Source organism: Bowmanella dokdonensis, from assembly GCF_017254865.1.
Classification (GTDB): domain Bacteria; phylum Pseudomonadota; class Gammaproteobacteria; order Enterobacterales; family Alteromonadaceae; genus Bowmanella; species Bowmanella dokdonensis.
Genome location: NZ_JAFKCV010000012.1, coordinates 1 through 115,343, shown reverse-complemented (window position 1 = coordinate 115,343; position 115,343 = coordinate 1). Strand labels below are relative to the sequence as shown.

At 55.0% G+C, this 115,343-nt stretch carries 92 protein-coding genes and 1 pseudogene (1 of these 93 running past the window's edge); 56 read left to right on the top strand and 37 right to left on the bottom strand.

What is annotated here, in order from left to right:
* From J0A66_RS17435 to J0A66_RS17405, 7 genes are all read right to left on the bottom strand, one after another.
* On the bottom strand, positions 1-88 hold the beginning of the coding sequence (locus tag J0A66_RS17435; protein WP_206575130.1) for a HEPN domain-containing protein. Its footprint begins 947 nt before the window's first position; the window shows 88 of its 1,035 coding nt (coding positions 1-88); the start codon lies at positions 86-88; the stop codon falls past the left edge of the window.
* Between the two features lie 80 nt (positions 89-168).
* Positions 169-426 (bottom strand): transposase, encoded by a 258-nt coding sequence (locus J0A66_RS17430; RefSeq protein ID WP_338143915.1) that lies wholly within the window; start codon positions 424-426, stop codon positions 169-171.
* 273 nt (positions 427-699) lie between these two features.
* Positions 700-1,089, bottom strand: coding sequence for a hypothetical protein (locus tag J0A66_RS17425; protein WP_206575128.1), 390 nt, complete (start codon positions 1,087-1,089; stop codon positions 700-702).
* Positions 1,090-1,748: 659 nt separating this feature from the next.
* Entirely contained in the window at positions 1,749-3,233 is a 1,485-nt protein-coding gene (locus J0A66_RS17420) for a Fic family protein (RefSeq protein ID WP_206575127.1), read from the bottom strand.
* Positions 3,234-3,698: 465 nt separating this feature from the next.
* Complete coding sequence (locus tag J0A66_RS17415) at positions 3,699-4,331, bottom strand: DUF4336 domain-containing protein (RefSeq protein ID WP_277603582.1); 633 nt, start codon at positions 4,329-4,331, stop codon at positions 3,699-3,701.
* A 1,033-nt stretch (positions 4,332-5,364) separates the two neighbouring features.
* On the bottom strand, positions 5,365-6,720 hold the full coding sequence (locus tag J0A66_RS17410) for a glutathione synthase (protein ID WP_206575125.1): 1,356 nt from the start codon (positions 6,718-6,720) through the stop codon (positions 5,365-5,367).
* Positions 6,721-6,722: 2 nt separating this feature from the next.
* Positions 6,723-7,607 carry a permease gene (locus J0A66_RS17405; protein WP_206575124.1) on the bottom strand — a complete coding sequence of 295 codons (885 nt, stop codon included), beginning with the start codon at positions 7,605-7,607 and terminating at the stop codon, positions 6,723-6,725.
* A gap of 168 nt (positions 7,608-7,775) precedes the next feature.
* Between J0A66_RS17405 and J0A66_RS17400 the strand changes: the two genes are divergently transcribed.
* Together J0A66_RS17400 and J0A66_RS17395 are read left to right on the top strand one after the other, a co-directional pair.
* Entirely contained in the window at positions 7,776-8,123 is a 348-nt protein-coding gene (locus J0A66_RS17400; protein WP_206575123.1) for an ArsR/SmtB family transcription factor, read from the top strand.
* Positions 8,123-8,422, top strand: coding sequence for a YciI-like protein (locus J0A66_RS17395; protein WP_206575122.1), 300 nt, complete (start codon positions 8,123-8,125; stop codon positions 8,420-8,422). The genes J0A66_RS17400 and J0A66_RS17395 overlap by 1 nt, the downstream gene beginning before the upstream one ends.
* 74 nt (positions 8,423-8,496) lie before the next feature.
* Here J0A66_RS17395 and J0A66_RS17390 read toward each other — a convergent pair whose 3' ends face one another.
* Positions 8,497-9,672 carry an acetyl-CoA C-acyltransferase gene (locus J0A66_RS17390; protein WP_206575121.1) on the bottom strand — a complete coding sequence of 392 codons (1,176 nt, stop codon included), beginning with the start codon at positions 9,670-9,672 and terminating at the stop codon, positions 8,497-8,499.
* Positions 9,673-9,899: 227 nt separating this feature from the next.
* On the opposite strand from J0A66_RS17390, the gene J0A66_RS17385 reads away from it, so the two are divergent.
* The 7 genes from J0A66_RS17385 (at position 9,900) to J0A66_RS17355 (ending at position 18,977) form a co-directional block, all read left to right on the top strand.
* Positions 9,900-10,298, top strand: a complete 399-nt coding sequence (locus J0A66_RS17385) for a MerR family transcriptional regulator (RefSeq protein WP_206575120.1) — start codon at positions 9,900-9,902, stop codon at positions 10,296-10,298.
* A complete protein-coding gene (locus J0A66_RS17380; RefSeq protein WP_206575119.1) occupies positions 10,295-11,464 on the top strand; it encodes an isovaleryl-CoA dehydrogenase in 1,170 nt (389 codons plus the stop codon). Before J0A66_RS17385 ends, J0A66_RS17380 begins: the two co-directional genes overlap by 4 nt.
* Before the next feature lie 102 nt (positions 11,465-11,566).
* Entirely contained in the window at positions 11,567-13,174 is a 1,608-nt protein-coding gene (locus J0A66_RS17375; protein ID WP_206575118.1) for a carboxyl transferase domain-containing protein, read from the top strand.
* A 9-nt stretch (positions 13,175-13,183) separates the two neighbouring features.
* Positions 13,184-13,969: an enoyl-CoA hydratase/isomerase family protein gene (locus J0A66_RS17370; RefSeq protein WP_206575117.1), complete on the top strand. Its 786-nt coding sequence runs from the start codon at positions 13,184-13,186 to the stop codon at positions 13,967-13,969.
* A 3-nt stretch (positions 13,970-13,972) separates the two neighbouring features.
* A complete protein-coding gene (locus J0A66_RS17365; protein WP_206575116.1) occupies positions 13,973-16,000 on the top strand; it encodes an acetyl/propionyl/methylcrotonyl-CoA carboxylase subunit alpha in 2,028 nt (675 codons plus the stop codon).
* A 60-nt stretch (positions 16,001-16,060) separates the two neighbouring features.
* On the top strand, positions 16,061-16,957 hold the full coding sequence (locus J0A66_RS17360; protein WP_206575115.1) for a hydroxymethylglutaryl-CoA lyase: 897 nt from the start codon (positions 16,061-16,063) through the stop codon (positions 16,955-16,957).
* Positions 16,958-17,054: 97 nt separating this feature from the next.
* Positions 17,055-18,977: a methyl-accepting chemotaxis protein gene (locus J0A66_RS17355; protein WP_206575114.1), complete on the top strand. Its 1,923-nt coding sequence runs from the start codon at positions 17,055-17,057 to the stop codon at positions 18,975-18,977.
* Between the two features lie 18 nt (positions 18,978-18,995).
* On the opposite strand, the gene J0A66_RS17350 is transcribed toward J0A66_RS17355, so the two are convergent.
* Positions 18,996-19,634: a hypothetical protein gene (locus J0A66_RS17350; RefSeq protein WP_206575113.1), complete on the bottom strand. Its 639-nt coding sequence runs from the start codon at positions 19,632-19,634 to the stop codon at positions 18,996-18,998.
* A gap of 122 nt (positions 19,635-19,756) precedes the next feature.
* On the opposite strand from J0A66_RS17350, the gene J0A66_RS17345 reads away from it, so the two are divergent.
* Complete coding sequence (locus J0A66_RS17345; RefSeq protein WP_206575112.1) at positions 19,757-23,107, top strand: hybrid sensor histidine kinase/response regulator; 3,351 nt, start codon at positions 19,757-19,759, stop codon at positions 23,105-23,107.
* 95 nt (positions 23,108-23,202) lie between these two features.
* Here the strand turns inward: J0A66_RS17345 and J0A66_RS17340 are convergent, their stop codons facing one another.
* Together J0A66_RS17340 and J0A66_RS17335 are read right to left on the bottom strand one after the other, a co-directional pair.
* Positions 23,203-23,844: a response regulator gene (locus J0A66_RS17340; protein WP_206575111.1), complete on the bottom strand. Its 642-nt coding sequence runs from the start codon at positions 23,842-23,844 to the stop codon at positions 23,203-23,205.
* A 160-nt stretch (positions 23,845-24,004) separates the two neighbouring features.
* Complete coding sequence (locus tag J0A66_RS17335; RefSeq protein WP_241264271.1) at positions 24,005-26,305, bottom strand: TonB-dependent receptor; 2,301 nt, start codon at positions 26,303-26,305, stop codon at positions 24,005-24,007.
* Between the two features lie 295 nt (positions 26,306-26,600).
* Here J0A66_RS17335 and J0A66_RS17330 point away from each other — a divergent pair, with 295 nt between their 5' ends.
* The 5 genes from J0A66_RS17330 (at position 26,601) to J0A66_RS17310 (ending at position 32,538) form a co-directional block, all read left to right on the top strand.
* Entirely contained in the window at positions 26,601-27,896 is a 1,296-nt protein-coding gene (locus tag J0A66_RS17330; protein WP_206575110.1) for a GntP family permease, read from the top strand.
* 12 nt (positions 27,897-27,908) lie between these two features.
* The gene (locus J0A66_RS17325; protein WP_206575109.1) at positions 27,909-29,087 is read left to right on the top strand and encodes an E22 family MetX-like putative esterase; all 1,179 of its coding nucleotides are present in this window, start codon (positions 27,909-27,911) and stop codon (positions 29,085-29,087) included.
* Complete coding sequence (locus tag J0A66_RS17320) at positions 29,084-30,067, top strand: extracellular catalytic domain type 2 short-chain-length polyhydroxyalkanoate depolymerase (RefSeq protein ID WP_206575108.1); 984 nt, start codon at positions 29,084-29,086, stop codon at positions 30,065-30,067. The genes J0A66_RS17325 and J0A66_RS17320 overlap by 4 nt, the downstream gene beginning before the upstream one ends.
* A 1-nt stretch (position 30,068) precedes the next feature.
* Positions 30,069-30,836, top strand: a complete 768-nt coding sequence (locus J0A66_RS17315; RefSeq protein WP_206575107.1) for a 3-hydroxybutyrate dehydrogenase — start codon at positions 30,069-30,071, stop codon at positions 30,834-30,836.
* 97 nt (positions 30,837-30,933) lie between these two features.
* The gene (locus tag J0A66_RS17310; RefSeq protein ID WP_206575106.1) at positions 30,934-32,538 is read left to right on the top strand and encodes an AMP-binding protein; all 1,605 of its coding nucleotides are present in this window, start codon (positions 30,934-30,936) and stop codon (positions 32,536-32,538) included.
* Between the two features lie 119 nt (positions 32,539-32,657).
* Here the strand turns inward: J0A66_RS17310 and topA are convergent, their stop codons facing one another.
* Positions 32,658-35,294 (bottom strand): type I DNA topoisomerase, encoded by a 2,637-nt coding sequence (topA, locus tag J0A66_RS17305; RefSeq protein ID WP_206575105.1) that lies wholly within the window; start codon positions 35,292-35,294, stop codon positions 32,658-32,660.
* A gap of 567 nt (positions 35,295-35,861) precedes the next feature.
* On the opposite strand from topA, the gene astB reads away from it, so the two are divergent.
* Entirely contained in the window at positions 35,862-37,199 is a 1,338-nt protein-coding gene (gene astB, locus J0A66_RS17300) for an N-succinylarginine dihydrolase (RefSeq protein WP_206575104.1), read from the top strand.
* Between the two features lie 51 nt (positions 37,200-37,250).
* Here the strand turns inward: astB and J0A66_RS17295 are convergent, their stop codons facing one another.
* Positions 37,251-39,467, bottom strand: a complete 2,217-nt coding sequence (locus J0A66_RS17295; protein WP_206575103.1) for an Ig-like domain-containing protein — start codon at positions 39,465-39,467, stop codon at positions 37,251-37,253.
* 127 nt (positions 39,468-39,594) lie between these two features.
* Between J0A66_RS17295 and J0A66_RS17290 the strand changes: the two genes are divergently transcribed.
* The gene (locus J0A66_RS17290; RefSeq protein ID WP_206575102.1) at positions 39,595-40,941 is read left to right on the top strand and encodes a dicarboxylate/amino acid:cation symporter; all 1,347 of its coding nucleotides are present in this window, start codon (positions 39,595-39,597) and stop codon (positions 40,939-40,941) included.
* Positions 40,942-40,986: 45 nt separating this feature from the next.
* On the opposite strand, the gene sohB is transcribed toward J0A66_RS17290, so the two are convergent.
* Complete coding sequence (gene sohB, locus J0A66_RS17285; RefSeq protein ID WP_206575101.1) at positions 40,987-42,000, bottom strand: protease SohB; 1,014 nt, start codon at positions 41,998-42,000, stop codon at positions 40,987-40,989.
* Between the two features lie 109 nt (positions 42,001-42,109).
* Positions 42,110-44,653 carry a VolA/Pla-1 family phospholipase gene (locus J0A66_RS17280; protein ID WP_206575100.1) on the bottom strand — a complete coding sequence of 848 codons (2,544 nt, stop codon included), beginning with the start codon at positions 44,651-44,653 and terminating at the stop codon, positions 42,110-42,112.
* A gap of 291 nt (positions 44,654-44,944) precedes the next feature.
* Between J0A66_RS17280 and J0A66_RS17275 the strand changes: the two genes are divergently transcribed.
* On the top strand, positions 44,945-45,691 hold the full coding sequence (locus tag J0A66_RS17275) for a YciK family oxidoreductase (protein WP_206575099.1): 747 nt from the start codon (positions 44,945-44,947) through the stop codon (positions 45,689-45,691).
* A gap of 171 nt (positions 45,692-45,862) precedes the next feature.
* Here the strand turns inward: J0A66_RS17275 and glnS are convergent, their stop codons facing one another.
* The gene (gene glnS / locus J0A66_RS17270) at positions 45,863-47,527 is read right to left on the bottom strand and encodes a glutamine--tRNA ligase (protein ID WP_206575098.1); all 1,665 of its coding nucleotides are present in this window, start codon (positions 47,525-47,527) and stop codon (positions 45,863-45,865) included.
* A gap of 183 nt (positions 47,528-47,710) precedes the next feature.
* Between glnS and J0A66_RS17265 the strand changes: the two genes are divergently transcribed.
* From J0A66_RS17265 to J0A66_RS17255, 3 genes are all read left to right on the top strand, one after another.
* Positions 47,711-48,340 (top strand): hypothetical protein, encoded by a 630-nt coding sequence (locus J0A66_RS17265; RefSeq protein WP_206575097.1) that lies wholly within the window; start codon positions 47,711-47,713, stop codon positions 48,338-48,340.
* Positions 48,333-49,079 (top strand): DUF3307 domain-containing protein, encoded by a 747-nt coding sequence (locus tag J0A66_RS17260; protein WP_206575096.1) that lies wholly within the window; start codon positions 48,333-48,335, stop codon positions 49,077-49,079. The genes J0A66_RS17265 and J0A66_RS17260 overlap by 8 nt, the downstream gene beginning before the upstream one ends.
* Before the next feature lie 122 nt (positions 49,080-49,201).
* A complete protein-coding gene (locus J0A66_RS17255; protein WP_206575095.1) occupies positions 49,202-51,451 on the top strand; it encodes an EAL domain-containing protein in 2,250 nt (749 codons plus the stop codon).
* Positions 51,452-51,537: 86 nt separating this feature from the next.
* On the opposite strand, the gene sucD is transcribed toward J0A66_RS17255, so the two are convergent.
* The 8 genes from sucD to sdhC form a co-directional block, all read right to left on the bottom strand.
* The gene (gene sucD, locus J0A66_RS17250) at positions 51,538-52,410 is read right to left on the bottom strand and encodes a succinate--CoA ligase subunit alpha (RefSeq protein ID WP_206575094.1); all 873 of its coding nucleotides are present in this window, start codon (positions 52,408-52,410) and stop codon (positions 51,538-51,540) included.
* Positions 52,407-53,576, bottom strand: coding sequence for an ADP-forming succinate--CoA ligase subunit beta (gene sucC, locus J0A66_RS17245; RefSeq protein ID WP_206575093.1), 1,170 nt, complete (start codon positions 53,574-53,576; stop codon positions 52,407-52,409). Before sucC ends, sucD begins: the two co-directional genes overlap by 4 nt.
* A 240-nt stretch (positions 53,577-53,816) precedes the next feature.
* Positions 53,817-55,370: a 2-oxoglutarate dehydrogenase complex dihydrolipoyllysine-residue succinyltransferase gene (odhB, locus tag J0A66_RS17240; RefSeq protein WP_206575092.1), complete on the bottom strand. Its 1,554-nt coding sequence runs from the start codon at positions 55,368-55,370 to the stop codon at positions 53,817-53,819.
* Between the two features lie 9 nt (positions 55,371-55,379).
* On the bottom strand, positions 55,380-58,199 hold the full coding sequence (locus J0A66_RS17235; protein WP_206575091.1) for a 2-oxoglutarate dehydrogenase E1 component: 2,820 nt from the start codon (positions 58,197-58,199) through the stop codon (positions 55,380-55,382).
* A gap of 217 nt (positions 58,200-58,416) precedes the next feature.
* Entirely contained in the window at positions 58,417-59,127 is a 711-nt protein-coding gene (locus J0A66_RS17230) for a succinate dehydrogenase iron-sulfur subunit (RefSeq protein WP_206575090.1), read from the bottom strand.
* A 16-nt stretch (positions 59,128-59,143) separates the two neighbouring features.
* Positions 59,144-60,916 (bottom strand): succinate dehydrogenase flavoprotein subunit, encoded by a 1,773-nt coding sequence (gene sdhA, locus J0A66_RS17225; RefSeq protein WP_206575089.1) that lies wholly within the window; start codon positions 60,914-60,916, stop codon positions 59,144-59,146.
* Entirely contained in the window at positions 60,917-61,264 is a 348-nt protein-coding gene (sdhD, locus tag J0A66_RS17220) for a succinate dehydrogenase, hydrophobic membrane anchor protein (RefSeq protein ID WP_206575088.1), read from the bottom strand. It lies immediately after the preceding gene.
* Complete coding sequence (gene sdhC, locus J0A66_RS17215; protein WP_206575087.1) at positions 61,258-61,632, bottom strand: succinate dehydrogenase, cytochrome b556 subunit; 375 nt, start codon at positions 61,630-61,632, stop codon at positions 61,258-61,260. The genes sdhD and sdhC overlap by 7 nt, the downstream gene beginning before the upstream one ends.
* 660 nt (positions 61,633-62,292) lie before the next feature.
* Here sdhC and J0A66_RS17210 point away from each other — a divergent pair.
* The 10 genes from J0A66_RS17210 (at position 62,293) to J0A66_RS17165 (ending at position 74,388) form a co-directional block, all read left to right on the top strand.
* Positions 62,293-63,573 carry a citrate synthase gene (locus J0A66_RS17210; RefSeq protein WP_206575086.1) on the top strand — a complete coding sequence of 427 codons (1,281 nt, stop codon included), beginning with the start codon at positions 62,293-62,295 and terminating at the stop codon, positions 63,571-63,573.
* A 477-nt stretch (positions 63,574-64,050) separates the two neighbouring features.
* Positions 64,051-67,158 (top strand): efflux RND transporter permease subunit, encoded by a 3,108-nt coding sequence (locus J0A66_RS17205; protein WP_206575085.1) that lies wholly within the window; start codon positions 64,051-64,053, stop codon positions 67,156-67,158.
* Positions 67,155-68,204, top strand: a complete 1,050-nt coding sequence (locus tag J0A66_RS17200; protein WP_206575084.1) for an efflux RND transporter periplasmic adaptor subunit — start codon at positions 67,155-67,157, stop codon at positions 68,202-68,204. Before J0A66_RS17205 ends, J0A66_RS17200 begins: the two co-directional genes overlap by 4 nt.
* Positions 68,205-68,300: 96 nt before the next feature.
* Positions 68,301-70,727 carry an intermembrane phospholipid transport YdbH family protein gene (locus J0A66_RS17195; protein ID WP_206575083.1) on the top strand — a complete coding sequence of 809 codons (2,427 nt, stop codon included), beginning with the start codon at positions 68,301-68,303 and terminating at the stop codon, positions 70,725-70,727.
* A complete protein-coding gene (locus J0A66_RS17190) occupies positions 70,724-70,903 on the top strand; it encodes a YnbE family lipoprotein (RefSeq protein ID WP_206575082.1) in 180 nt (59 codons plus the stop codon). Before J0A66_RS17195 ends, J0A66_RS17190 begins: the two co-directional genes overlap by 4 nt.
* 27 nt (positions 70,904-70,930) lie before the next feature.
* Positions 70,931-71,248 carry a YdbL family probable chaperone protein gene (locus J0A66_RS17185; protein WP_206575081.1) on the top strand — a complete coding sequence of 106 codons (318 nt, stop codon included), beginning with the start codon at positions 70,931-70,933 and terminating at the stop codon, positions 71,246-71,248.
* Between the two features lie 77 nt (positions 71,249-71,325).
* Positions 71,326-72,072, top strand: coding sequence for a TerC family protein (locus J0A66_RS17180; RefSeq protein WP_206575080.1), 747 nt, complete (start codon positions 71,326-71,328; stop codon positions 72,070-72,072).
* A 24-nt stretch (positions 72,073-72,096) separates the two neighbouring features.
* The gene (locus tag J0A66_RS17175; RefSeq protein WP_241264269.1) at positions 72,097-72,642 is read left to right on the top strand and encodes a mechanosensitive ion channel domain-containing protein; all 546 of its coding nucleotides are present in this window, start codon (positions 72,097-72,099) and stop codon (positions 72,640-72,642) included.
* Positions 72,642-73,439 (top strand): type I methionyl aminopeptidase, encoded by a 798-nt coding sequence (gene map, locus J0A66_RS17170; RefSeq protein ID WP_206575079.1) that lies wholly within the window; start codon positions 72,642-72,644, stop codon positions 73,437-73,439. The genes J0A66_RS17175 and map overlap by 1 nt, the downstream gene beginning before the upstream one ends.
* A complete protein-coding gene (locus J0A66_RS17165; protein ID WP_206575078.1) occupies positions 73,429-74,388 on the top strand; it encodes a D-cysteine desulfhydrase family protein in 960 nt (319 codons plus the stop codon). The genes map and J0A66_RS17165 overlap by 11 nt, the downstream gene beginning before the upstream one ends.
* A gap of 59 nt (positions 74,389-74,447) precedes the next feature.
* Here the strand turns inward: J0A66_RS17165 and J0A66_RS17160 are convergent, their stop codons facing one another.
* The 4 genes and pseudogenes from J0A66_RS17160 to J0A66_RS17150 all read right to left on the bottom strand — a co-directional run bounded on the left by J0A66_RS17160 (position 74,448) and on the right by J0A66_RS17150 (position 76,003).
* On the bottom strand, positions 74,448-74,816 hold the full coding sequence (locus J0A66_RS17160) for a hypothetical protein (protein ID WP_206575077.1): 369 nt from the start codon (positions 74,814-74,816) through the stop codon (positions 74,448-74,450).
* Positions 74,817-75,293: 477 nt separating this feature from the next.
* Positions 75,294-75,419, bottom strand: a pseudogene (locus J0A66_RS17155) (IS110 family transposase); the annotation flags it as partial.
* 98 nt (positions 75,420-75,517) lie between these two features.
* Positions 75,518-75,706, bottom strand: coding sequence for a type II toxin-antitoxin system VapC family toxin (locus J0A66_RS23835; RefSeq protein ID WP_369127386.1), 189 nt, complete (start codon positions 75,704-75,706; stop codon positions 75,518-75,520).
* Positions 75,707-75,763: 57 nt separating this feature from the next.
* Complete coding sequence (locus tag J0A66_RS17150) at positions 75,764-76,003, bottom strand: type II toxin-antitoxin system Phd/YefM family antitoxin (RefSeq protein WP_206575076.1); 240 nt, start codon at positions 76,001-76,003, stop codon at positions 75,764-75,766.
* A 222-nt stretch (positions 76,004-76,225) separates the two neighbouring features.
* Between J0A66_RS17150 and J0A66_RS17145 the strand changes: the two genes are divergently transcribed.
* The gene (locus J0A66_RS17145) at positions 76,226-77,041 is read left to right on the top strand and encodes a methionine sulfoxide reductase (RefSeq protein WP_206575075.1); all 816 of its coding nucleotides are present in this window, start codon (positions 76,226-76,228) and stop codon (positions 77,039-77,041) included.
* A 134-nt stretch (positions 77,042-77,175) separates the two neighbouring features.
* Complete coding sequence (locus tag J0A66_RS17140; RefSeq protein WP_206575074.1) at positions 77,176-77,526, top strand: DUF2200 domain-containing protein; 351 nt, start codon at positions 77,176-77,178, stop codon at positions 77,524-77,526.
* A 1-nt stretch (position 77,527) separates the two neighbouring features.
* Here the strand turns inward: J0A66_RS17140 and J0A66_RS17135 are convergent, their stop codons facing one another.
* The 4 genes from J0A66_RS17135 to J0A66_RS17120 form a co-directional block, all read right to left on the bottom strand.
* Positions 77,528-77,935: a GFA family protein gene (locus J0A66_RS17135; RefSeq protein WP_206575073.1), complete on the bottom strand. Its 408-nt coding sequence runs from the start codon at positions 77,933-77,935 to the stop codon at positions 77,528-77,530.
* 335 nt (positions 77,936-78,270) lie between these two features.
* A complete protein-coding gene (locus tag J0A66_RS17130; protein WP_206575072.1) occupies positions 78,271-79,110 on the bottom strand; it encodes a PhzF family phenazine biosynthesis protein in 840 nt (279 codons plus the stop codon).
* A 157-nt stretch (positions 79,111-79,267) separates the two neighbouring features.
* Entirely contained in the window at positions 79,268-80,227 is a 960-nt protein-coding gene (locus J0A66_RS17125) for a GlxA family transcriptional regulator (RefSeq protein ID WP_206575071.1), read from the bottom strand.
* 109 nt (positions 80,228-80,336) lie between these two features.
* Positions 80,337-80,522, bottom strand: coding sequence for a MerR family transcriptional regulator (locus J0A66_RS17120; protein ID WP_206575070.1), 186 nt, complete (start codon positions 80,520-80,522; stop codon positions 80,337-80,339).
* Positions 80,523-80,840: 318 nt separating this feature from the next.
* On the opposite strand from J0A66_RS17120, the gene J0A66_RS17115 reads away from it, so the two are divergent.
* From J0A66_RS17115 to J0A66_RS17105, 3 genes are read left to right on the top strand one after another with little or no spacing between them, the layout of a single operon-like run.
* Positions 80,841-81,926: an efflux RND transporter periplasmic adaptor subunit gene (locus J0A66_RS17115; RefSeq protein ID WP_206575069.1), complete on the top strand. Its 1,086-nt coding sequence runs from the start codon at positions 80,841-80,843 to the stop codon at positions 81,924-81,926.
* A 19-nt stretch (positions 81,927-81,945) separates the two neighbouring features.
* The gene (locus J0A66_RS17110; RefSeq protein WP_206575068.1) at positions 81,946-85,248 is read left to right on the top strand and encodes an efflux RND transporter permease subunit; all 3,303 of its coding nucleotides are present in this window, start codon (positions 81,946-81,948) and stop codon (positions 85,246-85,248) included.
* The gene (locus tag J0A66_RS17105) at positions 85,235-88,312 is read left to right on the top strand and encodes an efflux RND transporter permease subunit (RefSeq protein ID WP_206575067.1); all 3,078 of its coding nucleotides are present in this window, start codon (positions 85,235-85,237) and stop codon (positions 88,310-88,312) included. Before J0A66_RS17110 ends, J0A66_RS17105 begins: the two co-directional genes overlap by 14 nt.
* Before the next feature lie 36 nt (positions 88,313-88,348).
* Here J0A66_RS17105 and J0A66_RS17100 read toward each other — a convergent pair whose 3' ends face one another.
* Positions 88,349-89,407: a mechanosensitive ion channel family protein gene (locus J0A66_RS17100; protein WP_206575066.1), complete on the bottom strand. Its 1,059-nt coding sequence runs from the start codon at positions 89,405-89,407 to the stop codon at positions 88,349-88,351.
* A 120-nt stretch (positions 89,408-89,527) separates the two neighbouring features.
* Between J0A66_RS17100 and J0A66_RS17095 the strand changes: the two genes are divergently transcribed.
* The 7 genes from J0A66_RS17095 (at position 89,528) to J0A66_RS17065 (ending at position 97,620) form a co-directional block, all read left to right on the top strand.
* A complete protein-coding gene (locus tag J0A66_RS17095) occupies positions 89,528-89,686 on the top strand; it encodes a YqaE/Pmp3 family membrane protein (protein ID WP_206575065.1) in 159 nt (52 codons plus the stop codon).
* A 119-nt stretch (positions 89,687-89,805) separates the two neighbouring features.
* Positions 89,806-90,885 carry a DUF748 domain-containing protein gene (locus J0A66_RS17090; RefSeq protein ID WP_206575064.1) on the top strand — a complete coding sequence of 360 codons (1,080 nt, stop codon included), beginning with the start codon at positions 89,806-89,808 and terminating at the stop codon, positions 90,883-90,885.
* 58 nt (positions 90,886-90,943) lie between these two features.
* Positions 90,944-91,687 (top strand): phosphatase PAP2 family protein, encoded by a 744-nt coding sequence (locus J0A66_RS17085; RefSeq protein WP_338143912.1) that lies wholly within the window; start codon positions 90,944-90,946, stop codon positions 91,685-91,687.
* Positions 91,688-91,752: 65 nt separating this feature from the next.
* Positions 91,753-92,958: an alpha/beta fold hydrolase gene (locus tag J0A66_RS17080; RefSeq protein ID WP_206575063.1), complete on the top strand. Its 1,206-nt coding sequence runs from the start codon at positions 91,753-91,755 to the stop codon at positions 92,956-92,958.
* Between the two features lie 175 nt (positions 92,959-93,133).
* A complete protein-coding gene (locus J0A66_RS17075; protein WP_206575062.1) occupies positions 93,134-94,498 on the top strand; it encodes an amidohydrolase family protein in 1,365 nt (454 codons plus the stop codon).
* 81 nt (positions 94,499-94,579) lie between these two features.
* Entirely contained in the window at positions 94,580-96,730 is a 2,151-nt protein-coding gene (locus J0A66_RS17070) for a PQQ-dependent sugar dehydrogenase (RefSeq protein ID WP_206575061.1), read from the top strand.
* A 134-nt stretch (positions 96,731-96,864) separates the two neighbouring features.
* Positions 96,865-97,620, top strand: a complete 756-nt coding sequence (locus J0A66_RS17065) for a metallophosphoesterase (protein WP_206575060.1) — start codon at positions 96,865-96,867, stop codon at positions 97,618-97,620.
* A 91-nt stretch (positions 97,621-97,711) separates the two neighbouring features.
* On the opposite strand, the gene J0A66_RS17060 is transcribed toward J0A66_RS17065, so the two are convergent.
* The gene (locus J0A66_RS17060; protein ID WP_206575059.1) at positions 97,712-98,251 is read right to left on the bottom strand and encodes a DUF2937 family protein; all 540 of its coding nucleotides are present in this window, start codon (positions 98,249-98,251) and stop codon (positions 97,712-97,714) included.
* 3 nt (positions 98,252-98,254) lie between these two features.
* Positions 98,255-98,641, bottom strand: coding sequence for an MAPEG family protein (locus J0A66_RS17055; RefSeq protein WP_206575058.1), 387 nt, complete (start codon positions 98,639-98,641; stop codon positions 98,255-98,257).
* A 150-nt stretch (positions 98,642-98,791) separates the two neighbouring features.
* Here J0A66_RS17055 and J0A66_RS17050 point away from each other — a divergent pair, with 150 nt between their 5' ends.
* The 13 genes from J0A66_RS17050 (at position 98,792) to J0A66_RS16990 (ending at position 114,238) form a co-directional block, all read left to right on the top strand.
* Positions 98,792-100,066, top strand: coding sequence for an efflux RND transporter periplasmic adaptor subunit (locus J0A66_RS17050; RefSeq protein ID WP_206575057.1), 1,275 nt, complete (start codon positions 98,792-98,794; stop codon positions 100,064-100,066).
* 106 nt (positions 100,067-100,172) lie between these two features.
* Positions 100,173-100,901 carry an ABC transporter ATP-binding protein gene (locus tag J0A66_RS17045; protein WP_206575056.1) on the top strand — a complete coding sequence of 243 codons (729 nt, stop codon included), beginning with the start codon at positions 100,173-100,175 and terminating at the stop codon, positions 100,899-100,901.
* A gap of 10 nt (positions 100,902-100,911) precedes the next feature.
* Positions 100,912-102,225 carry an ABC transporter permease gene (locus tag J0A66_RS17040; protein ID WP_206575055.1) on the top strand — a complete coding sequence of 438 codons (1,314 nt, stop codon included), beginning with the start codon at positions 100,912-100,914 and terminating at the stop codon, positions 102,223-102,225.
* A 9-nt stretch (positions 102,226-102,234) separates the two neighbouring features.
* Positions 102,235-103,467, top strand: a complete 1,233-nt coding sequence (locus J0A66_RS17035) for an ABC transporter permease (protein ID WP_241264268.1) — start codon at positions 102,235-102,237, stop codon at positions 103,465-103,467.
* 106 nt (positions 103,468-103,573) lie between these two features.
* Positions 103,574-105,229: a sensor domain-containing diguanylate cyclase gene (locus tag J0A66_RS17030; RefSeq protein WP_206575054.1), complete on the top strand. Its 1,656-nt coding sequence runs from the start codon at positions 103,574-103,576 to the stop codon at positions 105,227-105,229.
* Positions 105,230-105,793: 564 nt separating this feature from the next.
* On the top strand, positions 105,794-107,047 hold the full coding sequence (locus J0A66_RS17025) for an amino acid deaminase (protein WP_206575053.1): 1,254 nt from the start codon (positions 105,794-105,796) through the stop codon (positions 107,045-107,047).
* 14 nt (positions 107,048-107,061) lie between these two features.
* Complete coding sequence (locus tag J0A66_RS17020) at positions 107,062-107,919, top strand: MurR/RpiR family transcriptional regulator (protein WP_439098878.1); 858 nt, start codon at positions 107,062-107,064, stop codon at positions 107,917-107,919.
* Between the two features lies 1 nt (position 107,920).
* The gene (locus tag J0A66_RS17015) at positions 107,921-109,390 is read left to right on the top strand and encodes an N-acyl-D-amino-acid deacylase family protein (RefSeq protein ID WP_206575051.1); all 1,470 of its coding nucleotides are present in this window, start codon (positions 107,921-107,923) and stop codon (positions 109,388-109,390) included.
* On the top strand, positions 109,387-109,773 hold the full coding sequence (locus J0A66_RS17010; protein WP_206575050.1) for a RidA family protein: 387 nt from the start codon (positions 109,387-109,389) through the stop codon (positions 109,771-109,773). The genes J0A66_RS17015 and J0A66_RS17010 overlap by 4 nt, the downstream gene beginning before the upstream one ends.
* A 6-nt stretch (positions 109,774-109,779) precedes the next feature.
* Positions 109,780-111,291 (top strand): sodium:solute symporter family protein, encoded by a 1,512-nt coding sequence (locus J0A66_RS17005; protein WP_206575049.1) that lies wholly within the window; start codon positions 109,780-109,782, stop codon positions 111,289-111,291.
* A complete protein-coding gene (locus tag J0A66_RS17000; RefSeq protein WP_206575048.1) occupies positions 111,288-111,443 on the top strand; it encodes a hypothetical protein in 156 nt (51 codons plus the stop codon). The genes J0A66_RS17005 and J0A66_RS17000 overlap by 4 nt, the downstream gene beginning before the upstream one ends.
* A gap of 9 nt (positions 111,444-111,452) precedes the next feature.
* Positions 111,453-113,813, top strand: coding sequence for a family 20 glycosylhydrolase (locus tag J0A66_RS16995; RefSeq protein ID WP_206575047.1), 2,361 nt, complete (start codon positions 111,453-111,455; stop codon positions 113,811-113,813).
* Positions 113,814-113,986: 173 nt separating this feature from the next.
* Positions 113,987-114,238 carry a hypothetical protein gene (locus J0A66_RS16990; protein WP_241264267.1) on the top strand — a complete coding sequence of 84 codons (252 nt, stop codon included), beginning with the start codon at positions 113,987-113,989 and terminating at the stop codon, positions 114,236-114,238.
* A 13-nt stretch (positions 114,239-114,251) separates the two neighbouring features.
* Here J0A66_RS16990 and J0A66_RS16985 read toward each other — a convergent pair whose 3' ends face one another.
* Together J0A66_RS16985 and J0A66_RS16980 are read right to left on the bottom strand one after the other, a co-directional pair.
* A complete protein-coding gene (locus tag J0A66_RS16985) occupies positions 114,252-114,737 on the bottom strand; it encodes a hypothetical protein (protein WP_206575046.1) in 486 nt (161 codons plus the stop codon).
* 30 nt (positions 114,738-114,767) lie between these two features.
* On the bottom strand, positions 114,768-114,974 hold the full coding sequence (locus tag J0A66_RS16980) for a hypothetical protein (RefSeq protein ID WP_206575045.1): 207 nt from the start codon (positions 114,972-114,974) through the stop codon (positions 114,768-114,770).
* Between the last annotated feature and the right edge of the window lie 369 nt (positions 114,975-115,343).

Genomic DNA, 115,343 nt, shown 5'->3' with positions numbered 1-115,343 from the left:
ACCGAATATCTTCTACCTGATGGACTTCCCAGTTGTCCTCATCACTTCTTCCAGTTATAAATCTAAGTTTCAATTCAAATTCATTCATAAATTTTCTGTAAAGCCCTAACGTCCGCATTTCCGGATGGTTGGAAGCAATAAAAAGCAATAAAAAGGGTCAGATCCAAATTAAACTAAATCCCTCTCCTTCCGCCATCCGACCCGCCTGCCCCGTTTACCTTCACGAAGTCGCTTTCCCGTTAACGCCTCCACTTCCTCGACAAAGCGCTTGCTACCTAACACCAACCCTTTATTGGCAGCCTTGCGGATGTCATCTAGCAATTTGCCTTCTACCTGATATCGGAATAGCTCCCGGTAGCAGGATTGTCGCTCTTCGTCTGTCTTGCCCAATTTCAGGTATTGAGGATGAGGGGTCAACAGTTTCACTCGCTTACCCAGCCCATTGCTTTGGTAACTCGACCAGCTGTAGTCTGCCGGATCGTCCACCATGCCTGCTCTGACCGGGTTCAGCTCAATATAACGGTAAAGTTGCAGCAGATAGGTCTCTTCCCGAGTTCAGCCGAGTTCAGGGTCAAGTCTTGCATTTTGCAGAATGTCATCTCGTCGCTCTAAACTACCTGTCGAAGCTCTCTCCGGCCCGTTGGGCGCCAGAAGTGGTTATTGTATAACAATCCAAGACCTGCCCCCTCTCACCCTCTGTTATGCGCTGATGGCAATAAAAATACTTGTCAAACCAACAATTAAACTAAAAATTGCCATTTGATGCCTTCTTTGTATTGCCGCCCAACCAGAATCCGTAAGTCTCCAATGTGTCTGAATGTTTTGAAATGATGATTCTGAAAGATTCCCCTGTTCATCAACCTTTCCTGTTGGCAGAGCTTCATGAAGAACTTCAACCCATCCGCGGATTTGAGCAGTTAAGAGTAATGCCTGCGTAGCTTCATCATTACCCACTGCGCGCTCAATAACTGGCACGTTTCCAGGTTGCAGTATTATTGAGATACGCTGCTTCGCAACCTTTTTTAGAACCTTGTGAATTTTGTTTTCGTAAAGTATTGATTCGATCAATGCTAAAACCTTTTTACACATAACGCTTCATGTCTGGCAAAGTCCTGTGTTTAAACACGGGACTTTGCCGTACTTCCACACTCCACCTTTTTTGGGGTATGGGGTCAGGTCGTGCATTGTGCACGATCCCGCTCTTCGCTCACCCCACAACCTATCAAAGTGTCTCCAGTAAACACTTCCTCTCAGCTTCTGGTCAAATTTTTATAAAAATTAAGCTCTTACCTAAGCAGGTATGTGGATAGTCCGGTTTCAGCAGCTATTCGCCAAAGCGAATGGTCTGCCTGCAAACCCATTACTTACAGATAAAGAAAAGGCGGGAGGCAGTGTCGGCTTGGCCTTCGCAGACCTTCTGCAGCAGGGAAGCTGCGGAAGAGCCTACAGGGAAGTATCCACGGCGTGTCTGCGAAGGCTAATCCGGCGCTGCCTTTTGGTTTCTTTATTTGTTATCACTGCTTTTGAACACAAAGGCCAATCCGATTTACAACCACAAAGGTCGCGAAGCGCACGAAGGTTTTTGAAGAGGCTTGAACCGCCCTTCTTCGTGTTCTTTGTGCCCTCTGTGGTGAATTTATCCCTTTGTCACGCTACCCCTAATTCGTAGCGATTTAAACAGAGTTGGCACGATCAATGACCCTATTGATCTTGCAGCATATCGGGTTTGGATGCAGAGGCTGTCTCACCTATGGTGGTAATGAAATTTTAAACTGAGCGATTTGTTTGTTAAAAACTGCCACTCCCTCATCCGGCAGCTTGTCGGCACAATGTGCCTCTAATGTACTTCTGGCTTCGCCGTATTCTTCCCATGGAATAATGCTTGTGTAAGCTTGCAGGTCTGCGAAAACCTTACAGAGCGTTCTGAATCGGCCGGAACGGCTCGCCTGGCGCAAGCCATTCAGATAACTGTCCCTGTGTACGGTTGGAACAATAATCTTGAATTGCTCATGGCACACCAACTCAGCATTCATCATGATTCTGGCCAGGCGGCCATTTCCGTCATCAAAAGGGTGGCATTCGGTGACCATAAACTGCATGAAAACAGCCCGCGCCAAACCTGGCTCCAGTTGCTGATAAAGAGAAAAAGCCCGCGCCAATGTCCCTTCCACTTTGTCCGGTAAAACAAACAGCGTATCGCCTGCTTTGTTCGGTTTTACTTTGAGTTCACCTGGCCGCTTGTCCGATCTTGCATGCATAATGAGTCCATGGCGCAAGGTCAGTAAATGCATCAGTTCATTCGCTGATTCAGGCACAGTTACCATTTCTGTGTAGTCATGCACAATGTCATAGACTGACAGTACATCGTGACTGTCTTCATGGCGATCTGGGATTGCCTGTTTAGAAAAGACAATCTGCTCTGCCTCATCGATTTCAAACTCAGTCCCTTCTATGTAGTTAGAAAAGTAACTCTCATAAAAGGCCAGATTGCGCCAACCTGACTTGTTGTATTGATATGGCCGGGGTGGGAAGTCGCAACGGTTCAGGTAATCGGCCATCCGTTCAAATAAGGCCAGACGACCTTGATCATAAGGCTCCTGCCTGGCTGTTGCGATAGCAACAGGAGTGCGAAGCACTTTGTCCGGCCGTGTTGACAACAAGGCTCCTATCAGCTCATCCAGCTGACGGCATTCCTTTTCCATACCCAGCGCTACACAGTGAGCCTTGGCCTCATCCCTAATAAGGTTTAAGTCCGTTTCTCCGTAACGCTCTAAACGTCTAAGCAGCTCCTGCTCTACCCATGACTGGCCGAGAGCCTTTGGCAAATCGGTATCCTGATGTGAAAGCTGCAGGTTTTCCATTAACAGCCGTGCCGGAGCACTGCGTTTCAACTGGGGAACAAATTGTTCAGTAAGCTCTGCGACGTTGCCGGGATGCACATCAATGGTCAAAGCATCACTGATGTTGATTTTACGCCGCTTCCCCAGGTCGGCGGTGATATGAACGATGTTGTTCTCTGGTCTTAGCTTTACTGCAGTGACATGGGATGCAATTGCATCGGGAAACAAATACTGGATGACCTCATACCACCGGCTATTCAGCAACTGTGGGATCTCCTCCCAGGCAGCATCTGTGTAAATACCCTGACGAATCCGCTTAAGAGCCCCCTTTTGCACCTCAACAGAGAGCTTTTTTGCATCGGCGGTATCTTTAGGAAAAATCAGAGATGGCATAGTTCACCTGCCAAGAGAACGAATTACAGTAGATAAAAGCACTAAAACGCGAACTACTCAAGACAATAAATGAATTATTGTGGACAAAATAAAGACTTCGGGAATAAGTCGAGCAAAAATCAATCCTTCCTCTCAGCCTCTGGTCAAATTTTTATATAAATTAAGCTCTTACCTAAGCAGGTATGTGGATAGTCCGGTTTCAGCAGCTATTCGCCAAAGCGAATGGTCTGCCTGCAAACCCATTACTTACAGATAAAGAAAAGGCGGGAGGCAGTGTCGGGTTGGCCTTCGCTGACCTTCTGCAGCAGGGAGGCTGCGGAAAAGCCTACAGGGGTAAAAGGCGTCTAGAAACGAGTGCGAGCGCACAACTCGTTTAGCCCTTTACGGGGCAGAGTTTTCTGCAGATAAGTTGAACATTGGAGGGATGACGACGACAAAAAAAACGAGACCCACTCAATCAAGTGTCTACTTGATCGCCCACTCAAATGCTTTCTCTACATATGGGTGAGCGTCTTCTGTTATGCACATACCATGGGAGATCACTACTCGGTCAAAGTCCCACTCAAGTACTGATAGCGCGCTAGCTTTAGCCGCCTCTTTATTTTTGAAACTGAAGCGTAAATCATAAGCCGTTCCGCCCGATGCTCCCAGAACACCTCCCGCACGTTTAACGATCCGCCAAAACCATGACTCTCGCTCTGCCTCATGTCTTTGTATGAGATCAGTGAGGATCAATGTTCTAGAGCGCTTATGAAAAAACACCACCTCATCGAGAAAGCTACTGCCTTCGAAACACATGTAGTCTATTTCATCAGCCCATTGGGGATTAACGTTCTGTAGTAACGAATTTTCTGCATGAATTTCTGGATGTCGCTCATTGAACTCCGGTGAAACCCATACTTCAGCCAAGGGGTATCTTTCTCTCCACGGCTGGACACCCAGACTATGGATTTTGTTTGGAGCAACTAGATATCTGACAGAACCCAAATCATCGATCTTTTGTTGCAACTCCCTGTTTGGTAGAAGCGGCGAATGAATCCAAAGCACTCTAGGCTCAACTTCGACAATAGTCATCCTGGTAGTGAAGGGTATTGTCATCATTCGCACCCTAGGGCCGTTACAAATCCAGATCCGGTCCCCAAAAGGTTCTAGAGCGCTCACACTAATACCCGACTAATGTTAGGGGCAGACAGCATGCAGAATTTGGTCAATTCGTGACGCTGAGATCTGGCAAGAATGCCGGTTGATGCCCAACTCCCGGCTAAACGGCTGGTGTGAGGGTGCCCAGTGGTGGCAACGTCTTCTGTGGCCGGAATGAATTTGAGTAGCTTGTATGGTTCAGAAATCATCAAAATCCCTTTTCCTCGGGCCCTAGTGTTTCATAACCGGCAAAGCCCACTGGTAAACACGGAGCGTTGCCGTACTTTTACATATTTCTTTTGTACCATGCTCATTAGACCTTGCCCAGGTTGACTTTCAGCCTGGCCGTCATGGTGGCTACGATGAAGTGTAGTGATTCACTAATATTTTTCTGATATGGCGGTGCTCTCACCTGCTTTTAGGTGCAGAGACAAGTTTCAGCGGCCATTCGCCAAAGCGAATGGTCTGCCTGCAAACCCATTACTTACAGATAGAGAAAAGGCGGGAGGCAGTGTCGGGTTGGCCTTCGCAGACCTTCTGCAGCAGGGAGGCTGCGGAAGAGCCTACAGGGAAGTATTCACGGCGTGTCTGCGAAGGCCAATCCGGCGCTGCCTTTTCACTTCTTTATTCGTTTCGCACCATCGGGCATTGCGCTATCTGAGAAAGGTCCTGAAACCAGGTTCAGGACGACGGAACCACCGGCCTGACTAGGCAGGTTGGTGCTGCTTTGTGTCTTCTTTATTTGGTATCACTGCGTTTGACCACAAAAAACACAAAAGGGACGAAAGGGACGAAAGGGATCAGGGGTACACCAACTCAGGGGCCAGCGGTTTGTTTCTTTTCGTGCCTTTTGTGGTCTGTCCCCCAAAGGCCAATCCGATTTAAAACTACAAATGTAACGACGAGCACGAAGGTTTTTGAAGAGGCCTGAACCGCCCTTCTTCGTGTCCTTCGTGCCCTCTGTGGTGAAAATCCAGAAACACCAATGTACTCAGCAAACCTGCAAGCTATCCAGCACCGCCCCACCCCGGTGCACACCACCTTCCAGTTGCCCGGCCGGTTTACTGCGAAGCAGGTATCCCCCGTATTGCTGTTTGCTGCCCAGGGTAAACAGCCCCAGCTCGGACACCACCCCGGACCAGTCCTCAAACTGTCCCTGGCGTAATACCGCCACTGGCGCCTGCCTGATGGCGGTATCAATAGGCGCCATGGCAATCCAGCCGGCATCGGGCGCAATGCCCTGTTTTAACCTGTCTATAGCCTGCGGGCCGTTCAGCACCGAGCCGCCCCCTTCCTGTTCGCTTTTCAGCAGCCAGCCCTTGTCCAGTTTGTGCCGTACAGCGCTGTCGTCGCTGTCCAGGGTTCGCGAGGGCACCAGCAGTGAATGGAGTCTGGCCAACTCAGGCAGGCTGAGGTTCAGTTGTCGCTGCAGTTGTGCTGCTGTCCAGGGGGCCTGCAGGGATTCGTATAACCGGGCCTGCAGCCATTTGCTGCCGGCCAGTTGCAGGGCAATATTGGGACACAGCACCAGATCCAGGGTTTCCAGGGTGGCGCGAAGGGCAAGCTGCGCCTCGGTTTGATAATCCTGGCGGTTATAGCCGGTGCGAAAGTACAGCAGATCCACCTCGGTAGCGGCGTCCTTTTGATCGCCGGGCCACACAAGCCGCCGGTTACGAATAGCCAGGCTGGCAAGATGCTCCAGGGTAATCCGTTTGACTCTGACGCCCCGCGCTTCAATGGCCTGACTCAGGCATTGCTGATCAAACAGGTTGTCTTCTGTCTCTTCCACCACAAACAGCATTAACGGCGCCTGGTTGTCGAATCGACGGCGCATAGCCATGGCCGCTCCGGCCAACAGGGCCGACTGGCGCGAAGTGGCCGGATTATCCACCTGACAACACGGGGCCAGTTGTGCCCGGAGCAACTGTTGCCAGTTTTCACTGAGCGGCCCCATACCCGCGGCAATGCTGTTACTTTCCACCCAGCGCCACTTACCGGCCTTATCCAGTAACATATCATGGCGCATCAGCGGCAGGCCCTGCGCCCGGATCTGCGCGGGCTCAAGTTGCGACAACTGCCTGGCCAGCGCCCCGGTGAGGCTGTGTCCCGACATCAGCGGCGTGAATTGCTGCAACAGCCATTGACGCTGCTGACTGATGCCGCTGAGCAAGTTGCCCAGCAACTGACTGTTGGCGATGACCTGGGACCATAAACCAGTGGACAGGCGCCAGGGACTGAGGCTGACCGGCAGCGGCGCAAATTGCCCGGCTGTGTCCAGCATACCGATTTGCTGGTCTGCCATGGCCTGTTGCCAGTTAAGTTGGCTAATAGGTAAAGGATGCAACATGGTCAGCCCTCCATCAGAAACTGAATACCAAAACCGGTAATACAGGCCATGCCCAGCACGACCACCACAAAGGCCAGCATCAGCGGCCACTGAAAGATGCGTTTAAGCAGGATCATTTCCGGCAGGCTGGCGCCGGCGCCACCTATGGTCAGGGCCATCACCGGGCCCAGGCTGACTCCTTTGGCCACCAGGCTGGCAGCCAGCGGCAACATGGTACTGGCGCGGATATACAGCAGGATCCCGCCGGTGGCAGCCAGTGGGATCAGCCACCACTGCCCGTCACGGGAGACACTGGCCAGCAAACTGGCGGGCACATAACCGTGGATCAGGGCACCGGCCAGCACACCCAGCAATAAGTAAGGCAAAAAGCTGCGGGTTTCTGTGACCGCCAGCCTGAATAGTTCAGCCATAGTGGGAGGTTTGCCGGGCACAGCCGCGGCGCCGGTGCAACCGCACTCCTGTGGCAGGGTCACATAGCGGTCAAAGCCGAAGTGTTGTAACAGCACCCCACTTAAGAGCGCGACAACCAGCACCAGCGACACATATAAAAGCATCAGCGGCAGACTGAACAGCGTCCAGAGCAGGACCACCAATACCGGGTTGAGTAAGGGCGAGGTAAATAAGAAGGTCATCACCGGACCAAAGGCGGCATTGGCCCGCAGCAGCCCTACCATCATGGGTAAGGTGGAACAGCTGCAAAACGGGGTAATGGCGCCCATGGCGGCGGCACTCAGATAGCCGCTGCCACCACAGAGCAATGCCTGCACCCTGGCCCGGGGCAGTTTGTACTGCAAATAGGCAACCAACATGCTGATCAGCACAAACAGCACCAGTAACTCTGCCAATGTGGTGACAAAGAAATGCAGCGTATCAAGGAAGCTCGTCATTTTATATTTCCAGTATTATCGAATTGTTAAACGTAGAAATAAGTCGCGGCCTTTGACTGACCGGTATTCATTTCCATCTATGTGGAACTAATATATTTCGACATATATAGAATTGTCAATATACTTCTAGAAATATAGAATGATTAAAACTGTTACCGAGATCTTTGCATGCAACTCGAACACGCCGCCAATCAACTGGCCGAACTTGGCCACCCTACCCGCCTGGGTATCTTTCGCCTGCTGGTGCGGGCGGGACACCACGGTCTGAGCGTGGGCGAAATCCAGGACAAGCTGGATATCCCCGCCTCTACCCTTTCCCACCATCTGGCTAAGCTGATGAAGGTAGACCTGATGAGCCAGTCCCGGGAGGGCCGCACCCTGTATTGCAAGGTGGCCTTTGAGCAGATGGAAAACCTGCTGGCCTTTTTATATGAGGAGTGTTGCGCCGGCGACTGCCAGCCGGATTTGACCCGTTTGGGCAAAAGTGACGCGGCCTGCGATAAGGAGTGCAACTGATGTATTACCTGCTCACCTATCAAGTGGTGGACAACTACCTTGAGCGCCGGGCAACCTATCGGGCTGACCATATCGCGCTGGCCAAAGCCGCCACAGAGCGCGGCGAACTGTTAGCCGGGGGCGCCACCGCTGAGCCGGTGGACAAAGCCTTGTTGTTATTTAAGGGCGATTCACCGGAGGTGGCCGAAGCCTTTGCCCATCAGGATCCCTATGTGGTCAATGGACTGGTTAAAAGCTGGCAGGTGCAGCCCTGGCATATCGTAATTGGCGCGGGATTAGAGCCGGTTCGGTTCCCATAAACAAGCCGGGCATTGCCCGGCTTGTTCACTTGTTACTGGTAACTTGTCACTCGTTACCCGTCACTGGTTACTTATCAAACCATCTCTACCGCAATGGCTGTGGCTTCGCCGCCGCCGATACACAAAGACGCCACGCCTTTTGTCAGGCCGCGCTTATTCAGGGCGTGCAACAACGTCACCAGGATCCGCGCCCCGGATGCGCCGATAGGATGGCCCAGCGCACAGGCACCGCCGTTGACGTTGACCTTGGCTTCATCCAGTTCCAGTTGACGAATGGCCAGCATGGTCACCATGGCAAAGGCTTCGTTGATCTCATACAGATCCACATCGCTGCTCTGCCAGCCAAGCTTATCCAGCAGCTTTTGCATGGCGCCCACCGGGGCCACGGTAAAGTTTTCCGGCTCAATGGAGTGGGTGCTGTGACCCACAATGCGGGCCAGGGGCTTGAGGCCTTTGGCCTTGGCCACCGATTCGCGCATGACCACCAGAGCCGCCGCGCCGTCAGAGATAGAGCTGGAATTGGCCGCGGTGATCGTGCCGTCCTTCTTAAAGGCCGGACGCAGGTTGGGGATCTTCTCCGGCATGGCACTGCCGGGGCCCTCATCGGTGTCCACTGTGACCTCTCCCTTGCGGGTCGCCACCGTCACCGGGGTGATTTCATCGGCAAAGGCACCACTTTCAATGGCCTGTTTGGCCTTGGACAGGGACGACAGGGCAAAACCGTCCATCTGGTTACGATCAATGCCTTCTTTATCGGCGGTGCTTTGCGCAAAGCAGCCCATGGCCTGGCCGTCATAGGCGTTTTCCAGCCCGTCCAGCATCATATGATCCAGCACCTGGCCATGACCCATGCGATATCCGCCGCGGGCTTTGGGCAGCAGGTAGGGCGCGTTGCTCATGCTTTCCATGCCGCCGGCCACGGCAGTATCGATGCTGCCGGCCTTGATCAGATCGTGGGCCAGCATCACCGCCTTCATACCCGAGCCACAGACCTTGTTAATGGTGGTGACCCCGGCAGACAGTGGCAGACCGGCCTTGATGGCGGCCTGACGCGCCGGCGACTGGCCAAGACCTGCGGGCAGCACGCAGCCCATGATCACTTCATCGATGACCTGTGCGCCGACTTTTTCCACCACGCTCTGGATGGCATTGGCGCCCAGTTCAGTGGCCGCCACGCCTGACAGGCTGCCCATAAAACCGCCCATGGGGGTGCGCTTGGCAGCGACAATGACTACAGAATCCTGACTCATGTTATTTCCTCAATGTTGCCTGTGGGCCTGGCTGTGTGACAAGCCAGGCGCTGCACTGTTCAATTTGCATGCTAAATCAACCTTCCCCGGCGCACCATAAGCCAAACGTACAGCCTGGTGGACATTTTCGCCGCGACCCATTGCCTTTACCGCAAGGGATTGTTGACGCCCTGTTACTGTTACTTTACCTTTAGGTTAACTTACAGCTTACGTAAACGTAAAGTCACATGACCGCGAGCAAGACATTCAGCATCGGCGAACTGGCACAGGAATTTGACATTACTCCCCGTTCCATTCGTTTTTATGAGGAGCAGGGCCTGCTGGAGCCGGAGCGCAACGGCCAGACCCGCATTTACCACAAGAAGGACAGGATCCGGTTGAAGCTGATCCTGCGCGGCAAAAGGTTGGGCTTCTCGCTGGCAGAAACCAAAACCCTGTTTAACCTATATGACAGCAATGAAAACTCCCGTGCCCAGAATGAAGTGATTCTGGACATGATCCGCGACAAGCGTGCGGTGCTGACCCAGCAACTGGAAGACATCCGCATGCTGATGAATGAGCTGGACGACTTAGAGCAGCGCTGTCGCATTGAACTCGAACAACAGACAAGAGGAAAACTCGCATGAACGCCCCTTACCCTACCCTGAACTTCGGTCTTGGCGAAGAAATCGATATGCTTCGCGACCACGTCTACGCCTTTGCCCAGGGTGAGATTGCGCCGCTGGCGGAAAAGGCCGACCAAGACAATGCCTTCCCCAACGAACTGTGGACCAAATTCGGCGAAATGGGCCTGCTGGGGGTAACGGTGTCCGAGCAATATGGCGGTGCCGATATGGGCTACCTGGCCCACGTGATTGCCATGGAAGAAATCAGCCGCGCCAGTGCCGGTATCGGCCTGAGCTACGGCGCCCATTCCAACCTGTGCGTGAATCAGATCTTTAAAAACGGTAACGATGCCCAGCGCAAAAAATACCTGCCGGGCCTGATTAGTGGCGAGCAGATTGGTGCTCTGGCCATGAGCGAGCCCAATGCCGGCTCTGACGTGGTCAGCATGAAGCTGCGCGCCGAGAAAAAAGGCGACAAATACATCCTAAACGGCAACAAGATGTGGATCACCAACGGCCCTGATGCCCATACCTTTGTGATCTATGCCAAGACCGATGTGAATGCCGGTCCCAAAGGCATCACCGCCTTTATCGTCGAGCGGGATTTCCCCGGTTTCAGTCAGGCACAGAAGCTGGATAAGCTGGGCATGCGCTCCTCCAACACCTGTGAGCTGGTGTTCGACAACTGTGAAGTGCCGGCCGAAAACATCCTCGGTCAGGAAGGCGGCGGCGTTAAAGTGCTGATGAGCGGCCTGGACTACGAACGTCTGGTGCTCTCCGGCGGCCCCCTGGGCATTATGCAGGCCTGTATGGATCTGGTGGTGCCTTATATTCATGACCGTAAGCAGTTCGGTCAGAGCATCGGTGAGTTCCAGCTGGTACAGGGTAAAGTGGCCGATATGTACACCCAGATGAATGCCGCCCGGGCCTATGTCTACACCGTGGCCAAGTCCTGTGACCGGGGTGAAACCACCCGTAAGGATGCCGCAGGTGCTATCCTCTATTCGGCTGAGCTGGCCACCAAAATGGCGCTGGATGCAATTCAGCTGTTAGGCGGTAACGGCTATATCAATGAATTCCCGGCGGGACGCTTGTTGCGTGATGCCAAGCTGTATGAAATCGGTGCCGGCACCTCAGAGATCCGCCGCATGCTGATTGGCCGCGAACTCTTTAAAGAATCGATGTAACAAGTTTTCAGTGTGCAGTTATCAGTGGTCAGGCAAGCCACAGACCATTGATAGCTGCCAACTGATCACTGAAAACTGATAACTTTTATTCAGGAGTGCCTTGTGCCCCGTATCGAAACCAAAATTAACAACAAGAGTCAGGCCTTTGCCGACAATGCCGCGCATATGCAAAAGCAGGTGGCGGATCTGCGCGAAAAGATAGCCCAGATCCAGCAAGGCGGCGGCGAGCAGGCCAATAAACGTCATACCGACCGGGGCAAACTGTTGCCCCGCGAGCGCATTAATGCCCTGCTCGATCCCGGCTCGCCTTTTCTGGAGCTGTCACAACTGGCGGCCTGGCAGGTCTACGACGACTATGTGCCCGCCGCCGGCCTGATTGCCGGTATTGGCCGGGTATCCGGCGTCGAGTGCATGATTGTGGCGAACGACGCCACGGTAAAAGGCGGGACCTATTACCCGCTGACGGTGAAAAAACACCTGCGCGCCCAGACCATCGCCGAGCAGAACAACCTGCCCTGCATCTATCTGGTGGACAGCGGCGGGGCTAACCTGCCGCGCCAGGACGATGTGTTTCCCGACAGGGAGCATTTCGGCCGGATTTTCTACAACCAGGCCAACCTGTCTGCGGCCAATATTCCGCAAATTGCCGTGGTGATGGGCTCCTGTACCGCGGGCGGTGCCTATGTGCCGGCCATGGCCGATGAGTCCATCATCGTGCGCGAACAGGGCACTATTTTCCTTGGCGGTCCGCCACTGGTGAAAGCCGCCACCGGTGAGGTGGTCACGGCAGAAGAGCTGGGCGGCGGCGACGTGCATTGCCGTACTTCCGGGGTGGCCGACTACCTGGCCAATAATGATCACCACGCCCTGCAACTGGCCCGGGATGCGGTGGCCAGACTCAACCGCACCAAGCCTGTTGGCCTGCATATCACGCCACCGGTGGATCCGCTTTACGATGCCGAAGAAATCTACGGCATCATCCCCAAGGATACCCGTCAGTCATTCGATGTACGGGAAATCATCGCCCGCATCGTGGACGGCTCCGAATTCGATGAATTCAAGGCCCTGTACGGCAATACCCTGGTGTGCGGATTTGCGCGCATCTTCGGCTATCCGGTGGGCATTATCGCCAATAACGGGATTTTATTTAGCGAATCGGCGCAAAAAGGCGCGCACTTTATTGAGCTGTGCGCCCAGCGCAAGATCCCCCTGGTGTTTTTGCAGAACATCACCGGCTTTATGGTGGGCAAACAGTATGAGGCCGGCGGTATCGCCAAGCACGGCGCCAAGATGGTCACCGCAGTGGCCTGTGCCAAGGTGCCCAAGTTTACCGTGCTGATCGGCGGCAGCTTCGGCGCCGGCAACTACGGCATGTGCGGCCGTGCCTACGACCCACGCTTTTTGTTTATGTGGCCCAACGCGCGCATCTCAGTGATGGGTGGCGAGCAGGCTGCCGGCGTGCTGGCCCAGGTCAAACGGGATCAGAAAGAGCGCAACGGCGAAAGCTGGAGTAAAGAGGAAGAACAGGCCTTTAAACAGCCCGTCATCGACGACTATGAACATCAGGGACATCCCTATTACGCCTCAGCGCGCCTGTGGGATGACGGCGTTATCGATCCTGCCGACACCCGGTTGGTGCTGGGCCTGTCCCTGTCCGCCGCTCTGAATAAACCGCTGGAGGACACCCGTTTCGGGGTGTTCCGCATGTAAGGAGGCAGCATGTCAGAAGTACTTTATGAAGTCGATGCCAGGGGCGTTGCCACTGTCACGCTTAATCGTCCTGAGAAGCACAATGCCTTCGACGATACCCTGATCCATGAACTGACCCGGTTGTTCAAACAGGCCGGCGAGGACCCAAAGGTGCGGGTATTGGTGCTGGCTGCCAACGGCAAAAGCTTCTGCGCCGGTGCCGATGCCAACTGGATGAAGCGCATGGCCGGCTACAGTTTCGAAGAAAATGTCACCGATGCCAAAGCTCTGGCGATGATGCTGCATACCCTGAACTTTTTGCCCAAACCCAGTATCGCCAAGGTACAGGGGGCCGCCTTTGGTGGTGCAGTGGGCCTGATAGCCTGCTGTGACATGGCCATCGGCAGCAAGATGAGCAAGTTCTGTTTAAGCGAAGTAAAGCTGGGCCTGATTCCGGCCACCATCAGCCCCTATGTGATTGAAGCCATCGGCAAACGCACCGCCCGGCGCTATTTCACTACGGCCGAGGTGTTCTCGGCCCACCGGGCCAGTGACTTGGGCCTGCTCAGCGAGGCGGTCACCGAGGAGGAGCTGGATCAGACGGTGGAAGATCTGATTGCCCAGATCCTGAAAAACAGCCCGGATGCGGTGGCGGCGGCCAAGCAGCTGATTTTCGATGTCACCGAGCCCAGCGACGATGAAGAATTAATGGAAAAAACCAGCCTGCGTATCGCCACCATCCGCGTGTCAGAACAGGGTCAGGAGGGCTTAAATGCCTTTTTGGAAAAACGTAAGCCCAGTTGGTACCAGGAGTAACCCATGCTAGTGAAGTTATTGATTGCCAATCGCGGCGAAATCAGCTGCCGGATTATCAGAACAGCCAAGCGCATGGGGATCCATACGGTGGCGGTGTACTCCGATGCCGATGCCAATGCCCTGCATGTGCAGATGGCCGATGAAGCCGTGCATATCGGGCCGGCGCCGTCCAGAGACAGCTACCTGCAGGCACAGAAAATTATCGAGGTGGCCCGTAAGGTGGGTGCGGATATGATTCACCCGGGCTACGGCTTCTTGTCCGAGAACGCCGAGTTTGCCCGCCTGTGCGAAGACAACCAGATTGTGTTTGTCGGTCCGCCTGTACCCGCCATCGATGCCATGGGCTCAAAATCTGCAGCGAAGAAGATTATGGAAGCGGCCGGCGTGCCGTTGGTTCCCGGCTACCACGGTGACGATCAAAGCCCCGCCCTGCTCAAGCAGCAGGCCGATGCCATGGGCTATCCGGTACTGCTGAAAGCCGCCGCCGGCGGTGGCGGTAAAGGCATGCGCCAGGTGCACCATGAAAAAGAATTCGAACAGGCCCTGGCGGCAGCCAAGCGTGAAGCCATGGCCAGTTTTGGCGACGAGCAGATGTTGGTGGAAAAATACCTGACCCAGCCGCGGCATGTGGAAATTCAGGTGTTCTGCGATATGCACGGTAACGGCGTGTACCTGTTTGAGCGGGATTGTTCGGTGCAGCGTCGCCACCAGAAAGTCATCGAGGAAGCCCCTGCCCCCGGCATGACCGAGGACTTACGCAAACAGATGGGTGAAGCGGCCCTTAAAGCCGCCTCGGCCATTGGCTATGTGGGTGCCGGCACGGTGGAATTTCTGCTGGATACCGACGGCAGCTTCTACTTTATGGAAATGAACACCCGACTGCAGGTGGAGCATCCGGTGACTGAGATGATCACCGGCCAGGATCTGGTGGAATGGCAGATTCGGGTGGCCAGCGGCGAAGATCTGCCCCTTAAACAGGATGAACTGAAAATCAACGGTCATGCGTTTGAGGCGCGGGTATACGCCGAGGATCCGGACAATGAATTCTTACCGGCCACCGGGACATTAAGCTTCCTGCAGCCGCCGGATGAATCCGAGCATGTGCGGGTGGATACCGGGGTGCGCCAGGGTGACAAGGTTTCTGTTTACTATGATCCGATGATCGCCAAACTGATCGTGTGGGACGAAGACAGACCCAAAGCCCTGCGCCGCCTGGCCAAAGCCCTGTCCGAGTACCGGATAATGGGCGTGACCACTAATATCGGCTTTTTGTATAACCTGGCCAATACCAAAGCCTTCAAACAGGCGAATCTGGATACCGGATTTATCGATAAGCACCAGAGCGAGATTTTCCTTAAAAACGAGGCGGATATCGCCGGACTGTTGCCACTTGCAGCCCTGTATCTGGTACTGACCCAGGACAAACAACATCAGCAGTCCGGGCCCAGCCAACAGGATCCTCACAGCCCCTGGCAATGTATGAATGCCTGGCGTGCCAATGTGGATCACGTACAGCATCTGGATATTCAGATCCATGATGAGGTGTACCAGGTGCATGTGCGTCAACTGACAGCGGGACAACAGCGTCGTTACCGGATCAGCGCAGAAGGCTTCAATGTGGAATGCCAGGGCGAGATCCGCGGCGACAACTTTACCGTGATCCTCGACGGCCACCGCCAAAACGTGGTCATCGGCAGCGATGAGCTGGGTAACGGCAATGAATTGGGTTGTTCGCTTTATACCCAAAGCAGCGCCCTGCACTTTAGACAGAAACTGCCGGATCTTGGCCTGCTGGATCATGATCAGCATGCTGGCGGCTTTACTGCTCCCATGAACGGTACGGTGGTAAATCATGCTGTCGAGCCAGGGGAAATGGTGGAAAAAGGCCAGGTGCTGGTGATTATGGAAGCCATGAAGATGGAGCACAGTCTAAAGGCACCCAAGGCCGGCAAAGTGCTGGAATTTTTCTATCAGCCGGGTGAGCTGGTAGACGGCGGCGCCGAGTTGCTGAGTTTTGAGGCTGAAGAATAAGCAGTTGGCAACTGCCAACTTGCCTGTGATAACTGAACACTTTAAAAGCATTGATTACCTATGTACCCGAGTAAAGTCAAAATTGTTGAAGTCGGTCCCCGCGACGGACTGCAAAATGAGAAAAGCCTGATCGCCCTGGCGGATAAAGTCGCCCTGGTGGAAGCCCTGGCCGATGCCGGCCTGAGCATGGTGGAAACCGGCAGCTTTGTGTCGCCCAAGTGGGTGCCGCAGATGGCCGACAGTGCCCAGGTGTTCGCTGCCATCAGACGAAAGTCCGACGTGACCTATTCGGCCCTCACACCTAACCTGAAGGGCTTTGAAGCGGCCATGGAAGCCGGTGCCGACGAGGTGGCTATCTTCGGTGCCGCCTCGGAAAGCTTCAGCCAGAAGAACATTAATTGCAGCATCGCCGAGAGCCTGGCGCGGTTTGAGCCGGTGATGGAGGCCGCGCAACGCGCCGGCAAGCGGGTCCGCGGCTATGTGTCCTGTGTGCTGGGCTGCCCCTATGAGGGCGAGATATCAGCCCATAAGGTGGCTGAAGTGACCAGGGCGTTGCTGGATATGGGCTGCTATGAGGTCTCTCTGGGCGACACTATCGGCGTCGGCACGCCGCTGAAAACCCAGCAGATGCTGGAAATCGTGGCTCGCACTGTCTCTGTGGACAAGCTGGCGGTGCATTTTCACGATACTTATGGTCAGGCCCTGGCCAATATCCTGGTCGCCCTGCAACAGGGCGTATCGGTCATCGACAGTGCGGTGGCGGGTCTGGGTGGTTGTCCTTATGCCAAAGGCGCCTCGGGTAATGTGGCCACCGAGGATGTGATCTATATGCTAAGCGGCATGGGTATCGACACCGGGGTGGATTTGAATAAGCTGGTCAAAGCCGGCAATGCCATTACCGCCAGCCTTGGACGCCCCACCCAGTCCAAGGTGGCCAGGGCAATGACGGGGACATGAACTAACTGCTTAATAACACTGATCTTTTGCCCGGCAAACTGGTGCTTGGGCAAAAGTCTACCTATGCTGTGGTTAAGACTTATTTGTCACACCCGCCATGGCATCACTAAAACTCTCCCTGCGTCAGAAAATTACCTATTCAGGTACGGCCATTGCTGTGCTGGTGGGTATCCTTGTCGGATTGCTGTCCGCCATCCACGCCGCCGATGTGATCGAAAGACGGACACTGGAGTCTGAACTGCCCGCCAAAGTCATGCAGATCCGCAATTTTATCGACGGCGAAATTGCCGTCCTCAAGGCTGTCAGCCGCCAGATTGCCTCCAATCCCTTTATTCTCGACTGGGCAGCGCGTAACAGCCGGGACAACGAACAGGTGCTGATTGACCTTTTGGGCAGGGTGACCCGGGATTTTGATCTGGTGACGGCTTCATTTGCCGACAGGCAGACGGCCCGTTACTGGAATCAGGAGGGCTTTTTGCGCGAACTTAACCGGCAACAGGATGGCTGGTTTTTTGCCTTTACCGACTCAGGCCAGGCAGAGTTGCTAAGTATCTTTCAGGAGCCCACCACCGGCGAGGTCAAACTCTTTGTCAACTTTCAGCAGACAAACGGCCGTGGCCTGTCCGGGCTGGCCAAAAGCCTGGATGATATGACCGGCATGATCAATCAGTTCAGAATCGAACAAAGCGGTTTTATCTTTATCACCGATGCCAGCGGACAAGTGATGCTGCACCAGGATCAAACACTGGTGCAACAAGCCAGTCTGACCAGCCTGTTCGACGAACAAGCAGCGGCAAGCCTGTTGAACCAAAACGATTTTAATATGGCGCGGGTGGTGAAAGACGGGCAGGAATTGATGCTTTCTTCCAGCTACGTGCCCAGCATGGGCTGGTTTGTGGTGGCGCAGGTGCCCGAGTCAGAGGTACTGGCCGAGCTTTATCAGGCCTTCTGGCGAATTCTGATAGGCGTACTGTTGGTGCTGATCCTGGCAGCGTTTTTGCTGCGCTACCTGGCCGGCTCTATTAGCAAGCCATTGGACAACCTCGCCCAGTTGTTTAAACAACTGGGGGATGGTCAGGGCGATCTCAACTACCGCCTGCCGGAGAAAGGCGAACCGGAGATCCGGCAACTGGCATCGGGCTTCAACCGCTTTACCGCACGCATCCAGCAGACCGTCAGCCGGGTGGCGGACTCCAGCCATACCCTCAAGCATACCGCAGAACAGACCCTGGCCGAGTCCACCACCACAGCCGAGCAGATGGAACATCTGGTTACCAGCATTGACCAGATTACCCACACCATCGGCGAACTGGACCAGAGTATTGCCGAGGTAGCGGGCATGGCGGCCAATGCTGCCAGCGGTGCCCAGCAGGCCAGTCTGCAGTCGCAAAGTGGCCAGCAAACCGCCCTGCAGACCAAGGAGCAGATGTTGAAACTGGAGCAGGATGTGGAAAATGTCGCGGAAACCATCGGTCAGTTGGCCAAGGAAACCCAGTCTATCGGCGATATTGTGGAGGTGATCCGCGGGGTCTCGGAACAGACCAACCTGCTGGCTCTGAATGCCGCCATCGAGTCTGCCCGTGCCGGGGAACAGGGGCGTGGTTTTGCGGTGGTAGCCGATGAAGTACGTGAACTGGCCGGTCGAACTGCCCAGTCCACCGAGAAGATCAAAACCCTGATCGAATCCCTCCAGCAAAGTGCCCACAATGCGGTCAACGCAATGGAAACCAGCCGGGCGGGTTTTGACTCAGCAGTGGAGAAAATCCTGCAGACCACCGACAGCCTGCAACAAATCAAATCAGGGATTGATGCCATTCGCGAGGAGAATCAGTCCGTGGCGAGGGCCACCGAACAACAGAATGCCTCCATCCACCGTGTCAGCGATAATCTTCAGAATATCCAGCAAGCCACACAGACCAGCGCCGATGCAGCCGGGCGCCTGGCGCAGGCCAGCGAGAAACTGGATAAAGTCTCAAGCGACCTGGAAGAGTTGGTGGATAGCTTCAGCCAGAAAAGATAAGCGGACTGATGCTGTTGTTTAGAGATCTTCCCTGGCTTGATTATACAGGCTTTCTGCCTGGCCCCTGGACTGAAGACTCAGGCCGTCTGACGACAGACTAAAGCTGTCCAGGCCCAGCAGGTGTTCGCGACTGGCCTTGAGATAATCCACCAGTTGCGACTCCCCCATCCCGGCCGTTTTCAGTTCAGTGGCGTATTCTCGGGTTTTGCCCCACTCATAAAACTCGGACAAGCGGTTTAACTGGTCCAGGCGCTTCTGCAGATCCTGATTGGCATCCAGGTATTGCTGAAGCCGGACGACGGCCGGATCGGCCCCCTCGGCGTCGGCTCCCTCCACCTGCCACTTGCCGTCTACCAGTGAGATTGCCACCTCCCCTTTAATGCCCAGACGTTCAGCCATCTCACCCAGGTCCTCACTGGCGGGACGGGAATGAAAAGCAATCATATTGTCCAGCGTCTGCAGGCTGATGGACGACTCTCCTGACTCTATTTTTTCCAGGGTGTAATCCAGACGGTTGTCATCCAGATCCTGCTGCAATCCGGCCAGGTCCTGTGCCACCGGCTTATGCTGATTTTCCGCCAGTTTCTGCAAGGTCTGACTGGCCTTGCCCGGGTCGTCCAGGTAATCAAATAATGTGCTTCCGGTCTGAATCTGCATCTTTCCCTCCGGTCAAAACATTGACAAATTGAGGGAATACAGCAAATTACGCGCCAACTGGTGGTCACAGATAAACAGGCAGGGTAAAGTGCTCTTATGGATTTCCTGCTCCGTTCGCCGTCATGTTCAGTATCTGGCTGTTGACTCTGCTAGCCGTGGCCTTTCTGGCCCTGTTATTTGCAGTGGGATTCTGGGGCGATCGGTTTCATCGTGGCACCGAGCAGCGCCCGCTTATATACAGCCTGGCGCTGGGCGTCCATTGCACGTCCTGGGCGTTTTTTGGCACCACGGCCCAATCGGCCACCTATGGCTGGGCGTTCACCCCTACCTATGTGGGCAGCGTACTGGCCTTTGCGTTAGGCTATCCGCTGCTGCTTAAGATCATCCGTCTGTGTCAGCAGCATAACGTCAGTTCGCTGGCAGACTTTATCGGTATTCAGTACAAGAAATCCCACTTCATCGCGGCCTTTGTCACCCTGATCTGTTTTTTCGGCGTGGTGCCCTACACCGCCCTGCAACTGGATGCGGTCACCACCAGCGTTCAGTTGCTGACCGACACCCAGCCCCAATGGCCGGGGGGTGTGAGTTTTTATGTGGCCTTGCTGATGGCGGGTTTTGCCATCCTTTTTGGTACGCGTAACCTGAGCCTGACAGAAAAACATCCAGGGTTGATGCTGGCCATTGCCTTTGAATCTATTGTCAAGTTGCTGGCCTTTCTGCTGGTGGGTCTGTTCGTCTGTTACCAGATGTTTGACGGCGTGCTGGATATGCTGGGCAAGGTACAACAGGCACCACAGGCGAAAGCCGTGCTGGAAAGTGACTTTGCGCCCCTGGTGTACCTCTGCCATATGTTGCTGGGATTCCTGTCCATGTTCTGCCTGCCCCGGCAGTTCCATATCAATTACATTGAGAACAACGGCGAGCTTGAGCTGAAAAGAGCCCGCTGGCTGTTCCCCCTGTATCTGTTTGCCATCAACCTGTTTATTCTGCCCGTTGCCCTGGCCGGAAAACTGCTGTTGCCCGAAGTCAACGCCGATACCTATGTGCTGGCCCTGCCCATGTTGGCTCAGAGCCAGTTCACTACCCTGGTGGCCTACATTGGCGGCTTGTCGGCGGCCACCAGCATGGTGATCGTGGCCACCCTGGCCATGGGTGTGATGATGGCCAACAACCTGATCACGCCCCTGTGGCTCAAACTGCACTTTCGCGCCGATCAGCATCAGGCCCTGCGGCCGGCCAGCCTGCTCAATATCCGCAGACTCACGGTACTGCTGGTCATCGGGCTGTCTTTTCTTTATTCCCAATACCTGAGTCAGACTGCACCGCTGGTGAACAGCGGCATTATCGCCATGGCCCTGCTGGCCCAACTGGCCCCGGCCATGTTGTTTGCCTTGTATTGGCCAAACAGCAGCCGGCTGGCCGCCTTTTCCGGCATCGTTTGCGGCTGTATGGGCTGGCTGTGGTGGCTGCTGTGGCCCAGTATTCAGTCCAGCTATTACTTTGAGCTCCCCCCTTCCGATCTGGCGCTGAGTCAGGGCGTGCTGTTATCGCTGGCAGCGAATCTTTGCAGCTATCTGCTGGTCAGCCTGTTACGCGGCGGATTCAAGTCAAATGCAGGTATTCTGGATGACCGGCAGCCCATTGTCCCCACCATCAAGATTTCTGCCCTGCTGGCGGTCAGCAGAAAAGTGCTGCCCGACAGACAGTATGCCAGCCTGACAGACAGTATCCGGCAGGGCAATCCACTGAGCTATGCCAGCGGCCAGTTGATTCAGCGGGTGGAAAGAGAGCTGGCAGCCCATGTGGGCACGGCCAGCGCCAGGATCCTGCTGTCGGCCATCACCGAGCAGCATCAGGTGGCCCTGGATGAACTGGTGGGCCTGGTGGAGGAAGCCAGTCAGAGCTACCAGTTCAACTATGAACTGTTGCAATCCTCGGTGGAACATATTGAGCAGGGCATCAGTGTGGTGGACAGGCATCTGAAACTGCTGGCCTGGAACCAGAGATACATAGAACTGTTCGCCTACCCTGCAGGCTTCATCCGCGCCGGTCTGCCGCTGGAGGAGATTCTTCGCTATAACGCCGGCCGTGGCATGCTCGGTGAGGTGGACGATGTGGAGCGGGAAGTCGCTAAGCGCCTGGAACACATTCGTCGCGGCAGCTCCTATAAATATGTCAGGACCCAGTTTGACGATCGGGTAATAGAATTACACGGCAATCCTATGCCGGGCGGCGGCTTTGTTACCACCTACAGCGATATTACCGAACACGTGCAAACCCAGCGTGCCTTGCAGGAAGCCAAGCAAACCCTGGAGCTGCGGGTCCAGGAACGCACGGAGCAGTTGCAACACACCAATCAGGCCCTGGAAAAAGCCAAACAGGACGCGGAAAAGGCCAACGACAGCAAGACCCGCTTTCTGGCCGCCGCCGGGCATGATCTGATGCAGCCATTTAATGCCGCCTCCCTGTTTGCGGGCATGATTTCTCAGCAGGCCAAGGGTCCACAACAGCTGGAATTGGCCCGGGGGCTGCAACAATCCCTGAACAATGCCGAAGAGCTGCTCGGCATGCTGCTGGATATGACCCGGCTGGACTCCGGGGTCTTACAGGTCAACCGCCAGCAGTTTGCCCTGGGGGAGATTCTTGATCCACTGGTGGCAGAGTTCAGACTGCTGGCACAGCAAAAAGGTCTGGCGTTACGCTATCGTCCCTGCAACCTGCAGGTGGTGTCAGATAAAAAACTGTTGCGCCGGGTGTTGCAAAATCTGGTGTCGAATGCGATCCGCTATACCCACAGTGGTAAGGTGCTGATTGGTGCGAGAAGACAGGAAAAGCACCTGAGTATCCAGGTCTGGGATACGGGACCCGGCATACCGCAGGAACAGCAGCGGGCCATATTCAATGAGTTTCACCAGCTCAACCAGGACAACAAACAGGGACTCGGTCTTGGGCTGACCATAGTCGAGCGGATCAGTAACCTGCTCGGCCATGAAATCCAACTCCAGTCCAACGTGGGTAAAGGCACCTGCTTTGCGCTCAGGCTGCCACAGGGCACCGCCCATCTGACCCACATGCAGTTGCCGGCGCAAGAAAGCGGCGATCGCACTCAGTGGCTCAAAGACAAGAGCGTATTGTTGATAGACAACGAACCACAGATCCTGGCCGCCATGGCTCAGGTGTTCCGGCAGTGGGGAGCAAAAGTGCACACGGCGTCCAATCAGCAGGAGGCCATACAAGCCATGCCGTCGGCCCCTTCCCTGCTCATTATCGACTATCATCTGGATCATGGCGCTATCGGCACGGATCTGGCGCAGGTGCTGTATCAGCAATGGCAATGCAAAGTGCCGACGATCCTCAATTCGGCCAATTATGAAGAATCTGTTCGTGAGCAGGCTATCGATGCCGGATTCAGCTTCCTGCACAAACCCCTCAAGGCCGGTGCCATGAAACGGCTGATTAAGACGTTGCTCTAGGAGTGACGAGTGACGAGTGACGAGTGACGAGTGACGAGTGACGAGAATAACTCAACTATTTGTTAATTAAAGATTTTTATTCCAGGGGCTAAGCATTAACGCTCCATAAAGCGCTTAAACAAGACCCCCGCCTGGGTGCGGTTAATGACTTGCAGTTTTCTGAGGATCGCCGATACATGCTGTTTGATGGTGGTTTCCTGGACGTCCATCTCGTAGGCTATCTGCTTGTTCAGCAGCCCGTCCGCCAGCATGCACAACACTTTGAACTGATGCGGGGTCAACAGGGCCAGTTTCTCGGCAAACTGCCGGTTTTCCCGATCGACGCTCTGTCCAACCAGGTTTTGCAGATCGTCCGGCAGCCACGGCTCGCCATCCAGTACCTGAGTGACCGCTTGTTCGATACGTTCCAGCGGTGCGGATTTGGGGATATAACCACTGGCGCCGAAATCCATTGCCCGGCGTATGATATCGGGATCTTCCTCGGCTGAGACTATCAGTACCTGCACGCTGGGAAAGGCGTTACGAATGCAGGTAAGCCCGGTCAGCCCCTGGTTGCCCGGCATATTTAAATCCAGGAAGACCAGTTCCACACTGGCCTGCGTTTCCAGCATTTTAAGGGTGTCACCCAGATTCGCTGTTTCCAGAATTTCCCCCCCCAGGGCGCTGAGCACAGCCTGTTTCATAGCGCTGCGAAACAGCGGGTGATCGTCGGCGATAATGGCGCGGGCCTGGCTCATAGGGGAACTACTCAAAATTGACTGGGGCTTACTATCATGCACAAAGGGCAAGAGATCAAATACCCATGCCACTAAACATCTGGGACTATAGCAGCTAAGCAAATGCTTAGTGGAATAGAAAAGGGGCGGATCCAATCCGCCCCTTGTTATGGTCACGCTTCTAGAAGCGATAGCCAAAAGTCAGGCTGACCGTGCGCGGATCGCCGTAGTAACCGATCAGCGTGAGATCTCCGCCCAATCCCGGAATATAGCTGCCATCTTCTGCGATACCCACAAAGTCATAGCCGCCTACCAGGTACTCCTCGTTGGTCAGGTTCTTGCCATGCAGGCCACCGAACCACTTACCGTCAAGGCTTTCCCAGGTGACGCTCATATTTACGATGCCGTACTGATCCTGAGTAAGCAGATCGCTGGTTTCAAACAAGCGATAATCATCACGCATATAGTAGTTTGCATTGAATACGAAGCTGCCGATGTCGGTGTCCAGCACATAATCAGCGGCCAGGTTCAGGGTGATTTCCGGTGTATTGGCCAATCCCAGCAGAGGCGGAATGGCATTGTTTTCCTTGATTTCACCGTTGAGGTAACCGAAGGCCATGTTCAGAGTCAGGCTCTCAGAAGCCGCATAGGTGACTTCCGCTTCCAAACCCTTGGCGGTAGACGTTGCCACGTTATCCAGATACTGGTTCAGGGCGGACGGGTCATCCGGGTCCGGCACGATACCAATATACTGGCGATCCTTATGGTCCAGGGAAAAGATTGTCACGTTGGTGCGCACTGTGTCGGATAAGTCCGCTTTCATCCCCACTTCAATGGAATCTACGATCTCAGGATCGGCCGCCGGTTCATTTACCGTCGCCCTGGGGTTAAAGGTACCGGATTTGAATCCCTGGGAGTAGCTGGCAAACAGCATGACATCCGGGGTCGCCTGGAATTCAAGACCAATACGGGGCGAAAACTGGTTCCAACTCTCGCTCTTGGGTGCGTCCAGCACGCCGTCACCGTCGGTGTCGGTGCCCAGCACCCTGGGTACCAGCTCATCGCCCGGGTTGCCCGGCCTGTCATAGCCATCCACCCAGCCGTCTTCAGGATAAACGTTGTCGAAAATCAGGCCGTTGCCCACCCAGGCTTCTTTCTCTTCGTCCGTATATCGGGCACCGAGCGTCAGTGATAGTTGCCTGGTGATATCGATGGATGCCTGGGTATAGGCCGCCCAGCTCTTCGAATTGTTGCAGCCGATGACTTCACGGGTCAGTCCCGGTGCACCCAGTGACTGGCCTAGGATGCCGAGTATGGCGTCGAAGTGTCCGCAGGATTCGCCATCATAGTAATAAAGACCGCTGACCAGGCTGTAATTCTCGCCCTGATAATTGGCTTGCAGTTCGTGACTGGTATTCTCGTCATCATAAAATGCCGGCACATCAAAGACTTTGGCGGGCGTATTGTCGAAATCGATATTGGTGGGCGAGTAACCTTCCCTGGATGATCCTATGTATTTCAATGACAGGTTGTCTGAGGCATCCCAGTTGATCATCAGGCTGATGCCTTCCAGTTCCACCTCGTTCCAGGTTGGCAGGCTGGTGTAGGAGTCAAACACACTGTCAGGCACGGGAGCATCGGTAACGATGCTGGGAAGCAGGCGATAGCCCCCTTTGGCGTTGGATTTGTCATCCGTCCTGTCGTAGCTCAGACGCATGAACAGATCGTCCATGGGTTGATATTCCAGGGTCAGACGATAGGCCTGCAGATCCTTATTGTAGTTTTCCCGGTCCTCGCCGGCCGGCGCCACCAGAAACTCACCGAAGCCGTCGCGATTCAGGTTGGCATATCCAAAACCGAGGAACAATGTGTCCTCCACCAAGGGGATCTGCCCGGTAACCTTGGCATCACGCTGTCCGTAGGAACCCACCGTGCCCTGGACCTTGAATTCGGTACCGCCGCTCATGGGTTTGGTTACATACTTGACCGCACCGCCTATAGTGTTCTTGCCATACAGGGTGCCCTGTGGGCCGCGCAGAATTTCGATCCGCTGTACATCAAGCAGATCCAGTACCGCCCCCTGAGGCCGCGCAATATACACATCATCAATATAGATACCCACGCCTGGCTCATAACCCCACAGCGGATCCTGCTGGCCAACGCCACGGATAAAGGCGGTCAGGGTGGAGTTGGTTCCCCTGCTGGTCTGCAAGGTGGTGTTGGGTGAGAACTGTTGAACTTCGGTCAGCACCGAAATGCCTTTTTCCATCAGTTCCATGGCGCCGATGGAGGTAACGGCCACCGGCACTTCCTGGATGCTTTCTACTGTTTTACGGGCGGTGACTTCGATGCGTTCCAGACCCTTTGTTTTCTTATCTTCTTCGTTGTTACCCTGCTCCTGGGCCATCACCGGCATGGCGCCGATCAGGGCGCTGGTGACAGCCAGGGCACAGAGGGTTTTTCGTGAGGTGAACATGGTCATGATGTTTCCTTCTACCTGCTTGAGCGTTATTGCGAATTTGTTCTGTTTTTGTTGCATTTGTTAACAAGGTCGTGACTACTCTAGAGCAAAGCCGCCAAAAGGTAAGCTGTACCATAGTACTATGGGCGCTTTGCCCTGCCATGGCGCAGAATACCTGGGCGCCGGATGATTAGATCTCCGGTAGTACAGGTCCCGCATTGGTTAACAAAGGTCCCCAGGACGCCATGCCAGCGGCATGGCCCTGTCGTTAAACCCGCTGTAGCTGTATGCAGTGTGAATGCTAAGGACAACTGATATGTTGAGTTTATTGGGTCTGGTTGGCGGCTTACTGCTGTTGATTATTCTGACCATCCGGGGGATGAACCTGTTCATTGCCGCCCCTTTATGTGCCCTGATTGTCGCGCTGACCAGCGGCCTGCCGGTTTTCGTGGGGGATGGCAATTTTGTTGTCACCTACATGAACGGTTTTTCGGGCTTTATCGCCTCCTGGTTTTTCATGTTTCTGCTGGGCTCCTTGTTTGGCAAGTTTATGGAAGATACCGGCGCTGCCGATGCGGTGGCCCGCTGGATTATCGACAAACTGGGTATGAAGCACGCCGTGGCAGCCGTGGTACTGGCCTGTGCCATCCTCACCTATGGCGGTGTCAGTGTCTTTGTGGTGGCCTTTTCGGTTTATCCCATGGCGCTCAGCCTCTTCAAGGACGCCAATCTGCCCCGGCGCTTTATTCCTGCCGCCCTCGCTTTTGGCTCAGTCACCTTTACCATGACCTCCGCCGGTTCACCGGAAATCCAGAACTGGATCCCGATAAAATACCTGGGCACGTCTCCCTTTGCCGCCTGGGAAGTGAGCCTGGTGGTGGCCATTTTCATGGCCAGTTTTGGCTACTGGTGGCTCAGGCGCATGATCGCAAAAGCCGTAGCCAACGGTGAACGGTTCGAGCACAAAGAGGAGGATCCCGTCATTCCGGAGCGGGATTATCCCCATCCCCTGACTGGGCTGGTGCCGCTGTCTGTGGTCCTTATCCTGTCCTTTACCCTGCATGAGTCCCTGCAGCAGATGGCCCTGATTGTGGCACTCGGTGGCGGTGTACTGAGTTTGATGGCCATCAATTTCAAACATTTCCACAATATGCAGGCCGCCATCAGTCTGGGCACCACAGGCGCACTGGTGGCCATCGGCAATACGGCCGCGGTGGTGGGTTTCGGCACTATCGCCAAATCCACAGAAGCCTTCCAGGCTGCAGTAGAGGTAATGACCAATCTGCCCGGCAACGAACTGATAGGCGCCGCAGTGGCGGTCAGTGTCATTGCCGGGTTGACCGGCTCCGCCTCAGGCGGTCAGGCTATCGCCCTGCCGCTGATCGGCCCTCACTATCTGGATCAGGGGGTGGATCCCGAGCAGTTGCACCGGATTATTTCCATATCCTCCGGCGCCCTGGATTCTCTGCCCCATAACGGCTATGTGGTGACCACCATACGGGCCATCTGCCATGAAACCCATCAGCGCGCCTACTGGGCAGTGGGGGCGCTGACGGTGGTCATCCCCCTGATAGGCCTGGCCATGGCGGTCGCCCTGTTTAACTTCTTTTAGGGAGGAAGATTAATGAGACATGCCGTCATCCTTTTGCTTCTCACCCTCAGCCCTGCCCTGTGGGCTGAGGCCCTGCTTGTAGAAAAGCAGCGCTTCGAGATGGACAATTTCCAGACCTTCAATGGCCAGCAGATCCGCAAAATCCAGGTGGGCTGGGAAAGCTATGGGAAAATGAATAAAGATAAGAGCAACGTTATCCTCATCACCCATTATTTCTCAGGTAACTCCCATGCTGCCGGCAGGTATCATCCTGACGATGCCGCCCCGGGTTACTGGGACGCCATTATCGGTCCGGGTAAGGCCATCGATACCAATGAGTATTATGTGCTCAGCGTGGATACCCTGGCCAACCTCAGCGCCCATGATCCCAAGGTGATCACCACCGGGCCTGCCAGCACAAACCCCGACACGGGAAAACCCTATGGCCTGGACTTTCCAGTGGTGACCATCCGCGACTTTGTTAATGTGCAGAAGGCGCTGCTGGATAGTCTTGGCATAGACAAGCTCCATGCGGTCATCGGCCCGTCCATGGGCTCCCTGCAGGCATTGGAGTGGGCCAGTGCCTATCCGGAACGGGTGGAACGCCTGGTGTCGGTGATTGGCGCCGGTCGTATGGATGCCTGGACCGTAGCGGCCCTGGAGCATTGGGCCGCGCCCATCCGGCTGGATCCCAACTGGCAACAGGGGCGTTATTATGGCGGACAGCTTCCGTTGGCGGGGCTGACCGCCTCTTTGGCCCTGATTACCCAGGACGCCCTGCACCCGGATTTTGTCAATGGGGCCAATCCTGACCATCACCCCCTGGAGCAGGCTCCCCTGACTGACATCCGCCAGTCCCATCAGGTGGTGAACTGGCTATGGGGACTGGCGGCGAGCCGTGCCAGGATGGTCGATGCCAACCACCTGCTCTACCTTGTTCGCGCCAGCCAGTTGTATCTTGCAGGCATGGATAAAACCCTGGAACAGGGGCTTCGCGGCGTCCGGGCCAGGGTACTGCTGTTGCCGGCCGTAGAAGATCAGATACTGATGCCCTATCTGACCGAAGAGCTGCAACAGGCGCTGCTGAAACAGCAAAAATCCGTTACGCATAAGAATATCCCCGGCCCGATGGGACACCTCAATGGCCTGCGCAATATTGATCAGGTCGGTGAGACCATCCGAACCTTCTTGCAACAAGGAAACCCACTATGAAAACCATTTCGGCAGTCTCCTGTCTGATGCTCGCTTCCGGCCTGGCCAATGCCGGGGTGGACCGACTCAACCTGGATATTGAGCAGATCACTGTATCCGGCCTGTCCAGCGGCGGCTATATGGCCGGACAGTTCCATATAGCCCATGCAAACTGGGTGTCAGGGGCGGGTCTGCTTGCGGCCGGCCCCTACTATTGTGCACGTAACAGTATACTGACGGCACTGGGCCAATGCGTGAACAAGCAGGATGAGGAAATCCCCCTCCCCGAGCTGGAAACACAATTGCAGGACTGGCGGCAGCAGGGATTGGCAGACCCCGCTGGAGGACTTAAGGGGGACAGCGTCTGGCTGTTACATGGCACAGGTGATATGAAAGTCATCGGCGCCGTTACCGACAAGCTGGCCAGACAATACGAGAGCTGGCTGGATGATTCTGCCCTTGTCTATATCGACGACCAGCCCTTTTCCCACCACTTTCCCACCCTGAACAAAGGCAGTGACTGCAGCAAGTCCGAGTCGCCCTTTATCGGCAACTGTGGCTATGATGCCGCCGGCCAGATGATGGCCCATATTGCCCCTTACCCGTCACGCCCTGCAGAGAATAAGGGCGAACTTCTGACCCTGGATCAACAGAAGCTGGGTGGAGAAGCGGCATCCGGGCTCGCTGAGGAAGCCTTCTTGTATGCCCCGGCTGCCTGTCTGGAAGGCCAGTCCTGCAAGCTGCATGTGAGCTTTCACGGTTGCAATCAGAATGTCGAAGCGATAGGCACCGACTACGCGTGGCTGACCGGCCTCAACGAATGGGCCGATACCCACAACACTGTGGTGCTCTATCCGCAAACCAAACAGTCCAGCCTGATGCCGCTTAATCCTCAGGGATGCTGGGACTGGTGGGGCTACACCAATGAGCTCTATGCCACCAAGCAGGGACCGCAGATCCAGGCGGTAAGTAATATGATCACTCGGTTGGCGGAGAAGTAAGATGACCAAGCTTAATGTCTTAGTTACCGGCGGCGCCAGCGGTATCGGTCTGGGTATTGCCCGGCATCTGGGCGAACTGGGTCATGGCCTGATAATCGCCGATATCCAACTGGAGCCGGCCGAACAGGCTGCCAAGGGCCTTCGCGATGAAGGCATTGACGCCAAAGCCGTTGAACTGGATGTGGCTAACGCCCAGCAGATAGCCGAACTGCCGGCAAAGCTGGCCCCACAACCCGTGGATGTATTGATCAACAACGCCGGCATCCAGCATGTGTCCAGGCTGGAAGATTTTCCAGCGGCAAAATGGCAGCAGTTGATCAATGTGATGCTGGTAGGCCCGGCACTGCTTACCCAGGCCTTTTTGCCGGGGATGCGGGCGCGTAACTACGGCCGCATTATCAACGTGGGTTCAATTCACTCTCTGGTGGCCTCCCCTTATAAATCCGCTTATGTGGCCGCCAAACATGGTCTGCTGGGCTTTGCCAAAACGCTTGCCCTGGAGGTGGGCGAACAGGATATCACTATCAACACCCTGTGCCCTTCCTACGTCAAAACGCCACTGGTGGAAAAGCAGATCGCGGACCAGGCCAGGGAAAACAACCTGTCCGAGGAAGAGGTGGTACGCAAGATCATGCTCGAACCCATGCCCAAAAAGGCCTTTATCGGTCTCGATGAACTGGCCGGCACGGCAGCGTTTCTGCTCTCCGATGCGGCGAAAAACATCTGCGGCCAGACCCTGGTACTCGACGGTGGCTGGGTGGCCAGGTAGGCGTTTCGTTGGGCTATCCCTAAGCCAATGACTGACGACAGCAGGGTTAATCCACTGCGCGTCAATTCAGGTCTGATAAGCCATCAATGAACCTATGATGATACAAGACAACCTACAGAATCTCAGACAGGTAGAGAGCTGGACGACCTCTCAGGTGCTGGCACGACAGGCCAAGGTTCTGACCGAGAAAACCGCCATTCAATTTATCGGCGGACAGCGCTTTAGCTATGCTGAGCTTTACCGGCAATCCCGGGCCCTGGCCTGTGGACTGAACGATCTGGGTATTCAGCCTCAGGACAAGGTGGCCACCCTGCTGGACACCAGTCCTGAGTTCTGTCTGCTGTGGCTGGCTGTCCATCAGGCAGATGCTGTGCTGGTTGCCCTGAATACTGAATTGGTGGGCGATTTTCTTATCCATGCCATGAACCTGAGCCAGTCGACAATGCTGGTTTGTCATCCGGCTCAGGCTGAGAAAATCCTTGCAGTAAAAGATCAGCTGAGTTTTTTGCAGAAGCTCGTCGTGATCGACGGCGGGGATCTACCGGTGGCCACAGGTCTGGATATTCTGCCATTTAGCCGGCTGCGTCTGGACTGGGCTGACGCTCCCGAATCTGTAGCCAAGCCAACCGACTTGGCCTGCCTCATCTTCACCTCCGGTACTACCGGCCCGTCTAAGGCCGTGATGATGCCCCATGCTCATTGTTACCTGTATGGATTGGGCACAATTGAAAACCTCCATCTTAAGGAGACGGACAGCTACTACATCTGTCTGCCCCTTTACCATGCCAACGGGCTTTTGATGCAGCTGTATGCCTGCCTGATACGGGGGGCAACCGCCATCATCAGAGCCAGATTCAGTGCCAGCAACTGGCTGAGCGATATACGCCATAATGGGGCGACACACACCAACCTGCTGGGGGTGATGAGTGAATTTATCGATCGCCAGCCCCCCAGCGGCCAGGACAGACAACACAATCTGAGGGTGGTCGCTGCCGCCCCTGCATCGGCCCGGATGATCCAGCGCTTTGAACAGCGGTTCGGCATACAGATGGTGGAGCTGTATGGCATGTCAGAGGTCAATATCCCGCTGTATACACCGCTGGAGGCACCCAGACCTGGCAGTTGCGGCAAAGTCTATGACAGGTATTTTGAGGTCCGGATTGCCGACGCCGACACCGACCAGCCAGTGGCTGCAGGGAATGTTGGTGAAATCCAGGTCAGGCCCCGACAAGCGGGTGGCTTTATGAGTGGGTATTTCCAGATGCCACAAAAGACAGTGGAAGCCTGGCGTAACCTGTGGTTCCACACCGGGGATGCCGGCCGAATGGATGAAGACGGCTATTTCTATTTTGTCGACAGGCTAAAGGACTGTCTGCGCCGAAGGGGAGAAAATATTTCCTCTTTTGAGGTGGAAAGCGTTTTATTAACCTTTCCGGGCATCGAAGAAGCGGCGGTCTTCGGCGTGCCCTCGGAAATACCGGACGGCGAAGAGGAGGTGATGGCGGTACTGGTCAGCCCGCTGCCGATTGACTTCAATGCTCTGTTGGCGCATTGCAAAGGGCGTATGCCCGGCTATGCCCTGCCCCGCTTTTTCAGACGGTTGGAGGCCAGTCAAATGCCAAGAACGGGCACCAACAAAATTCAGAAAAACCCGCTACGGCAACAGGGAGTGACTCCAGACACCTGGGATAGCCAAACCTGATTGCAGTCGACGTTGGCATTGCCAGCAAACTTTGACCGGTAAGTCAGATTTTTCATTAATGCATAAAAAAGGGGCTCCGCGGAGCCCCATCATAGCCATCTGACAGTTCAATCAAAGTTTCAGCTTTTCTTGCGCTTATCTTCGGCCTGCCATTTGCCGTTCTTAAACCAGGCGGTCCAGCCGGTGGCCTTACCATCCGCATTTTCCGTCATCACGTACTGCTGCTTGGTCTTACGGCTGAAGCGCACCAACGCTTTGTTACCGTCTGGATCCTGCTTCGGTGCATCGGCCAGATAGAAGAATTTTTCCGGCAGCCTGTCCCTGAATCTGGCCAGTTCTTCTACCAGTGGCGCGCGGGTTTCCCGGGATTTGGGGAAATTATGCGCGGCCAGGAAGATACCCGAGGCACCGTCACGCAGCACAAAATGCGCGTCGGACTTGGTACAGGGCAGCTCGGGCAGATCAACCGGGTCTTCCTTGGGCGGAGCAACCTCGCCGTTTTTCAGCAGCTTGCGGGTGTTTTTGCAGTTCTCATTGGTACAACCGAAATACTTGCCGAAACGGCCTGTTTTCAGCTCCATATCAGAACCGCAGCGATCACATTCGATGATAGGACCGTCATAGCCTTTGACCTTGAAGGTCCCCTGCTCCACGTAGAAACCTTTACATACCGGGGTGTTACCGCAGACATGCAGCTTACGCTTCTCGTCAATCAGGTAACTGTCCATGGCCGTGCCACATTGCTGGCAACGACGCTTGGCCCGCAGAGCCTCGGTTTCCATTTCCTCTTCGTCGTCCACCTTGACCACCTCGTCCCCTGGTGTCAGGTTCATGGTGTTCGTGCATTTCTCATCGGCTGGCAGGCTGTAGCCAGAGCAGCCGAGAAACACCCCGGTGCTGGCGGTGCGGATAGTCATAGGACGACCACACTTGGCACAGGGAATGTCGGTCATCACCGCCTCATTGGCCCGCATACCGCCCTCATCTGAGGGTTTCTCCGCCTGTAGCAGCTTGGTATAAAAATCCCCGTAGAATTCGTTGAGAACCTGTTTCCAGAACAGCTTGCCTTCGGCGATTTCATCCAGATGCTGTTCCATATTGGCGGTAAAGTCATAACTGATCAGGTCCTGGAAATTTTCCAGCAGGCGATCGTTGACAATTTCACCCATTTTTTCGGCATAGAAACGCTTGCTTTCCTGGCGCACATAGCCCCGGTCTTGAATGGTAGAAATAATACTGGCGTAGGTTGAGGGTCTTCCTATGCCACGCTTTTCCAGTTCTTTGACCAGCGAAGCTTCGCTGTAGCGGGCAGGCGGCTTGGTAAAATGCTGTTTGGGATCCAGTTGCTTCAGGGACAGGATTTCTCCTTCTTTTACATCCGGCAGAGTCAGATCTTCCTCGCCTTTTTTACGCAATTGGCTTTGCACACGGGTCCAACCGTCAAACAACAGGACACGGCCCTTGGCGGTCAGTTCGAACTCCCCGGCCTGCACCCGAATCGTAGTGGCATCGTATCGGGCAGGTGTCATCTGGCAGGCTACAAACTGGCGCCAGATCAACTCGTATAACCGCTGGGCATCCCGTTCCATATCAGACAGGGACGCAGCAGACAGATTCACATTGGAGGGTCGAATGGCTTCGTGCGCTTCCTGGGCGCCCTCCTTGCTGCCGTAACGTATGGCACTGTCAGGCAGGTACTTGCTGCCGAACTTCTCCGAAATATAATCCCGACAAGCGTCCACGGCCTCTTTACTAAGGTTGGTGGAGTCAGTACGCATATAGGTTATGTGGCCGGCTTCATACAGGCGCTGGGCCATCATCATGGTTTTCTTGACGCCAAAACCCAACTTGGTACTGGCCGCCTGCTGTAAGGTAGAAGTAATAAAAGGCGCGGAAGGACGGCTCTGGGTGGGTTTGGACTCACGGCTGACCACTTCGTAGCGGGCCTTTTCCAGCAGAGAAACTGCCGCTTCGGTCTGGGCCTTGTTGGCGGGTTTGAAAGCTTCACCCGCTTGCCTGACCACCTGCATGCGCAGCTTGGCGCCCTCGGCTTTATTCAGATCCGCATGCAGATCCCAGTATTCCTCGGGCACGAAAGCCTTGATCTCACGCTCCCGCTCCACCACCAGCCTGACGGCTACGGATTGGACCCGTCCGGCCGACAATCCACGGGCAATTTTTTTCCAGAGCAGGGGCGACACCATAAAACCCACAACCCTGTCCAGGAAGCGCCTGGCCTGCTGGGCATTGACCCTGTCCATATTGAGCTGGCCGGGGTGCTCGAAGGCCTCTTTGATCGCGTTCTTGGTGATCTCATTAAATACCACCCGCTTAAAGGTCTTTTTGTCATCGCCGATGAGCTCTTTGAGGTGCCAGGCGATGGCTTCCCCTTCCCTGTCCAAGTCCGTCGCCAGATAGATGGTTTCGGCATTTTTGGCCAGTTTCTTCAGTTCGTTGACTACCTTTTCCTTGCCGGTCAGGGTTTCGTAATGGGCTTCCCAGTCGTTTTGGGGGTCGACTCCCATACGGTCGACCAGTTTCAGGTACTCATAATGGCGCAGGTAGGCCTCACGCTTGGCTTCCGGCAGAGTCTTAAGTTCCTTGGCGGGCTTCTTCGCCGGCACTTTACCCAATGCTCTGGTAGGAAGGTCGCGGATGTGTCCGACACTGGACTTTACGATAAAGTCGTTACCCAGATACTTGTTGATGGTTTTGGCCTTTGCAGGAGACTCGACTATTACCAGGGACTTTGCCATATAACCTTTGCTCTTATAATTAGTGCTGCTTCACTACTGAAGCGCCCGGAGTGCCGGTGCGGCACTGAATGAATTTAGATATATCTACAATATTTAGGGAACACAAGGGTTAGTGTCCTGTTTCCCGTCAGATACAGTCTATTGACGTCAGATTGCTTGATTAATAGTCAGCCCGGCGAATAAAAAGGTCCGGGCGGGCGTCTGTTTGTCTGTTTACGTCACTGTTCTGCCAAATTTGGCGATATTGGCGTATTTTTCAAGCAGAATTAATTTTGAAGAAAAAAAATCAAAAAAAATCTGCTGCAGATTTATGCGCGCCAGAATAATCTAAGCAACTGAATTAAAAAGATTTTCTCTGATAGTTATGCGCCAGTTAAGCGCACTTATTCAATTACCCCATTTGGGCCGCAATCTTATGCATCTATTTGCCATTATGCAAATTTGGCAGCTTGTTAAAAAAACGTATAATGAAAATCTCTGTTCCGGGCCCATCCCCTGCCAGACGCCGTTTCGGGCCGGTTTGAACACAGTACTCCTCCCTCAACTTTTCGACTTATCGAGGAAATAATGAAACAGTTTGAAGTAAACTTCGATGGATTGGTCGGCCCTACTCATAACTATGCAGGATTGTCATACGGCAATGTGGCCTCGCTAAACAATGCCAAGGCAGACAGCAGCCCGAAGCAGGCCGCCAAACAAGGCCTGAAGAAGATGAAGGCGTTGTCCGACATGGGCATGCTGCAAGGCGTGTTGGCGCCTCAGGAAAGGCCGGACATCCAGACATTACGCCGTCTTGGCTTTACCGGCACCGATGCGCAGGTCCTGGAAAAAGCAGCCAGACAGGCCCCCGAAGTATTTCTGGCCTGTTGCTCGGCATCCAGTATGTGGACGGCCAATGCTGCGACGGTTTCTCCCAGCGCAGACACGGCCGATGGCCGCGTGCATTTCACCCCGGCCAATCTGACCAATAAGTTTCATCGTTCGCTGGAGCCGGAAGTCACAGGACGCATCCTCAAAGCCACTTTTGCCAACGAGAAGTACTTCCAGCACCATACTCACCTGCCCGACAATGAACACTTCGGTGACGAAGGCGCAGCCAACCATACCCGTTTATGCACGGAATATGGCCATGCGGGCGTGGAACTGTTTGTCTATGGCCGCCAGGCCTTCGATCCCAGTAAGCCCGCACCCAAAAAATATCCGGCCAGACAAACCCTGGAAGCCTGCCAGGCCATTGCCCGTCTGCATGGACTGAGCGACGAAGGAGTGGTGTATATCCAGCAGAATCCTGATGTGATCGACCAGGGCGTGTTCCATAACGACGTGATCTCAGTCGGCAATCAGAATGTCCTTTTCTATCATGAGCAGGCCTTTCACAATACCCAGGCGGCGCTGGATGAAATCCAGGCCAAATTTGGTGAACAGCCAGTTCACTTCATTCGGGTTGATACGGCCGATGTGGCGGTGCAGGAAGCGGTGAAGACTTATCTGTTCAACACCCAGATCATTACCCTGCCCAATGGTGAGATGGCCATTATCGCCCCCACCGAATGCCAGGAAAGCGAATCCGTCTCCCGCTACCTGGACAGGTTGGTGACCCAGGGCACCCCCATCAAGAAAGTCCATTATTTTGACGTCAAACAGAGCATGCGCAATGGCGGCGGTCCTGCCTGCCTGCGTCTGCGGGTGGCCCTGACGGACCAGGAAGTGGATGCAGTTAATCCCAACACCCTGATCAATGATTCACAGTTTGAACGGCTGAATCATTGGATAGACCGCCATTACCGCGATGAACTGAGCTTTGATGATCTGCGTGATCCGCAGTTGCTGATTGAATCCCGCAGCGCTCTGGATGAACTGACCCAGATCCTGAAGTTGGGCTCTGTCTATCCGTTCCAGCGTTAAGCCGGTTAATGGGACCATTAAAAAACCCGGCGGCTGCCGGGTTTTTTACATTCAATCAGTGCTGCTGCAATCAGCATTTAATCCGTAGGGGCTGTTGGGAGGCGGAGAGGCTTCATTGGACAGGTCATCCGCTGCCACGCCCAGGGTATACTTCATGCTTTCCTTGGCCTCGCTGCCGGCTGACTGGGCGAAAACCCCGATCTCAGCGTCATACCAGGCACCGTATTCACGGGGATAACGGTAATCCAGGTTGGCCTGGCCGTTCTCGTCAGTGCTGTCGCCATCGGAGAAGCTGATGGTTCCGACAATACCCGGAGTCAGTTGCCCGTCCCCGTTATTGTCCTCACCCGCATCCAGAAAGCCGTTACCGTTAATATCTTCGTTGGGACAGACTGCCGTCACCTGGGTTTCCCATACTTCCAGGGCCGCGTTCCAAATCCAGAATCCTTTGCGGTAAACCCCGCCCTGGTTGAATTTGACCGGGGTGGCCGACAGAGTCAGGTCCACATTAGGTACCGGGCTACCCACGGTATCACTGACAAATACCGCAAATTCTTTCAGATAGGTCACATCATCCGGCTTTTGGATCAGGCTGCCGGTACCCAAAGATACGTCGAAGGCCTGACCACCCACAGTCAGGGTAACCGTATCATTGGCAGACGGCGTACCGCTCACCACCGCGCTGATTACCACCGCTTCCTGGCTGGTGACCGAGCCTGAAGTAAAGATAGTGGTCGCCACGCCCTTGCTGTTAGTCGTGGCCTGGTTGGGTGAAATGGAACCGGTGCTGACATCACTGACATTGAAATTCACCACGGCGCCCTTTACCAGGTTACCACTGTTATCCCTGACCACAGCAGTAATAGTGCTGGTGTCACCGTCTGCGCCAATGATATCGGGGCTGGCATCTGCCACCAGGGTACTGGACTGGGTAGCGACAAAGGCTACCTCGGTGGTGACGGTCACTTCACTGCCACTGCCGTCATCGCCGGATGCGGTGAGAGAAGCAATTCCCGCGTTGTTGGATTCCAGGGTAAAGCTGACCTGACCTGACGCGTTAGTGGCGACAGGGTTGGCCGAGGTAATGACGCCCCGTGAAGTCGTCAGTGAGACCAGACCACCAACCAGAGGCGAGCCATTTTGCAACCAGGTGACCGTCAAAGAGGCGGTTTCGTTCAGGGCAACATCGTCAGAAGGCACGCTGCTGAAGGTAAAATCGTCCTGCTGAATGGTAATGTCAAAGCTATCCGATGAATTCAACGCCGACGCCTGGATCGTATCAGAACCAGCCGAATCGGATTCGTAGGTGACAGTCGCAACGCCATTGACATTGGTCATCACCAGTAAGGCGTTATTCTCGCCCCGGCTTCCACCGGTTGCCGACAACCTTGAATTGTCTCCGGCTGTCAGTGTGACCTGCCGGTTGGCAATAGGATTGCCTTCTGAGTTGGTCAGCGCCACCGTCAGGGTGGATGCGGAGTTCACCGTCACCGAGCGGGTGCCGCTGATGCTGATTTCAGTGCCCACCACTTTAACGATCACCGACGACGAAAGATTGCCGCTGGCGGCTGTGACGGTAATATCGCGGTTTTCAGGATCATTGGGTGTAGTAAGAATCGCTCTTGCTGTTCCATCGGCCAATGTCACCGGCTCGGTGACTTCCAACAGACCCGAGTCAGAAGAAAATTGTACGGCCACCCCTTCCATCGCGTTGTTGTTATCGTTTTTCACGGACGCGATGATGACCGTCTGGCCCGAACCGGAAGAGCCCAGCTGTAGGTTTTCGGCAAAGGCTTGCAGGGAAGCAGGCTGATCCTCTCCGGCAGACCCGTCACCCGCTGATGTCAGGTTGAGGGTGAAATCATTGCTCTCCCCTGTTCTGGCCACGACACTGAAGCCGCCGGCCACATCACCCGCCCTCAGGCCCATTGATGCAATCCCCTGGCTGTCAGTGGTGGCCGTGCCGCTGGCAGGATTAAAGGTGGCATAGCCGCCTACGGGCATGGTGAAAGTGACAAGCTGGCCGGAAAGTGCGCTGCCATCCTGGGAAACGGTTGCCTGGATTGTCCAGGGATTCGCAGAGGTCAACTGGCTGCTGGTTGGATCCACGGCAGTGCCACTGGCATCCACCACCCTAAAGTCTATGGTCACAGGGGCAGTGCTACCTCCGCCGTTACCACCATCGGTGCCCAACGAGCCTCCACCGCCACAGGCAATCAGCGACATACTGAGCAAACAGATTGCAGCAGCCTTAAGGGTTGACGTCATTCTTTTCTCCCTAACATCTGAATATCTTGCATATAAGCTTGTCGACCGAAATCGCTATTATTTAAGTTCAGCTTATCTGCCAAAATTGTTAGTCTTAGCCGCAATAACAATAACGACCAGGACATCCATGGCTAACCCTGCAGCAAAGTACAGTTTAACCACCAGAATTTTTCTCGGCATGTTGGCCGGGATCCTTCTCGGAACCCTACTTCGAGCCCTGTTTGATGATAGCGGAGATTTCGCCTTCAGTGTATTCGGCCTTCATGTTTCTACGTATGCCCTTTTGGTGGAAGGTATATTTAACATTGTGGGTAAGATCTTTATTGCCAGCCTGCAAATGCTGGTGGTTCCGTTGGTATTTGTTTCACTGGTCTGCGGTACCTGCAACCTGTCAGACCCAAGCAGGCTGGGGCGTCTGGGGGGCAAGTCCATATTGCTCTACCTGGTTACCACTGCACTAGCCATTACGTTGGCGGTGACTTTTGCCCTGTTAGTCGCCCCTGGTGAAGGTATTAATCTGGATACCTCGGCAACGTTCAGCGCCAGTGAGGCCCCCACCTTTTCTGAAGTTATTATTGGCATGTTCCCAACCAACCCCATCAATGCCATGGCTGAAGGCAATATGTTGCAAATTATTGTTTTCTCAGTGTTGTTCGGTATTGCCATGGCCATGTCAGGTAAAGCGGGAACGAAACTCGGGGAGATGTTCGAGGATTTGAACAAGGTGGTGATGCGTCTGGTGACCATTTTAATGAACCTGGCGCCTTACGGAGTATTCGCCCTGATGGCCAAACTCTTTGCCACCATAGGTTTTGACACCATCACCAGTCTGCTCAAGTATTTCCTGCTGGTCCTGTTCGTATTGGCCGTCCATGCCTTTATTTCCTATCCGGTACTGCTAAAAGTGCTCACGGGCCTGAATCCAATGCATTTGCTGAAAAAGATGCGCGATGCCGCCCTGTTCGCCTTTTCCACCTCCAGCAGTAGTGCAACACTGCCGGTGACACTGGAAACGGCGCGTAACAAGCTGGGTGTCAGAAATACCGTCGCCTCCTTTACCGTGCCGCTGGGTGCCACCATCAATATGGACGGCACGGCTATCATGCAGGGGGTGGCCACCGTCTTTATCGCCCAGGTTTACGGTGTGGATCTGTCAGTGTCGGACTATCTGATGGTGATTCTGACCGCCACATTGGCCTCAGTCGGCACCGCCGGGGTGCCCGGGGTGGGGTTGATCATGCTGGCCATGGTGCTGCAACAGGTTAACCTGCCGGTGGAAGGCATTGCCCTGATTATTGGGGTGGATCGCTTGCTGGACATGACCCGCACCGCCGTCAATGTCACAGGGGATTGCATGGTGGCCTGTGTGGTAGCGAAGAGCGAGGGGGAACTGGATATCGATACTTACAACAATCCCAGGGCCGGTAGCAAGGAAGAAACGGTGGACTTCGAGCACTTCGACAAAAACCGTTAGAGCGGGTAAGAAAAAAGCGCCATCGGCGCTTTTTTTAATTCTGGTTCACAGCCCCGGCTGTTGCGATTTCTGCCATAGCCGACCGATACTGCTTTCAATTGCAATACTGGCGGCCTTGCCCAGCTTCTCCACCAGGTTTTTACGGATACTGTATTTGACCTGATAGATTTTTCTTTCCTTATTCTGTTTAAGCAGAAAGTCATCGGAGGTCAGGATCTCATCCACCAGCTTCAGTTCCAGAGCCTGGCTGCCGTACCAGTATTCACCGGTAGCCACTTTGTCTATGTCCAGCTCGCCACGATGTTCCTGAACAAAATGTTTGAACAACTGATGCACCTGTTCCAGTTCGTCGCGAAACTTCTGTCGCCCGGCCTCGTTATTTTCGCCAAACAATGTCAGGGTGCGCTTAAACTGGCCCGCGGTATGCTGCTCCCAGTCGATATCATGCTTTTTCAGCAGTTTGTTGAAATTGGGCAACTGGGCAATGACCCCGATGGAGCCGATGATGGCAAACTTGGATGCGATGACCTTGTCGGCTACACAGGCCATCATATAACCGCCGCTGGCCGCAACCTTGTCCACTGACACTGTGCATTTGACCTTGGCATCTCTGAGACGCTGCAACTGCGAAGCGGCCAGTCCATATCCATGCACGACACCACCACCACTTTCCAGCCGGATCAGCACTTCATCTTCCGGCTTGGCGATACATAAGATAGCCGTGACTTCTTCCCGCAGACAATCCACCTCATGGGCATCCATGGAGCCTTTGAAATCAACCACGAACAGGTTGGGTTTGCTGGGCGACTGCTTGTCGGCTTTCTGCTGTTTTTTCTGCTGTTTCTGTAGCTTCTTACGCTCATCCTTACTGAGCAGCAGTTGATTGGCATGGTCGATGATATCGTCGAGCCGGTCAGACAGGGACTTGATTTCCAATTCGCCCTTGCCCGATTTCTGCCTGTGGGCCAAGCTCACCAGGCCCCCCGCTGCCAGCAGCAGGGCAAATACCAAAGTCAGGGCTTTGGCGGTGAAGAGTCCATATTCGTATAGAAATTCCAACGCTAATACTCCAAAGGTTCTGTTCCGCAAAGAGATGGGGGTTTTTTCACAAAAATAAAGCCAGGTCAATGACCTGGCTTTAGGAACAAACTTCCGCGCCCTGGCTGGCTTATTGTGCTACCACGCTCTCATTAAGCACTCTGATGGTCGTACCCATGGTCGCCAGGAAGTAGGCCATCTGCTGTTGCATCTCAGCCGTGACCTCGGCACTCGGGCCTGGATCCAGCAGGGAGCTGTGTGTGCCTTCAATAAAGCGCACCAGCCCACTGCCCTCACTGGTACTATTCACAACCGGCAACCCCATCAGGGCTGCCAGAGGCTCAGTACCGGCCAACGGCAGGCTGGTGGTATTGGGGATCACCTGATCCGGCAGATTCATCTCGCTGCCATCGCCGACCACCTCAATCATATGCACAGGTGTGTTGGCTGCGATGGTGGCCGCGTAATTATTGGGATCAGCCGCATCAATGACGGTCTGCGCCGCAAAGGAGAATGACGAGAAGGTCGCATTCACCTCGGCTAATTGCGCTGGGGTCAGTTGTGACTCAAATACCGGATAGAAGGCGAACAACAGCCCTGGCGTCACCTCGGCAATGCCATTGGCCTGCATATACTGTTGCAATGCCGCCTGAAACTCAGGTGACGCACTGGCCAGCAGGGATCCCTTGATCAGGGGACCAAAGGCGGCAGACTCCATCAGGAAACCGCCGATTCCACCACCCGGGTTGGCCAGCGTTGTGGCCGTCACACTGTACATGCCGTCAAAGTTGGCCAGTTGCCCTCCCAGGCTGGTATTGGCCAGGGCGATGGCATCGGTGCCGGTGATGGCGCCAAGCGAATGGCCCACAAAGGAGACCTTGCTGCCATCCAGCAGGGTGCTGCTGCCGTTGGTGGTATCCACCTCAGCATTCAGGCCCAGTCTCAGTCCCATGATATCCGCAACACTCTGGCGCAGATTGTCGCGGGCCGTCAGCAGACTGGCCAGATTCAGATAATCGGTAGCGCTGCCGCCAAAGCCATTGGAAGCATTGACCACACTGCCGTCGATATTGAACCCACGACTGCCATGCAAGGGATGATCAATGGCCACGGTCGCAAAACCGGCCAGGGACAAGGCCCCCGTCACAGCCAGCATATCTTCTTTCTTGGACGTAATACCATGTTGCAGAATAACCACGGGCCAGCCGGCAGCCGGCTTGCTGATGGCGGGCTGACCCAACTGGGCATTGATCTGATTGGCAAAGGTTTCGTCTGGCACAGTAATCTGTACCGTCAGGTTTGCCATAGTCCTGGCCGCAGGAATGGGGCTGACCTTGGTCAGATGACGAGGATCGTCTATACCGACAGCCGACAGATCGAGATCATAAAGTTGTCCGCCAGATGCGGCCTGACACAGGGCGTTATTAGGCCCCACAGCACCTCCCGCAATCAGGTTACCCACCTGTTCGGCACCCAGCAGTTGTAACATAGCGCCGTTGGTACAGGCCGCCCGCCACCAGTCACCCAAAGGATTGGTGGTACTGAGGTAATAAGGCAGGTTGATGCTGCCTTGTTTCATATCTGCCGCACAGAACGGGCCCAGTTGACCGAAGACTTGCTGTGCGGTGCCCGCCACCTGAGGGCTGGCGCTGGAAAGGCCAGCCACCAGACCGGAACAGGTGCCGAGTCCCAGCGCCTGGACACCGGCCCAGGTTTCAGCGCCCAAAGCGCTTGGCGCCAGGGCGGTATAAACATCCGGGGCGGCTGAGTTGCTGATCTGAATCACCGGCAGATACTGGGCTGCAGCGGCCTGCGGATCCATGCCGGCACCGACCGCCTGGGCAAAGGATCCAATCTGCAGTTGTTTGACCGTCGACAACACGGTACCGGCAGACTGGGTAGAGAAATAGGCCGCATAGGAGATGTCTTCGCGATCCAATCCCTCACCTTGCAGCAGGGTGACAAAGAAATTCAGGATGTTCTGCAGTTGCTTCTGCTCTGGTGAGCCAAGGGGCATGGTCTCAGGATCCTGACTGGCCAGCTCCCAGGTGCTGGAACCGCGTACTGCCCGTCCTTCTGCATCTTTCAGTGCATCCGTGACCACCAGCATATAGCCTTGCCCGGGCTTCAGGGGTTTGAGGGGCACCACACTGATGGTGCCGGTCGCCGGGTTTGCCATCTGGGTAACAAAATCCACGCCCCAGGTCAGTTCATCACCCAGCACACAGGGAATACCCGGCGCGGCAGCCTGTTCGGCAATGGCCTGACAAAGGGGTTCGTCCCCTTCCAGTGCCTGCGTCGCTTCATAGATGCGTATTGCTCCGGCGCCGGCTGATGCCGGATCCAGGCTCAGGCCTGCAGGGACATTGATACGGATCTGAAAGGGGTGATGGGTTGACCAGCCGTCCAGGGCGCTCAGGGCATGCTCGGGATTACCCGGATCGAATTGCGCGCCCCCTTCCGTGTTCAGGGTGAAATCAAAGAAGTTGCCATCAGGGATCATCAATAAGTCGTTAGGGATATTGACGTCACTGGTAGAGGGGTCAAAAACCACGCGGGCAAAAGGCTTGGCCGGCTCCTGTTCCGCCTGCGCCTCAGCCAAGGTTTCACCGCCACCACAACCGGACAAGCCCAGAGCGGCTGCCACCGTAGCGCTGACTAATAGTTTTCTCATTGTGTCTCCCCAAATCCTGCTTTTTGTTATTGTTCCTTGAGCCGGTCGGTCCAAGCCGACCCCCCGAGGGTAAAAAAACGCATCTTGTGTCTGGCGTTTAAACCGGCCATCCGTGGGCTGCGCCAACATGTATGACCAGTTAAAGTTAATGCAATATTATTGACTTTGCTAGCCATTTGCAAAGATTTGTTAATCGGATGTGACAGCGGTGAATGACGCAGATTTTACCGTACAAGCAGCACGTTAAGTGCTAGGATCGGCTCAGGTTTTTATAATGATTTAACAGATTCCATGCAGTTACCCCCTCTTTCAGAAAATTCACTTAAAGACAAAGTTATCCTGGTGACCGGCGCCGGCGACGGTATTGGACGGGCTGCGGCCCTGAGCTTTGCCCGGGCGGGCGCGACGCTGATATTGCTGGGTCGCACGGTCAGTAAACTGGAAGCCGTGTATGATGAGATCCTCTCTGAAGGGGGCGCTGAGCCGGCCATCGTGCCATTAGATCTCTGTGGCGCCACCCTGTCTCACTATCAGCAGATGGCACAGACCATACAGGAGCAATTCAAGCGGCTGGACGGCGTATTGCATAACGCCAGCCAGTTGGGGTACTTGCGTCCCTTTGCACAGATTCCGGAAAAGGAATGGCAGGACATCATGCAGGTCAACCTGACCAGCCAGTTTTATATGACCCAGGCCCTGCTGCCTTTGCTGTTGCAGGCTCCCCATGCCTCCGTCATCTTTACGTCATCCGGGGTGGGTCGTAAAGGACGCGCCTACTGGGGATCCTATGCCGTTTCCAAATTTGCTACGGAGGGCATGATGCAGGTGCTGGCGGATGAATATGCCAACAGCAAAGTGCGCTTCAATTGTATTAATCCGGGGGCGACACGCACCAAAATGCGCGCCAAGGCCTATCCGGCCGAAGATGCCAACCAACTGAAAACACCGGAAGACATCATGCCTTTATATCTCTATCTGATGTCGGATCAGAGCATTGATGTGAATGGCCAGAGCCTGGACGCACAGCCGAAGAAATGACCGGCACGGGTGACGAGTGACGAGTGACGAGTGACGAGTGACGAGTGACGAGTGACGGGAAAGGCTAACTCGCTTCCATCATAAGTCAAATCTTTACCTGTTACCCGTCACTTGTTCCTTGTCACCTGTAACCTGTTACTTGTTACCTGTCACCCGTAACTTGTCACTTGCTTATTCCTGCCCTTCTATCTTGGCCCAGGTATCACGCAGTCCCACCGTACGGTTAAATACCAGGTTATCGGCGTGCTTGTCCTTACAGAAGTAACCCAGGCGTTCAAATTGCAACGCTTTGCCGGGCTGAGCGTTGACCAGGCTGGGCTCGAGTATGCCCTGCACGATTTTCAGCGATTCGGGGTTGATACTGGCGGTAAAGACGTCCTCTGCTGCCGGGTTTGGGACACTGAACAGCCGGTCATAGAGCCGGACCTCGGCAGCCACCCCATGGCTGGCCGACACCCAGTGGATAACCCCTTTTGCCTTGCGACCGTCGGCCGGATCCTTGCCCAGGGTCTCCGGGTCGTAGGTGCAGTAGATGGTCTGGATTTCACCCCCGGCGTCCTTCTCTACCCGCTCGGCCTTAAGGAAATAGGCATTGCGCAGGCGCACTTCCTTGCCCAGCACCAGACGCTTGAATTTCTTGTTAGCCTCTTCGCGGAAATCCTCCCGTTCGATATAAATCTCACGGGTAAAGGGAAGCTCCCGGCTGCCCATGTTTTCATCGGAGGGATGGTTCGGGGCGGTCAGCATTTCCAGACGATCGGCCGGATAGTTCTCAATCACCACCTTAACCGGATCCAAAACAGCCATGGCGCGAGCGGCATTCTGGTTCAGATCATCACGGATACAGGCTTCCAGCATGCCCATTTCCACCATGTTATCCATTTTTGTCACACCGATGCGTTTACAAAACTCACGGATGGAGCCCGCTGTGTAGCCGCGACGTCGCAGGCCGGCAATGGTCGGCATACGGGGGTCGTCCCAGCCATCCACATGCTGTTCTTCCACCAGTTGGATCAGCTTGCGCTTGGACAGCACCGTATATTCCAGATTCAGACGGGAAAACTCATACTGCCTTGGATGACAGGGAATACTGATGTTGTCCAGTACCCAGTCGTACAGACGGCGGTTATCCTGGAACTCCAGTGTGCACAGGGAATGGGTAATCCCTTCGATGGCATCCGAAATGCAGTGGGTAAAGTCATACATGGGGTAAACACACCACTTGTCACCGGTCTGATGGTGATGGGCGAATTTAACCCGGTAAATAACCGGATCGCGCATGCACATAAAGGGCGAGGTCATGTCTATCTTGGCCCGCAGTACGCACTGTCCTTCCTTGTACTCTCCCGCCGTCATTTTGGCGAAATGCTCCAGATTCTCCACCACAGCGGTATCCCGGTAGGGGCTGTTGGTACCCGGCTCCTTAAGGGTCCCGCGCATTTCCCGCATCTGCTCCTGGCTGGAGAAATCCACATAGGCCAAGCCTTTTTCAATCAGTTCCACCGCATAACCGTGCAACTGGTCAAAATAGTCGGAGGAATAGCACACCTCGCCATCCCACTGAAAGCCAAGCCAGTGTACGTCGTCCTTGATGGAATTGACGTAATCGATGTTTTCTTTTTCCGGGTTGGTATCGTCAAAACGCAGGTTGCACTGTCCCTGATAGTCCTGCGCCAGACCGAAGTTCAGACAGATGGATTTGGCGTGACCTATATGCAGGTAGCCGTTAGGCTCCGGCGGAAAGCGGGTATGAATAGTCTTATGCACACCTTCGGCCAGATCCTTGTCGATGATTTGACGAATAAAATTGGTCGGACGCATATCTGTCTCGGCCATTACCACCCCTGCCTTGTTACATCTGTTAAAGGACGCGCATTATACCAGTTTGAGCCCTAAATACAGCAGCCAAGTACTGCCCGATTCCCGGGTCTGAGTAACCTGATTTGCTTACCTGACAGAAAGTAACTAAAATTAGTTACATAACAAAATGTAACCACATATGGTTACGTAAGGAATGCTATGCCTTGTTATGCCGTATTAACCGGTGATCTGGTGGATTCGAGTCAGGTACCGGCCAACCACTATGACACCTTGCTCTATAACCTCGATCAGACCCTGATACAAATCTGTGATCGGTTTAGTGGCAGCTACAACATTTACCGGGGCGATGCCTTCCAGTTGCTGTTAAATCAGCCTGACCAGGCCCTGCATGCGGCGCTGCTGATTCGGCTGTCGCTGAAAAGTGCTCAGTCCGATGCCAGAATCAGCGTAGGACTGGGAAAGGTAGATAACTTGCGCCAGGATATCAAGAGCGCCACGGGGGAAGCCTTTACCCTCTCCGGCAAGGGCCTTGAACAGATGGACCACCTGCAGCGACTGAAGATAAGTTCTGCCGCCAGCGAGTTCCAGTTCCATATGGAGCTGCTGCTACGCTTTGCCGATCTGCTCGTGGGTAAAACCACAGCCCGGCAGGCCGCAGCACTGCATGAGTACCTGTCCCTCAAGGACAATTCTCATCAACAGATTGCCAGGCGAATGAACACCTCCAGGGTCAATGTCACCAAATTGCTCAATCAGGGCCATTATGAGCTCCTGTCGGAATTTATTCGTCACAGCCAACAATTATCAGGAACCTATTTCAATGCATGAAGGGATATTACTGGCCGCAGTGCTGGTCAGCCACCTGCTGGCCGACTTTTTTCTGCAGCCCATAAGCTGGATTGAAGACCGCCTGGCCTATCACTACCGCTCCACTAAGCTGCTTTACCATACTTCGGTCCATGGCCTGCTCAGCTTTGCCACCCTGTGGCTATGGGAAGGGCTTCTGGGATGGGGCTGGTCGATCTGGCAACCGCTATTGCTGGCGGGACTGATTGCCCTGCTTCATTACCTGACCGATTTGGCAAAATCCTACTGTCCCCGCACCACCAGGTATTTTCTTATCGACCAGGTCCTGCACCTGCTGGTACTGGTCTGGGTGTGGCTGTACGTCACAAATAGCTGGCCCCTGCTCAATGACCTGTGGCCAACCCTGTTCCACCTAAATAACTGGATAATACTGACGGCCTATCTGCTGGTGATGCGGCCGGTTTCCGTGCTGATCGCCAATCTGTTGAAACATTGGGGAGCCCAGGCCAGCGCCGACAGTTCCCCCAGTACCGGTCACGCTATCGGAGTAGTTGAGCGGGTGCTGATCCTGACCCTGATATTGCTGCAACAGTATGCCAGTGTGGGCTTTGTGCTGGCAGCCAAATCCATCTTCCGCTTCGGCGATCTGACCCGACAGGCTGACAGAAAGATGACCGAATACGTCATGCTGGGCACCTTACTGAGCGTGACCCTGACACTGATAATAGGCCTGCTCTGTTCAGCGTTGCTTAGCCGGTAACAAGGTCGAAGCCTTCCCTGTGATTCTCTGGGCAGATGATCTGAAAGGTTTTAGGTTGCGCCCCCACTGGCTTTATGTAATCGTTTACAGCGCAAAGTCGTAGTGTATCACGATCAAATGGAATGCCAGTTTTGAACAAGTTGTTTCTGCGGATCCAGCAGTATTTGTTAGTCGGAAAGAGCCATTTTTCCGACAACGATGACCGCACATGGAAGCTAAGCGTACTTAGGCTGGTACTGCTCAGCGGCACCCTCCTGACCCTTATCATCGTTCTCCATTCTTCTTATATCGCCTATTCGATGAATATGCACTTCGTGCTGGTGCTGACCCTGGGATTCAGCGTGATGCTCTGGGGCACGTTAATGTTGGGCAGAAAGCGGGTCAATCAGGCCGCCCTGGCTTTAATCAGTATTATTGTGTTGGCTGGTACCGCCATTTTGCTTTTTGTCCCTGACTTCGGGGCGGCAAAATATGGTTTGCTGTTTCTCTTTACCCTGCCCCTGCTCGTTCGCCTGTTTTTCGGCAACAAAGCGGCTATTGCCGCCATGCTGTTCAACCTCCTGCCCTATGCCCTGCTGATCAGAAACCAACCGCTGGATTCGATCTTTAATATCAGTATCAGCCTGCCGCAAACTCATACTTATCTCAGTTCACTGGTATTCCTGTTCTTCAACTTCTGCCTGCCGTTGGCGGTAATGCGTCTGTTGTCCACTATCGAAAGTCAGTCCCGTACCATTCGGAACCACAGCCAGAAACTCAACAATCTACTCAATCGCTATCAGGAAATTTTCGATAACGGCGGAACCGTTTCCCTGTTCTGTGACGAGCACGGCAGAATACTGCAGGCGAATAAAGCAGCCAGACATTTGATCCGGCAATCCGGCAGGGACTGCCACTTTCTTCACCAGTTGTTTCACTTCGACAAGCCGTTACTGGCCGGTATCCGGCTCAGGGGAACCCTCCGCTCCGATCCCAGCCAGCACTATGAATTGCAGCCTGCCAGCCTGGCGCACCATAAGACGCAGTTGATACATTGCCATAACACCTCCGATATGGAGGCCCTGGACAGAAAGCTGGCGGCGTCCCGTCGACAGCACTTTATCGATCCGTTGACAGGCCTGCGCAACCATAATTTCTGGTATGAACGTGCCTATACCAGGCTTAAGCAAAGCAAGTCGCTTATTCTGCTGAAGCTTGCCAATCTTCGCGAAGTCAATATCCAGTATGGCCTCAATACGGGGGACCAGTTATTGAGTGAACTGGCCAGCCGCCTGAAACATGCCCTTCCTGCCAATGTGCATCTGTACCGGTTCCCGGGCGCCAAGTTTCTGCTGGCGGTGCCAGACAGCTATGTTTCAGAGCAAAACATACAACATTGGCTGCTTAACCAATTGCCTGACAGACATATCATCGAACAGAAAGGTGGCCCCCTTACCCTAGCCGCCGATTGGCGTGCAGGCTGTACCAGACTTCGCGCCAGGGTCAGGGCAAATCTTCTGGTGGAGGAATGCAGCATCGCCCTGAGCCAGACCGACGCCCGGCAAAGCTTTGTCCTGTATAACTCTGATTACAGCCGTTCCATCCAACGATCAAGCTTGTTGCGCGAACGGATTAAAAGGCATCTGGATGAGCAGGATTTCGTTATCTGGTTACAGCCTCAGTATAACGACCATGATCAGAGGATCGGTTTTGAAGCACTGGCCAGGATTAACCAGCATGAAGGCGCGTCTGTGTTGCTACCCCATCAGTTCTTGCCGCAGATTGCAGAGAATGACTGGCATGTGGCGTTTTCCAGCCAAATTCTGCACAAGGCCATCAGACTTTTAGAAAACTGGCCCCAGCCCATGCCAATGGTGCCTGTGGCAATAAACCTGGCAGGGCCGGAGTTGCTGGATGACGGCTTCTATGAAAAGTTGTTGCGCTACTACTCAGAACATCCTTTGCTTCGTCGTCATCTGGAACTGGAAATTACCGAAACCTCCGTACTGGCCAGTCATGAAGAAACACGTAAGCGTCTGACTTCTCTTGCCAATATAGGCGCCACCATTATTATCGATGACTTTGGAACAGGCCATGCGTCACTGTCACAGCTTATCGATATCTCGGCCACTACCCTGAAGATTGACAGGGAGTTTGTTGGCAGCCTCGGGGTGTCAGAACGCCACCTAAAGATTGTTCAGTCGGCACTGGAGTTGGCCGGGAACTTAAATCTGCACGCCATTGCAGAGGGTGTGGAGACCCGGCAACAACTACAAATTCTCAAAGATCTGGGTTGTACAAGGTTTCAGGGCTACCTGTTCGGCAAACCCATGCCCCTGGCCCATTGGTGCAAGGCGTATGACCCGGAGTTTGATCTGGAAGCGCTTCGGTAAGCAACCAGATCCGGACCCCATGTGTCCGGGGTTGAAACAAAAAAGGCCGCTCCATGAGCGGCCCTCTTAATTACATACCAATAATCTTACCAGCCGGTACGCTCGCGCAGCGCCTTGCCTATTTCAGCCAGGGAACGCACGGTGGTGACACCCGCGTCCTGCAACGCCTTGAACTTCTCATCGGCAGTGCCTTTACCGCCGGAGATAATGGCGCCTGCATGGCCCATACGCTTACCCGGAGGGGCAGTTACACCGGCAATGTAAGACACGACGGGCTTGGTGACATGATCCTTGATGTACGCCGCCGCTTCTTCTTCGGCTGTCCCGCCAATCTCACCGATCATGACGATGGCTTCGGTTTTCGGATCTTTCTCGAACAGGGCCAGGATATCGATAAAGTTGGAGCCCGGAATAGGATCGCCACCGATACCCACGCAGGTTGACTGACCGAAGCCCTCGTCAGTGGTCTGCTTGACCGCTTCGTAGGTCAGGGTGCCGGAACGGGACACAATGCCCACTTTACCCGGCTTGTGGATATGGCCAGGCATAATACCGATCTTGCACTCTCCGGGGGTGATGACGCCCGGGCAGTTGGGACCAATCATGCGCACACCTTTCTGATCCACGTACTCTTTGACATAAAGCATGTCGATAGTCGGGATGCCTTCGGTAATACAAACGATCAATTCGATACCGGCATCGGCCGCTTCGATGATGGAGTCCTTACAGAATGGCGCAGGCACATAGATGACAGAGGCTGTGGCACCTGTGGCTTCCACTGCCTCTTTAACGGTATCGAATACCGGCAGACCCAGATGGCTGGTGCCGCCTTTGCCTGGCGTGACACCGCCAACCATTTGCGTTCCATAAGCAATGGCCTGTTCGGAATGGAAGGTGCCCTGGCCACCGGTGAAGCCCTGGCAGATGACCTTAGTGTCTTTATTGATCAAAACGCTCATTTTGCACCTCCGGCTGCGGCAACCACTTTCTGCGCTGCGTCAGTCAGGCTGGCTGCAGCGATAATGTTCAGTTCACATTCTTCCAGTTTCTTGGCACCCAGCTCGGCATTGTTGCCTTCCAGGCGCACCACCACAGGCACGTTGACACCCACCTCTTCCACGGCGCCGATGATTCCTTCGGCAATCATGTCGCAACGTACGATACCGCCGAAAATGTTAACCAGTACCGCCTGGACGTTGGAGTCAGACAGGATGATTTTAAAGGCTTCGGTCACGCGCTCTTTGGTTGCACCGCCGCCCACATCCAGGAAGTTGGCCGGCGCGCCGCCGTTCAGCTTAACGATATCCATGGTGCCCATGGCAAGGCCTGCGCCGTTAACCATACAGCCGATGTTGCCGTCCAGGGCCACGTAGTTCAGTTCCCACTTGGCAGCCTGAGACTCACGGGCGTCTTCCTGGGAAGGATCGTGCATGTCGCGCAGCTTGGGCTGACGGTACATGGCGTTGCTGTCGATAACGACCTTGGCATCCAGACAATGCAGATTGCCGTCAGACTTGATTACCAGCGGGTTAATCTCAATGAGGGCCACATCCAGCTCTTCGAACATCTTGGCCAGACCCAGGAAGATATTGGTGAATTGCTTAATCTGTACCCCTTCCAGGCCCAGTTTAAAGGCAATCTGACGTGCCTGGAAAGGCTGAGCGCCGACCAGTGGATCGATGGCGGCCTTGAGGATCTTCTCCGGGGTTTCTTCTGCCACTTTCTCGATTTCCACGCCGCCCTCGGTAGAGGCCATGAAAACGATACGGCGGGTGGCACGGTCAACCACTGCACCCAGATACAGCTCTTTATCGATATCGGTACAGGATTCGACCAGTATTTTGTTGACCGGCTGACCATGCTCGTCAGTCTGGTAGGTCACCAGGTTTTTACCCAGCCAGTGCTGGGCAAACTGGCGGATTTCGTCTTTAGTCTTGACCAGCTTTACACCACCGGCCTTGCCGCGGCCGCCGGCGTGCACCTGACACTTGACGACCCATTCTTTGCCACCGATGCGCTCGGCGGCTTCGACTGCTGCCTGAGGGGTGTCGGCAGCATACCCTTCGGAAACAGGTAAGCCATATTCGGCAAAGAGCTGTTTGCCCTGATATTCATGCAAGTTCATGGTGTTCTTTCCGTTTTTTCTGAGAAAAAACTGCTTTTGCAGTATGAATTACCGGAACCAGGTCCCGGCAGCTTATCCGGCAATCAGCTTGCCGGAGGCATTTGAGGCCCCCCTTGCATAATCAACCCGGGGATGGCCTCTTCAGACTGAACCTCGTCTCCTTGGCTCAACCTGAGCGTCTGAAGCGCAAGGGGTGAGAAATGATTCCTGCTTACCCCTACGCTTCCTCCTGATTGTCGTTTATACGTCCAGAATCAGGCGAGTCGGGTCTTCCAGCAGTTCCTTGATGGTCACCAGGAAGCCCACGGACTCCTTGCCGTCGACAATACGGTGATCATAGGACAGGGCCAGGTACATCATCGGCAGGATTTCCACCTTGCCGTCCACCGCCATGGGCCGATCCTGAATCTTGTGCATACCCAGAATGGCGCTTTGCGGCGGGTTGATAATAGGAGTGGACATCAGGGAGCCGAATACACCACCGTTGGTAATGGTGAAGTTGCCGCCCTGCAGATCGGCCATGGACAACTTGCCGTCACGCCCCTTAATGGCCAGATCCTTGATACCCTTTTCGATATCGGCCAGCCCCAGTTGATCGCAATCACGCAATACCGGCGTCACCAGCCCCCTTGGGGTGGACACGGCAATGCTGACATCAAAATAATTGTGATAACAGATATCATCGCCATCGATGGACGCATTGACTTCAGGGAAGCGCTTCAGGGCTTCGGTGACGGCTTTGACGTAGAAAGACATAAAGCCCAGACGGATGCCGTGGCGCTTCTCGAAGATATCCTGGTACTGCTTACGCAGATCCATGATGGGCTTCATGTTGACCTCATTAAAGGTGGTCAGCATGGCCGTGGAATTTTTCGCTTCCAGCAGGCGATTGGCGATGGTCTTACGCAGACGGGTCATGGGCACGCGTTTCTCGGTGCGATCCGCCATGCCTGTTGCGGCACCGGAAGCCGCCTGTTCCGTCTTGGATTCGGCTTTGCCCTGCTTATCGTCGGACTTCAGATGCTTCTCCACATCTTCCTTGGTGATACGGCCGCCCTTGCCGGTGCCTTTAATCTTGGAGGCATCGACTCCTTTTTCGGCCAGCAAACGTCGCACGGACGGACTCAGGGCATCGCTGCTTTCTTTGTCATCGGATTTTTCTTCCGACTTGCTGCTGTCTGGTTTGCTGCCGCCCTTGCCGGAAGTGAAATTCGCAATTACCTGCTCAGCCGTGACCGTATCGCCTTCCTCGGCCAGAATTTCGCTGATGGAGCCATCGGCCGGCGCCACTACTTCCAAAACCACTTTATCGGTTTCAATATCAACCAGGTTCTGGTCTCGAGAGACCGCTTCCCCAGGCTTAACATGCCAGGTCGCAATAGTGGCATCGGCCACGGACTCCGGCAGAACGGGTACTTTTATTTCCACTGATTCACCTTTGCCATTATCACTGGAGGATTGTTGTTTTTGCTGAGCCTTACCAGACTCGTCGTTAGAATTTCCGTTCGACTTTCCATTACCTTTGCCGTCACCTTTTTCTGACGAACCGGACTTACCGGCCTCGTCCAGCTTACCGATAATCTGCTCGGCATTGACCGTCGCGCCTTCGTCCTCAAGGATTTCGGCCAGTACGCCATCGGCGGGTGCCACCACTTCGAGTACGACTTTGTCTGTCTCGATATCCACCAGATTCTGGTCACGGGAGACCTTGTCACCTGGCTTGACGTGCCATGTTGCGATGGTGGCATCCGCTACGGATTCTGGCAGTACCGGAACTTTAATTTCAATGCTCATAGTGGTCCCTTATTTAATCGATAATGCATCATCAACCAACGCTTTCTGTTGCTGGTTGTGAATGGAAACATAGCCTACGGCCGGTGAAGCGGATGCGGAACGTCCCGCATAGGTCAGCCTGGCCCCATCCGGAATGGCACTCCAGAAATGGTGCTGGCTGCAATACCAGGCGCCCTGGTTTTGTGGCTCTTCCTGACACCATACCCAATCCTGTACATGCTTATAGGCTTCCAGTACCTCGGCAATCTCTGCATGCGGGAAAGGATAGAGTTGCTCGATACGGATAATCGCCACATCGTCCTGTTCATTCTTACGACGCTGGTCGAGCAGATCATAGTAGACCTTACCCGAGCACATAACGACACGTTTGACCTTGGTCGGATTAATCTCATCAACTTCACCAATCACACTCTTGAATACGCCTTCGGCCAACTCTTCCAGACTGGAAGTGGCCATGGCGTGACGCAACAGGGATTTGGGCGACATCACAATCAATGGACGACGCATGGGGCGTACCATCTGACGGCGAATCATATTAAATACCTGGGCAGGCGTGGAGGGCACGCAAACCTGCCAGTTGTGATCGGCGCACATTTGCAGGAAACGCTCAAGGCGTGCCGAGCTGTGCTCGGGTCCCTGCCCCTCGTAACCATGGGGTAACAGCAAGGTCAGACCACAAAGGCGTCCCCACTTGGCCTCACCAGAGCTGAGGAACTGATCAATCACCACCTGGGCGCCGTTGGCAAAATCACCAAACTGGGCTTCCCAAATGGTCAGGCAACCGGGCTCTGCGGTGGAATAGCCGTACTCAAAAGCCATCACGGCTTCTTCAGATAAGACAGAGTCGTAAATCTCCATCGGTCCCTGCCCTTCACGTACGTGCTGCAAAGGCATATAGGTGGAACCGTCCTTCTGATTGTGCAGTACCGCATGGCGATGGAAGAAGGTGCCACGACCCGAGTCCTGCCCGGTCATGCGGATGCGCTTGCCAAGATCGACAATGCTGGCATAGGCGAGCATCTCAGCGCAGCCCCAATCCAGCGGCTTTTCACCGGCAATCATGGCTTTCCTGTCTTCATAAACCTTGTTAACGCGGGAGTTCAGTTTAACCGACTCAGGATAGGAGAAGATTTTCTCGCCCAGTTCACGCAGTTTATCGATAGTGATGGCGCCGTCGTAAATCACATCCCAGTCATGGCCCAGATAAGGCGACCAGTCCACCGAATGCTCGGTCATGGGACGCCATTCCTCGACCACGCAGGCGCCGTGATCCAGCGCCGCACGGTAGTCGCTGACCATTTTTTCCACTTCGTGCTTGTCGATGATACCTTCGGCCAGCAACTGGTCCGCATAGATCTCGCGGGGGACCGGGTGCTTCTTGATCTTCTGGTACATCAGCGGCTGGGTGGCATTGGGCTCGTCAGCCTCGTTGTGGCCGTGACGACGGTAACAAACCAGATCGATTACCACGTCACGTTTGAAGGTATTGCGATAATCCAGCGCCAGTTGGGTCACGAAAATCACCGCTTCGGGATCATCCGCATTCACATGGAAAATCGGCGCCTGCACCATCTTGGCGATATCGGTACAGTACTGGGTCGAACGAGTATCTTCACGCTTGGAGGTGGTAAAGCCCACCTGGTTATTAATGACGATGCGCACCGTACCGCCCACTGCAAAGGCACGGGTCTGCGACATGTTGAAGGTTTCCTGCACCACCCCCTGACCGGCGATGGCGGCGTCACCGTGGATGGTGATAGGTACGACGGTAGAACCATCTGAACAACCACGACGATCCAGGCGGGCGCGAACCGAGCCCATCACCACCGGATTGACGATCTCCAGGTGTGAGGGGTTGAACGCCAGCGCCAGATGCACGTTGCCGCCGGGTGTGGCGTAATCAGACGAATACCCGGCGTGATACTTCACATCACCGGCCCCCAGCGACTCATCATGCTTGCCGGCAAACTCGTCAAACAATACCGACGGGTTCTTACCCAGAACATTGACCAGTACGTTCAGACGGCCCCGGTGAGCCATTCCGACCACTACTTCCTTGGCGCCATTGGTGCCGGCATGGGTAATCAGGTTCTTCAGCATTGGGATCAACGCGTCGCCACCTTCCAGGGAGAAACGCTTGGCGCCCGGGAACTTGGATCCCAGGTATTTTTCCATGCCGTCTGCCGCCACCAGGCCTTTGAGAATGCCGACTTTGGTGTCGCGATCAAACTCCGGCTTGGCCTGAACCGATTCAAAACGCTGCTGTATCCAGCGCTTCTGTTCGGTGTTGGTGATATGCATGTACTCTGCGCCCACCGAGCCGCAATAGGTACGATTCAGTGATTTAAACAGCTCGCCCAGGGGCATGCTGTCTTTGCCGATGGCATAGGAACCGACATTGAATGCGCGGTCAAAATCTGCTTCAGACAGTTCGTGATGAGACAGTTCCAGATCCCTGACCCGCTCCTGCTTCCACAGGCCCAACGGGTCGAGATTAGCGTGCTGATGGCCCCGGAACCGAAAGGCGTTGATTAGCTGCAGCACCTTGACCTGCTTCTCGTCACCGCCACTGGCACCTGACACGGCAGTGGCGACCCGGCTCATGGGACCGAGTTTGGCCATGGTCCTGAACTGATCACGGATCTGGCTGTGATTGGTTTCCAGCTCGACACCGTTGACTTTGGGCAACTGATCGAAAATCGTGCGCCACTCCTGCGACACGCTTTGCGGGTCGTCGAGATATGCTTCGTAGAGTTCCTCTACATAAGCAGCGTTACCACCAGCCATGTGGGACGACTCCCACCATGCTTTCATCACGCTTTCTAGCATTTTTGTCCCTTTATCAAAATGACAGGAATTAAAAATAACAAGGCCGATGGCTGTTTCATACAACCCCGGCATCCGCCCGTCCCGGTCCTGACACAAGGTGTCGCACCGCGCCTTTACTCTGTTGTCCGGTCCGGACAATACAAAAATAGCCATCCCCGGTGGATGGCTATTTAGCTATATCAATGACTCTTTATCCCATGGGGGCTCAAGAGTGTAACTAAACAGCCCGTTGCAGCAGCATGGATTTGATCTGACCAATGGCCTTGGTCGGATTCAATCCTTTCGGACAGACGCTGACACAGTTCATGATGCCATGGCAGCGGAATACACTGAACGCATCGTCCAGCTCACTCAACCGCTGCTCTGTTGCCGTATCCCGGCTGTCGGCCAGGAAACGGTAGGCATGCAGCAGACCGGCCGGGCCGATGAACTTGTCAGGATTCCACCAGAATGACGGGCAAGCTGTCGAGCAACAGGCGCAGAGGATACACTCGTAAAGCCCATCAAGCTTTTCGCGCTCCTCAGGGCTCTGCAGATATTCACGGGCCGGAGGCTGCTTGTCGTCATTGATCAGGTATGGCTTGATCTTTTCGTACTGGGTATAAAACTGCGACATATCCACCACCAGATCGCGCACTACCGGCAATCCAGGCAACGGACGAATCACGATTTTACCCTTACCCAGTGCCGAAACCGGTGTAATACAGGCCAGACCGTTCTTACCGTTCATGTTCAGGCCGTCTGATCCGCAGACCCCTTCACGGCATGAGCGACGGAATACCAGGGTGGAATCCTGTTCCTTCAACTGGATCAGGGCGTCCAGCACCATCATGTCGCGGCCTTCTTCCACTTCCAGTTGATAGTCCTGCATCCGAGGTGCATTGTCGACATCAGGGTTGTAACGATAAATTGAAAAATTCAATTTCATCTACTTCATGCTCCTCTTAGTAAGTCCTGGCCTTGGGCGGGAAGGCTTCGCGCAGTCTGGGCGACATATTCACTTCACGCTTGGTCATGGACTCGGACTGGGGACGATAGATGCTATGGCACAGCCAGTTATCATCATCACGATCAGGATAGTCGAAGCGACTGTGGGCACCGCGACTCTCGGTGCGGAAATTGGCCGCTACCGCGGTGGCATAAGCCGTTTCCATCAGGTTGTCCAGCTCCAGACACTCTATACGCTGGGTATTGAAATCCCCGCTCTTGTCGTCCAGACGGGCATGTTGCAGACGTTCGCGAATTTCCTTCAGCTCTTTGAGGCCGTCGGCCATGGCGTCCCCTTCACGGAATACCGAGAAATTAAGCTGCATGCACTTTTGCATGTCTTTGCGGATCTGTACCGGATCTTCGCCCTTGCCGGCCTCGGAACTTTCCCAGCGGTTGAAACGGGAAAGGGCCGCTTCCAGATCAGACTCGGATGCATCGCGCTGCTCGCCAATCTTGTCCAGGGCCTCACCCAGATGCAGACCGGTAGCACGACCGAACACTACCAGGTCCAGCAGGGAGTTGCCCCCCAGGCGGTTAGCGCCGTGCACGGACACACAGGCAATCTCGCCGCAGGCGAACAAACCATTGATCAGCGTTTCTTTGCCATTTTCATCGATACCGATAGCCTGGCCATCCACGTTAGTGGGAATACCGCCCATCATATAGTGACAGGTGGGGATAACAGGGATAGGTTCCTTGACCGGATCCACGTGGGCAAAGGTACGGGACAGTTCACAGATGCCCGGCAGACGGGACTCCAGCACTTCCTTACCCAGATGATCCAGTTTAAGCTTGATATGGGTTCCCCAGGGACCTTCACAACCCCGGCCTTCCCGGATTTCGGTCATCATGGAACGGGCAACCACATCCCGACCGGCCAAATCTTTGGCATTGGGCGCGTAACGCTCCATAAAGCGTTCACCGTCCTTATTCAGCAGATAACCGCCCTCACCCCGGCAGCCTTCGGTCACCAGTACGCCGGCGCCGGCAATACCGGTTGGGTGGAACTGCCACATTTCCATATCCTGCACCGGCACGCCGGCACGCAGGGCCATGCCTACACCGTCGCCGGTGTTGATAAAGGCATTCGTGGTGGAGGCATAGATACGTCCCGCCCCACCAGTTGCCAGGACCACGGCCTTGGACTTGAAATACACTACCTGACCGGTTTCAATATCGATGGCCGTACAGCCCACCACATCGCCGTCCTGGTTTTTGACCAGATCCAGGGCATACCATTCGCTGAACACCCGGGTCTTGTTCTTGACGTTCTGCTGGTACAGCAGGTGCAACAGGGCGTGACCTGTGCGGTCCGCGGCTGCAGCGGTCCGCGCCGCCTGCTCACCACCGAAATTCTTCGACTGCCCGCCAAACGGGCGCTGATAGACCCGGCCATTCTCGAAACGGGAGAAAGGCAGGCCCATGTTTTCCAGCTCGATAATGGCTTCGGGGCCCGTCTTGCACATATATTCAATAGCGTCCTGGTCACCGATGTAATCGGAACCTTTGACGGTGTCGTACATATGCCATTCCCAGTTGTCGTCATGGGCATTGCCCAATGCCACGGTAATACCGCCCTGGGCGGAAACCGTATGGGAGCGGGTCGGGAAAACCTTGGATAACAAAGCGCAGGATTTACCGGATTGGGAAATCTGCAGGGCGGCGCGCATGCCGGCACCGCCGGCGCCGATCACTACGGCATCAAATTCATGTACTGGTACTTTCACTTACACACCCCACAATACGAACAGGCCCACCAGGACATAGGCGAAGGCCAGGAGATTCATCAGGTACTGCAACAAGACACGCAGTCTGGCGTTTTTCACATAGTCGCTCAGCACCTGCCACAAGCCGATACGGACGTGGATCATGATGCAAACCAGCGTTGCGAAAGTGAACACCTTCATCCACAGGGCGGAAAACAGCCCCTGCCAGATTTCGAAGGTCACTTGCGGAGTCGAAACAAAGAACCACACCATATAGAGGCTGAAAAAGGTGATGATAACGGCTGTCGCGCGCAGGGATACCCAATCCTGCACGCCGTCACGTTTCAAGCTGGCCTGATTGATTACCATACGACTACTCCTACCAATACTGTCAGCACAATCCACAGGCCGATAATGATCCTGGCGCTGTTGTTACCGGATTGCATTTCTTCCCAATGCCCCATATCCATCACCATGTGACGCAGGCCACCGAGCAGATGATAAATAAATGCTGAAACGGTACCTATGGCAATCAGCTTGCCCAGCACGCCGTTCATACACTCCACCACCATGTCAAAACCTTCAGCGGAGGACACAGAGACCGCCCAGGCCCAGATCACGAAAATCAGGGCAAAAAACAGGGCGACACCGGTAACCCGATGCAAAATGGAGGAAATGGCAGCAGGAGGAAAACTAATCGTATTGAGTTGTAAATTTACTGGTCTTTGTTTTTTCACGATTTGTTGCCCGTTGGACCCCTGTAGGGTTGAGTTTTCATCGTCGCTGATTTCGCCTTGCGCTCCATCAGCCGTTTCACGATTCAAGCAGATTGTTTTTTATCTTCCGGCGCAGTCCCATTTGTTAAAAAAATGCTACAAACACCGCTACTTAAACGTCGCAAAGTATATCCAGAGCGCGCCACAATTACAATTTTTGTTACACCCCAAGTCCCTGACAGACGATTGTTTAATTAGTGCACAAATACCGGTTGGGACAGCCTCCAGCGGATGAAGCGGTCATTTTTCTCTACGACCGGATTGGCCGTGCAGATCAGTGGGCCCCGATAAGCAGGCACGGGTCAGATCCCCTTGCAGCAACTCAGCGACGAAACTATTATTCCTGTTCGGCATCACCACCCTCAGGCCGATATTCCCCGGGTAGAACCGGGTGTCAAGATTAGCGGCACAAGGCCAATTCTGACCACTAAACTTTAGTTGAATAGATATCAGGCAAAATCGCATTAAAATTGACTTGCCAAGCTAATATCAGTACAAATAGCGGCACTTTTTAACGCCTATGTGAACTTTTCCCCTCATTAAACCGGCAATCGCCTTTGCTCGTAGTAGCCTGGAAAAGTTCCATTAACACCACAGAAGCAATCTGAAGGAGAGCATCTTATGGCAGATCAAAAGGCCATTTTGAAGGTAGGCGATAAGGAAATCGAACTTCCTATCCGATCCGGAACGGCAGGCCACGACGTGATTGACGTTCGTGCGCTGGGCGCCAATGGTTATTTCACTTTCGATCCCGGTTTCATGGCCACTGGTTCCTGCGAGTCTGCTATCACTTACATTGATGGCGAAAAAGGTGTGTTGCTGCACCGTGGTTACTCCATCGAAGAGCTGGCGCGAGACGCCGAATATCTGGAAGTTTGTTACATGCTGATCCATGGCGAAGCGCCAAATGCGGACCAGTATGCCCAGTTCAAGAACACTATTACCCGTCACACCATGGTCCACGACCAGGTGAACAATTTCTTCCGCGGATTCCGCCGCGATGCCCATCCCATGGCCATGCTGTGCGGAACCGTTGGCGCCATGTCGTCCTTTTACCATGACGATCTGGATATTTCCGATCCCGAGCAGCGCCTGCGCAGCGCCTATCGCCTGATTGCCAAAATGCCCACCCTGGTGGCCATGTGTTACAAGTACAACGTGGGTCAGCCCTTTGTTTATCCACGCAATGATCTGACCTTCGCCGAAAACTTCCTCAATATGATGTTCTCGGTGCCGGCCGAGCCTTACAAGTCCAGCAAGTCCGTTATCCGCGCCATGGATCGCATCTTTACCCTGCATGCAGACCATGAACAGAATGCCTCTACCAGCACCGTGCGTCTGGCCGGCTCTTCCGGCGCCAACCCTTATGCCTGTATCGCCGCCGGCGTCGCTTCCCTGTGGGGCCCTGCCCATGGAGGCGCCAACGAAGCCTGCCTCACCATGCTTGAGGAAATCGGCTCAGTGGATCGTATCCCGGAGTTTATTGAACGGGCCAAGGACAAGAACGACCCGTTCCGCCTGATGGGCTTTGGTCACCGGGTCTACAAAAACTACGATCCCCGCGCTACTGTGATGCGCGAGAGCTGCCATGAAGTGCTGGAAGAGCTGAACATCGAAGATCCGTTGCTGGATGTGGCCATGGAGCTGGAGCGCATTGCCCTGTCCGACCCTTACTTCAAAGAGAAGAAGTTGTTCCCCAATGTGGATTTCTACTCTGGAATTATCCTTAAAGCCATTGGCATTCCAACCAATATGTTTACCTGTATCTTCGCCCTGGCCCGCACCGTGGGCTGGATCTCCCACTGGCATGAGATGCTCAGCCAGCCGGGCCAGAAGATCGGTCGTCCCCGTCAGTTGTACACAGGGCCGGATCAGCGTAAATACACCCCGCTGAAAAAGTAATTTTTTAGCTTCAGAAAACAAACGCCGCACCTCGCGGCGTTTTTTATGTTCAGGATGAAGGGGCAGAAAATTGTCTCCCTGAATTTTCTGCACTTCCACCCTCCCTGGCAGGCGTATGCCGTGGGCGCAGGGTAAAGCCAGATTTATCAGGCGTGAAACGCCGCCTGGCTGCACGACCAGCCACGGATGGCTGGGCTGGGGGACGATCATCAGGGACGTGTATTAATGCTCTGCCAGTAAACGGCGATGTTCAGTCCAATGATTGTCACATCAGTTGGCCATTTCACGTTGCTGGTTTAACCAAGGGGATTTGTAACTGCGCCAGCACCCTTTATTGCCAAGTGTAACAAGCCGTTAACAGGCCCATTTTTCACCGCGCAAAACGTCGCGATAAACGCAAAGCTATGGCGTCCTCACAGCGTATCACTACGCTTGCACGCAACCACCTCAGGTAATAACAGTCATAACGAGTATTCCATGAACCTGACCCGAAACAGTGTAAAAAACCCGGCCGCCGTATTGGTGATCACGGCCCTGCTGTTTGTATTTGGCGTGCTGGCCATGTTCAAACTGCCCATCCAGTTGATCCCGGATATTGAGCAACCACAGATCAATATCGGCTCCGGATGGCGCAATGCCGCCCCCGAAGAAGTGGAAGCCGTCATCATCGAACCCTTGGAAAACGCAGTGCGCAATACTCCGGGGGTGCTGGAAACCACCACCAATATCCAGCGAGGCTTTGGCAATATCACCCTGACTTATGAAGTGGGCACCGATATGCAGGCCGCCATGCTGGATGTCATCAATCGGCTTAATCAGGCGCCTCCCCTGCCGTTGGACGCCTTCGACCCGGTGATTACTGCAGGCGGCGGTGGTGGTGGCGGAGTGGCGTCGGCGGCATCCCTGTTGGTGCGAACCACCGATGACAACGACGCCGGTGATATCTCCTTGTACCAGGATGTGATTGAAGATGTGATACAGCCGCGTCTGGCCCGCATTCCGGGTGTCGCCCAGGTCAACCTGAACAGCCAGCGCCCCCGTGAAGTGCGCATCAACTTCGACCCATACAAAGCCGCTGCCTTCGGCATTCCCATCAGCGACATCAGTCGTGCGGTGGCCAGAGCCACGGATGCGTCAGGGGGCTTTGCCGATGTGGGCCGTCGTCAGTATACGGTGCGTTTTGCCGGCCAGTACGAAGTTCAGGACATGGGCAATATGATCGTCTCCTACAGCGGTGACAGACCTGTTTACTTAAGTGATATCGCCCGTATCGAAGACACCCTGGTGGACAGATTCGGTTTTACCCTGCGTAACGGGGCCCCGGCTTACTACATTACGGTAGACCGCACCAACGGCGCTAACTCTGTGGCCCTGCTGGACGAACTCAAGGTCGCCCTGAATGAGCTGAATACCGGGCCGTTGGCCGAGAAGGGCCTGCAAATCGATTTGAGTTTTGACTCCTCATTACATATCCGTAACGCCCTGGATCTGGTAAAGAGCAACCTGGGCCTGGGAGTATTGCTGGCGCTGGGCATTTTATGGCTGTTCCTGCGCGGCTGGCGGGCCACCCTGATTATCGCCCTGACCATCCCTTTTTCCATTATGGTGGCCTTCCTGGCGCTGGGGCTGCTTAACCGTTCACTGAATGTGATCTCCCTGGCCGGTATCGCCTTTGCGGTGGGACTGGTACTGGATGCCGCCATCATAGTGCAGGAAAACATCGTCAGGCTTAAAAGTGAGGGCCTGGACAGCAGGAAAGCCGTGCTCAAAGGAGCTTCACAGGTCACCGGCGCCCTGTTCGCCTCCACGGCCACCAGTGTGGCCATCTTCCTACCCATCCTCTTTATGGAAGGCATCGAAGGCCAGTTGTTTTCCGATCTGGCCCTGACCCTGTCCATTTCTGTGGTTGCCTCCATGGTGGCCGCCATCAGCATATTGCCCCTGGCCAGCCGTTATCTGCTTGAACACCAGGGCAATGAGGACCCGCTGGCGGCCTACTGGCAGAAACTCACTTCTCTGGTCATGCGCCTGACCGACAGCCAGTCAAAGCGCCTCGGATGGATTGGCGGACTGCTCGGGGCCTCGGTACTGGTCAGCCTGGTGCTCTTGCCCAAGACCGACTTTATGCCACGGGCCCCCATCGACGGCTTTTACTACGCCTTCAATATGCCCCCGGGTGGCAATGTGGACTTTATCGAACAGGAAGTGGCCGAACGAATCAAGACCCGTCTGGCGCCCTTTATGGACGGCAGCCGGGAGCCCGGCGTGAGAAGCTACAACTTTTACACCTTCGGTCCCAATGCCAGTGGCGGCTTTGTCTACTCTGCCGATCCAACCCGGGTTGACGAACTGATGGACCTGGTGCGAAACGAGGTTCTCAGCGGACTGCCCGACACCCAGGTATTTCTGTTCCGCGGCTCCATGATCAACGTGGCCGGCGGTGGCAATGGTCGCAGCATTAACATCGATATCCAGGGGCCGGACATCGATCCTCTGATGGCCGCTGCCCTGCAGGGCCTGACCGCAATCAACCAGCATCTGCCCGATGTCAGCGCCCAGCCGGTGCCGGGTCTGTCCCTGGCAGAGCCGGAACTGCGCCTGATCCCCGATGACAGACGCATCACCCAGGCGGGCATGGATCGGGGCGATGTGGCCAGCATTGTCCGGGCCCTGGCCGGTGGCTTGTTCGTGTCTGAGTACTTCGACGGCAATGACCGGATGAATGTCATATTAAGGGCGGAAAAATGGCAAAACCCCGATCAGCTCGGCGCCATGCCCGTCTATACCCCCCTTGCCGGCCTGCAGACGCTGGGCGAACTGGCCCAGGTCACCCGTACGGTGGGACCCAGTCAGCTTCGCCGGGTCAACGGCAAGCGTACCCTCAGCCTGATCCTCAATCCGCCGGAAAACCTGTCCCTGGAAGAAGCCATGGCCAGCCTGGAACAAAACGTTCTGCCGGTCATCCGTCAGGCCCTGCCGGTTGAGGCCAGCGTCCAGGTCAGCGGCAATGCCAACAGGATGAAGCAAGCCATCGCAGAGATGGGCGCCAATTTCGCCCTGGCCATCCTCATCCTGTTCCTGCTGATGACGGCTCTGTTCAAATCAGCCCGTGACAGCCTGTTGGTGCTGACAGTGATGCCTATGGCGGTGGCAGGGGGTGTGCTGAGTTTGTGGTTGCTGAATCTGTTTACCTTCCAGTCGCTGGATCTGCTGACCATGATCGGCTTTATCATCCTGTTGGGCCTGGTAGTCAACAATGCCATTTTGCTGGTGGATCAGACCCGTAGTGCGCAAAAAGAAGGCATGCAGACCTGTGACGCAGTAGCCCAGGCCGTCAGAATCCGCGCCCGTCCCGTTTATATGAGCACCCTGACCAGTTTATTCGGCATGCTGCCGCTGATGCTGATGCCAGGGGTCGGCTCAGAAATCTACCGGGGCCTGGCCACCGTCATCGTCGGCGGTATGGCCATCAGCGCCCTCTTTACCCTGGTTCTGCTGCCGGCGCTGCTGCGATTAGGCGAAATGGCCGCACAGACCCGACAAACCGAATCCCTGACAATTTCCGACTCTTTGGAGCAAGCATGAAATCCCAATCCCTGTTACTGATCCCTGCCCTTATGATAAGCAGCCAACTGTGGGCTGCCGAGCCGCCAGCCAGTCCGGTTACCGTAGAGTCTGTGAAACAGACGGCCTTTACCCCCACGGTGGATCTGGTCGGCAGCATCTACAGCCAGCATAATGTCAAGCTCACCGCCGGGGTGGCCGGTCGTCTGGATTGGGTGGCGGAACCCGGCACCTTCCTGCAAAAAGGCGAAGCGGTGGCCAAGCTCGATCAGTTGCCATTGAAGCTTCAACAGGCCGAACAGCAGGCGCAGCTCAAGCGGGCCGATATCAATGTCAAGTACCTTCAGCGTGAACTGGCCAGACTAAAGGAGTTACGCCAGACCAACAGCGCCTCGGCGTTCCAGTTGGATCAGACCCAGTCCCAGTACGACCTGGCCCTGGCCGATATGGAAATCGCTCGTGTCAAACTGCAGCAGCTTGACGACCAACTGAGCCGCACCCATCTGCTGGCGCCTTTCGATGGCGTGGTTACCGAACGACTGCGCGAGGCAGGCGGCGAGGTGAACCGCGGTGAACTGCTTGCCAGCATGCTGGATACAGAGAACCTCGAAGCCCGGCTCTATGTACCGGTCAAGTACCTGCCCTTTATCAAACAAGGCAAGGAAGTGCTGCTGAAATCCGCCGGGCAGCAATTACAGGCTCAGGTAAAAGCCATTATTCCGGCGGCCGATATGCGCAGCCAGTCCTTTGAATTGCGGGTCAGCCTGCCAAGAGACATCAACCAGTATTGGACGGCGGGCCAGCTGATTACCGCCAGTTTGCCGGTTCAGCCGCCCAGTCAGGCCCTGACCGTACACCGGGACGCCTTGATTCTGCGTCGTGACGGCACTTATGTGGTGGTCATCGACGAGCAAAACAAAGCCCATCGCGAGCCAGTGATAGTGGGCGAAGGTCATCAGGAATGGGTCAGCATCAAGCAAAGTAACCTCAAACCCGGTGACCGGGTGGCCGTACGCGGGGCCGAACGCCTCCAGGAGGGCCAGGAGGTCGCCATCACCAACAGCTAGGAGCACAAAAGCCGGTGGCCGCCATCCTTGGCCCACTGGCAAGCCAATGAGTTTAGGTTAAGCTTTGCATAACGACAGCGGGCTGACAGGGAGTGTATGAAGAAGGCGGTAAAATGGTCGGGGATCCTGCTGGCGCTGCTGTGTATTTTAACCCTGCTGCTGTGGTGGGGTCGTCATCCTGTGACGATCTGGTTGAGCGGATTTTTCCTTTCTCCTTATCAGGCCAGTCTGACCTGTCTGGATTATGAACTCGGCACATGGCGGCACATCAAGATCAACAGGCTATGCCTGCAATCCCCGCAGTTTTCGGTAAACCTCAGACAGGCCCTGTGGCAGCCTTTTGATAATCAGTTGCAAATCGACGCTGTCAATGTTCAACACCACCTCACCGAATCCGATGAAAAAACCACCGGGCCCGTCGACTGGCAGATACCGCCCCTGCCCGACACCCGGGTTAAGTCCCTGCACATTCAAAGTCCCTGGCTGCGCCGGCCCCTTGAGTTTGAGCTGGGCTACAGCCAGCACCACCTGACACTGTCGGGCCCCTGGCAGGCCAACCTTGAACTGAATCAGCAGAGCATCAGTGCGGATTTGCGCTGGTCGCTGGCCGATCTGTCCGCTTACCTGTCGTTGCCGGATGCCCTGGGACAGGACCTGCTCAACAGCCGGATAGACAGCCGGTTGCACTTCGATGGCGGGGTTTTTAACTCCAGCCATCAGTTGGCCCTGAACGGCCCGCTGGGGCTGCCTTTGCCCGGTTGGGACCCTCCCTGCACTGTCGCTCTTCAGGCCACCGGCCGGGCAGCGCTGAGCCTGTCGCTCAGGGATCTCGGCGGTGAGCTGGATCTGTCCGGGTTACCCCTGGTACTGGATCTGGCCGCCTGCCCCCTGCCCTGGCCAGCGATGGCCGGGTATCAGCCACAGCGGCTCAGCATTACCCTGCCTGCGCCGGTGGTGTTCAATACCCAGGAAGCCCGTCTGGGCGAGGTACAAGTGCGCACTGAAAAGCCCCTGGATATGTCACTCGACCTGCAGGATTTGCTTGTCAGCTTCACCGGCAAACTGACCGGGCAATACCAGTTGCAGGCCAGCTATCAGGACTGGCAGGCTCAGGGTAAAGGGGGCTTGCTGTGGAACGAACAGGCCTGGCGGATCAGCGCCGATCAGGCAAAACTCAGTCTGGCCCGTCTGCAGACCGCACAGCTAAACCTCAGCCAACTGGAGGTACCGCTGCAGTTTACCCTGGACAGCCAGTCGGGTCTTAACGCCACCCTGAATCCCAGCCTGGAGAACATCAGCGCTGAGCCGGGCAAGGCTCAGAACCTCAGCGGCAAACTGGTGGTGACATCCAGCGATATGCGGCAGTGGATCGGTGATCTGCAATTCACTGCACAGCACATCACCGGCCAGTCCTTGCAGTTGATCAAGCTCAAACACCAGAGCCGGCTGGTCTACCAGCAACAGAAACTGGGCCTGGAAGGCAGCTCGGAGATAGGCTCGGCCAGCTACCAGGCGTTTGACCTGGGCAGCGTACAGGCTTCTCATCGGGGCAATATCATCACAGCACCACAGATCACACCTAAGCTGACTCATCAGATCAGCCTGGGAGCGGGGATCCAGGCACAGGCAAATCAGGAGACACAGCATGTTTCGGTCAGTATTCCGGATCAGCCGGTAACGGCACTGCAGGGCCTGGCCAGCCGCCGGCTCGACGGGCTGGAGCTGACAGACGGTCGCTGGCAGGCAGAACTGGATTACCAGTTCAGCGATGCCAGCCTTAGCGGCAAGGCCCGTATAGAACGTCTCGATCTGAGTTATCAGAACTACCAGTTTGAGGATCTGTCCCTGGCACCGGATTTTACCTTCAGTTCAGGCCGGCTTCAGCTCAGGCCCACTAGAGTCACTCTGAACAAGGCGGATATCGGCCTCCCCCTGACCGACATTCATGCACAACTGCAAAGTCGCGAGGAAACACTGGAGCTTACTGATATTGAAGGTAAAGTATTAGGCGGTACGTTTTCCCTGCCTCAGTTAACACTGAATGATCAACCCCAGCAAATGGAACTGACCATGACAGGCTTACAGGCCGACAAACTGGCGTCCCTGCAGCAACAATCCGGCATACAGTTACAGGGCGAACTCAATGCGGTACTGCCCATTCATCTGGACAAGCAGGGAATGGCCATTAAACAGGGGCGTCTGACCAATGCCGGTCCGGGCAAGCTGCGGATCACCGACAGCCAGGCCTTTGACAGCCTGCTGGCCAGCCAGCCCAATTTGGCGCCCATGCTGTCGGTGCTGAAGAATCTGAATATCAACAGCCTGGACAGCCGGGTTTCCCTGCAACCGGATGGCTGGTTATCCCTGGACATGGCCATTAAGGGCCGCAATCCCGACAAACAACAGGATGTGAACTTCAACTATACCCATGAAGAGAATATTTTTACCCTGCTGCGGGCGCTGCGCCTGGGCGAGGAAGTGCAACAGAAAGTGGAACAAAGCATAAAGGAGAACACCAGGTGAAGATACTTGTTACGACACTGGCCTGCCTATTACTCGCAGCCTGCACCCATAAGGTCCAGGTGGAGAGTAAGGAGCCCATCACCATCAATCTGAACGTTAAGGTGGATCATGAAATCCGCGTCAAGGTGGATAAGGAACTCGAAGAATTGTTCAGCGAAGACAGCGAACTGTTTTAACCGGCATCCGTTTTAAGGAGAGACTCCATGAAAATCAAACTATTTATCGCCACGCTAATGTTGCTGGTTTCAAGCGTCGCCAGCGCCATTGAACTGGATGAAGCCAAGGACAAGGGCTATGTGGGTGAGCAGACCGACGGTTATCTGGGCATTGTCCAGGCCGCCCCGGAGGTGACAGCGCTGGTCAGGGATGTGAATGACAAACGCCGGGAAAAATACCAGCAACTGGCCAAACAGAACAATATCACCCTGGCCCAGGTGGAAGCGCTGGCGGGCAAGAAAGCGGTGGAAAAAACCCAGCCGGGACACTATGTGCTGCTAAACGGTGACTGGGTTAAAAAATAACCTTAAGCCGTTGATTCATATATTTAATAAACAGAGCCAGTTATACTGGCTCTCACTATTTCCCGTAGGTATTTAACATGTTCGAATGGATAGCCAGTCCCGAAGCCTGGATTGCCCTGGGCACCCTGATGGCCCTGGAAATTGTGCTGGGCATCGACAACATCATCTTTATTTCCATCCTGGTGGGCCGCCTTCCACCTGAACAAAGGGAAAAAGCCCGCAAACTGGGCATTGCCCTGGCCATGCTGACCCGTCTGGCGCTACTGTTCTCCATTACCTGGGTGATGGGTCTGGTGGAGCCCTGGTTCAGCATTCTGGGTGAGGAGATTTCCGGCCGGGACGTGATTCTGATTCTCGGCGGTCTGTTCCTGTTGGCCAAATCGACCCATGAGATCCACAACAGCCTCGAAGGCGAGGAAGAATCAGGCGGCAGCAGCAAAGTGGCCGGTTTCGGTGCCGTACTGGTGCAGATTGCCGTGCTGGATCTGGTGTTCTCGCTGGATTCTGTGATTACCGCCGTGGGGCTGGTGTCCCATCTGTCCATTATGGTGATTGCCATTGTCGCCTCGGTGGTGGTGATGCTGGTGGCGGCCAAGTCCATCGGCGACTTTGTCGACGCCCATCCCACCATCAAGATGCTGGCGCTGTCCTTTTTGATCATGGTGGGCTTTACCCTGGTCATCGAGGGCTTCGATGTGCACGTACCCAAAGGTTATATTTACTTTGCCATGGCGTTTTCAGTGGCGGTGGAGTTTCTCAATATCCGCATACGCAAGAAAAAGGACGCCCAGGCCGTGCAGTTGAAAAAGCCGATAAAACCTTAAGACCAGAAGAAGAACTGAATTCCGATGCAAGAGAAACAAATCCTGATTTTATTGTTGTTGATTGGTTTGTTCGCTGTCACCAAGGCGGGCATTCGGATGTTTGTCAAAAAGGTGGTGGAATCCAAGGAAGCGCCGCCCAAGCGCAAGGCTATTATCAAGCGCTTTATCGGCACTGCGCATCTGCTGTTGTTCCTGTTTGCGGGCCTGATGGTACTGGGTATCGATTACAGCAACCTGATGGTGTTCCTGTCGTCCACCTTCGCCATCCTGGGGGTGGCGCTGGTTGCCCAGTGGTCGATTCTGAGTAATATTACCGCCGGGATCCTGATCTTCTTCAACTTTCCCTACCGGGTCGGCGACCGGATCCTGATCATCAACAAGGACTTTGAAATGCTCGGCAATATCGAGGAGATCAGCACCTTCCACGTACTGATCCGCAAGGACGACGGTCTGCTCATCACCTACCCCAACAGCCTGATTCTGCAGACCCCGGTGATCAAGGTGCCCAATGACTATACGGTGCCCAAACAGGAGCCGGTGACCAAACCCGAACAGCCGGAATCCGACTGATGGAGATCATACTCAAATCGGCTGACCAACTGGCGCTGATGCGCCAGTCCGGGCAGTTGCTGGCGCGGGTCTTTGCCATGCTGGATGACTTTGTCCAGGTGGGCGTTACCACCATGGAAGTCAACGACAAGGTGGAGCAGTTCATCCGCCAGGATCTGCAGTCCCGCCCGGCAAGCCTTGGCCAGTACGACTACCCCTATGTACTGAACTGCTCGGTAAATGAGGTAGTCTGTCATGGCATGCCCAAAGCCTCCCAGAAGCTCAGAAGCGGCGATATCTGCAACCTGGATATCACCCTGGAGAAAAACGGCTATGTGGCCGATTCCAGCAAGATGTATATGCTTGGCGAGGTCAAGCCCCTGGCCAGGAAGCTGGTGCAAACCACCTATCAGGCTATGTGGGCCGGTATCCGTCAGGTTCGCCCCGGGGCCACACTAGGGGATGTGGGCCATGCCATCCAGAATGTGGCCGAGAAGGCCGGTTATTCGGTGGTGCGGGACTATTGCGGCCACGGCATAGGGGCCCAGATGCACGAGGCGCCGGAAGTCCTGCATTACGGCAAACCTGGCGCGGGCCTGAAGCTGGCGCCGGGTATGACCTTTACCATCGAGCCCATGATCAACCAGGGGGATCATCGCACCAAAACCGGCAAGGACGGCTGGACGGTGTTTACCCGCGACAAGAAACTGTCCGCCCAGTGGGAGCATACGGTGGCGGTCACCGAAACCGGCGTGGAGGTACTGACCCTGCGTGCCGAAGAAGCGCCCATGTTAGGAGAATTGCTCAATGCTGGATAACCGACTGCCGCTGGGCGTGCTGCCCACCCCACTGGAGCCTTTAAAGCGTCTGAGCCAGGTCCTGGGCGGCCCGCAAATCTGGGTGAAGCGGGATGATCTGACCGGGCTTGCCCTGGGCGGCAACAAGACCCGAAAACTGGAATATATCCTCCATCATGCCCTGGCCCAGGGGGCCGATTGTATTATCAGTGCCGGCGCCATACAGTCCAATCACTGCCGCCAGACCGCGGCCGCGGCGGCGCGCCTGGGCCTGGAGTGCCACCTGGTGCTGGGGGGCAACGAGCCGGATGAGGTCAACGGCAACCTCTTGCTGGACAAGCTGCTGGGCGCCCAGATCCACTGGGCCGGGGAAAAACGCAAGGGGGAGGATATTCCCGAACTGGCTGCCAGGCTTAAACAGCAGGGCAAGAAGCCCTATGTCGTGCCGTATGGCGGCTCCAATCTTCACGGCGCCCTGGGATATGCCAACGCTGTGCTGGAGCTGGCCAAACAAACCGAGCAACGCTTCGACCACATGGTCTTTGCCTCGGCCTCCGGCGGTACCCATGCGGGGATCCTGGCCGGCACCCGGCTGGTGGGCATGGACGCGCAGATACTGGGTATCCGCATCGATAAAACCGAAGGGCCGCAGGGCTTTGCCGGTACTGTGCTGGAGCTGGCTAACCTGACCGCAGACGAATTGGGCGTAGAGGCCTTCGACGCCGGCCATGTATTGCTTAACGCCGACTATCTGGGCGGCGGTTATGCGGTGATAGGCGAGCCCGAACGGGAGGCCATTGAGCTGTTGGCCAAAACCGAAGGGATCTTGCTGGACCCTGTGTATACGGGCCGGGCCATGGCCGGCTTGATTGATCTGGTGCGCAAGGGATATTTCAGTAAGGATGATCAGGTACTGTTCTGGCATACAGGCGGGGCGCCGGCGCTGTTTGCTTACGCTGATAAGCTATAGCCCTGGGCTGCCCCACCCGCGGGGCACTGTCGTCCTGCACTTGCTTCAGGTCCCCTGTCCTACTGCCCTGGATTAACAATGCAAGTATTCACCACTGAGGGTATGAAGACGAGTAAGCCCAGCATGGCAAAGCACTGCTCCAGGACCAGCAGGTGTTCATAACAATCATGGATAAGCGCCCGGGCCACATACAGTAGACCATTATCTGCCTCTTCATGGCCCAGTTTCTTCATTTCCCTCTCCCAGTAATGGACTGCACTGCAGGCTTCCAATTCCACCAGGCCAGCAGGCAGATTGGCCATTTCCTTTAACAGCTTAGTGCGGGTCACACTCTTGTGGACGAGCGGCTTGCCATGGCGGTCTTCGCCGTGGATACTGAAACTCAGCTTGGCTAAATCAATGCCATAGAAATAGTTGAAATCTGACATGGACGGTTCTCCTCAATGGTTGCCACTTAAAGCTTGGCAGAGCCCCGGTAAAGGGGGAGTCCATATCATTCGTTAGGCGTCACTATGAACCGAATCGCACGAAAAGGGAGCGCTCTCGTCTGCGTCGGCGTAGCACTTCCATTGTTGACGGCCGCGTTGCTACCGCTTCTCATAATACCAGCACATTCAGAGGACTATGGAGAAGGGCTGCTCTTTATCGGGCTGTTCGTTATAAGTCTTTTTGGTGGATTAGCTCTATGTGGCATTGGAGCGGCTACGCTTATCCTTAACCTTAGCAGCGATGGCTCTGCGCGCACGATGATTTCGAAGGTAGCCGCAGCGTTAGGTGCTATTTCTTTCCTGGCGTTCCTTGGTTATGTCTGCTTCTTCTTCACTGCGTGACGGAATCGCTGTCGTGCAAGCAAAACGAGACGGACCGTGAAGCCTAACAAGTGACTGTGGGTAAAAGTCAATAAATTAAGCCAGGTATTCATGCCATGTCTCCTCGTTTTTCAGCATGGTATTTAAAATCACTATCAGTTTCCGAAGGCAGGCAATCAGTGCCACTTTGGGGAGCTTCCCTGCAGCCTTCAGGCGCTCGTATTAGCCTTCGAAAAAGGGGTCGAAGTTAATTAAGCATGCATCAGCGCTTATGGGCCAATTTGTGGGTGTTATCAATCTGTACCCAGACAGACCAGCTATCAGTCTTTTAGATAAACAGCGATATCGGCTTTTTTGGCGGCTTTAGGCAGGTTTTTATCCAGAGTGGCCAGGGGCAGGCCTTTGCGAATGGCTAATTCCAGATAGGCGGCATCATAACTGCTTAGTTTGTAGGCTCTGGATAGTGCCAGCGTGCGATTAAATACCTGGCTTGCTGTTTGAGGATCTATGTATAACGGCAGATATTAGAGTAGGGAAATAAAACGCTCTACTTCACCGGTTAGTGCTCATTTTCGCGCCTCTTTCCTGAGCTCATTGAGCTCTTCGTCAGATACCTTATGTTTCCTGGCTTTAAGGATATTGGCAATGGCGGTTTCTGTCTTTAATCGTTCACTGGAGCGGCTGGGCACCAGATCTGCCACAGGCTTACTCCTGTTGGTGATAGTAAAGGTATCCCCAGACTCTATTCTCCGAAGAATTTCAGGTAGTTTGTTTTTGGCCTCATAAGCGCCTATCTCTTTATGCATTGCTCTCCCCTGCATTCAGCACATAGACCAGCATACTGGTCGAGTGGCTATTCACAAGTGAACAGCCCAATAAAAGTGGCTGAACCTTAGCCCACGGCAAAACCTCCACCAGGACGAGGTCGAGTCTTGCAAAGTGCGTTGACGATATAGTCAAATAGCCAACTTTGAAACTCACCAAGCAGAACTGAAAAATCTCGCTTTATAAAACAGGAAATGGTGCAAATGGACTTCAATTCTAAAGCGTTACTTTTAACTGCCTTACTGTTTTCCCAGAGCCTATGGGCCTCTGACGAACACATAAAAATTACACCCGGTCTTTATGAAGGGGTGGTCACTTCCGGCTTCAAATACCGGTTGTTGGAGATCAAAGAAGACGGGCAGCATCGGCTGTTCAATATGAATATGTTCAATGCCTTTACCAGCGGGCAAGTGTTTCGATTCAGTGATCAGGATATCACCTGTACTCGCACTGAATGCACTATCCATATCCTGTCTGCAGAGAGTGGGGAAATCACTCGTTTGGTTTTATCTCCCTATCTGGATGACTCATTCAAGGTGCTGGAAATTTTTGCAGAGGCCGAAGGAGATGCCTCTATCTCAGAGACCTATCAGCTCGATTTTAAAAAAAAGCAATCCACTATCCGCGACTTTATGGGGCATTACCGGGATTCGATAAAAACCTTGGCGGAGGAGCCGCAGGAAGGGATGTATGGTTTCTGGATTGGCGTACTGCAAATGGATGAACTAAAAGGACTGCTGACCTTTGAGTTCCACCCGGATAAAAAGTCGCATTTTACCTACTTTATCAATGGTCGCGGGATCACCAACCAGACCGCGTTTTTGCCAGACAAGGTGAACGTTAAAGAGGGTGTGGTGGAAATTCAAACAGAGCACCCGACTTTTGCCAACAGGTTGATAGTGAATCAGATGCACGGCGATAACTTGAATGGTTACTTCTACTCCGTCTACAAAGGTAAGACCTTGCAAACCGGCACGTTTACCTTGGTCCGTGTTAGGTTGCCAAAAGAGGGAAAATAAATCGAAAAGGGGTCGTGTCGAAAAGGGATCGTAATTAAGCCGGCTAACAGGCCGATAAAATTATTGTAAGCAACCCTTTTCACCATCAATACTCATGGAGTCCGATTCCCTATTGAGTTTATGGAGACTAGCCATTGGCCACACACAAAATATTCACCACGCCATTTGCCAAGGTCTATCCGTTTTATGTGCAGAAGGCGGAAAAGAAAAACCGCACCAAGGAAGAGGTTGATCAAATTATCTGCTGGCTGACGGGCTATGACCGGGCCGGTTTGCAGCAGCAGATCGACAGTGAACACGACTTCGACACTTTCTTTGCCCTGGCCCCGGCCTTTCACCCCAACAGTGCTCAGATAAAAGGCGTGGTCTGCGGGGTTCGGGTTGAAGAGGTCCAAGACCCACTGATGCAGAAAATACGCTACCTGGACAAGCTGATCGATGAGCTGGCCAAAGGCAAAGCCATGGAGAAGATTCTTCGCGCCTGAGCTAGCCGGCAAATCCCTCAAACCGCTCAGCCAGTCTCCCCTCCTCCAGCCAGCAGACCTGTTCAGTGACAAAGATATTGGCCTGGGGGGTAATCTTCGGCATGTCATTGAGTGAACCGGCAGGCACGACCAAAGCGGTGTTGCGCTTGTTGATATAAGGCAGGGCCGAACCGCAGGATTTGCAAAAAGCGTGAGAGAAATCTCTGGAAGGATGTCGGTAGGTAGTGAGGCGGTCCCTCCCTTGCGTCCATTCGATATTGCCCATATCGGTAAACAAATTGGCAGCAAAGGCACTGCCGGTGAGCTGCTGGCACTGTTTGCAATGGCACAGGTGAAAGTTCCTGAAATTGTCCCTGAGGGTAAATCTGACCTGCCCGCACAGGCACTGGCCGGTAAGTGTGTTTTCCATGGCTTATATCTTCCCAATTACAAATTTTACAAGATCCGGACGCTCATCTGCGCAAGGTGTAGCACCGGGTGTTAGCTGCCGATTGTGTGAGCGCTTTTACGGTCAGACTATACATCCGACAGCCTATAAAGTTTCCGCGAAGGCCAACCCGGCTGTGCCTTTCATCTTCTTTATTTGGCTCAATACCAACCAGCATTCGATCTTTTTATTACCACGAAGGTCACGAAGAGCACGAAGTGGTTACAGCGGAGGATGTTGTGTTTCTTCGTGTTCTTCGTGCCCTTAGTGGTGAAATCTGATCTTAGTCGTCCACTGAAGTGGACCCTACCTGGAGATCAGAGCTGACGCACCCAACCTGAGATCAGCACCGAACCGCCCTTTTCTTCGCCGGCTGTGACTTCCAGCACGCAGGGCGTGCCCATATCGAAGCCCTGACGGTACTCAATACTGGCCGTGCCGTTTTTAAAGTCAAGCTTGCCCAAATCGCGCAGGTACCCGGTGACCGCCGCGGCGGCCGCACCGGTGGCCGGGTCCTCGTAGACGCCGCCAAAGGCAAAAGCATTGCGGATATGGATAAGCCCGGCCGACTCCCGGTAAAGCAAGGCCACTGTGACCAGTTTGTCCTGTTGCATGGCGACCTTGGCTTTTTCGAAGTCATAAGCCATCTGCGCCAGCTTCTGCCTGGAGTTAAGAGCGATAACCAGATGATCATTACCGCCGTTGCCGATGGCCATGGGGATGGCGTCGTTCAGATCCTCCGCATACAGGCCGAACAACGCCTGATAGCGGGCCTTCTGATCACTGGGCAGGGCGCGGCTGTGGGTGGAGGGGGAGCTCAGGGTAACTTTACCCTCGTTGTCTGTTGCCACCTGGATCCGGGCATGATTCAGGGCCAGGGCATATTCACCTGCGCCAAACTGTTCAAATAGCGCAAAACCCAGCGCCAGGGTGGCATGCCCGCAAAAATCCACTTCGCTGTCAGGCGAAAAATACCTTACCCGAAAGCCTCCTTCTGTACGTTTTGCAAAGACCGTCTCGGAAAAGCCAACCTCGGCGGCGATGCGCATCATTACTTCATCTGCAGGGAACTCTTCCACCAGGGCCACCCCGGCCGGATTCCCGCCTTCGCCCTGATAGGAAAAGGCCGCATACTTCCTGATCTCCAACTCACTCATACTGTTCTCCGCTCAGATAGTTGTCTGAGCGAAATTATCGGCAGGTTCGAAACGGCTGACAAACAATAAAATCCGCCGTTTCAGATAAGTTTTACTTAACCATGCTGCTTTTATCCCTGACATGCTGAGCCACTTTGTTCAGGCCTCCTTGGATCTATCAGGTAAAGCGCCTGCTGTACTCCAGCGGAGTACAGCCAAACTTCTGCTTAAACAGCCTGCCAAAGCTGCTGGTGCTGGCAAAGCCGATGGCCTCACAGACCCGCTGCAGATTGTAGCCGTCACACAACAGCAGGCTTCTGGCCTTGTCCAGGCGCAATTGTTCCAGATACTGGCTGGGGGGCAGAGCAAACTTTTCCCTGAACAGGCGGCGAAAGTGCCGCTCGCTCATGGCCATTTTATCGGCCATATCCGCAAGACCGATTGGCCGGTGCAGATTGTCCAGCAGCCATTGCTGTAACTGCACAAAACGCTTTTCCTCGCTGTTCTGGACGGTCAGGGGACGAGAATACTGAGACTGGTCGCCGTTTCTGCGCAGATACATGACCAACTCCTGGGCCACGGTCTGCGCTATATTCAGGCCCAGATCCTCCTCTATTACCGCCAGGCAAAGATCAATACCCGAAGTCATGCCGCCGGAGGAATAAAACTTGCCATCATTCACATACAGGGCTGTGGCATCCACTTTGGTATCGGGATAGGCGGCTTGTAATGCCTGGGCAAAGCGCCAGTGGGTACAGAGCTTTTTGCCCGCCATCAGCCCTGTCGCGGCAAGCAAAAAGGCGCCGGTACAGATGGTCAGCAGGCGCTGAAGGCTGGGGCTTTGCGTCCTGATCCAATCCAGCACCTGCGGGTTCTTGCTCAGCACCCTGGCCCCTGCCCCACCGGGGATGATCAGATAATCCAGCTTTGGGACCAGATCCAGGCTGAATTCTGCCTGCAGGGAAAGACCATATTCAGCTTTCACGCTCTGCGTATGCAGGCCCAGGGTCAGCAGGCGGTAAAAGGGTTCCCGGCCCAGTTTTTTAAGCTCTTCATTGACCTGGCCGAAGGTATCCAGGGCCACGGCCAGATCCACCGCCTGGATCTGGTCATAGACTAAAATGCCGATGGTTTTCATATACCCCTCCCGGTTAAATCTCAGAGGCACTATACAACCGGCACGCTATGACCGAAAGGACGCGCAATATGCCAATCCGGCCATAAGATAAGAATTTAACCACAGAGACTTAAGGTTGGTGCTTGGCCCACTGACGGATCTGTTCGATTTCCTCTTCCGGGATTTGCAGCAGTTCGAGGAACTCCTGATGGGCATCAGGCTCCATCAGTTCAAAATGCCGGTGCCAGTTTTTCATGGCCTCCTCATCCATACCCGACACCCGCATAATTTCGGTCCAGCGCTTTCTGGTGATCATTGGCCCCCCTTGGTTTGTCTCGTTGAACAGACAACTAGTTTAGCCCCCAAAGCACACTTTCTTACAAATGGTTGCTGTCCCTCGGCGGCCTCGCTGCACTAGGATCGGTGTATTCAATGACAGATCAGTCAGTTACCAAATAGACCAACAGGTTAGTCAGATTCGCCACTATTAGCATAATGCCGCCGGGATACTTCCTCGACAACTTATTATCCCATTGTTTTATAAGGATTTTAATGAATGGCACGGTGGATGCACAAGAAAGGCAATCAGCTTAAATTGCTGTCGAATAAAACAGTTACATCTCAGGGGAGAGTTATGCAAACCAAAATGATTAAACCATTGCTTGTCTGCGCCATGTTGTCCGGTACGGCACTGCTGACTGGCTGCAACGGTGCCGAAGCCACTGCCGCCAGTGATGCAAAAAAAGCCGAAGTGATCTCCATTCCGGTTGAAGTGGCTTCACTGCGCCAGGGCGCCATCTCCTCCAACTACGCCACCACCGCCATCCTGGAAGCCAAGGAAGAGGCCTTCGTGGTCGCCCGGGCGTCGGGCATCATCCACGAGATCCTGGTGGAGGAAGGGGACTATGTGGAAAAAGGCCAGGTGTTGGCCCGCCTGGAGACCGAACGCTATATCCTGAACCTCAAGAGAGCCGAAGCCAACCTGACCGGACTGGAAAAGGAACTGAGCAAGGTGCGTGACATGTATGCCAAGAAACTGGTCAGTGACGACGCCTTTGACAAGCTGACCGCCGCTTTCGATGCGGCCAAGGCGGATCTGGAGCTGGCCAAGCTGGATTTGTCCGAGACCACCATCCGCGCACCTATCGCCGGTTTTATCGCCGAGCGTAACGCTAAGGTGGGTAACCTGACCGAATCCTTCCAGCGTGAGCGCATGTTCCATATAGTGCAGCAAAAAGACCTGTACGGCGTGGTGCACCTGCCGGAAAAAGAACTGCCCCGCGTGCATAACGAACAAGCTGCGACCCTGAGCATCACAGCCCTGGGCAACGGCCAGGTCAACGCCCTGGTGGAACGTATCAGCCCGGTTATCGATGCCAAGACCGGTACTTTCAAGGTCACCCTGCGCGTGCCCAACGATGACAACAACCTCAAAGCCGGTATGTTTGCCCAGGTCAAGCTGAACTACGACACCCACCAGAATGCCACCTTGCTGCCACGCCAGGCGGTTCTGAACATTGACGACAAAACCAATGTGTTTGTGGTCAAGGACGGCGTCGCCGAGAAGGTCCAGGTACGCACCGGTTATGCCGAAGGGGACATGATCGAGGTGCTGGAAGGTCTGAACGGCTCTGAGCAGGTGGTGATCACCGGTCATCACAACCTCAAAGACAAGGCCCCTGTTGAAGTAGTTAATCAGGTCGAACTGGCCAAAAGCTGAACCGGCATAGGATAAGATCATGAGTGTTGTCGATATTGCCGTAAAACGGCCGGTTACAGTGTGGATGTTCACCTTCGCCATTCTGCTGTTCGGTATGGTGTCATTGTCCAGGCTGGCCCTGAACCTGTTGCCGGAACTGTCCTACCCCACCCTGACCATTCGTACCGACTATCAGGGCGCCGCCCCGGGCGAGGTAGAACAACTGGTGTCCAAACCTGTGGAAGAAGCCATAGGCGTGGTCAAAGGCGTACGTACTGTTACCTCTACGTCCAAGGCCGGTCAGTCCGACGTAGTGCTGGAATTTGAATGGGGCACGGAGATGGATCTGGCCAGTCTGGATGTGCGGGAAAAACTGGACATACTGCAACTGCCGCTGGATGTGAAAAAGCCCCTGCTGCTGCGCTTCAACCCCAACATGGATCCAGTTTTGCGCTTTGGCCTGGGCAGCAGTGACGACGCTGCCACACCACTGAACCAGGATGCCATCAAACGTCTGCGTACCTATGCCGAGGAAGACTTCAAGCGCAAACTGGAGTCAGTCAACGGCGTGGCGTCCGTGCGGGTCGGCGGTGGCCTGGAAAACGAAATCCAGGTGCTGATCAACCAGGACAAGGCCAGCCAGTTGAATATCAAGATTGACCAGGTTATCAGTCGTCTCAAGGCCGAGAACGTCAATACCTCAGGCGGTCGGGTGGAGGACGGCAGCCGCGAATACCTGGTGCGGACCCTCAACCAGTTCCAGACCCTGGATGAAATGCGCGACCTCTTTATTGCCACGGTGGAAGGCCGCAATATCCGCCTGGGGGATATTGCCGAGGTCCATGACAGCCACAAGGAACGCACCTCAATTACCCGCTTCGGCGGCTTTGAAGGGGTGGAAATCGCTATTTACAAGGAGGGCGACGCCAATACGGTGCAGGTGGCGCAGAATGTGGCCAAACGCCTCAAAGAGATCGAAAAAGAGGTCCCTTCCCAGTACAAACTGCAGAAGGTCTATGACCAGTCCCTGTTTATCGCCAGCGCCATCGACGAGGTGAAATCCGCGGCCATTATCGGCGGCGTCCTGGCCATGTTCATTCTCTACCTGTTTCTGCAGAACATCTGGCCGACCCTGATTATCTCCATCAGTATTCCGGTGTCCATTATCGCCACCTTCAACCTGATGTACGCCAATGACATCAGCCTGAATATCATGAGCCTGGGCGGCATTGCCCTGGCTATCGGGCTGTTGGTGGATAACAGCATCGTGGTGCTGGAGAACATCGACAGGCGCAAGAAGCTTGGCGCCAAACCCCATGCAGCCGCCGCCGAGGGCACCAAGGAAGTGTCTAATGCCATCGTCGCCTCCACCCTGACCACCATGGCGGTATTCTTCCCCCTGGTGTTTGTGGAGGGCATCGCCGGGCAGTTGTTCAGCGACCAGGCCCTGACCGTGACCTTTGCCCTTGGCGCCTCGCTGGTGGTGGCACTGACCCAGATCCCCATGCTGGCCGCCCGGGACAAAACCGTCGCCAGCCACGAGGAGAGTCAGCCACTGGATCTGGGTCCCAGCACGGCCACCCGCAAACCCACTCACAAGCTGGGCCTGGTGCTGTATTACCTGGTCTGGCCGTTTCGTATGCTGTTCAAAGCCATTGGCAAGCTGATTTATTTCCTGACACTTTTCATCAGCAGCCTGCTGGTACTGGTAAGCCGCAGTGCGCGTAAGCTGTTTGGCCTGCTGCTGGGCCCGCTGATCTGGGCCTTCGACAAGAGCTTCAACTGGATTGCCAGCGGCTATGAACGCCTGTTGGCAAGCGCCCTGCAACAGCGTCTGACGGTGTTGGTGGCGATTGTGGGGGTGTCACTGGCCTCTTTGTTGTTGTTGCCAAGACTGGGCGTGGAGCTGATTCCCCCCATGTCCCAGGGTGAGTTCTATGCCGAAGTCACCCTGCCCACCGGCGCCAAGCTGGAAACCACCGACAAGGTGCTCGAAGAGCTGGCCGACTTTACCGCTGGGCAGGACAAGGTGGCCCGTACCTACTCCCTGGCTGGCACGGGCAGCCTGATGAACGCCTCCCCCGGCCAGGGCGGCGATTACTGGGGCAAGCTGAATGTAGTGATGCAACCCGGCAGCACTCCGCAGGACGAGGAAGCGGTTATGAGCGCCATGCGCGACTACCTGCGCACCCAGGCCGGCGTCACCGCCAAGTTTGGCAAGCCTGAGATGTTCAGTTTTTCCACTCCGCTGGAGATCCAGATTGCCGGTTACGATCTGGCCATGCTGACCAGACAATCTGACAAGTTGGTGTCCATGCTGGAGGCCAATGATCGCTTTGCCGACGTCAAATCCACCTTGCAGGCGGGTCACCCTGAGCTGAAGATCCAGTTCAATCATGCCAAGCTTGCCCAGCTTGGCCTGTCGGCGGCCGATGTATCCAAGCTGATCGCCGCCAAAGTAGGCGGAGAGGTGGCCAGCCGCTATGCCATCGACGATCGCAAGGTGGACATTCTGGTGCGTACCCAGGAACAGCAACGCGACTCGACCGAAGACATCGCCCAGATGATCATCAACCCCGGCCAGAACCCGGCCATACCGCTGCACGCGGTGGCCGAAATCCGCAGTTCCATCGGTCCCAGTGAGATCACCCGGGTCGGCCAGGAGCGTGTCGCCGTTATCTCCGCCAACCTGGCCTTTGGGGATTTGGGCGAAGCGGTAACGGATGCCCGCCAGATCCTGCGTGACATGAACCTGCCTTTCAGCATGCAGGCCCGTATTGCCGGCCAGAACGAAGAAATGCAGGTGTCCTTCGACTCCCTGAAGTTCGCCTTGCTGCTGGCCGTCTTTATGGTCTATCTGGTGATGGCCTCGCAGTTCGAGTCCCTGCTGCATCCGTTTTTGATACTCTTTACCGTGCCTTTGGCCTGTGCCGGCTCCATCTACGGCCTGTTCCTCTCCGGCACCAATATCAGCGTAGTGGTGTTTATCGGCCTGATTATGCTGGCCGGTATTGTGGTCAATAACGCCATCGTGCTGGTGGACAGGATTAACCAGTTGCGGGAGTCCGGTACCGACAAGCAGGAGGCCATCTTCGAGGCTGCCCGCTCCCGCCTGCGTCCGATTCTGATGACCACACTTACCACCACACTAGGTCTGTTGCCCATGGCCATCGGCCTGGGCGAAGGGGCGGAAATCCGCACCCCCATGGCGGTGACGGTGATCTGGGGACTACTCTTTGCCACCGTCCTGACTTTGTTGCTCATTCCTGTGCTGTACAGCCTGTTTGATCGCAAGCGGTTCGAGCCGCAGGCCGCAATGGAGGTAAGCCATGAACAAGCTTGATAGCCTGGGCGCCAGCCTGGCCAGCTTCGCTATCCGCAAGCCGGTGACCGTCTGCATGCTGTTTTTCTCCATGCTGCTGCTGGGGCTGCTGGCCAGCCGGCTGCTGCCGCTGGAGAAATTCCCCGGCATCGATATCCCCGAAATGGTGGTGGTAGTGCCCTACAAGGACGCCACCCCGGCCGAGGTGGAAAAGATGATCACCAAGCCGGTGGAAGAAGCCCTGGCCACCATGTCGGGGATCAAGCGGCTGTCGTCTGTGTCCAACGAGGACAATGCCGAGATCCATATGGAGTTTGACTGGGACGAGAACCTCAATGCCAAAAGCATCGAGGCCAGGGAAAAAGTCGACGCCATCCGTCACCTGTTGCCCTCGGATGTGGAACGTATCCTGGTCTATCAGTTCAACACCAGTGACATGCCCATCTTCCAGTTGCGGGTCTCCAGTGAGCGTGACCTGTCCAACGCCTATGACCTGTTGGAACGCAACCTGAAAATGCCCATCGAGCGGGTAGCCGGCGTGTCCAAGGTGGAACTGTACGGGGTGCTGAAAAAGCAGATCTCGGTGCGACTGGACGCCGAACGCATCGCCGCCCTGCACATCGATGTAGCCAAGCTGACCCAGACCCTGCGGGATGCCAATTTCTCCATGAGCGCCGGCCATTTCTTCGAGCTGGATCAGAAGGTAATGGTGAATCCCCTGGGTGAGTTTCGCAGCAAGGAAGAGATTGAGGACCTGCTGGTCCAGCAGGGCATCCGCCTCAAAGACATTGCCGATATTAACTATGAAACACCCCGGCGAACCGAGGGACGTCACCTTGACCGCACTTATGCGGTGGGCCTGAATATTTTCCGTGAATCGGGCAGCAACCTGGTTGAAGTGTCCGACGCCGTGCTCAAAGTGGTGAATGAGGCCAACGACAACCCTGCCTTCAGTGGTATCAACCTGTTTATCATGCAGGACGAGGCTGACAGTGTAACCTCGTCACTGAGCGATCTGCTGGATGCGGGCCTGATCGGCGCCGGATTATCGGTGTTTGTGCTCTATCTGTTTCTGCGCCAGTTCACCACTACCTTTATTGTGGTGCTGTCAGTGCCTTTTGCCATCTGCATTACCCTGGCCTGCATGTACTTTATGGGCTACAGCCTGAACATTCTGTCCATGATGGGCCTGATGCTGGCGGTGGGTATGCTGGTGGATAACGCCGTGGTGGTGACCGAAAGTATCGCCCACGAAAGGGAAACCGAAGCCGATCCCGTCAAGGCCACCAAGGCCGGGGTCAGCAAGGTGAGCCTGGCGGTCATTGCCGGCACTACCACTACCGCCATCGTGTTTCTGCCCAATATAGTGGGCACCAAGGTGGATGTGACCGTTTTCCTGGAGCATGTGGCCATTGCCATCTGTATCTCGCTGTTCGCCTCGTTGCTGATTGCCCAGACCCTGATCCCGCTGTTGACCACCAGGCTTAAGCACCGGCCCAAGGTAGTGGAAGGCAAACCCAGTCGTCTGCGTGCCTGGTATCGCCGCGGGCTGGAATGGACCCTGGGCCACCAGAAAAAGACCGCCTTGATCGCGGTGGCGATTCTGCTTTCCACCGCCATACCCATGGGCGTGGTAACCAGCGATGAGGACAACGACAACCCCAACGATCAGCTTTGGCTTAACTACAATATCCAGGGAAATTTCAGCCTGGAGGAAGTGGAGAAAGAGGTTAACCGGATGGAAGAGTACCTGTACACCAATCAGGAGCGCTTCCATATCAAGCAGGTATACAGTTATTACAATACCGGCCATGCGGTATCAGGTCTGACCCTGCATGAGGATATTCCACTGACCCAGGCAGAGCTCAAAGAGATGATCAAGAAGGATTTTCCGAAAATGGTTCGCTCTGAGCCCAGCTTCAACTGGAACCAGGGGGGCGGGGGCGGCGTGCGTCTGACCCTGCTTGGACAAAGCTCGGAGGTACTGATGGAAGTGGCCGATCAGATCGTGCCGGTGCTGGGCAATATCGAAGGACTGACCGATGTGCGGGCGGATATCAGCAGCCAGAAGGAAGAATTGCAGATCCGGGTGGACAGGCAGAAGGCCTTCCGCTTCGGGCTGTCTGCGGAGAATGTGGCCCAGGTTGTCACCACCGCCCTGCGCGGCAACAATCTGCGTACCTTCCGTCACGGCGAAACTGGTGAGGTGGATATCCGCCTGATGTTTGACGAGTCACTGCAACATTCACTGGACGAACTCAAACGCCTGACCATCAAGCGTGACCAAACACAGAATGTGACGCTGGATATGGTCGCCGATATCAGCATCACCCCCAGGTTGTCACAGATCCGTCGCTATTATCGCCAGACGGCCCTGGGCATCGGCGCTAACCTGGAAGAAGGTACCACCCTGGAACAGGCCCGTGAACGCATCAAGCAGGTGATGGAGCATATCAGTCTGCCCAGTGGCTACAGCTGGACCTTCGACGGCAGTTTCCGCCGCCAGGATGAGGCTCAGGCCGTGATGCAGATGAACATGATACTGGCCATCTGTATGATTTATGTGGTGATGGCCGCCTTGTTCGAATCTTTGCTGCTGCCCACCGCGGTGATCACCTCCTTGTTGTTCTCCTTCACCGGCGTGTTCTGGGCCTTTTTGGTCACCGGTACCAATATGTCCATCATGGGTATGATAGGAATGCTGATCCTGATGGGCATAGTGGTCAACAACGGTATAGTACTGGTGGATCGCATCAATCAGCTTATCAACGAAGGCATGAAGGTGACTGACGCCATCCTCGACGGCTGTATGAGCCGGGTACGTCCCATTCTGATGACGGTGGCCACGACAGTGCTGGGTCTGGTGCCCCTGGCGCTGGGCTCCACCCAGATAGGCGGCGACGGTCCGCCCTACTCGCCCATGGCTATTGCCATTATCGGCGGATTGCTGTTCTCAACCATGACCAGCCTGTTTCTGGTGCCCCTGGCCTATCTTTTACTGCTCAAACTCAGACGCAAGACCACCAGTATGGTGGCCGACAGCAAGCGTCTGGTCAGCCGGGTGATCCGCGCTCAGGAAGGCTGATGCCAAATCAGGCCGCCCGGTCCGGGCGGTCTGTTGTTAAAGAATATTCTGTCCCTGTTCGGGATCCCTGGCCTGTCTGGCCTGCTGGCGAATATCCTCAGTGTCACTGCTGATGTCATCGCTACCGGTTTCCTGTTCCTGCTCAAGCAGAGGCTTATCCGGCACTGATGTTTCAGTCCTGGTCGCTGGCGATGACCTTTCTGATACCAAAGGGATACCCTGAGGGAAAATACGTTCTCTGGCGTCGTCCGGCATACTGATACCGTGATGCTCAAATTCGCGCATGATAAGACGCATCATTACTGAGGCCACCTTTAGCGGACTGTGGGTCTCACTGTTAACCCAGAAATAGACAACAAGATTCACGGTCGCCGAACCCAGACTGTCAACCAGGATCTGGGGCTCCGGATCGCCAAGCACCGCCTTATGCTTGTTCATCAGCTCCAACGCCAGTTGCTGGGCCTTGCGGATACCGGCGTCATATCCGATGCCGATGGCAAAGTGCCCCCGTATTCTGGGGTTGGCTGTCAGGTTCTTGATGGTATTTTTGTAAATGGTGGCATTAGGGATCTGGATATGGTTGCCGTCATAGTCCACCAGGGTGGTAGCCCGGGACGTGACCTGGTTGACCACACCCGTCTGCCCGTCAACTTCAATCACATCGCCTATCTTAAAGGGCTTCTGTACGCTCAGCAGCAGGCTGGCCATAAAGTTTTCCGCAATATCGCGAAAGGCAAAGCCCAGGACCAGGCCCATCACCCCTGTGCCGCTCAGTATGGCGAGGGCAAACTCTGTCAGCCCCGCCAGACGCAGGAAAACATACAGACCAAGCAGAATAATCAGTATGGCGATGGTGCGCCGCACGACCAGGGTGACCAGCTCACTGCTGCCCAGATAACCCAGGGGCCGCACCAGCAGCCGCGCCAGCGGCCTGGAGGTCAACACAAGCAAGGTTAACGCCAACAGACCAAGCAACAGCATGGGCAGCCAGGCCTGCACCGCTCCCCACAGGCTGGTCATTTCACTGGCAAGGGCCGGTAAAGCGTTGCCACTGGTTACGTCCACAGACGATATGAAAGGGTGTGGCCATTGCATACTGAAGTCCTTCTGCTTATTTCATCGCAGTGACTGATGCAAGAAACAGGCAGATAGGAACGCTTCTTGCGAGGCATAGCCTGACCCTGCATTTTAATTGTTGCCACACAAGGAGTGATCATGGACCTGATTCGACTGATATTTTCCATTTTGCTGCCCCCTTTGGGCGTATTCCTACAGGTAGGCCTGGGTGGCGCCTTCTGGCTGAATATACTGCTGACACTGCTGGGATACATTCCCGGTATTATTCATGCGGTGTGGATTATCGCCCGTCGCTAAACGTTCCAGAACCGGCCAGATAACCGGGATGGACGGTGAAATTATTACACCACCGCTAAAATATTTACCCCGGCGGTCAGTACAGGAAAGACCTATGAAAAACAGCCAGGGCCAGCCAGATGACCCGAAAACGTAAATTTGCCGTCCTGATCGGCTTCTTGCTGGTTCTGTTGGCCGTCAGAATGGCCGCCCCTGTCCTGGTGGAACAGCGAATCAACCAGGCCATAGCCGAAGCTGAAGGGCTTCGTGGCAGTATCAGTGAGGTGGACCTGCATCTTTACCGCGGCGCCTACCGGATAAGGGACGTACAGCTCTATTCGGTGAACGGGGTGGAGGTGGAGCCCCTGATCAGTATCGACAGGGTGGAATTGTCCCTGCTGTGGTCAGCCTTGATTGACGGCGAAGTCGTCGCCGAGATGACCTTCCATCAACCTAAAATCTCCGTCATCCAGACCCCTGACAAGCCGGTGCTCGGCAATGAAGCCGTCAAGGATGAGAGTACCTGGATCACTCTGGCCAATAAGCTGGTTCCCTTCTCCATCGATAGGCTGAGCATTGTGGACGGTACCTTGCTGTTCAAGACCTCAGAGAAAGACAAACAGGCCAGTTTTCATATCGGTCAGTTGGATGGCCACATTCTTAATATCACCAACAGTCTGGAGCTGTCAGACAGCCTGATGGCCAAGGTTAATCTCAGCGGCAAGGTCATGGACGAGTCCAGGATCAGCATTAAAGGGGCTTACAACCCTTATGAAACTAAGCCCACCTTCAACCTGGATATGCAGATGGAGCGGTTACCGGTCAAACGACTGGACGGACTGATTCGCTATTATACCCCCTTTGATTTGGAACAGGGTGAGCTGGATATGGCGATGGAGATTGCTTCCAACCAGGGAGAGGTCAACGGCTATGTTAAAGGTGGCCTGCATGACGTTGAAGTCTTCGACTGGGAGGAGGATGTGGAAAAAGACGGCGACAATCCGTTTCAGTGGATTATTGAGGGCATTACCGCTGCCCTTGGGGCAATACTTGAGAGTGACAAGACCGGACTGGTGGCGACCAGGGTTCCGCTTGAAGGCTCGTTGAATGATTTGGATACCCCCCTGTTGCCCGCCATCGTAGGATTGTTCCGCAATGCCTTTATCGAAGCCTATGAGATGAAGATTGAAGATGTGATCTTTGCCGAGTTTGACGACTGACCTCTATTCCTCCTAGAGTGACAGGCTGAAGGAAACATCGGAAGCAAAGGGACAATCAGTGAGCAAGGATTTTTTTCCTGTTATTCAATACAGTGAGGCTAAGCTGCTAACCCTCCTGTGTCTGTCCGCCGCCTGCCTGTGGAGTTTTGTCGAACTGGCCGACTGGGTACTGGATGGCCAGAGCCATGCCATTGATGAAAAACTGTTATTGTTGTTCAGAACCCAGGCTAATATCGAGGATCCCCTTGGCCCCCTCTGGCTGGAAGACTTTATCCGGGATCTCACGGCGCTGGGCAGTGTCGGCATACTCAGCCTGCTGACCTTGTTGTGCATGGGTTATCTGCTGCTCGAGCAGAAAAAACGCCTGGCCCTTTTACTGATGACCTTTATCGCCAGCGGTATTCTGGCCAGTTTTGCGCTAAAGACGGGCTTCACGCGGCCCCGCCCCGATTTGGTTCCCCATGCCACCGAGGTCTATACCAGCAGCTTCCCCAGCGGGCATTCCATGCTGTCCAGCCTGGTCTACCTGACCCTTGCCAGTCTGGGGAGTCTGTTGCAAAGCCGGCGACGCAATAAGGCGTACCTCTATTGTACGGCTGTACTGCTGAGTGTCGTCGTCGGACTCAGCCGGGTTTATCTCGGCGTGCATTGGCCCACAGACGTGCTGGCCGGCTGGACCATGGGTACCGTATGGGCATTGCTGTTTCTGTTAATTTCCCGAACCGGTATCCAGAGCGGCTGGCTGGAGCCGGCAGATGCAATGACATCGTCCCGGCCAGCCAGGACAGAAAAGGTTGATTAACCCACTGTTTTTCACACAGATTTACTCTATCTTTTAGACATGCCCAGCCCTATGACGGAGTCTTCGTGCGCATCAGAGTTGAATTTGACAGCCAGGGTCTGACCCTGGCGGGTTTGTTGGAAAAACCGGAAAGCGAGGTTCGCTGCTACGCCCTCTTTGCTCACTGCTTTACCTGCGGTAAGGATATTGCCGCGGCTTCAAGGATTTCCCGGGCCCTGAACAGACTGGGGATTGCGGTGTTACGCTTTGATTTTACCGGTCTGGGCAACAGTGACGGGGATTTTGCCAATACCAATTTCTCCTCCAATATTGAGGATTTGCTGGCCGCCGCCGACTTTCTGCGCAATGAGTATCAGGCGCCGGCCCTTCTGATAGGTCACAGCCTTGGGGGTGCCGCAGTGCTGGCTATGGCTGGCAGGGTTCCCGAGGTGAAGGCGCTGGTGACCTTGGGTGCCCCCCATAGCGCCGCCCACGTGGCCCATCATTTTGTCGATTCGGTAAAGGAAATCCATGAGGAGGGTCAGGCCAGCGTCAACCTGGCGGGGCGGCAGTTCCTGATCAAAAAACAATTTCTGGACGACATCAATCAGTATCAGGGTGCCTATCTGAGCCAACTGAAAAAGGCGCTGCTGATCATGCACGCCCCCCTGGATGAGACCGTGCCCATTGAGGAAGCGGAGAAAATCTATCGGGATGCCCGTCACCCAAAAAGCTTCGTCAGCCTCGACGATGCGGATCACCTGCTTACCCATAAGCAGGATGCCGACTATGCAGCCAGCGTTATCGCCGCCTGGGCCAGTCGCTATATTCCCACTGTCACTGAACCGGCCAGGGCCCACCATGGTCATGTGGTGGTGGAAGAGAAGAACCACAGGTTTACCCAGCATGTGAGCAGCGACAGCCACTACTGGCTGGCCGACGAGCCACTGGACGTGGGGGGCGACAATATGGGTCCGGACCCGTACGAACACCTGTTAGCGGCGCTCGGTGCCTGTACCGCCATGACCCTGCGTATGTACGCCAGGCACAAAGAATTGCCCCTTGAGCATGTCAAAGTCGAGTTAAGTCACAGGCGCGAGCATGGTAAGGACTGCCAGGACTGCCCGGATAAAGCCGTGGCCATCGAAGTAATTGAGCGGCAAATCAGTCTTAGCGGCGAGCTCAGCGACCAGCAGCGGCAGCGACTGCTGGAAATAGCCAACAAATGTCCGGTGCACAGGACGCTGCACAGCAAGTTGCAGGTGGAAAGCCACCTGGCCGAGAAGGAATAAAGCGGTAAAACAACGCAGAACCCGATAGTTAAACCAGCCAATAACTGGCCTGTTTGCTCATATCCCACACCATCCTTCACGCAATTATTATCTATCTTATTGATAGTTAATAATTTTATTTCTGGCCAAAGATTTGCTGAATCAGAATTTGTACCCTTTGTTGCGGAATCCAGAAATGAAACTTCACTTTTCTATCCAGCTACTGTGCTGGTTGTTCAGTACCAGCTACCTTCACGCCCAGACTCTGGTATTTGAACCGGTCAACCTGATCACCATGGACAGTCCTCAAGTACTCGAGGAACACCGATTGATCGTCAGGGACGGGCAGATCATAGCCATGGAGCCAGTGGGCCAGACACTGAAGGTCATGGCGGATCGGATCATCGATGGACAGGGTCATTACCTGATCCCCGCTCTGACCGATTCCCATTTCCACCAGCATAGCGGTGAGATGGAAGACGTGAAGCAATTGTTCAAGCTGCTGATAGCAAACGGCGTTACCACTGTGCGCAGTATGGCTGAATGGGAGGGACAGGATACCATTGCCATCCGTGAGATGGCCAACCATAAGGACAGTCTGGCTCCTGACTACTACACCGTTGGGCCGCAGGTTAAGGATCACAATGCTGATAGTATCGAGTCGGCCATTGAGCTGGTCAGGCTGCATAAAAGACGCGGTTATGACTTTCTGAAGATCCACGGCAACTTGAACAAGGAGGTCTATCTGGCCCTGCTGGAAGAAGCTGAACGCCTTGGCGTCAGGGTGGTGGGTCATGCCCAGCGACATTTACCCCTGCCTTATTCTTTACGTATGACATCCATTGCCCATGTGGAAGAATTCATCGCCCTCTTGTCGGATGAGGAAAATCTGCAAATTGCCCGATTCAATGGTCAATCATTGATGAAACTGGCCCTCCAAGTAAAAAACAGTGGTATCTGGGTCTCCCCAACTCTGAGCATTCTGGCCATGATTCCCCATTATACGGATGACGACAGGTTTGCTGCCCTGAAACAACGACCGGAATCTGTCTATATCTCGGCAGGCGAGTACCATTGGTATACGAATCCTGACAGTAATACCTATAACAACGGTTTTTTCCGCAAACCCGAAGTTAAGGCCTATGTACATGAATTAATTGCTGCCACCAACAAGCTGACTCATGCGTTCTATCAGGCAGGAGTCCCCCTGCTGGCAGGCAGCGACAACCTGGGCTTTCATATTGCCGGCTTTGCTCTGCATGATGAAATGGCCAGGATGCAGCAGGCTGGTCTGCCCCCTTATGAGGTTCTCAAGGCCGCCACGGTCAACAGCGCCAGATACCTGGGCCGGTTTGCTACCGCAGGCTCCTTGTCAGTAGGAAAGAACGCCGGATTCGTGATGCTCAGCGCCAATCCGCTGGACGATATCCGCAACAGCCGCACCATCTCCGGGGTGATGCACAAAGGCCAGTGGCTTGACAGACGGGCGTTGGATCAACTGCTGGAGGAGGTTAAAGCGGCCAGGCAAGCCGGATTTAAGGTGCTATCAGGGGCTGGCTGATCAATCCGACAGCGCAGCGGCCAGGAACAATCCACTCTGCTCCACTAAGCTTAGCGTTAAGCTTTTTGGTAAGGATGGAAAATGCTTAAACTCATATCAATTCTGGCGGCTTTATTGCTCAGTGCCTGTGGAGGTGGCGGCAATGGCAATGAAGGCGATACGCCACCGGATAACGGCAATGGGGGAGACACCCCTCCGGTGGGCCTGACTGAACGGCCGCAAAACGCGACCTGCCAGGCTTTTGGCCAGTCCACGTCTACCGAGGTGAAGCTCACCCCTTTGGTGCCCGAGCTGAATTTTTCCTCGCCGTTACTGATGCTTCCCCACCCTTCACTGCCGGACATTGTCTATGTGGTTCAGCAGCGGGGCCTGATTTACCGGCTGGATCTGTCCACCGGCAACCGCAGCCAACTGGTCGATCTGGCCGATTTCTATGCCCTTAGTCCCTGTGGGGAGTGCGGTCTGCTGGGCATGGCTTTCGACCCTGATTTCGAAACCAACGGTTATCTTTATCTGTCCTTCACCGAGGAGATCGGAGGCGGTATGCGTTCCGTGCTTGGCCGGTTCCAGAGTCAGGGAAACGGCCAGTCACTGGTCAAAAACGGCGACAATCTGGTTAGGCAGGACTTGCTTACCGTGCCACAGCCTTACGGCAATCACAACGGCGGCCATATTGTTGTGGGCCCTGATGAGTTGCTGTACTGGGGTCTTGGCGATGGCGGCGCGGGCAACGATCCGGACAACAACGGCCAGACCCTTTCCACCCTGCTGGGCTCCATGCTCAGGCTGAACAGGGACGGCAGTGCGGCGGATGGCAACAACGTCCCCGGTGCCAGGGAGGAAATCTATGCCTGGGGCCTGCGCAACCCCTGGCGGTTCAGCTTCGACGCCATGAACGGCCAGCTGTGGCTGGCAGACGTTGGCCAGAATCAGTATGAAGAGATCAATATCATCGAGTCTGGCGGTAATTACGGCTGGCGCTGTTACGAAGGGCTCCACCGCACCAGCAACAGCTGTACCACGGATGGTCCCTATGAAGCGCCGGTTGCCGAGTACGATCACAGTCTGGGCAACTCTGTGACCGGTGGCTATGTGTACCGTGGCGACACTATTCCCGGACTGCAGGGCGCCTACCTGTTTGCGGATTTTGGCTCGGGCACCCTGTGGGCCTTGTTTCCGGAAGGAGACAGTTATCGCCGCCAGACCTTGCTGGAGACCGGCCTGAACGTGGCGTCCTTTGCCCAGGACAGCAACAACGAGCTCTATCTGGTCACCTTCTCAGGTTTGTATCGGTTGGATCCGAATCAGCAGGACAGCCACCAGGCGCCAGCTCTGTTATCCCAAACCGGCTGTGTGCAGTCCGCCAATCCGGCAGAGCCGGCAGACGGGCTGATTCCCTTCGATGTCATCGAACCCTACTGGTCAGACGGAGCCAGCAAGCAACGGTTTGTGGCCCTGCCTGACGATACCCGCATCAGTGTTAATGAGCAGGGCGATTTTGTTCTGCCCAACGGCTCGGTGTTGATGCAGCATTTGCTACTGGATGAACAGTTGATTGAAACCCGGCTGTACATGCGTGGCCAGGACGCCAACTGGCGCGGCTACAGTTATCAATGGAATGAAGACAAAAGCGATGCAGAGCTTCTGGAGGGAGCCAGGGATGCAGACTTGTCCGGGCAGACCTGGCACTACCCCTCAGGGGCCGAATGCAACCAGTGCCATACATCGGCGGCGGGGCACAGCCTGGGCCTGGAAGTGGCCCAGTTAAACAGAGACTTTACCTATCCGCAGACCGGCATCAGCGCCAATCAGTTGGATACTTTTACGGCAATCAACCTGTTTCATTCTCCGCTGGAGGAATCTCTTAAAGCCAACCGCCTGGTTAACAGTCAGGACAGCAGCGAACCGTTAACCGAGCGGGCGCGCGCCTACCTGCACAGCAACTGCAGTCATTGTCACCGGCCCACCGGACCAACCCAAAGCGATATGGACCTGCGCTCTTGGATTGACTTTGTTGATACCAATACCTGTAACGAGGCGCCCCTTGGCGGGGATCTCGGCGTGACCGGGGCCAGGCTTATTACACCGGGAGAGGCAGACCGCTCACTTTTGTACCTGCGTATGCTCGAAGAGGGGCAATGGCGCATGCCGCCGGTCAGCATCCACCAGACCGATGCCACCGGCAGCCAGCTGATTGGCGACTGGATCAACCAACTGGCTAGTTGCAGTTAGCCTGTCTTGAATATGAATTATTTGTGACCCCGGTTGTAAGCCGCCCCTGAACTGATAACGTATTGCCTGTTGATTCCGCTGGCAGCCGTTCTGCCACCAGGGCCTGCAAACTCCGTTTTCAATCAGGGGCCGTTATGAACCAACTGGATCTGGCCAAGCCGCTTGCAGGCTTTATCCGTTTCAGGCAACTGGAGGTTAACGAGACCGGCAAGGACTACTTTGTCGGTGACCTCTGTGGCCAGTTTCATCTGTTGCAAAAAGCCCTCCGCAAAGCCCAATTCAATATCAGGCACGACCGGCTCTTCACCACCGGCAATTTCATCGACTACGGCAACGACAGCGCCCAACTGCTGGATCTGCTGGCTGAGCCCTGGTTTTATTCGGTGTTAGGGATCCATGAATTGCTGATGCTGGATGCCCTGGAGTCAGGTCACTACCTTCACTGGTACGTGCAGGGCGGCCACTGGGCTTTCGATCAGGACATTCGCCTCAAAGTCGATTTGGCACCTGCCGTTAACGCCGTGCTTAAACTGCCCCTTGCCTATCTGATCCCACAGAAAAAGCACCGGGTCATTGGTCTGGTGTCGCGAATGCCGCTGGAGGATTTTAGTGCGGAGGGCTTTGCCATGGCAGGCACCGGACAATTGTTCGACTGCCTGAGCTCAGATAGGGCGCCGAGGCAGAAAGCCCAGATATATCCGCAAGCCGATTGTATTGTGGTGGGCGGGGTTGCCGCAAAGAAATGCTGGGCCAGGGGCAATGTGGTGGGCATCAACCAGGGCGGACAGTATCGGCCAAAACTGGGCAGTCTGACGATAATAAAACGGAAGAAGCTGATGAAACTGACAGAGAAACAACCCGCCTTCATACCGTTACAGACAGAAGGTTAAACAAGACCCGTAATGTACTTCACACCACGACATCATAGGGGCAGAACATTGTCATGACGCCTGGTCAGGGCTTGGAAAGACGCAGGTACTGCTAAGACTGGCGATGGCCTTTATGCCCTGCAACCAGCATACCTGTCAGGCGTAACAGCCCAAGCAATACATCCAGTAGCACCATAACAATCAGTCCCACGACCAGGCCCCAGCCGATGGCAGCCAGATCCAGCGGCACCTGATAGTCATACTGCCGACGTACTTCATTGAACAGCGGCTTGTCCGGCCGGATAAGGCTGTGCCATGCCCTTTGCAGGGGATTGCCTGATAGTTTATCCAGCCTCTGCTCAAGATAGCTTACCCGCTCGGCCAACGCCTGGATATTGCTGCCCCCCGCCCTGACGGCCATATCGGCATTCTGCTGGTAACGTGCGATCAAGGCTTGCAGGCTACCACCAGTATGGATCTGCGCATCCCGCACAAAAGGCGCAAGGCTCAACCGGGCCTCAGCCAGGTGCGCCTGCAGGGCATTCTCGTATTGCTGCACAAATCCAGGAAGCTGGACGCCGACAAGCACCGCCGCCATAAACAGCAGCAGGCGCAGGTAGTCGGCACATTTGCCTGCCAGACTGGACAGCATGGCTTACAGGCTCAGCCGGGTGACGGCCAGGCCCAGACCGATACCGGCGCTGACCAGCAGCATCAAAAAAGTCAGGATCATGCCGGTGACTCTCAACTTAAGATTTCTGGCCGGAATCGAATAGGCATGGATCAGCCTGCCCGCCAGCAACAGCAAGCCAAGTCCATGCAACAGGCTATCGCCAATATTCACTGACTCCAGCATCAGCATCAATACCAGGGCCAGGGGAATATACTCCAGGGTATTGCCATGGGCACGGATAGCCAGTTGCAGCTCCTGATTACCGCCATCGCCGATGGCCACCCGATGACGGTTGCGCAGCACTATGACCCTGGCTGACAGTGCCACCACCAGCAGCGTCAGCAAACCCGCGTAAAACAAGGTTACCATCTGTATTTCTCCCATTTTTTTAATATTAGTTATCCTAGCGCTTTGTAGGTCTTTAAAAAAACACAATTTTTTACATTCCCGATTTAAACCATTTGTTCTGTCGTCTCGACTTACCCAGTGATTGTTTCTCAGTAATTTCAGGAAGACGGAATGAAAATCGCCGATACCAGCGGCCAGGACGTGGTTCTGGCCCCAAGTAAGAATCGCAAGAAATATTTGTTTGTCGCCATCGCGCTGGCCGTTGGGGCCGCCGGCCTCAGTACGCTGGCCCCGGCCATCAGTAACTGGTCCAGCGCCGAAATATCGGTGCCCTTGCAACGCCTGCGCCTGGCCCAGGTTACACAGGGTGATTTTGTCCGCGATCTGTCGGTGCAGGGTCAGGTAGTGGCCGCCGTCAGCCCAAGACTCTACAGTCCGGCCCAGGGCACCATTACCTTCGAAGTGGATGCCGGCGACGAGGTCAGCGTCGGACAGGTGCTGGCCAGCATCGACAGTCCCGAACTGACCAATGAACTGGAGCAGGAAGAGTCCAGTCTGCAGAAGCTCATTATGGAGCTGGATCGTCAGCGTATTCAGGCCAAGATCCAACAGTTGGAGAACCAGAAAGCGGTGGATATGGCCAAAGTCGCCCTGACCGCCGCCGACCGTGAAAAACGCCGCGCCGACAAGGCCTATGAAACCAACACCATCAGCCAGATTGACTATGAGAAGGCCCAGGATGAGCTGGAAAACGCCAGACTGGTCTATCAGCATGCGGTGCAGGACGGCAATCTGGACCTCGAAAGGCTGGAATTCGAAATTCAAAGCAGCCAATTGCAGGTGGATCGCCAGACCCTGCTGGTCAGCGAGCTAAAGCGCCAGGTGGATGAGCTGTCCCTGCGCTCCCCTGTTAACGGCATAGTGGGCAATCTGGCGGTGCAGCAGAAAAACCAGGTAGCCAGAAACCAGGCCATTCTCAGTGTGGTGGACCTGACCCAGTTCGAACTGGAGGTGGCCATCCCAGAAAGCTACGCCGACGATCTGGCCATCGGCATGGATGCACAAGTCAACTTCAATGGTGAAACGCACCAGGCCACGCTGGTCACTATCTCCCCTGAGATTGAGAACAATCAGGTGACCGGACGGGTGCGTTTCGCCTCCTCTACCCCCCAGGGTCTGCGCCAGAATCAGCGCCTGACCACCCGCATCCTGATGGAAAACAAGGCCAACGTGATGATGGTCCAGCGCGGCCAGTTCCTGGAAAGCGGCAACGGCCGCATCGCCTATGTGGTCAGTGATGGCATGGCCAGGCGCCAGACCATCGAAACAGGCGCCAGAAGCCTGTCCAGCGTTGAAGTCCTGGCCGGTCTTAAGCCCGGAGATACCATCATAGTGTCAGGCACGGATCAGTTCGACGGGGCGGAACTGGTACAGATCACTAACTGAACAGTAACGAGTAACAAGTAACGGATGATGAGTAAGCCGAATCAATAACATGACGACATCAGTATCGAACATCCGTCACCGGTAACTACTAACAAGGGATAACATAATGTTAAAAATGAATAATGTGACCAAGGTATTTCGCACCGATCTGGTGGAAACCCATGCCCTTCGCGACTTCAACCTGCATGTGCAGGAGGGGGACTTTGTCGCCGTGACCGGGCCGTCCGGTTCGGGTAAGACCACCTTCTTGAACATCGCCGGTCTGCTTGAGACCTTCAATGGAGGTCAATACCACCTGGATGGCCTGGATGTGAGCAACCTCAGTGACAAGGAGCGCAGCCGCATCCGTAACGAGAAGATAGGCTTTATCTTTCAGGGGTTTAACCTGATACCGGATTTGAACCTGTTCGACAACGTGGATGTTCCCCTGCGCTACCGGGGGTTCAGGTCGGCTGAACGTAAGCGGCGGATCGAGCAGAGCCTGGAAATGGTGGGCCTGGCCAGCCGTATGAAACATCTGCCATCACAGCTTTCCGGCGGTCAGCAGCAACGGGTGGCCATCGCCCGGGCCCTGGCCGGCGAGCCACGTTTTCTGCTGGCGGATGAGCCTACGGGCAATCTGGACAGCAAAATGGCCCACAGCGTGATGGATCTGCTTAAAGACATTAATGCCCGGGGCACCACCATCGTTATGGTTACCCACGATCCGTTACTGGCCAAACAGGCCAGACGTAACATCTTCGTCAGGGACGGCAAGGTCAGTGAGTTGCATGAAGTCTCCGCTTTTGCCGAAGACGAGACTGCGGCATCCAAAGTGGCCAACAGCAAGCAATAAGGAGCCCCCTATGTTCAGCTACTATCTGCGACTGGCGCTGCTTAGCATCAAGCGCAATCCCATTCTGAGCAGTCTGATGGTGGCCGCCATTGCCCTGGGCATTGGTGCCAGCATGACCACTATTACCGTCAACTATCTGATGTCGGCCGATCCCATTCCACATAAGAGCGATGAGCTCTTTTACGTGCAAGTGGACAGTTGGGATCCCAACGACCCCTACGATGAACCCAATGAACCACCGGATCAGTTGACCTGGACCGATGCCAACAACCTGATGAATGCCCGTAAGGCGACCAGACAGGTCGCTATGGCCAGCTCCGGCGCGGTAATAGAGCCCCATGGGCAGGACTCCAAGCCTTTTAATGCCGGCATTCGTCTGACCTTTGCTGATTTTTTCCCCATGTTCGATGTGCCGTTTCTGTATGGCAGCGGTTGGAGTGAGAGTCAGGATCTGGCCCGCGAACAGATAGTGGTGCTGAGCCGGGAAACCAACGAACGGGTGTTCGGCGGCGAGAACTCGGTAGGTCGCAGCATCCGTATCGGCGGCAACCAGTTTACTGTGGTCGGGGTCCTCAATCACTGGCAGCCGGTGCCCAAGTTCTATGATGTCACCACCGGCGCCTTTAACGAGACTGAAGACCTGTTTATGCCCTTTTTGCTTAAAGAAGAACTGGAGTTGCCCAACGGCGGCAATACCAACTGCTGGAAAAGCCCGGAAGGTGACAGCTTCAAGGCCTTCTTACAGTCCGAATGCGTCAACTACCAGATGTGGGTGGAATTACCCACTGAGCGGGACAAACAAGACTACCTGGCGTTTTTGAACAGCTATGCCGATGATCAGAAAGCCCTGGGCCGCTTTCCCCGACCACTCAACAACCGCTTGTCCAACGTAATGCAGTGGATGGAGATTCAGGAAGTGGTGGCCGACGATGCCCGCATTATGCTGTGGCTGAGCTTTATGTTCCTGCTGGTTTGCCTGCTTAACACCATCGGCCTGTTATTGTCCAAATTCAGCGGCAAGGCGGCGGAGATAGGATTGCGCCGCGCCGTAGGTGCCTCCAAGGGGGATTTGTTCATGCAGCACCTGGTGGAAACGGCCTGCATCGGAATTGCCGGCGGCATCGCCGGGCTGGGACTGGCCATGCTCGGACTGCTCGGCATCGGCAGCCTGTACGGGGACTTTGCCGAGAATCTCACGTCACTGGATCTGACCATGGTGGCCGTGGCTCTGCTGCTGGCATTGGTGTCCAGTATTGCAGCCGGTCTATATCCCACCTGGCGGGCCTGCAATATCGCCCCTGCCAGCCAACTCAAGAGTCAATAAGGAGTCCCCATGTTCAATTCATCTTCATGGGAAGTGGGCCCCATTTTAAGAGCCCTGATGCGCAACAAGGTTGGTGCCCTGCTGATCGCCATCCAGATTGCGGTGACCATGTGCATCATTGTCAACGCCATCCACATCATCCTGGAACGTCAGGAACTGATGGCCAGAGACAGTGGCATAGACGAAGCCAACAGCTTCCACCTGATCAGCACCGGCTTTGCCAACGACTTTAACGAGCAGGTGACGATAGAAACGGATCTTAATACTATCCGTGCCCTGCCCGGCGTCATCGACGCCGTTCAGATCAACGCCATACCCATCAGTGGCGGAGGCTGGTCCATGGGTTTGCAAACTCAGCCCGGCGCCGAATTTGACGGGGTGGGCACGGCGGTGTACATGGTCGATGAACACGTGCTGGAGGCGCTGGATCTGGAACTCATCGCCGGTGAAGCCTTCAAACCCACCCATGTCCGCTGGCGTGAACGGGCCCAGACCAACTGGCCTGATCAGACGATTATCACCAAAGCCATGGCCGAAAGTTTGTTCCCGGAGGAACCCTGGCAGCAGGTGGTCGGCAAGACGGTGTATATCAACGACAACGAGCCGATACTGATAATGGGCATTATCGATAAGCTCCAGGCCCCCTGGGTAGGCTGGAACAATGTCGAACATGCCATGCTGTCGCCGGAGAAAACCCTGTTCAGTTCCTCCCGGTATCTGGTGCGTACCGAACCGGGCAGGAGGGACGAGCTGATGCCCAAGGTGGAGGAGATCCTTGCCGAGAGCAACAAAGGCCGCATCATAAGGGACGTGACCAGCATGATGGACACCCGTGAACGAAGCTACCGCCGCCACGGCGCCATGATCAAGATCCTCACCACCGTAATGGTCATCCTGACGGTTGTCACTGCACTGGGTATCGTTGGCCTGGCCAGTTTCAGCGTCAATCGCCGTCGCAAGCAAATCGGCACACGCAGGGCGCTGGGTGCCAGCCAGAGCGCGATTCTGCGCTACTTTATGCTGGAAAATTTCTTAATCAGCACCGTGGGCGTGGTGCTGGGCGCCGCTCTGACCATAGGACTGAATATCTACCTGGTGCAGGCCTTCAGTCTGGATCGTATCGACTGGTATTTTATTCCGCTGGGCATGTTGGTGCTGTGGATGGTCGGCCAACTGGCGGTGTTCGGGCCGGCCAAACGGGCGGCGGGAATCGCGCCGGCTATTGCAACCCGAACCGTCTGAGACCCGGCCTCACACCAGGGGTGATCGTTGATTTGCCCTTGTGGTAGACTCGGGGCGGCAGGTTTGAATCTGTCGCCCCGGCTTATTCTGAATGAGGCAGTATCAGATGGGAAATCAACGGCATGTTGGCTGGATTTGGTTGGAACTGGCCATTCTTGTCAGCCTGTTCGGCTTTGTCATTGGCCTGTTACCCGATACCCATATGGAAAGGGCTGACGCCACCTTCTGTAGTCCCAAGCTTTATGCCTCAGAAACCCCGCCGGGGCTGACTGATATACCGCCCTCTTCCCCCGCCCTGTCCGGCCCGGTGAAGCTGAGCAAACAACCCAAATCGCAGCAATTTGTCATTTCCCTGGCGGGCTGCCCGGATCCGGTACAGGTTATCTCACTGGATCTGTTCTGGTTTAAGCATCTGGCCCTCTATCCAATGGATGAAAGGGGATCGCCCGGCCCGGCACTGCCCAGGCATGGACGTCAGGCCAGCCGCGCCATCGCTTTTGCCCTGCCGGCCCAAACCACTTACCTGTTACTGGAAGCCCTGCCTGCGCAGGCTTCTGTGCTGCATGTTTCAGCCTGGTCCGAGACATCATTTTTGCAATCCACCCAGAATACCCGGCTGTATTACACCGGATTGTTTGCCGCTTTCCTGACCCTGACGCTGGTCAATACCCTGGTATTCCTGCGCAGTCGCGACCGCGACTACGCCCGCTACCTGCCGTTTTTATACAGTAACCTGCTGTTCCTGTTTCTCTCTGAAGGTGTCTATCGGCTTATCCCTGGTTGGTCCCTTGGGGTAGCCCACTGGTACCTGTGGACAGCGGCAGCCCTGACGGTGTTTTTTGCCAACCGCTTTATCATCAGGTTCTCCGGTATCGCCGCCTATTACCCTCGTATCAGCCGGTACCTCCTGCGCTATCCGGCCTGGCTGGCCCTGGCCAGCGTGCCGTTGACCCTGCTGCATCAAAGCCTGGGCTCTGGGATATTACAACTGACCTCATTATGGCTTTCCGTTGCCACCATGGGCGCCTTGGGCATGATGCTGTTCAACCGGCGTGGCGGCTATCCAGCCGAGTATTTGTTCACTGCCTGGGCCAGTGTCTGTCTGGCCGTGGGGATCAGGGTGCTGTATGGCCTGGGGCTGGTGGAACTCAATGCCCTGGTCATCTACGGGGTCGCTATCGCGTCTTTGTTCGAAACCCTGCTGCTGTCGATGGCGCTGGGCTATAAGATGGTGGAGTTGAAAAACCGGGAGCTGGATCAATACAAGCGGGCCACCACCGATGAACTGACGCAACTGCCCAATCGGCGGGCTCTTAAGGAGATTGGCCAGACATTATTCAACGAGTGCCGGGACAAAGATTCCCGACTGGTGGTTGCCCTGATCGATCTTGATCACTTCAAACGCATCAATGATACCCATGGCCATGCCATAGGCGATGCAGTGTTGCAGATAGTCGGACGCAAGCTCAAAGGGGCACTGAGGCAGCAGGATCTACTGGGCCGCTACGGAGGAGAAGAATTCCTTTGTCTGATGCCCGCCACCGAACAGTCCGCCGCGGAGTATGTGATGACCCGGCTTATTCAAAATCTGGGCAGTGAACCCATCAGTGTGGACAAAATACCTGTCAGGGTGACATTCAGTGTCGGGATCACCAGTGTGCTAAGTACTGATCATCACCTCGACGATGCCATAGGCAGAGCGGACAAGGCCCTCTATGAGGCCAAACACCAAGGTCGGGCCAGGGTAGCCGTGCTGGCCTGACAGCTTCAGGCATAGGGGTTATTCAACGGTATCAGGCCAGACAGCTTTTACGCTTTCAAGCCGGCGAAAATCATCCTGGTCAGTGTTAACGGTACTGGACGAAGAGTCCTGTCCCCTTCCCGTCCGGTTAAATCTCCAGCAGATCTTTATCCGGCCACACTGGCACTGGCCGGCCCACCGGGATGCTCCTGATGGTGAAAAGCTCCCCACTGATAGTGCTGATGACGTACCAACCAATAAGGCAAGAAAGGTGGGGAGGCTGATTCAGGACAGCCTGTGCGGGACTGTTCTGGCCAGCCTCCCCTTATTGCAGAGCAGAATCTGGTCCTGAGAGGGCATCTAGAACATTTTCGGCTCTGGCAATTCATTAACCGGCTTAACTTTTCGCCGACATCCTTGTTGACAAAAATCTGCAGGCCCTTTAACTTTGCTCATGTTACTTTTTATCATATTAAACTTCTTTATATGGTAATTATTAACATTACTGGAGTTAGTGATGCAATGGTTATTTTCTGACAGGGACGATTATGCCGTTTGTTCCGTGCTGAAGGACGATGCAGTGTGATGGATACAACAAGGTTCCTGACCCCACAGGCCGCCCGACAGCAAAAAGGTCTGGGTGAGTTAGACAGCCTGGTCCAATGCGGCTGGGATTTGCTCGGTGAAGAAGTTGCCCTGCCCGTTGCCCTGTTGAGTCGTAGTGCCTTGCAGAATAATCTGCGCTGGATGCGGGATTTCAGTCTGGCCAGTGACGTCAGTTTGGCGCCGCACGGCAAGACCAGCATGTCACCTGAGCTTTTTCAAATGCAACTGGAGGCCGGTTGTTGGGGATTGAGCCTGGCCACAGCCCAGCAACTGGTGGCGGCCAGCCAAAGCGGCGTCAGTCGGGTGATGTTGGCCAATCAGTTGGTGGGTAAAAGGAATATGCAACTGGTAGCTGATCAGATTAGGGAGGGGTTGGAATGCTATTGTTTCGTCGATTGCCTGGACAATCTGAAGACCCTGGACGGATTTTTCACCCATCAGGGTCTGTCAATGAATGTGTTGGTGGAGATTGGCGTACCGGGTGGACGTTGTGGGGTGCGCCGGGCCGACCAGGCCAACACCCTGTGCCGGGCAATAGGTCAGTTTCCCTCCCTCAAGCTTCGAGGTCTGGCATTTTATGAAGGGGTCATTCACGGCGACCCGGCAGAACAGCAGATTGCAGGCTTTGTAGAACAGAATCGTCAGTTATTGTTGGAGCTGCTGGAGCAGGACTATTTCGCCCCTGGTGAGGTACTGATCAGTGGCGCCGGCTCGGCGTGGTACGACCTGGTCGTCCGGCATCTCGATCCTGCGACCCTGCCCGGACGGATCCGGGTATTGCTGCGACCCGGCTGTTACCTGATCCACGACACGGGTATCTATGCAGAAGCCCAGCAACAGGTAAGACAACGCAGTACCCTTGCCTGCGATATCCAGGGTGATCTCATCAGTAGCCTGACCCTTTGGGCGTATGTACAGTCTGTCCCCGAGCCCGGTATGGCCGTTATCGGCATGGGTAAACGGGATGTCGCCTTTGACGCCGGTCTGCCCGCTCCTGTCCTGCATCATCGCCCGGGTAGGGCTGCCCCCGTACCGGCACAGCCAGGCTGGCGGCTGGTCAGGATCATGGATCAGCACGCGATGCTGGAATGCGGGGCTGAGGCAGATTTACAGGTGGGTGATATGCTGAGCTTTTCTACTTCACATCCCTGTTTAACCATGGATAAATGGCGTTACCTGGGTATTGTCGATGACGATTTTCGTATTCGGCAACTGATACAAACCTACTTTTAATGCCTTATAAGGGGATGACCTTGGACATAGTGTCTCGCATCAACAGCCGACTGTCACACCTGCGCCCTTCCGAGCAGAAGGTCGCCAAATTCATTCTCAGCGATTTGAGTTTTGCGGCCAGCGCGTCCATCAATGAAATTTCTGATAGGGCCGGGGTCAGCCATGCCAGCATCACCAGGCTGGCCAGGGCACTGGCATGCAAGAATGTGCGGGAGCTGAAGATGCTCCTTGCCCAGTCAGCGGCGGTTGGCGAGCGCTTCATCTCAAACAAGCCGGTCAAGAAAAAAGATATCCCGGCCATTTATCAGGCTATACATGAAATCCTGGATCTGAACACCGGTCTGATTTCGGATGAAGCGGTACAGAAAGCCAGCCTGTTGGCGACTCAGGCAGGACATGTTCTGATCTTCGGCGTCGGCGGCGGCAGTACCGTAATGGCCCAGGAGTGTCACCACAGGCTGTTCCGCCTGGAGGTGAAAAGTAACCCTTATTCGGATCCTATGTTGATGAGGATGACAGCGTCTACCGTCAACAAGAACGACGTGGTCATCTGCCTGTCACTGAGCGGGGTCAGCCCGGACGTCAAGGCCTCAGCCCTGATCGCGAAAGAATATGGCGCCCATGTGATTGCCATCTGTCCCAGGGGGGAACTGGCGACTATAGCCGACGTCCATCTGCCCATTACGACTCAGGAAGCAGACTACATTTTCAAACCCAGTGCCTCACGCTATGTGATGCTGGCAGCCATCGACATCCTGGCCAGTGAAATCGCGGTCAGAAACCAACGCAAGTCACGTGAGAAGTTGCGGCGACTTAAGCATCACCTGGACGAGCACCGCAAGGGTTCAGACCGGTTACCTCTCGGAGACTAGTTTGTCAGAGCAAGCCACTACGGATTTAGTGATCACCAATGCCACTCTCTATGACGGCTCCGGTCAACCCGCCACCTGCCAGGATCTGGCTATTCAGGGGGATAAGATTCAGGCTATCGGCCAACTGAAGCATCTGCGCCCAACCCAGACGCTGGATGCCGCTGGCCTGGCGCTGGCCCCCGGGTTTATTGATGTCCATACCCATGATGATATCGAGGTGATCCGCCATCCGCAGATGCTGAACAAACTCAGTCAGGGTGTAACCACAGTGATAGTGGGTAATTGCGGCATCAGCGCCAGCCCGGTGGCGGTGCAGCAACAGTTGCCCGATCCGCTTAACCTGCTGGGCAAGGCCGGTGAGTTTCGCTTCCCGAGCCTGAGGGATTACATACAGGCAGTGGAACAGGCCCGGCCTGCTGTCAATGTGGCGGCGCTGGTCGGACACACCGCACTGCGCGCTCAGTTTATGGACCGCCTGGACAGGGCGGCCACAGCAGAAGAAATCCAACAGATGGCCGCGCTGCTGCAGGCGGCGCTTGCGGAGGGGGCCAAGGGCCTGAGTACCGGTCTGGCATACCACAGCGCGGTGCATGCTCCTGCTGAAGAAGTAGAAGCGCTCGCGGCCTTACTGCCCGATTTCCAGGCCCTGTACACCACTCATCTTCGCACTGAATTCGACGGCATCCTGGGTGCCCTGGATGAAGCCTTTGCGGTGGGGAAAAGACATAACGTCCGGGTAGTGATTTCGCATCTCAAATGCGCCGGCAAGGCGAACTGGGGACGCTCCAAAGAAGTGCTCGCCCATGTAGAGAAAGCCCGGAAGCACCAGCACATAGGTTGTGATTGCTACCCCTATCATGCCAGTTCCAGCACCCTGGATCTGGCTCAGGTCACCGATGACTTCGATATTATGATTACCTGGTCTGAGACCTGTCCAGAGATGGCCGGCATGACCCTGGCCCAGATTGCAGCGACCTGGCAGACCAGTCTGCGGGAAGCGGCCATCCGCCTGCAGCCGGCAGGGGCCGTTTACCATGGTATGGATGAATCGGATGTGCAGACTATCCTGTCCTTTCCCCACAGCATGGTCGGCTCTGATGGCCTGCCCTGCGATCCCAGCCCACATCCCCGGCTTTGGGGCACCTTTCCCCGTGTACTGGGACACTACGTCCGTGACCGGCGGTTGATGCCCCTGAATCTTGCCATCCACAAGATGACTGGTCTGTCGGCCCACGAATTTGCCCTGTCTGGCCGGGGCCTGCTCAAACCGGGCTACCAGGCCGATCTGGTGCTGTTTGATCCCAAACAAGTAGGTGACAAAGCCACGTTTATCGACCCCAAGCAACTCAGTGAAGGCATTCACCGGGTATGGGTAAACGGCCAACTCAGTTATCTGAACGATCAACAACAAGCCCAATTGACGGCCAATCGGGCCGGACGCTTTTTAAGACATCAAAGGAGACCGGCATGAGTATCAGACGCATAGGAGCAGCAGGCAATCAGGGCACTGGCGGACAACCCCTGCCCTTTTCCCGGGCCGTGGAAGCTGGTGGCTGGCTGAAGGTTTCGGGCCAGACACCCATGCGTGACGGCGAGATCGTGGAAGGGGGTATTGTTGAACAATCCAGGCTTGCCATAGAAAATTGCCTTGCCATCATGGAGGAGGCCGGTTACGGCCTGGAAGATGTCGTGCATGTTTCGGTTATTCTTACCGATGCCCGTTATTTCACCTCATTTAACCGGGTATTCAGTGAATTTTTCGCCGGGCATCCGCCTGCGCGTATCTGTGCCGTGGCTGACCTGGTGGTGGATTGCAAGGTCGAGGTGGATATCACCTGCTACAAGGCGCCGTGACATATCATGCAGTTAACCTATCTCCTGATTCTCAGCTTCTACCTGTTGTTTATGATCGGCCTGAGCTGGCTGGTATCAAAACGCAATCAGGGGGGCGAGGATTTTCTGCTCGGGGGGCGCCGCCTGCCTTTACTGCTGACCCTGGGCACTACGGTCGCTACCATGGTCGGCACAGGTTCGTCCATGGGGGCAGTGGGTTTTGCCTACCACAACGGCTGGGCAGGCACCCTGTATGGCGTGGGCGGGGCCATAGGGATATTGTTGCTGGCCTGGTGGTTTGCACCAATGCGCAATCTCCGCTTTATGACCATGAGCGAAGAGCTGAGTTATTATGTGGGTGCCCACCCCCTGATTAAGAACCTGATTGCCCTGATTATCTTCGTCGCCAGCATCGGCTGGCTGGGCGCGCATATCATCGGCGGCGGCATGTATCTGTCCTGGCTGACGGACCTGGACCTGCAATGGGCCAAAGTGTTAATCGCCATCAGCTTTGCGCTCTATGTGGCTATCGGTGGCTATACCGCCGTGGTCTGGACTGATACCTTACAGGCGCTGATCCTGTTTGTCGGCTTTCTCCTGATGGCTGTATTTTCAGTGATGGCGGTGGGCGGATGGGAAAGCATGATGGCCGCCCAGCCGGCTGCCAACTTGTCCTGGTTCGCCATCGACAAAATTGGCCCGTTGCCGGCTCTGTCACTGTCAGTGGCCATTCTGGTCGGCATCCTGGCCACTCCTTCTTTTCGCCAGCGCATTTACTCAGGCAAGGATGTGACATCCATTCGCCGTTCATTTGTCTGCTCAGGCCTGCTCTACCTGTTATTTTCCTGCATCCCGGCGGTTATCGGCATGGCGGCCTATGCCCATAACAGCAATCTGGATAATGCCTCATTCGCCTTTCCCCATTTAGCCCTTAACGTGATGCCCTTGATACTGGGTCTGATGATTGTTGTTGCCGGCGTATCCGCTACCCTGTCCAGTGCCAGCTCTGATGCCATCGCCGCGGTCAGCGTGGTATTACGGGACCTATACTGCCTGCTGTTTGACAAAATGCCCGCTCCTGGCAAGGTCGTCTTGTTATCCCGCTTCAGCCTGCTGCTGACCGTCATGCTGGCCCTGGTGTTTGCGCTGGGTTCCGACGACATCATCGCCTATATCACTAAAATGATAGCCATATTGATGACCGGCATGTGCATATGCGGACTCATGGGCCGTTTCTGGCCCAGGTACAACTGGCAGGGTGCCCTGGCCAGCCTGATTGGCGGAATGCTCACTGCATTGCTGGTAAGCCTTAACCAGGATTGGAATCAATGGTTTGGCAATCCCATCCTGCCTTCCCTGCTCATGTCGTTTATGGCAGGTTGGCTGGTCAGCCTGCTGACCCCGGCTAACCGGGTGACGGCGGCACAGGCCCTGGCCATACTGGACAGCCAACGCGCCGAGATGGAGCAGCAACCAGTCACCCTGGGGCTTACCGAGGCGAAAAGTACCGCTGACCTGCAGCCCAAAGGAAACCAATGAAAACCATCACAGTCCTGGACGAAGGTATAAGCGAAACCAGCCCACCCCATACTTGTGGCTCTGCCGGCCAGGGCAGCACCTTGGCTGACCGGATTATTCACCACCATCCCTTTATGCCACGCCAGGCCCTGGCAGACTTCATCCCCGGATAAGGAGGATCTATGCGGGTATGGATAACACTGACCCTGATACTGCTGACCGTACCGGTACAAGCCTGGTGCAATCCGATGCAAAGCACCCTGCCGTTGATGCCCATGCCCGCCAACGTGACAACCGGCCAGGGCTATTTTCAGATACCCGGAAACGGCCTGGTGATGCAACTCAGCGGGATGAGCGAAACCCGGCACAGCTACCTGCATGAACGCCTGGCTCCCTATCTGGCCACGACCGGCGGCCAACTTGGCGATCCCGTTCATCTTTATATCCAAAACTCAGGCACTACCACATCCGGGACTCCACCTGTAAGAATGGAGGAAAGCTATCGTTTACAAATCAATTCACATCGGATCGATCTCAGCGCCAGATCTGAAATGGGCGTACTTCGTGGTGTGGAAACCCTGGCCCAACTGCTGTTCAGCTACCCCGGGCAACTGCCGGTCATACGGATTGAAGATACGCCGCGCTTTGTGTGGCGGGGCCTGCTTATCGACAGCGTGAGGCACTTTATTCCGCTGGCAGATATCAAGCGCCAACTCGATGGTATGGCCAGCGCGAAACTGAACGTGTTCCACTGGCACCTGACCGACGATCAGGGTTGGCGGATAGAGTCGAGAGGTTATCCCAGACTTCATGAACTGGCATCAGATGGTCTTTACTACAGCCGTAAGGAAATAGCCGAACTGGTCGCTTATGCCAGTAAGCTGGGAATAAGGGTGATTCCCGAGTTTGACATTCCCGGCCATGCCAGCGCCATTGCCGTGGCCTATCCCGAGCTGATGGCCGCTGCCGGTCCCTATCAGATGGAGCGCCGGTGGGGTGTTTTCAAACCCCTGCTGGATCCCTCCAAGCCTGCCGTTTACGAATTCATTGAGAGCATAGTGGAAGAGTTGGCTGAACTGTTCCCAGATCCTTATGTGCATATAGGCGGTGATGAGGTGGATCCTGAGCATTGGAAGCAAAGTGCGTCGGTGCAGGCTTATATGCAAAAGCATGATCTGGCGGATATGGCCCAGCTTCATGCCCATTTTAACAGGCAGGTCCAAGGCATTCTGGCCCGTCATGGCAAGCTGATGATGGGCTGGGACGAAATCCTCCATCCCACACTCCCCAAGCAGACGGTGGTGCAATCCTGGCGGGGCCAGGATGACCTGGCCGACGCCGCCAGAAGCGGCTTTCAGGGAGTACTGTCAACCGGCTACTACGTGGATCAGCCACAATCCACTGCCTTTCACTACCGCAATGATCCCCTGCCCGCCCCCCAGGAGATCAATCCCGACTGCCAGGAGAACCACTGGCAACGATGGAAATTCAGTATCCCTCGCTTGAAGGGCAAGGCGGTGACAGGAGAACTCAGCCTCTGTCTGTCACCTGGGGAAGCAAGAGCAGTGGTAGCGTTTGAACAGAGGCGGCCCCGGCCTGTTCAGGAGTTGGAGATAAGAGCCAAACTGACAGGTTTCCAACTGGATACCTGGATGGGGCCAACCCGTTTCGACCTGCTGTTGGACAACCCGCAACAGCTTCAGGGGCGGGTACTGATAGGTAACGCCACCTATCCGATACAGGGTAGAAGGCTTGACGGACAAAGGACACAGCCCCAACCAGCCTTACCCCTGCCAGAACAGGCTTCCGGACTCGTGCTTGGCGGAGAAGCTACCCTGTGGAGTGAACTGATCGGTCCGCACAACCTTGATCTGCGCCTGTGGCCGCGACTTTATGCCATTGGGGAACGCTTGTGGTCCCCCGTCAGCCTGCAGGAAGAAGATAATATGTACCGTCGTCTGGACCGGATGTCTGACTATGGAGAGCACGTGGGATTGCAGCATCTCGCCCAGCAGCAAAAAGGCTTCGCCACCCTGCTGGATAACAGCCTGGATCCCAGGCCACTCATGGTGCTGGCCGAAGCCGTGGAACAGGCCCAGTACTATACCCGGCATCACATGAAGTTCCGGGCCCGAGCTTATCACCAGCAGGCGCCTCTGTTCCAGTACGTGGATTACTTACCTGCCCATAGTCTCACTCTGGTTAAGGCAAAGCGCTGGATCAGGCAACTGCCTGACCCACAGGCCCTGAAGAACTTGCGGGCCTTGTTTAAAAAGTGGCGGGATAATTTGCCCCATGTACGGGAAATGCTTGAACGCTTTCCCGATCTGGCTGCATTGCAACCCCTGGTAGAACAGCTGGATCAGCTGCTGGCGCTGAATCAGGATATATTGTCTCTGTGTACCCAGGCGTCTTCCCTTGGATCTGAGCCCTGGCCCGTACGCCGGCGACTTTGGCAACTGTCCGAAGTGATGGATAACGAAATGGTCCTTGGCGCCGCTATCGTCAGCGAAGCCTTGTTGGATCAATGCCTTTCCCGGTGAGCTATAAGGAGAGACTGGCGAAACTGACCAGAAACTGGTGAAGGAGACTGAATGCCAATGGGCATATTCACCCTTAAAACTCATATCCCATTGTTTTTATTTGATTTTTAATATTGGCAGAGTTTCTGCTTCACCCATGCTTTAATGATAAAAAAACCAAACGGGGAATGATAATGGACGGAATGGTATTTGTGCTGGTCATCATGTTTTGCTTTGTACTACCCATCGTTATGGCAGGCATTTGGACTGACCATAAAAAGAAGATGGCCCAACTGAGCACACAATTGGATAGTTCGGAAAAGCATCGCCTGGAACAGGAACTGGTGGGAGTAAAGAAACGTCTGGAAGTGCTTGAAGCCATTGTGACCGACAAGAAATATCAATTGAATGAAGAGTTTGCCGCCCTGAAACTGGTCGACAAATAAAACGCTTCCCGGTTCAGTCCTCGCTGTCGCTGGAGTATCGAACCAAAATGCTGAGCTTCATCACATAGAGTAAGGCGGCGATGGTAATACCGATGCTAAGGGTAGGTATCAGCAACTTGTACAGCTCACTTATCGCATTGGTCTGCAGCAGCACCCTGTCGCCCCACCTCGCCACTTGAGTGATGGCCAGTAATCCATAACTACTGAGAATAAAGAGGCTGACACTGCCAAGCCGCAGGCCATGGCTGCGGCACAGCCACAGCATTAACAACACAAACACCAGGTCAGTCATGGCGTACGTAAGGTACCAGGCATGATGAATCAGCGGCAGAATATGCTCATTCTGCCACAAAATCACCATACTGCGGTGCATCCACTGGTGGAGAATATCCATCAGGCAAACACCAAACAGGATCCACTGGAAGGCTGATCGCGTCCTGACCATCACTACATAAACAAATATCGCCAGGACATTAAAGCCTAGCGATATTTCATTCATTGCAAAGATCAGTTCCTGCACATTACAGCCTTATTTACGTATATCAGGTGGCTCGTCGCCACCGCCGTTACCGCCCTGAGTCTCAGTCATGCAGTAGAGGGGTAATATATCACAAATGAGAGATGTCTTAACCGGTTTCATTGGCGGTTCGTCGCCACCTCCGTTTCCACCGGCCATCACGGCGCCACTGGCAAACAAACCCACCATCACCATAGCTTTAGTCTTCTTGAAGTTCATGTCAATTACCTTTTCAGTCAGATAGTTAAGATCAGACAGCCGATAAAAAACCGACTTGCAGTCGGTCTCCCCTGCCTGAATGTTGAAAAATTCAACTCTGGCAATCTAACTTAGCCACTAAGAAGGAACAATCAGCAATGTGAAGAGGATTGATATTGGCAGGCGTGCAGAGGTATGTGGAAATAGCTTTAGGGGAGCGCGCCGGTCCAGGTCCGGCCCCGGACAATTTACTGAGAAAATAAGGCTCTTCATCATTAACGGGGGACATCAGCATTCATTAAACTGATTTTGCGAAGATCATTTAATGGAGATAAGCCGATGTCCCACGCAGGTGCCATTTTAGGCATAACTGAACTAGAAATCGAACGA

Coding starts and splice junctions, on each gene's coding strand:
- J0A66_RS17425 (WP_206575128.1), bottom strand. CDS start 1,089: ATGTGTAAAAAGGTTTTAGCATTGATCGAATCAATACTTTACGAAAAC.
- J0A66_RS17420 (WP_206575127.1), bottom strand. CDS start 3,233: ATGCCATCTCTGATTTTTCCTAAAGATACCGCCGATGCAAAAAAGCTC.
- J0A66_RS17415 (WP_277603582.1), bottom strand. CDS start 4,331: ATGACAATACCCTTCACTACCAGGATGACTATTGTCGAAGTTGAGCCT.
- J0A66_RS17410 (WP_206575125.1), bottom strand. CDS start 6,720: ATGTTGCATCCTTTACCTATTAGCCAACTTAACTGGCAACAGGCCATG.
- J0A66_RS17405 (WP_206575124.1), bottom strand. CDS start 7,607: ATGACGAGCTTCCTTGATACGCTGCATTTCTTTGTCACCACATTGGCA.
- J0A66_RS17400 (WP_206575123.1), top strand. CDS start 7,776: ATGCAACTCGAACACGCCGCCAATCAACTGGCCGAACTTGGCCACCCT.
- J0A66_RS17395 (WP_206575122.1), top strand. CDS start 8,123: ATGTATTACCTGCTCACCTATCAAGTGGTGGACAACTACCTTGAGCGC.
- J0A66_RS17390 (WP_206575121.1), bottom strand. CDS start 9,672: ATGAGTCAGGATTCTGTAGTCATTGTCGCTGCCAAGCGCACCCCCATG.
- J0A66_RS17385 (WP_206575120.1), top strand. CDS start 9,900: ATGACCGCGAGCAAGACATTCAGCATCGGCGAACTGGCACAGGAATTT.
- J0A66_RS17380 (WP_206575119.1), top strand. CDS start 10,295: ATGAACGCCCCTTACCCTACCCTGAACTTCGGTCTTGGCGAAGAAATC.
- J0A66_RS17370 (WP_206575117.1), top strand. CDS start 13,184: ATGTCAGAAGTACTTTATGAAGTCGATGCCAGGGGCGTTGCCACTGTC.
- J0A66_RS17365 (WP_206575116.1), top strand. CDS start 13,973: ATGCTAGTGAAGTTATTGATTGCCAATCGCGGCGAAATCAGCTGCCGG.
- J0A66_RS17360 (WP_206575115.1), top strand. CDS start 16,061: ATGTACCCGAGTAAAGTCAAAATTGTTGAAGTCGGTCCCCGCGACGGA.
- J0A66_RS17355 (WP_206575114.1), top strand. CDS start 17,055: ATGGCATCACTAAAACTCTCCCTGCGTCAGAAAATTACCTATTCAGGT.
- J0A66_RS17350 (WP_206575113.1), bottom strand. CDS start 19,634: ATGCAGATTCAGACCGGAAGCACATTATTTGATTACCTGGACGACCCG.
- J0A66_RS17345 (WP_206575112.1), top strand. CDS start 19,757: ATGTTCAGTATCTGGCTGTTGACTCTGCTAGCCGTGGCCTTTCTGGCC.
- J0A66_RS17340 (WP_206575111.1), bottom strand. CDS start 23,844: ATGAGCCAGGCCCGCGCCATTATCGCCGACGATCACCCGCTGTTTCGC.
- J0A66_RS17335 (WP_241264271.1), bottom strand. CDS start 26,305: ATGACCATGTTCACCTCACGAAAAACCCTCTGTGCCCTGGCTGTCACC.
- J0A66_RS17330 (WP_206575110.1), top strand. CDS start 26,601: ATGTTGAGTTTATTGGGTCTGGTTGGCGGCTTACTGCTGTTGATTATT.
- J0A66_RS17325 (WP_206575109.1), top strand. CDS start 27,909: ATGAGACATGCCGTCATCCTTTTGCTTCTCACCCTCAGCCCTGCCCTG.
- J0A66_RS17320 (WP_206575108.1), top strand. CDS start 29,084: ATGAAAACCATTTCGGCAGTCTCCTGTCTGATGCTCGCTTCCGGCCTG.
- J0A66_RS17315 (WP_206575107.1), top strand. CDS start 30,069: ATGACCAAGCTTAATGTCTTAGTTACCGGCGGCGCCAGCGGTATCGGT.
- J0A66_RS17310 (WP_206575106.1), top strand. CDS start 30,934: ATGATACAAGACAACCTACAGAATCTCAGACAGGTAGAGAGCTGGACG.
- topA (WP_206575105.1), bottom strand. CDS start 35,294: ATGGCAAAGTCCCTGGTAATAGTCGAGTCTCCTGCAAAGGCCAAAACC.
- astB (WP_206575104.1), top strand. CDS start 35,862: ATGAAACAGTTTGAAGTAAACTTCGATGGATTGGTCGGCCCTACTCAT.
- J0A66_RS17295 (WP_206575103.1), bottom strand. CDS start 39,467: ATGACGTCAACCCTTAAGGCTGCTGCAATCTGTTTGCTCAGTATGTCG.
- J0A66_RS17290 (WP_206575102.1), top strand. CDS start 39,595: ATGGCTAACCCTGCAGCAAAGTACAGTTTAACCACCAGAATTTTTCTC.
- J0A66_RS17280 (WP_206575100.1), bottom strand. CDS start 44,653: ATGAGAAAACTATTAGTCAGCGCTACGGTGGCAGCCGCTCTGGGCTTG.
- J0A66_RS17275 (WP_206575099.1), top strand. CDS start 44,945: ATGCAGTTACCCCCTCTTTCAGAAAATTCACTTAAAGACAAAGTTATC.
- glnS (WP_206575098.1), bottom strand. CDS start 47,527: ATGGCCGAGACAGATATGCGTCCGACCAATTTTATTCGTCAAATCATC.
- J0A66_RS17265 (WP_206575097.1), top strand. CDS start 47,711: ATGCCTTGTTATGCCGTATTAACCGGTGATCTGGTGGATTCGAGTCAG.
- J0A66_RS17260 (WP_206575096.1), top strand. CDS start 48,333: ATGCATGAAGGGATATTACTGGCCGCAGTGCTGGTCAGCCACCTGCTG.
- J0A66_RS17255 (WP_206575095.1), top strand. CDS start 49,202: ATGCCAGTTTTGAACAAGTTGTTTCTGCGGATCCAGCAGTATTTGTTA.
- sucD (WP_206575094.1), bottom strand. CDS start 52,410: ATGAGCGTTTTGATCAATAAAGACACTAAGGTCATCTGCCAGGGCTTC.
- sucC (WP_206575093.1), bottom strand. CDS start 53,576: ATGAACTTGCATGAATATCAGGGCAAACAGCTCTTTGCCGAATATGGC.
- odhB (WP_206575092.1), bottom strand. CDS start 55,370: ATGAGCATTGAAATTAAAGTTCCGGTACTGCCAGAATCCGTAGCGGAT.
- J0A66_RS17235 (WP_206575091.1), bottom strand. CDS start 58,199: ATGCTAGAAAGCGTGATGAAAGCATGGTGGGAGTCGTCCCACATGGCT.
- J0A66_RS17230 (WP_206575090.1), bottom strand. CDS start 59,127: ATGAAATTGAATTTTTCAATTTATCGTTACAACCCTGATGTCGACAAT.
- sdhD (WP_206575088.1), bottom strand. CDS start 61,264: ATGGTAATCAATCAGGCCAGCTTGAAACGTGACGGCGTGCAGGATTGG.
- J0A66_RS17210 (WP_206575086.1), top strand. CDS start 62,293: ATGGCAGATCAAAAGGCCATTTTGAAGGTAGGCGATAAGGAAATCGAA.
- J0A66_RS17205 (WP_206575085.1), top strand. CDS start 64,051: ATGAACCTGACCCGAAACAGTGTAAAAAACCCGGCCGCCGTATTGGTG.
- J0A66_RS17200 (WP_206575084.1), top strand. CDS start 67,155: ATGAAATCCCAATCCCTGTTACTGATCCCTGCCCTTATGATAAGCAGC.
- J0A66_RS17195 (WP_206575083.1), top strand. CDS start 68,301: ATGAAGAAGGCGGTAAAATGGTCGGGGATCCTGCTGGCGCTGCTGTGT.
- J0A66_RS17185 (WP_206575081.1), top strand. CDS start 70,931: ATGAAAATCAAACTATTTATCGCCACGCTAATGTTGCTGGTTTCAAGC.
- J0A66_RS17180 (WP_206575080.1), top strand. CDS start 71,326: ATGTTCGAATGGATAGCCAGTCCCGAAGCCTGGATTGCCCTGGGCACC.
- J0A66_RS17175 (WP_241264269.1), top strand. CDS start 72,097: ATGCAAGAGAAACAAATCCTGATTTTATTGTTGTTGATTGGTTTGTTC.
- map (WP_206575079.1), top strand. CDS start 72,642: ATGGAGATCATACTCAAATCGGCTGACCAACTGGCGCTGATGCGCCAG.
- J0A66_RS17165 (WP_206575078.1), top strand. CDS start 73,429: ATGCTGGATAACCGACTGCCGCTGGGCGTGCTGCCCACCCCACTGGAG.
- J0A66_RS17160 (WP_206575077.1), bottom strand. CDS start 74,816: ATGTCAGATTTCAACTATTTCTATGGCATTGATTTAGCCAAGCTGAGT.
- J0A66_RS17150 (WP_206575076.1), bottom strand. CDS start 76,003: ATGCATAAAGAGATAGGCGCTTATGAGGCCAAAAACAAACTACCTGAA.
- J0A66_RS17145 (WP_206575075.1), top strand. CDS start 76,226: ATGGACTTCAATTCTAAAGCGTTACTTTTAACTGCCTTACTGTTTTCC.
- J0A66_RS17135 (WP_206575073.1), bottom strand. CDS start 77,935: ATGGAAAACACACTTACCGGCCAGTGCCTGTGCGGGCAGGTCAGATTT.
- J0A66_RS17130 (WP_206575072.1), bottom strand. CDS start 79,110: ATGAGTGAGTTGGAGATCAGGAAGTATGCGGCCTTTTCCTATCAGGGC.
- J0A66_RS17125 (WP_206575071.1), bottom strand. CDS start 80,227: ATGAAAACCATCGGCATTTTAGTCTATGACCAGATCCAGGCGGTGGAT.
- J0A66_RS17120 (WP_206575070.1), bottom strand. CDS start 80,522: ATGATCACCAGAAAGCGCTGGACCGAAATTATGCGGGTGTCGGGTATG.
- J0A66_RS17115 (WP_206575069.1), top strand. CDS start 80,841: ATGCAAACCAAAATGATTAAACCATTGCTTGTCTGCGCCATGTTGTCC.
- J0A66_RS17110 (WP_206575068.1), top strand. CDS start 81,946: ATGAGTGTTGTCGATATTGCCGTAAAACGGCCGGTTACAGTGTGGATG.
- J0A66_RS17105 (WP_206575067.1), top strand. CDS start 85,235: ATGAACAAGCTTGATAGCCTGGGCGCCAGCCTGGCCAGCTTCGCTATC.
- J0A66_RS17100 (WP_206575066.1), bottom strand. CDS start 89,407: ATGCAATGGCCACACCCTTTCATATCGTCTGTGGACGTAACCAGTGGC.
- J0A66_RS17095 (WP_206575065.1), top strand. CDS start 89,528: ATGGACCTGATTCGACTGATATTTTCCATTTTGCTGCCCCCTTTGGGC.
- J0A66_RS17090 (WP_206575064.1), top strand. CDS start 89,806: ATGACCCGAAAACGTAAATTTGCCGTCCTGATCGGCTTCTTGCTGGTT.
- J0A66_RS17075 (WP_206575062.1), top strand. CDS start 93,134: ATGAAACTTCACTTTTCTATCCAGCTACTGTGCTGGTTGTTCAGTACC.
- J0A66_RS17070 (WP_206575061.1), top strand. CDS start 94,580: ATGCTTAAACTCATATCAATTCTGGCGGCTTTATTGCTCAGTGCCTGT.
- J0A66_RS17065 (WP_206575060.1), top strand. CDS start 96,865: ATGAACCAACTGGATCTGGCCAAGCCGCTTGCAGGCTTTATCCGTTTC.
- J0A66_RS17060 (WP_206575059.1), bottom strand. CDS start 98,251: ATGCTGTCCAGTCTGGCAGGCAAATGTGCCGACTACCTGCGCCTGCTG.
- J0A66_RS17055 (WP_206575058.1), bottom strand. CDS start 98,641: ATGGTAACCTTGTTTTACGCGGGTTTGCTGACGCTGCTGGTGGTGGCA.
- J0A66_RS17050 (WP_206575057.1), top strand. CDS start 98,792: ATGAAAATCGCCGATACCAGCGGCCAGGACGTGGTTCTGGCCCCAAGT.
- J0A66_RS17045 (WP_206575056.1), top strand. CDS start 100,173: ATGTTAAAAATGAATAATGTGACCAAGGTATTTCGCACCGATCTGGTG.
- J0A66_RS17040 (WP_206575055.1), top strand. CDS start 100,912: ATGTTCAGCTACTATCTGCGACTGGCGCTGCTTAGCATCAAGCGCAAT.
- J0A66_RS17035 (WP_241264268.1), top strand. CDS start 102,235: ATGTTCAATTCATCTTCATGGGAAGTGGGCCCCATTTTAAGAGCCCTG.
- J0A66_RS17030 (WP_206575054.1), top strand. CDS start 103,574: ATGGGAAATCAACGGCATGTTGGCTGGATTTGGTTGGAACTGGCCATT.
- J0A66_RS17025 (WP_206575053.1), top strand. CDS start 105,794: ATGGATACAACAAGGTTCCTGACCCCACAGGCCGCCCGACAGCAAAAA.
- J0A66_RS17020 (WP_439098878.1), top strand. CDS start 107,062: ATGACCTTGGACATAGTGTCTCGCATCAACAGCCGACTGTCACACCTG.
- J0A66_RS17010 (WP_206575050.1), top strand. CDS start 109,387: ATGAGTATCAGACGCATAGGAGCAGCAGGCAATCAGGGCACTGGCGGA.
- J0A66_RS17005 (WP_206575049.1), top strand. CDS start 109,780: ATGCAGTTAACCTATCTCCTGATTCTCAGCTTCTACCTGTTGTTTATG.
- J0A66_RS17000 (WP_206575048.1), top strand. CDS start 111,288: ATGAAAACCATCACAGTCCTGGACGAAGGTATAAGCGAAACCAGCCCA.
- J0A66_RS16995 (WP_206575047.1), top strand. CDS start 111,453: ATGCGGGTATGGATAACACTGACCCTGATACTGCTGACCGTACCGGTA.
- J0A66_RS16990 (WP_241264267.1), top strand. CDS start 113,987: ATGGACGGAATGGTATTTGTGCTGGTCATCATGTTTTGCTTTGTACTA.
- J0A66_RS16985 (WP_206575046.1), bottom strand. CDS start 114,737: ATGAATGAAATATCGCTAGGCTTTAATGTCCTGGCGATATTTGTTTAT.
- J0A66_RS16980 (WP_206575045.1), bottom strand. CDS start 114,974: ATGAACTTCAAGAAGACTAAAGCTATGGTGATGGTGGGTTTGTTTGCC.